Here is a 112,010-nt window from a genome sequence, read left to right as displayed (position 1 = left end):
AGGTCGTCGCCGGTCAGGTTCTGGTTCACCGGCACGTGCACGAGGCCCGCGCGGGCGCAGGCGAGGAACGTGATCAGGTAGGCGTCGGAGTTGTGCCCGTACGAGCCGACCCGGTCGCCGGGGACGAGCCCCTCGCCGAGGAGCACGGATGCCGCGCGGGAGACGGCGTCGTCGAGTTCCTCGTACGTCCACCTGCGCTCGCGGTACTCCACCGCGACGCGTGCGGGCGTGCGCCGGGCGCTGCGCCGCAGCACCCCGTCAACCGTGCTGCCGTGTCCTTGCGTCATGGCACATGATCCTCGGCCCCTCGCCCGGAGAGGTCAAGGCGGACGAGGCCCGCGCGAACCCGTCGTGAGCGGGCGCGCGGGCGTCCCCCAGTACGGACGGCGCGCGCCTGTCATGCACCAGTACGCCCCCGAGGTACGCGGACGTACCTGAGCTCCGCGGGCGCCGCGCAGGCCAGAATTCCAGTCCGTGGCATCGGGGGGCCGGGTGGCGAAGACACAGAGCAAGGTCCGGGCGCTGCGCAGGAGGCTGGACGCCTTCGACGAGGACAGTGACGTCTCCCGCGTCCTGCCGCTCCTGCTCGCCCATGACGCCGTTCAGTTGTGGAACGCGGTGGACCGGGCCACCGATCTGGAGGCCATGGACACCTTGGGCCGGCTGTTCTGGGCCCGGTACGGCGCCCAGCCCAAGGGCCGCCGCATCGACGACCTCGGCTACGCGGCCGCCGCCTGTCTGCCCGTGCACCGGCTGGCGCCCGAGCGGGTCCCGGCGCCGCTGGCCATCGTCTACGCATGCATGGGCGTCGAGGCCGCCGAGGCGGCACTGTGCGTCCCGCACGAACCCCAGTGGGGCCCATCACCGCCTCGCTCACGGAATACCCGGATCCGCGAGATCGGGGCCATCGCCGATCTCGTGATCGGCGAGCGGCTGCGGCGAAGAGCGGAGCGGTCCACGCGCCGCTGGGAACTCTTCGGGGTGCTGGAGGCAGCGGTCCTCGGCACGCTGCTCATGATGCTGACGGCCATCCAGGCCCTCGACTGTCACGTGCCGGTTCCGGGTTCGGTCAAGGCGTACATCGTCGCGGGGCTCGGTCTCGTGGCGTTCGCGCTGAGCGCGATCGGTTTCGTCCGCCGGCGCAAGGGCCGGTGAACCGCCCTGGCAGGGCGGCCGAGGATGGTCAGGCGCACTTCCGACCGGACTCAGACCGGACGGGTGCGGCCCTCCCAGTACGGATCCCTCAGCCGTCGCTTGTAGAGCTTGCCGTTGGGGTCGCGGGGCATCTCGGTGGTGAAGTCGATGCTCTTGGGCCGCTTGTAGCCGGCGAGTTGTTCCGCGCAGTGGCCGAGGAGGGCGGCGGCGAGGTCCGGTCCGGGCTCGTGCCCAGGGGCCGGCTCCACGACGGCCTTGACCTCTTCGCCCCAGTCGTCGTGCGGGATGCCGAAGGCGGCGGCGTCGGCGACGGCGGGATGGGCCAGGAGGGCGGACTCGATCTCGGCGGGGTAGATGTTGACGCCGCCCGAGATGATCATGTCGATCTTGCGGTCGCGCAGGAAGAGGTAGCCGTCCTCGTCGAGATAGCCGAGGTCTCCGACGGTGAAGAAGTCGCCGATGCGGTTCTTCCTCGTCTTGGCCTCGTCCTTGTGGTACGAGAAGCCGCCGGTGTTCATCTTCAGGTAGACGGTGCCGAGTTCGCCGGGCGCCAGCCGGTTGCCGTCGTCGTCGAAGACGGCGAGTTCGCTGATGGGCCAGGCCTTGCCCACCGTGCCGGGCTTCTTCAGCCAGTCCTCGGCGGTCGCGAAGGCACCGCCGCCCTCGCTGGCCGCGTAGTACTCCTCCACACAGTGCCCCCACCAGTCGATCATGGCCCGTTTCACATGGTCGGGGCAGGGTGCGGCACCATGGATCGCGTGCCGCATGGACGAGACGTCGTACGACCGCCTTGTGTGGTCGGGCAACGCGAGCAGCCGGTGGAACTGGGTCGGCACCATATGTGTGTGCGTGCACTTGTGGGTGTCGATGAGCCGGAGCATCTCCTCCGGTGTCCACTTGTCCATCAGCACGAGCCGGTGACCGATGTGCAGGGACGCGCCCGCGAACTGGAGCACGGCGGTGTGGTAGAGCGGTGAGCAGACGAGGTGCACGTTGTCGTCGAACGGTTTGATGCCGAAGATGCCGAGGAAGCCGCCGAGGTAGGCCTCCTCGGGGGTCTTGCCGGGCAGCGGGCGACGGATGCCGCGCGGGCGGCCGGTGGTGCCCGAGGTGTAGTTCATGACCCAGCCGAGGGTGCGGTCCGCGGGCGCCGTTCCAGGCTGTCCGTCGAGGAGTTCGGCGTACGGCCGGAAGCCCTCGACCTCGCCGACCGCGTACCGGTGGGTGGCCGGGAGAGCCGCCTCGTCCGCGGCGTGCCGGGCGGCACCGGCGAACCGCTCGTGGGCGATGAGCACCTTGGCGCCGGAGTCGGAGACGATCCAGGCGATCTCCGGGCCGACGAGGTGGTGGTTGACCGGGACGAGGTAGAACCCGGCCTGGCTGGCGGCCAGGTACGCCGTGAGGAACTCGACGCCGTTGGGCAGCACGACCGCGAAGGCGTCGCCGCGTTCCAGTCCCGCGGCGCGCAGGCCGTGCACGAGCCGGTTGGCGGCCGCGTGCAGCCGGCCTGCCGTCCACTGCTCGGCGTCGGGGGCGACCAGGATCATGCGGTCGGGGTCCTGGGCGGCCTGGGCCCAGAAACCGACGGGGGGTGTGCTCACGACCGGCCGCTCCTTCCGGCGATGCGGTTGATACGGTCGACGGCCCGCTCGAAGCCGCGGGTGAGATCGTCGAGGACGGCCTGCACGCTGCGTTCGGCGGTCATCCGGCCGACGATCTGGCCGACGGGCGTGCCGAGCAGCGGCTCGACCTCGTGCTTCTGGATGCGGGAGACCGCCTCGGCGACCAGCAGTCCCTGCAGCGGCATGGGGAGGGTGCCGGGCCCGCCCGGGTCGTCCCAGGCCTCGGTCCATTCGGTGCGGAGCTGACGTGCGGGCTTCCCGGTGAGGGCGCGCGAGCGCACGGTGTCACCGGATCCGGCGGCGAGGAGCTTGCGCGTCAGTGCGGGCGAGTGGAGGTCGGCCTCTGTGGTGGTCAGCCATATGGAGCCCAGCCACACACCTTGGGCGCCGAGCGCCAGTGCGGCCGCCACCTGCTGTCCGCTGCCGATACCGCCCGCGGCCAGCACGGGCAGCGGGTCGACGGCGTCGACGACCTCGGGGGTGAGCACCATGGAGGCGATCTCGCCGGTGTGGCCGCCGGCCTCGTAGCCCTGTGCCACGACGACGTCGATGCCCGCCTCTTGGTGCTTGCGGGCGTGCCTTGCGCTGCCCGCGAGCGCGGCGACGAGCACTCCCCGGTCGTGGGCGCGGGCCACGACATCGGCGGGCGGGGAGCCGAGGGCGTTGGCGAGCAGTCTGATCGGGTAGTCGAAGGCGACGTCGAGCTGGGTGCGGGCGACCTGCTCCATCCAGCCGGTGATGCGCCACCCGGAGGCCTCGCCCTCCGCGAGCTCCGGAACGCCGAACTTGGCGAGGGTGTCCTGGACGAACTTCCGGTGCCCCTCCGGGATCATCGCCTCGACGTCGGCCTCGGTCACGCCTTCGACCTTCTTCGCGGGCATGACGACGTCCAGCCCGTAGGGGCGGCCGTCGACATGTGCCTCGATCCAGTCGAGGTCGCGCTTGAGATCGTCGGGGGCCGTGTAGCGGACCGCGCCGAGCACTCCGAAACCGCCGGCCCGGCTGATGGCCGCGGCAACGGCGGGGAACGGCGTGAAGCCGAAGACGGCGTGCTCGACTCCCAGTTTCCTGCTCAGCTCCGTCTGCATGGGCGCAGGATGCCGCAGTCCCCCGGACGACGGAAGAGGTTTTCTGATGCTCCGTCAGATTCCGTCAGATTTTTGCGGTGAGCACCGGCTGGTAGTAGCCGGTGCCGGGAGGCTCGTGCCAGGTGACGTCGGTGAACCCGGCCGCCGTCGCCGCCTCCGTCAACCGGCCGCGGGTCAGGGCCCGGGAGGCGGTGCGCCGGACGCGGACCTCCCAGCCGGTTCCGGCGGGGTGCAGCTGGAAGTGTTCCAGCTCGTAGCGTTCTCCGTCGTCCTGCCAGTGCCACAACTGGAAGGTGACCACCCGGCCGTCGGCCGTCCCGGAGACCTGGGGAGGCGTCGAGGCCGGACGGCTTCGGCGGAGTCCGTCGTAGTCCCGGACGGTGATCACCACGAGGCCGTCGTCCCGCAGGACCCGTCGTATGCCGGCCAGGGCCGTGTCGAGGTCCGCGTCGGTGAGCAGGTGCGAGAGCGCGTTGTCGGCGCAGAGGACCACGTCGAAGGCGGCGGGGTGGAAGGGCAGGGCCCGCATGTCGGCCGCCGCCGTCGGCAGCGTGGCGCCACGGGCGGCGGCCTCGGCGACGGCCCGGGAGACGGCGACCGGACTCAGGTCGGTGCCGAAGACGTGGTGCCCCATGAGGGCGAGCCCGATCGCCTGGGTGCCGATCCCGCAGGCGCAGTCCAGGATCCGGTGCGGTCCCCGGCCCAGCCGCTCCTGAACGAGGCCGTCGAGCGCGGCGGCCTGGCGGGCCATGCTCGCGTCCCAGTCCGGGAAGATCAGGTGGTAGTCGGGGGCCAGCCGGTCGTAGAAGTCACGGGCCGAGGGTGTCTCGGACATATGACCTCAGCCCCGCTCCAGCATCGCCATCGCCGCGTTGTGCCCGGGCACCCCGCTCACCCCTCCGCCGCGCACCGCGCCCGCCCCGCACAGCAGCACGTTGGCGTGCCGGGTCTCCACGCCCCAGCGGCCGGTGTCCTCCTCGGCGTAGGGCCAGGAGAGGTCGCGGTGGAAGATGTTGCCGCCCGGCAGGCGCAGGTCGCGTTCGAGGTCGAGCGGGGTCTTCGCCTCGATGCAGGGCCGGCCCTCGGCATCCGTCGCGAGGCAGTCGGCGATCGGTTCGGCGAGGTGGGCGTCGAGCTGCGCGAGCGTGGACTTGAGGAGCTCGTCGCGTACCGCGTCGTTGTCCCGGTCGAAGAGCCGTGCGGGCGTGTGGAGGCCGAAGAGGGTGAGGGTCTGGTAGCCCGCGTCGACCAGGTTCCGGCCGAGGATCGTGGGGTCGGTGAGGGAGTGGCAGTAGATCTCGGACGGGGGCGCCGCGGGAAGTTCGCCGGACGCGGCCTGGGCATGGGCGGTGGCCAGCTGTTCGTAGCCCTCGGCGACGTGGAAGGTGCCGGCGAAGGCCTCCCGTGGGTCGACAGAGCCGTCGCGCAGCCTCGGCAGCCGCTTGAGCAGCATGTTCACCTTCAGCTGAGCGCCCTCGGCGGGCGTCGGCGCCGGATCGCCGGTCAGTGCCGCCAGTTCCTGCGGCGAGGCGTTCACGAGGACGTGCCGGGCGGTGGCGATGCCCTCGCCGTCGGCCGTGCGGTGGGTGACCTCGGCGGACTTCCCGTCCGTCTGGATCCGTACCGCCTCGTGCCCGGTCGCGATCACCGCACCCGCGGCGCGCGCGGCGGCGGCCAGCGCGTCGGTCAGGGCACCCATGCCGCCCACGGGCACGTCCCAGGCGCCGGTGCCGCCGCCGATGACGTGGTAGAGGAAGCAGCGGTTCTGCCGCAGGGAGGGGTCGTGGGCGTCGGCGAAGGTGCCGATCAGGGCGTCGGTGAGGACCACTCCCCGCACCAGGTCGTCGGTGAAGTTCCGCTCGATCGTGGCGCCGATCGGCTCCTCGAACAGCGCACGCCAGGCGTCCTCGTCGTCGACGCGGCGGCGCAGCTCGTCACGGGTGGGCAGCGGTTCGGTGAGGGTCGGGAAGACCCGCTGGGCGACCTGGCCGGTCATGCCGTAGAAGCGCTGCCAGGCCTCGTACTCGCGGCTGCCGCCCGTCAGCCGGGCGAAGGCCTCCCGGGTGCGCCGTTCGCCGCCGCCGACGAGCAGTCCGGTCGGCCGTCCGTCCCGTTCGACCGGGGTGTACGACGAGACGGTGCGGCCACGGACCCGGAAGTCGAGGCCCAGGTCCCGCACGATCTTCTTGGGCAGCAGGCTGACCAGGTACGAGTAGCGCGACAGACGGGCGTCGACACCGGTGAACGGGCGGGTCGACACGGCGGCGCCGCCCGTGTGGTCCAGGCGCTCCAGTACGAGCACGGACTTGCCGGCCCGGGCCAGGTAGGCGGCCGCGACCAGGCCGTTGTGGCCGCCGCCGACGATGACGGCGTCGTACGTCCGGGATCCCTCGTGTGCAGGCATGGTTCTTCGTAACACGTGATGATCTACAGCGGCCAGAGGCGTGCCGTGCCTGCCCCGCTCAGCGTCCGCCGGACGCGCGCTGCTGGCGCAGCACCGCCACCCGGCGGTACAGCTCGACGGCCTCGGCGCCGCGGCCGAGCTGTTCCAGGCAGTGGGCCTCGTCGTTGCGGCTGGCCAGGGTGTCGGGGTGGTCGGAGCCCAGCACGCGCTCACGGGCGGTGGCGACCCGGCGGTACTCGCTCAGCGCGTCCGGCCAGCGGCCGAGCCAGCCCAGGCTCACGGCGACCTCGCGGCGGCTGACCAGGGTGTCGGGGTGGTCGGGGCCGAGGACACGCTCGCGGATGGCGCAGACGTCGCGGGACTCCGCGAGTGCCTCTTCCCAGCGGCCGAGCCGTCCGAGGTTCACGCCGAGGCCGTGGCGGGCGCGCAGGGTCTCGGGATGGGCGGGGCCGTGGACGCGGGTGCGGTCGTCGACCAGGTCGCGGTACAGCTTGAGCGCGTCCGCGCTGCGGCCGAGGCGGCCGAGGCTGATGCCGACCTCGTAGCGGGCGGCGAGCGTGTCGGTGTGGTCCGGGCCGAGTGCCTGTGCGCGGGCCTCTGCGACCTCGCGATAGGTGCGCAGCGCCTCCTCCCAGCGGCCCAGCTGCCCGAGCGCGTAGGCGACTTCGTAGCGGGTCACCAGGGTGTCGGGGTGGTCCGCGCCCAGTACCCGGGCGCGGGCGGCGGCCACCTCGCAGGCCATGCGGTACGAGTCGTCCAGGCGGCCGAGCCTGCTGAGGTTGAAGGCGAGGTTGTGGCGGCAGCGCAGGGTGTCGGGGTGGTCCGGGCCCATGGTCCGCTCCCGGGCGGCCAGGACCGACGTGTACGCCTGGTGGGCGTCGAAATGACGGCCCAACTGGCCCAGGACGTAGGCCGTTTCCTGCCGGGCGGCGAGCGTGTCGGGGTGGTCGGCGCCCAGCACCCGCTCTCTCGCCCGGGCGACCTCGGTGTACTCGCGCAGGGCGTCGGCGGCGCGGCCGGTACGGCTGAGGGTGAAGGCGATCTCGTACCGGCTGGCGAGCGTGTCGGGATGGTCGGGACCGAGCAGGTGGGCGCGCTCGGCGGCGACCGCGCGGTGCGCCTCGCCCGCCTCGGCCCAGCGGCCGAGCCGCCCCAGGCTGAGACCCGCGTTGTGCCGTCCGGCGAGAGCGGTGACAGCCTCCGGGGGCGGGGCGAAACGTACCGGCACGTGTGCCGGGCCGGTGTCCGGCCGGGCGATCCACTCGCAGGAGAGGCCCACTCCGGCGTCCGGGGGTGTGGTGCGCAGTCCGGCGCCGGTCGCCTTGTGGCCGGTGGTCATGCCCCGGGTCCAGGACGGCAGCCGGGGCTCGGGGGGCCCGGGTTCGGAGGACACGGGCCCGGAGGACACGGGCTCGGGGGGCCGCAGTCGGGGCTGGGGCGTCACGACGGTAGGCACGTACCCGGGTGTCGTACGGCCGGCGGTGATGCGCCGCCCCAGCTCACGGGCGTCGTACGGGCGTTGCTCCGGCCGCTTGGCCAGCAGGTCGAGGATGACCTTCTCCAGGTACTCCGGGAGCTCGGCACGGTGGCCGCGCGGCGGGCGGGGCGGGGTGTCACGGTGGCCGACGAGGATGGCCCAGGCGTCGTCCAGGTCGAACGGCGGTGCGCCGGTGGCGATTTCGTAGAGCACGCAGCCGAGCGAGTACAGATCGCTGCGGTGGTCGACCTCGGAGCCGCTGATCTGCTCCGGCGACATGTAGTGCGGGGTGCCCATCGCGATGCCGGTGCCGGTCAGCCGGGCGGTGAAGCCGATGTCGTGCCCGAGGCGGGCGATGCCGAAGTCGCAGATCTTCACCGTGCCGTCGTCGAGCCGCATGATGTTCGCGGGTTTCAGGTCCCGGTGCACGATGCCCTGTCGGTGGGTGTAGGCGAGGGCGGCGGCGACCTGGTCGGCGATGTCGACGACATCGGGGACGGGCAGCGGGTGGTGCTTGTTGTCCTCCAGGAGCTGACAGAGGTTGCGGCCCTCCAGCAGCTCCATGACCAGGTAGAGGATGCCGTCGTACTCGCCGAAGTCGTGGACGACCGTCACCCCGCGGTGCGAGAGCGCGGCGGCCACCCGGGCCTCGCGGCGGAACCGTTCCCGCAGAACGCGGGTGAAGGCCTGGTCGTGGTGCGGGCCGAGCGGCTTGAGGCACTTCACCGCGACATGCCGTCCCAGGGACTCGTCCCGGGCACGCCACACCTCGCCCATCCCGCCGCGCCCGATCAGATCGAGCAGCCGGTACCGGCCCTGGACCAGCCTGGTGTCCGCCATCGCCCGCCGTCGCCCCCGTCGCCGTCCGCCCCTCCGCCGGGGTTGCCGTCAAGGCGCGGCCGCGCCGAGCCGGCCCGATCCGTGACACACCCCCCTGCTCGTCCAGTATGGCGGCTTATCGTCCGACTTTGTACGGTGCCGGACGCGCGCCCGGGCCGAGTCTGGCCATGGCCCGCAGGATGTGTTTGGGCGGGAGCTGCCAGCGCAGACGTGCGGGAACACAGCGCAACAGGGTGCCCGTGGCACGCAGTCGGCGGGTGACCGTGGCCGGTGCGGGGGCCGGTCTGCCGTACAGCTCGTGGGCGTACGGCGGCAGGGAGGCGTACGCCAGATGGGCCACGCGCCGCCACAGCACCTCGCGCGCCGGCACCAGGAGGGGATGCGTCGGCGGACGGAGCAGGAAGTCGTCCACCACGCGTGCCTCGGGTCCCGCGGCGAGCCGGGGCCGCACCTTCTCGAAGTAGGCGGCCATCTCTTCCCGGTCGGCGGGTACGGCCTCGGGGTCGAGGCCCACCAGCCGGGCGCTGACCCGGTGTTCGGCGATGTAACGGTCGGCCTGCGCGTCCGTGAGGGGGAAGCCGGAGCGGCACAGGACGTGCAGATAGGAGTCGATCTCGGCGCAGTGCACCCAGAGCAGCAACTCGGGTTCGTCGACGCCGTACCGCTCCCCGGTGTCCGGATCCGTCGCCCCCAGCTTGCTGTGGATCTTCCGCACCCGGGCCCCCGCCCGCTCGGCGGCCTCCGTCGTGCCGTACGTCGTCGTGCCGACGAAGTTCGCGGTGCGCATCAGCCGGCCCCAGGCGTCCTGCCGGAAGTCGGAGTTCTGCATCACGCCGCGCACCGCGCGCGGGTGCAGCGCCTGAAGGTAGAGCGCGCGGATCCCGGCGACCCACATCATGGGGTCGCCGTGCATCTGCCAGGTCACCGACCGCGGAGTGAACAGCCCCGGGTCACCCGGACGGAGGTCTGCCATGGGGGCGGACATACCCGCAGGCTAGCGCCGTACCCGCGGCATCCCCAGACCGATCCAGGAGATGATCTCGCGCTGGATCTCGTTGTTGCCGCCGCCGAAGGTGAAGATGACCGCCGAGCGGTAGCCGCGTTCCAGGTCTCCGTGGAGGACCGCGCCCGCGGAGCCCTCCTTCAGGGGGCCCGCGGCCGCGACGATCTCCATGAGCCAGGCGTAGGCGTCCCGGCGGGCCTCGGAGCCGTACACCTTCACCGCGGAGGCGTCCTGCGGGGTGAGCGTGCCCTCCTGGACGGCGGTGACCATCTGCCAGTTGAGCAGCTTCATCGCGTCGAGCCTGGTGTGGGTCCTGGCCAGCCGGCCGCGGACCCAGGGCAGGTCGATCACCCGGCGGCCGTCGGCGAGCTTGGTCTCCATCGCCCAGCGCTGGACGTCGTGCAGGGCGCGGATCGCCATGGTGCCGTGGGCGGCGAGGGTGACGCGTTCGTGGTTGAGCTGATTGGTGATCAGCCGCCAGCCCTGGTTCTCGGCGCCCACCCGCCGCGAGACGGGGACGCGGATGTTCTCGTAATAGCTGGCCGTGGTGTCGTGCGAGGCGAGGGTGTTGATGACGGTGCAGGAGTAGCCGGGGTCCGAGGTCGGCACGAGGAGGATGGTGATGCCCTTGTGCTGGGGGGCCTCCGGGTCGGTGCGCACGGCCAGCCACACCCAGTCCGCGGTGTCGCCGTTGGTCGTCCAGATCTTCTGCCCGTTGACGACGTACTCGTCGCCCTCCCGTACGGCCCGGGTCTTCAGGGAGGCCAGGTCCGTGCCCGCGTCGGGCTCGCTGTAGCCGATGGCGAAGTCGATCTCGCCGGAGAGGATCCTCGGCAGGAAGTAGGCCTTCTGCTCATCGGTGCCGAACTGCATGATCGTCGGGCCGACCGTGTTCAGCGCCATCAGCGGCAGGGGTACGCCGGCCTGCGCGGCCTCGTCGAAGAAGATGAACTGCTCCAGGGGCGTCAGACCGCGCCCACCGTACTCCTCGGGCCAGCCCACACCGAGCCGGCCGTCCGCACCCAGCCGCCTGATGGTGTCGCGGTAGAACCGCTTCTGCGCGGCCGGGTCGGAGTAGCGGGCGTAGGCGTTGTCCGGCACCAGGTCGGCGAAGTAGGCGCGCAGTTCGGTGCGCAGTCGCTGCTGCTCGGGCGTGTGGTCGAGATGCACGGCGCCTCCAGGCTCCCGATTTGGCCGGTCCTGTCGGCGCACACCGTAGAACGTGTTCCAGAAATTGGGAACGCTTCTGTCTCAGCCCAGCGTTTCGATGAAGTCCCCGCAGGCCCGGGCGCACGCCAGGCACGCCGCCGCGGTCCCGTCGGCGTCGGGCCACCCGTCGAGAGCCCGCGCGCAGTCGAGGCAGACCGTCCGGCACCACTCCAGCTGCACCCGGATGCCGGTCTCGTCCTGGCTCTCGGCGAGCACCCGGCAGGTCGCGTCGCACACCTCCGCGCACATGACGGCCTGCCGGCGAACCCGCTCCTGGCTGTCGCCCCCGTCCGGATGCATGGCGCTCGCGCCCAGTGCGCACGCCCGAGCGCACTCCGTGCACGCCTGTGCGCAAGCGAAACGATCCTCCAGGAATCGGTAGGGTTCCTGGCGAAAATTCACCGGTGACACACTGGGCGGGTTACCGGAACCGGTGCGGCCAAACCCCGGATCCGATGTCGCCCGGCGTCGACGGACGGTCACGGAAGGTGTCCGGTTCGCCCCTGTCTGGGTGGGGTATCCCTGTGCTATGAGTACCGAATCGATGCAGCTGGCCGCGGCGAGCGGCGGATTGATGGGCCTCTTCTTCTTCCTGGTGGCCGTCGCCGTTCTGGGCGTGCTCGCCGGGGGCTACTGGATGACCTCCCGGGTCAAGTACAACGAGTCCCTCCGGCCGCGCCCCGAGGAGCAGCCGAAGCTGCCGCCGGAAGGCGCGGTGCACGAGATCCGCGAGAACCGGGAACCCGACGAGATACCGCTGATCCCCAAGGGCGAACGCCCGCTCACCCCGTACGACCTGGGAAACTTCGGCACCAAGCCGAGCGCGTCGCAGGACCGCCCGCGCTGGAGCAAGGGCACGAGCGGCTCGTTCGGCGGCGGCGGACTCGGCGCTCACTGAACACCGCCGGGGACCCTGCGCCGCCGGAGGCCTGTCAGCGGGCGTCGAGGCGTCCGACGTGGGCCACGTTCGCGCGGTCCTCGGCGTCCTCGCTGGGCTCGGCCGCGAACCAGGCGTCGAGGATCTCCCTGAGGACCGGCTCCGAGGTCAGGCGCAGACCGAGGGCGAGCACGTTGGCGTCGTTCCAGCGGCGGGCGCCGTCCGCCGTGTAGGCGTCCGCGCACAGGGCCGCCCGCACGCCCGGCACCTTGTTCGCGGCGATCGAGGCGCCGGTGCCGGTCCAGCAGCACACGACGGCCTGGTCCGCCGCGCCCGCGGCCACATCGCGGGCCGCCGCCTCGGAGCAGACCGCCCACTGCGGGTCCGCTCCCGGTTCCAGCGCGCCGTACGCGCGCACTTCGTGGCCGCGCCGGCGCAGCTCCTCGACGAGGTGGCGGGCGACGGGTTCGTCCATGTCGGAGGAGACGGAGATCCGCATGCTCCGGAGCCTAGTGGGTCCCGGGGCGGCGTCGGCCTGCGTGGTCGGCCGGTGCTGGGTCCGTGACGGCGCCGGCGCGGGCAGGCCGCCCCGGCCGCCCCAGACCTTCGTCTCCCGGACCGTGACGTCCCAGCCTGCCGCCTACCGTGACGTCCCAGCCTGCCACCCGCGGCACGCTCGCCCCGGCGGCGAGGACCCGTCGAAGCCCGCAGAGCGGGCGCCCCTGCGCCTGCCGGCTCCGGCAATCGCCTCGCCCGTCCTCGGCCTCGCACGGTAGACAGGGGCCCATGGCCCGCCTCCACGACATCGTCTTCGACTGCGCCCGCCCCGCCGCCCTGGCCCGCTTCTGGGCGGCGGCGCTGGACGACTACGCCGTGGCCCCGTACGACGAGGCCGAGCTCGCGCGTCTGCGCTCGCTCGGCTTCGCCGGGCCCGAGGACGACCCGACCGTGCTCGTGGAGCCGACAGGTGCGGGTCCGCGCCTGTGGTTCCAGCTCGTGCCCGAGCCGAAGCGGGTGAAGAACCGGGTGCACCTGGACGTGCGCGCCGCCGACGTGGCGGCCGAGACCGACCGGCTGTCCGGGCTGGGCGCGTCGGTCCTCGCGCGCCATGCCGACCACACCGTCCTGGCCGACCCCGAGGGCAACGAGTTCTGCCTGTTCGGGGCCGGCTGAGAGGGTGTCGCACGGATCAGGGTGTCGCCAGGGTCAGCCCCTCCCCCCGCTGAGGTTCCGCCACTGCGGGCCGACCCGCTTCCACTCCTCGTCCCACTCCGCGAGGCGCCGGCGGATCAGGTGCCCGCACACCAGCCGCCCTCCGCCCCACAGCGCGGCCCCCACGGCAGGGGCGACGAGCGCGCCGGTGACGGCCGCCTGCAGCCACGACTCCGCCGGGTCGAGGGGCTTGGAGACCAGGCGCCCCTCACCGTCCGTCCACAAGGTGACCCGGGAGCCGGCGGCGACGGCCGGGGCGACCTTCGCCCGGCCGGTGTGCTCGGAGCCGTCCGCGGCGGTCCAGCGCACCGGCGCCCACACCCTGCTGTCGTCGTAGCCACCGGCAGCGGGCACGGCGTCCGCCGAGTCCTTGGTCAGCACGGCGGAGACGGCGTGCGCCTCCGCACGCCGTGCGGCAAGGTTCCCGTCCACCATCGCCGCCGCCGCCGCGCCCGCGAACACTCCGCCCAGGAGAGCGAGGATCCAGGTGGCCAGCACGATGCAGGCCTCGACGGTGTCGCTGCGACGCCGGAGCGGGTTGCTCCGCCACCGCCAGCGCCAGCGCCGGAACCACACACCGGTCGCTTTCGTACGACGTGTCCTCGCCATCGGCCGTCGCCTCCTTCCCGCGCTCCGGCCGTCGTCGGAGTCTCAGGCGGGCTGAGTTCCTTCGGTGTCCGGAAGATCGGGTTCGAGGTCCGGGTGGGGGCGCGGTCCGGTGAACGCGGTGTCACGGACGCGGCCGGCCCTCGTCACGACGCCGTCGGGCACGGCGAGCGCGCCCCGGGCGTCCCGAGTGTCGTGCATGGCGACCTCCAAGGGGTTCAGGTGCCCGCGTACGACATCTTCAGCTTCGGTCAGAAGCCCGCCGAGTGCATAGTCCGAACGGCCCCGGCCGCTCCGCCACCGGGTGGCTATGCCTCGTCCGTGCTGCCGTGACCGTCCTGTCCGGCCACCGGCACCCGCCACACCAGCGTGGTACCTCCGTCGTCGGGCCTGCGCAACTCCAGACGGCCGCCGAGCTGCTCGGCCCGTTCCTGCATGTTCCGCAACCCGCTGCGGCGGCCGGCGGGCGGGATGCCCACGCCGTTGTCGGTGACCGTCAGGCGCAGTTCGCGACCGTCGGTCTTCAGGGCCACGTCGGCACGGTCGGCACGGGCGTGCCGGGCGACGTTGGTCAGGGCCTCGGAGAGGACGGCGACCGCATGGTCGGCGATCTCCCGCGGCACGTCGGTGTCCACCAGGCCTTCCATGCGCACGCTGGGGGCGAATCCCAGGACGGACGCCGCCTCGCCCACCGCCCGTACGACGCGTGCCCGCAACCCGGTCCCGGCCGTGCCCTCGCGCGCCCGCAGGCCGAAGATCGTCGACCGGATGATCTTGATGGTCTCGTCGAGGTCGTCCACGGCCCGCAGCACCCGCTCGGACGCCTCCGCGTGGTCGATGAAACGGCCTGCGCTCTGCAGCGTCATGCCGGTGGCGAACAGCCGCTGGATCGCCAGGTCGTGCAGGTCCCGGGCGATCCGGTCGCGGTCCTGGAGCACCGCGATCTCCTCCGCGTCCCGGCGGCGCTCGGCCAGTTCCATGGCGATCGCCGCCTGCGCCGCGAAGACCTGCAGGGGTTCGGTCTCCTTGTCCGTGAACGGCGTTGCCCCGGCCTCCCGGACCAGGAGGACCACACCGCGCACGCCGCCCTCGCCGGTCCCGATGGGTACCGCAACGGCCGGGCCGAGCCCGGCGAACCCCGGCAGCCCGGCCAAGACGCGTTCGTCATGGATGACGTCCTCGCAGGTGACGGGGGCGGCACCGGTGAACGCCTCGCCGATCAGGCTGCCGTCCTCGGGCAGCACCAGACCCCGCAGGGCCTCCGCCTCCTGTCCGAGGGCCAGTTCCACGGTGAGCGCGTCGGTGTCCGCCATCGGCATCGCGACCACGGCCCGGGCCGCGCCGGTGATCTCCATCGCGCGTTCCGCGATCAGGCCGAGTGCCTCGGTGCGCTCGGCCCCGGACATCAGGCTCTGGGTGATCTCCGCGTTGGCCCGCAGCCAGCGCTCGCGCAGCCGGGACTCCGCGTACAGCCGGGCGTTGTCGATCGCGACACCGGCCGCAACGGCCAGCGTCTGGATGACCGAGACGTCGTCCTCGTCGAACTGGCCGCCGCCCCGCTTCTCGGTCAGGTACAGGTTGCCGAAGACCTGGTCGCGCACGCGGATCGGAACGCCGAGGAAGGTGTTCATCGGCGGGTGGTGGGGCGGGAAGCCGTACGACGCCGGGTGCTCCGAGATCTTCGCCAGGCACAGCGGCTCCGGCTCGCGGATCAGCTCGCCCAGGATGCCGTGGCCCTCCGGATACGGACCGATCCTCGCGATCTGCTCCTCGGTGACCCCGACCGTGTGGAAGGCCGACAGCCGCTTGCCGTCGGGCCCGATCACGCCGAGCGCCGCGTACTCGGCGTCGACCAGTACGGCAGCGGCCTCGACGATGCTGTGCAGGGCCTGTTCCAGGTCGAGTTCCCGGCCGACCGAGAGGACCGCCTCCAGCAGGCTGTGCACCCGGTCGCGCGTACCGCGGGCCGCGTCCAGCCTCGCCTGCAACTCTTCCAGCAACTCGTCGAGCCTCAGCTGCGGCAGCCGTACCCGGGCCTCGTCGGGGCTTCCCACCTGCACTCCTACCCGTCCCCTAGCGCACGGACCGGACCGGTCCGGTCATGGGCCACGGTAATGGCCTGCGACCGAGGACGGTACCGGATCCGGCAGAGGCACCTGCACGGTGCCCCGGCCGTCCCAAGGGCCGTCCGGTCCCCCTCAGGGGCCGGTCGGCACCTGCCGTCAGGGCGCGGGCCGGGGCACAGTGGAGCAAGGAGCGGCACCGATCCCCCGCGGTGTCGCTCCGCCCGTGTCCGGTCCGGCCGTCGCCGGGCGGCCGGCGGAGTCGTACGGCGCACCGCGCGGTCCCCCGCGGCCGCCCGCTCGCAAGCAGGTACGACCGGCCGCCCGCCAGGGCCGAACGGCCCTGGTGCTACGGCCGCCCGCCGGGCTGCAATGGTCTGATGAGCCCGCCCGTGGCTGCCGGAGACGTGACGTGACTGAGATTCCCGGACGGAACCCCGTCCTTACCCCCGAAGACGACCCGACGGCCCCGGTGGGGCCGCGCCGGAAGGTCGAGCTCGACCGTGCCGAGGCGCTGCGGCTGCTGGGCAGTGTGTCCCTGGGGAGGATCGTGTTCACCCGGCACGCGCTGCCCACCGTCCGCCCGGTCAATCACGTCCTGTCCGACGGCGACATCATCATCCGCACCCATGAGGGCGCGGCCCTGACCTCGCATGCCGGACAGAGCAAGGACACCGGGGTCGTCGTCGCATACGAGGCCGACGTCATCGACCCGGACACCCACCTCGGCTGGAGCGTGGTGGTCACGGGTTACGCGCACCTGGTGACCGACCCGGACGAACTGGCCCGCTACCGGGCGCTGCTGCGCCCCTGGGTGGAGCAGACCATGGACTTCGCGGTCCGCATCCGCCCCGACCTGGTCACGGGGGTCCGCCTCACCGCCGGCGGGCGGCGGGGGGACGGCTGAAGGCGGTTCACCACGTCCCGGTGACGCGAACCGCCGCGCACCCGGTGCTGCGGCACCGCGGGACTCCACCCTCGACACGCACGGAACCGGACACTTCGGCCGTCGATGCCAACCGGTCGGGACATCGCCCCGGGACGGGCCGCCACGCGCCGCCCGCCGCGCACACGGACCCTCATGGCAGCGGAGCTGTCACTGACGGCACCGCAGGCGGCCAGGTTCGGGCGGTGTGCGGCCACTTGGCGACATCTCGGTGCGGATGCGCCCGAGTTGCGCTGGGATGGCCCACTCATCGTGAGCCGCCGATCGGGGATGAACATGAGCGACTTGGCCGAAGTGGTGACGCCTGGTTGCGCCGACGTCGTGGAGGAGTTGTGCCAGTGCGGCGCGAGCGTGACGACGGGCGGTCCGCGTGCCGCGGAGGAGCGTTTCCGCGGGCTGCTGGAGGCGGCGCCGGACGCCATGGTGATCGTCGACGACACCGGGACCATCAAACTCGTCAACGCCCAGACCGAGGTCCTCTTCGGCTACGGCCGCGAGGAACTCCTCGGCCGGCCCGTCGAACTCCTCGTCCCCGGCCGATTCCGCGCCCACCACACCGAACACCGCAACAACTACGCCCACAACCAGCAGGTACGCCCCATGGGCGCCGGCCTCGACCTCTACGGCCTACGCAAGGACGGCACCGAGTTCCCCGTCGAGATCAGCCTCAGCCCCCTCGAAACCTCCGACGGCCTCCTCGTCTCCGCCGCCGTCCGCGACGTCAGCGAACGCAAGGCCGCGGAGGAGCGTTTCCGCGGGCTGCTGGAGGCGGCGCCGGACGCCATGGTGATCGTCGACGACACCGGGACCATCAAACTCGTCAACGCCCAGACCGAGGCCCTCTTCGGCCACCGCCGCGAGGAACTCCTCGGCCGGCCCGTCGAACTCCTCGTCCCCGGCCGATTCCGCGCCCACCACACCGAACACCGCAACAACTACGCCCACAACCAGCAGGTACGCCCCATGGGCGCCGGCCTCGACCTCTACGGCCTACGCAAGGACGGCACCGAGTTCCCCGTCGAGATCAGCCTCAGCCCCCTCGAAACCTCCGACGGCCTCCTCGTCTCCGCCGCCGTCCGCGACGTCAGCGAACGCAAGGCCGCCGAGGAACGCATCAACGAACTCGCCGCACTGGTCGAGTCCTCCCAGGACGCGATCCTCGCCAAGACCCTGGACGGCCGCATCACGTACTGGAACGCGGCCGCCCAGCGGCTCTACGGGTACACCTCGGCGCAGGCGGTCGGGCAGCACGTGTCGGTGCTCGCCCCGCCCGACCGGGAGGACGAGATAAGCCGGCTGCTGGAGCGGCTGCGTGACGGCGAGAAGGTCGAGCACTTCGAGACCCTGCGCGTCACCCGCTCGGGCGGCCTGCTGGATGTCGATGTCACCCTGTGGCCGACCCGTGCCCCGGACGGCACGGTCATCGGGGCGTGTGCCATCGTCCGCGACATCAGCGACCGCAAGCGCGCCGAGGCGGAGCTGACGGAACTGTACGAGCAGCAGCGGCACATCGCCCTGACCCTGCAGCGCAGTCTCATGGGCACCCCGCCCGCCATACCGGGCCTCGCCACCGCCAGCCGCTATCTGCCCGCCACCCAGGGCGCCGGCGTGGGCGGGGACTGGTTCGACCTGATCCCGCTGGGCGCGGGCCGGGTCGGCGTGCTGATCGGCGACGTGATGGGCCGCGGTCTGGAGGCCGCCGCCGTGATGGGTCAGCTCCGGTCCGCCGCGCACGCCCTGGCCAAGACCGGGATGCAGCCCCGTCAGCTCATGCAGGCCCTGGACACCGTCGTCGCCGACCTGGACGTTCCCGACCAGTTGGTGACCTGCTGCTACCTGGTCATCGCCGCCGACGCGGGGGAGGTGACCGCGTGCTCCGCGGGCCATCTGCCGGTCCTGGTCACCATCCCGGGCGAGGGCGCCCGGACGCTTCCCGCGCCCGTGAACGCGCCCCTGGGCGTGGGCGGCGTCATCTACGAGCAGTGCTGTACGACCATCGCGCGCGGCGCCACCTTCGTGCTCTACACGGACGGTCTGGTCGAGACTCCCGGCGGCGACATCGAGGACCAGATCACCGAGCTCGTCGCCACGCTGGACAAGCTTGCGAGCCGCTCCCCCGACCTGGAGTTCGTCGCCGACGAGGTGCTGGCCACCCTGCTGCCCGACGCCGACGGCCACGACGACGTCACCCTGCTGCTGACGCGGCTGCCGGCGGCCCCGCTCGCCACGGCCACGACCGAGCTGCCCGCCCTGCCGCGGTCCGTGCCGGAAGGCCGCGGCTTCCTCGGCCGCGTGCTCGACGACTGGGGCCTCGTGGACCGGGCGGACGACGCGTGCCTCCTGCTGTCCGAGGTCCTCACCAATGCCGTACAGCATGCCCAGGGGCCGATCGAGTTGCACGTCTGCCGTACCGACACCGAACTGACGATCGAGATCGCCGACCACAGCCCTCATCTGCCCCAGCCCCGGGTCGCGGCGGAGGACGCGGAGTCGGGCCGGGGGCTGCTCCTCGTGCGTGCCCTCGCCGACGACTGGGGCGTCCGTCCGACGGACAAGGGCAAGACGACATGGTTCAGCCTCAAGGACACCGGGCCGCGTCGGAACGGGTGACGATCACCCGCACAAGGTCGTTACTTCCGAGAGCGGTCAACAGGTCGGCATCGGTCCCGGGAGTACACAGGTCGCCTCGTCAACGTGCCGTAGTTCGGCGCGGCCGCAGGTCACGGCCATGCCGAGGGCTCGTTGGTCAGCGGAACCGGCCACGAACGACACACGGTCGCCCGGCACCAGGCAGTCAGGGATTTCCACCTGGTGACCGATCAGAGGCAGGCAGGACGGGACGGTGTCGGAAAAGTCGGTGACCTCGCACGGCGGCCGGGGCGCGCACCCACCCTCGCCTGGTCAGCGGCTTCCTGGACAGGTACGCATGGCGGAGCAGGGCATGGCGATGCTGCGCTCGCCCTGGACCACGGGGCTGCATCCGGTGATCCATACGGGTCATCCGCTGCGGTGACGACGCCTCCCGACCCGTCGGCAGCCGGGCGGGGAACGGCCTCTACTCAGGCCGGAGAGCGGCCTGGATGGCCGGGGCCAGGCCGTCTTCGATCTCGTCCGGCGTCAACGCAGTCACGGCTGGGAGACGCAGCAGGTAGCGGGTCAGTCCCAGGCCGAGGAGCTGCGCGGAGACGAGACCGGCACGGCGTGTGGCGAGCTCCGGGCCCAGGGCCGCGCTCAGTGCCGGGGCGACCTGGGCCGCGAAGATCTCGTGCATCCGCGCCGCAGCATGTTCATTGGTGACCGCCGACCGAAGCAGGACCAGCAGGGCGTCGTCGGCCGGGTCACCCTCCCAGCGTTCGAGGAAATGCCGCACCATCACCCGAGCCAGTTCGTCGGCAGGGACCGCGGTGAGGTTCGGCAGGTGCAGGTCGATGGCCAGTGCCGCGTCGAAGAGCTGCGCCTTGCTGCCGTAGTAGCGCATGACCATCGAAGGGTCGATGCCGGCATCGGAAGCCACCGCACGAATCGTGGTGCGTTCATAGCCCTGGGCTGCGAATCGCTCACGTGCGGCGCGCAGGATCGCGGCCCTTGTCCGGTCGGAACGCTTGTCCGTGCTGGTCATCTCGTTGATCTCGGAACCCTGTGCCATGCCAACAACTGTAGGCCAACACGTGTTGACTTTCCAGTGCCAACCTGCGCACCATGTCAACACACGTTGGCCAACATTCGTTGGCAAACGGTCGTTGACTTGCTCCCCGGACCAGAACGGAAGACACCGCCATGAACACCGCCGCGCTCCCCGCCCGCACCGAGGTCGCCATCGTCGGTGGCGGCCCGACCGGTCTCGCGCTCGCCGTGACGCTCGCCTCCGCCGGTATCGACTTCGTCGTCCTGGACCGGCTGGCGGAGGGCGCGAACACCTCGCGTGCCGCCGTCGTGCACGCCCGCACCCTGGAGGTCCTGGACGAACTCGGAGCCTCCGAGGAGCTGATCGCGCGCGGCATCCAGGTCACCCGGTTCGCCGTCCGCGACGGCTCCCGCCGACTGCTCACCGTGCCGTTCGACAAGCTGCCCACGCCCCACCCGTACACACTGATGGTTCCCCAGTACGAGACCGAGAGCGTGCTGCTGGCCCGGCTGCGGGCGCTCGGCGGCGATGTGCACCGCCCCTACGAGGTCGCCTCCGTCGTCCAGGACGAGGACGGCGTGACGCTCACCATGACCACCGGAGAGACCCTGCGCGCCGCGTACGCCGTAGGCGCCGACGGCATGCACAGCATCGTGCGCGAAGCCGCCGGCATCGGCTTCACCGGCAACGCCTACGCCGAGTCCTTCGTGCTCGCCGACGTCGTCATGGACTGGGCTCCGGGCTCCGGCGAGGTGTCGCTGACCTTCGGCACCGCCGGCCTCACCGTCGTCGCCCCGCTCCCCGGCGGCCACTACCGCGTCGTCGCCACCGTGGACGACGCCCCGGCCACCCCCGACCTCGCCTTCGTCCAGCGCCTGCTCGACGAGCGCGCCCCCGGCCAGGCCAGGGTCACCGCTCTCGCCTGGTCCTCACGGTTCCGTGTGCACCACCGGGTCGCCGAGCACTACCGCACCGGCCGCCTGTTCCTGGCCGGCGACGCCGCGCACGTGCACAGCCCCGCCGGCGGCCAGGGCATGAACACCGGCATCCAGGACGGCTACACGCTCGGCCGGGCGTTCGCCACCGGGCAGCTCGACGACTACGAGGGCCGGCGCCGCCCCATAGCGCAGCGGGTCGTCGCCTTCACCGACCGGATGACCCGCGTGGCCACCACACGCAACCCCATGGTCCGCGGTGCCCGCAACGTCGTGCTTCCGCTCCTCGGCCGCACAGGCATGCCGAAGAAGCTCGCCACCGAACTCGCCGAGCTCAACTACCGATAGACCACGCCCCCCCCCGCGAAAGACGACCGGCCATGACCAGCACACCGCCGACAGCCGACACAGGCGCAGCTGCCGAGACCGCCGAAGGGACAAGCGCGAGCCGCCGGTCGGCACAGAAGCTCGCCGCCGTCGGCATCGGCTCCGTAGCCGCTGTCGGCGTGGGCGTCGGCGGCGTCCGGGCCGCGACCGACGGCGCCTTCAGCGCGGGATCCGACGATCCGTACGACCTCTGGCACCCGTGGACGACCAGGTCCGGGATCGACCGGATGGTCGCCGCCGGCATCCTGGCCTGCAACCCGCACAACACGCAGGCCTGGCGAATCGCCGTCAAGGGCGACGCGATCCACGTCCACTCCGACCCCGGTCGGCGGATGCCGCTCAACGACGCGAGCGCCCGCGAACACTTCGCCGGGCTCGGCTGCGCAATCGAGAACATGGTGATCGCCACCGGATCAGCCGGCCGCACCGCAAAGGTCATCCTGTTTCCGAACGGCACCGCCTCGGGCCACGTCGCACTGATTGCGCTGAGGGACGACGGCTTCCGGGTCAAGGCCACCCGAAACGTGCACACCGCAGGTGCATCCGGGCCGGCGGCCGCCCGCCGGCGATCCGAGAGGTCCGGTGGGTGACATCGTCCACGGTGGTGATGCCGTACGCGGCGGCGGTTCCTCAGCCCACGCCGCAGCCTGACACCCAGAACCCGGACACCCGGCGACCACCACGGCCGGCGGGCACCCCCACCCTTCGATCCTCCGCACAGCCGGACCAACGGGCCTCACATCTGCGTCAAGGTCGCTCGTAGCGCCGACAGCGACCTGCGACCGGCCGACGACACCAGTAGGCATTCGAAGGCATCCGCTCCACTCCACGTGACCTTCACTGCCGCAAGGTCGATACTGCCGACAGCAGGGTTTTGACCGCAACGCCGCCTACCACCAGGGGATACCTGACGATCTGTCAGGAAAGTCAGCATTGAGTCAGCATCAGGACCGCCGGAACCACCTTCCGCCCACCGTGGACCGCCAAGATCGAGAACTGACCTTACCCACTCTGACCAGCAAAGATACTTACCAGAGGCCCATCTTCCAGCCTCACCAGGAGGTACCCATGAAGATGCTCATCAACGTTCCGGAAACCGTGGTGGCGGACGCGCTGCGGGGGATGGCGGCCGCTCATCCCGAGCTGACCGTGGATGTGGAGAACCGGGTGATCGTACGGCGGGACGCCCCCGTGGCCGGGCAGGTCGCGCTCGTCTCGGGCGGCGGCTCGGGGCACGAGCCGCTGCACGGGGGATTCGTGGGCCACGGGATGCTGTCGGCCGCCTGCCCGGGTGAGGTGTTCACCTCGCCGGTGCCGGACCAGATGGCGCGGGCGGCCGCGGCCGTGGACAGCGGGGCGGGCGTGCTGTTCATCATCAAGAACTACACCGGGGACGTGCTCAACTTCGACATGGCGGCCGAGCTCGCGGAGGACGAGGGAATCCAGGTCGCCAAGGTGCTCGTCAACGACGACGTGGCGGTCACCGACAGCCTCTACACGGCGGGACGGCGCGGCACCGGTGCGACGCTGTTCGTCGAGAAGATCGCGGGCGCCGCCGCGGCCGAGGGGCAGCCGCTGGAGCGGGTCGAGGCCATCGGACGCCAGGTCAACGAGAACTCCCGCAGCTTCGGTGTCGCCCTGAGCGCGTGCACCACCCCGGCGAAGGGCAGCCCCACCTTCGATCTGCCGCCCGGAGAACTGGAGTTGGGCATCGGCATCCACGGCGAGCCGGGCCGGGAACGGCGGGCGATGATGACCTCGGGCGAGATCGCCGACTTCGCGCTGAACGCGATCCTGGAGGACATGCCCCCGCGCAACCCGGTCCTCGTCCTGGTCAACGGCATGGGCGGGACACCGCTCCTGGAGCTGTACGGCTTCAACGCCGAGGTGCAGCGGGTACTCGGAGAGCGCGGCGTCGCCGTGGCCCGCACCCTCGTCGGCAACTACGTCACCTCCCTGGACATGGCGGGCGCCTCGGTCACCCTGTGCCAGGTCGACGAGGAGCTGCTGCGGCTGTGGGACGCGCCGGTGCGGACGTCTGCCCTGCGCTGGGGAATGTGAGACGGCGGCCGAAGCGATCAACACCCCTACCACGCAAGGAGTTCCAGTGCTCGACGCCGACTTCTTCCACCGCTGGATGGCGGCGACCGCCGCGTCCGTCGACCGCGAGGCGGAACGGCTCACCGCTCTCGACTCGCCCATCGGGGACGCCGACCACGGCACCAACATGCAGCGTGGTTTCAGGGCCGTGACGGCCTCGTTGGAGAAGGAAGCGCCTCAGACCCCCGGGGAGATCCTGACGCTCGCCGGACGCCAGCTGATCTCGACGGTCGGCGGCGCCTCCGGGCCCCTGTACGGCACGCTGCTGCGCCGCACGGGCAAGGCGCTCGGCGACGCCGCCGAGGTCAGCCCGGAGCAGCTGGCCGAGGCGCTGGGGGCGGGCGTGGACGGGGTGATGGCCCTCGGGGGCGCCGCGCCCGGTGACAAGACCATGATCGACGCTCTGGTGCCGGCGGTGGACGCGCTCGGCGAGGGCTTCGTCGCGGCTCGGGCCGCCGCCGATGAGGGCGCCGAGGCGACGATCCCGCTGCAGGCCCGCAAGGGCCGGGCGAGCTACCTCGGGGAACGCAGCATCGGACACCAGGACCCCGGAGCCACCAGTTCCGCGCTCCTGATCGCCGCGCTCGTGGAGGCTGCCGGTGAGTGACGAGAAGCTGGTCGGGATCGTACTGGTGTCCCACAGCGCCGAGGTGGCCTCGTCCGTCGCCGAACTGGCCAAGGGCCTGGCGGGCGGCGCGACGACGGTGCCCGTCGCGACGGCGGGCGGCACCGAGAGCGGCGGGCTCGGCACCAGCGCCGAGCTGATCTCCGCCGCGGCCGCGGCCGTGGACCGGGGCGCCGGGGTCGCCGTGCTCACCGATCTCGGCAGCGCGGTGCTCACCGTGAAGGCGCTGATCGCGGAGGGCGGCGAACTGCCCGACGGCGCACGCCTGGTGGACGCCCCCTTCGTGGAGGGCGCGGTGGCCGCGGTCGTCACGGCGGCCACCGGGGCGGGCCTCGACGCGGTGGAGGCGGCGGCCACGGAAGCGTACTCGTATCGGAAGGTCTGACCACCGGGGAACACGCGGGGTGGTTCAGCCGCCCCTGACGAACCGGCCGGCCAGCCGTTCCCCGGTCGCCACGGCCGCCGCGTGGTCCTCGATGGGCTTCACCCGGGAGCCCTTGAAGACGATGTACGTGACACCGGCGGACGTCCCGCCCCGGCCCGGGTCGGGGTCGATGCCGAGGCCCCGCGCCGTGGCGTAGGAGGCCTCGCCGATGATCCCGCGTGGACCCGTGTCCCCGACGACGGCGTACCGGACACGGCCCCGGTACACGACGGCGGCCACGGAACCGCCGCGGACGCCGTGCGCTCGCGGGTTCCAGAGGCCGCTCGGGGCCGGAACCACGATGTACGGCAGCCGTTCGGCGTTCAGGCAACGGCCGTCGGACTGCTGGAACGCGGTGGTCGCCGAGAAGAACGGGTCGGCGCGGCGGTTGCAGCGGGCGGTGGACTGCCCGTCGCAGTCGATGTCCATGTCGGCCTTCCAGAAGACGGCGTCACGGGTGCCACAGACCCGGACGGACGCGGACGCCCTGTCGTCGGTGCGGTAGCGGCCGCGCGAGACGGGGGCGCAGTGACGCACCCGGGCCAGCAGGGCGGCGGCGCGGACCTTCCCCTCGCCGCGCATCACCGGCCCAGGGCGCGGGCCGACAGAAGCGGGGGCGGCAAGCGCCGTCGGGGCGAGCAGGGCGGCGCTTGCCGCGGCCAGCGTCAGCGACTGGACACGCACGACGAGGGACCCTCTCCCGGGGACATCGAGTCCGAGGTCCCGTCAACTTCTTGCGGGAGCCGGGGGCCTGAGCCGGTGTCGGCCCAGGTCACCCCGGCCACCCGCGTCGGCACGGGATCAGCGACGACAGCGTTCCGCGCCACAGGCACGAACTTCCCTTCCTTCTGTGGGAGTTCGGCCAAGAGGAACCTCAGCATACGTAACTTTCCCGGGTGGTCACCAATGCGGCCGCCCTCTTGCTGCGATCGCACCAGCGGAGTCATATTGGTCCGGACCTTTGCTGTCACAGTCATCATGCCGTCCCCGGGGAGGCAGAGCCGTGCGACGCGTTGCCATTCCTCCATTCGTGGCCTGTGGCGCACTGCTTCTGGTGGTGTCCTGCGGATGGGGCGGCACACCCGACGGCGGAGGCGAGCGACTGCCCGGCGTGCCGACCGGCGTCACCGCCACCGCCGGAAGCGCCACCAGCATCCACGTCATGTGGAACACGGTGCCCGACGGTCCCAGCGTCCGGGCCTACGAGGTATATCGCGGCACTACGAAGGTCCGGGAAGTGCCCGGTTCGGAGCACATGGTGGACGTCACCAGGCTCAGGCCGTCCACCATGTATGTCTTCACGGTGCGGGCCCGGGACGACGAGGGGCGTCTCGGCCCGAGCAGCCGGGAGGTGCGCGCGACGACCCCGGCCTTCCTCGCTGCGGACGACTCGGCGCCGACCCGCCCGCGCGAAGCGGCGGGCCGCGCGGTCGCCGGCCGGGCGGTCCAGCTGTCCTGGGCCGCGTCGGCGGACGACCGGGCCGTTGTCTCGTACGACGTCTACCAGGGCGAGACGAAGATCCACAGCGTTGGAGGCGGCCAGACCGCGACGGTGGTCACCGGGCTGCGCCCCGGAACCCGCTACACCTTCACCGTCCGGGCCCGCGACGCGGCCGGCAATCTCTCCCCGGCGAGCGCCCCGGTCCGGCTCACCACGCCGGGCACCGACGACGGCCGGGGCACCGCGCCCACCGGCTTCCGTGCGACGACCCACCGGGCCGACGGGGCGTACTACATCGACCTGTCCTGGGTCCCGCCGCGCACGGACGGGGTGGTCACGGAGTACCAGATCCAGCTCGACGACAGTCCGGCCACGTCCCTGGTGTGGGGCGGCACGCCGCCGCGGGGCCGAGCGACCTACAGCTTCTACACGGGGCGGGACGCGGGGGCCGTCCACCGGGTGCGGATCCGGGCCAGGCTGCCGGACGGCACGTGGGGCGGGTTCTCGGCGGAGCGGACGGTGACGACCGGGGCGTGACGGCCGGCTGGGCCTGCCGCCGGGGGCGTGACAGACGGCCGGACCTGACCGACGGAGGCGTGACAAACGGCCGGACCTGACCGACGGAGGCGTGACAAACGGCTGGGCGTGCCGCAGGGACGCCCCCGTGGCCGGGCAGGTCGCGCCGCCCCGCCTTCCGCGGCTCCTCTCGCTTCCACAACTCCGGTTGTCCCGCCTCCCCGGCTCCCCCCGCTTCCGCCGGGGGAAGGAATCCCTCACCCGCCCGGGGGACGTCCGGATGCGGGACAGGCCCGGGGCACGTTGGCTTCCCCTGAGGCAGCACGGGCGTTTTCCGACCCTCGGCGGCGCATGGGACGTTCCGCCAACCGTGCCGCCGGAGGGCAGCCCAATGCGCACTAATCGACTCCTCCTCCGCTCCGGCCTGACCCTGGCGGCCGCCGCGCTTCCAGCCGGCCTCGCCGGGCCGTCCGCCGCGGCCTCGGGGATCTCCGTGAGCACGATCGGGTCCACCGTGTCGGTCACCACCAGCGCCTGCGCCCTGAACAACGGCAGCTGGGGCAACGCATCCCTGCTGGGCAGCAACCAGGGGAACTTCGCCCAGGGCCGTCAGGCGGCGCTCGCGGGCACGACCGTCAGCCAGTCGGCAGCCTGGTCGAGCGTCAGTCCCGGGACGTACACCGTCGTGGTCGTCTGCTCGAACGGCGTCACCGCGGGCAGCCAGTCCGTCATCGTCTCCACCGGCACCGGCACCGGCCCGACGATCTCGACGACCGCGGGGACCTCGGCGAACTCGACGGGAACGGGCAACTCCGCGTCCCGCGGCGTCATGGGCGGCCTGGGCGGCGCCGCCCGGGACTACGGCGCGCTCACCCTCGGCGTGGGCGCGGCCCTCGTGGGAGCCGGCGTCATCGCCACGGGCTGGTATCTGCGGCGCCGCTCGAAGCCGTACCGGCTCTGAGCACACACCGGGCCGGGCGTCCGGGCGGGACCCCTACTCGGTCCCGCCGCCCGGGGGTTCCACGTCGTCCCCCGGCACCGCCGCCCCGCCCTTCCCGGGCATTTCGTCGAACTCCTTCAGCGCATGCGTGAGCCACTGCGTCCAGAAGGTCTCCAGGTCGATGCCCGCCCGCAGGACGAGGTGGCGCAGCCGGTCCTGCGGGCTGTCCTTGCCCGGCGGGAAGTCGCGCTGTTCGATCTGCTCGTACTCGGCCAACTGCCGCCGGTGCAGGTCGAGATGGCGGCGCAGGTCGGCTTCGAGGCCCGCCGTGCCGACGACCGCTGAGGCGCGCAGCCGCAGCAGCAGCACGTCGCGCTGCGGCTTCGGGTCCTGGGCGGCGGAGGTCCAGCGGGCCAGTTCCGCACGGCCCGCGGGCAGGACCTCGTAGCGCTTCTTCTGCCCACGGGCCGGCTGTTCGGCCGGCAGGGTGCGGATGTACCCCTGGGCCTCCAGTTTTCCCAGCTCGCGATAGATCTGCTGATGCGTCGCCGACCAGAAGTAGCCGATCGACCTGTCGAAACGGCGGGTCAGCTCCAGCCCGGACGACGGCTTCTCAAGCAGGGCGGTGAGGATCGCGTGCGGGAGTGACATGACCTCATCCTAGGGACGCGGCGCCGGGCGTCCGGCGCCCGGCTACAGCGCCGCCGCCAGCTCCGTGCCCTGCTTGATGGCGCGCTTGGCGTCCAGCTCGGCCGCGACGTCGGCACCACCGATGAGGTGCACGCTGCGCCCGGCGGCGACGAGCGCCTCGTACAGGTCGCGGCGCGGCTCCTGACCGGTGCACAGGACGATGGTGTCGACCTCCAGGACCGTGCTCTCGTCGCCCACGGTGACGTGCAGCCCCGCGTCGTCGATCCGGTCGTACCGGACTCCCGGCACCATGGTGACGCCGCGGTGCTTGAGCTCGGTGCGATGGATCCAGCCGGTGGTCTTGCCGAGACCGGCGCCGACCTTGGTGGCCTTGCGCTGGAGCAGGTGGACGGTGCGCGGCGGGGCGGGCCGCTGCGGCGCCGCCAGGCCGCCGGGGGCCTGGTAGTCCATGTCGACGCCCCAGTTGCGGAAGTACGTCGCCGGGTCCTCGCTCGCCTTGTCGCCGCCGTCGGTGAGGTACTCGGCCACGTCGAAGCCGATGCCGCCCGCGCCGAGGATCGCGACCCGGTCGCCGACGGGGGCGCCGTCGCGCAGCACGTCGAGGTAGCCGAGGACGCGCGGGTGGTCGACGCCGGGGATGTCGGGGGTGCGCGGGGTGACGCCGGTGGCGACGACGACCTCGTCGTAGTCGGTCAGCTCCTCGGACGTGACCCAGGTGTCAAGGCGTACGTCCACTCCGTGCTCGTCGAGCTGGTGGCGGAAGTAGCGCAGCGTCTCGTCGAACTCCTGCTTTCCGGGGACCTTGCGGGCCACGTTGAGCTGCCCGCCGATCTCGCTCGCGGCGTCGAACAGCGTCACCTCGTGGCCGCGTTCGGCCGCGCTCACCGCGCAGGCCAGACCCGCGGGCCCCGCGCCGACGACGGCGACGCGCAAGCGCCGCCGGGTCGGGGAGAGGACGAGTTCGGTCTCGTGGCAGGCGCGCGGGTTGACCAGGCAGGAGGTGATCTTGCCGCTGAAGGTGTGGTCGAGGCAGGCCTGGTTGCAGCCGATGCAGGTGTTGATGGCCTCGGGCCGGCCCTCGGCAGCCTTGTTGACGAAGTCGGGGTCGGCAAGCATCGGGCGGGCCATGGAGACCATGTCCGCAGCCCCGTCGGCGAGCAACTCCTCAGCCACTTCCGGGGTGTTGATGCGGTTGGTGGTCACCAGCGGCACGGACACCTCGCCCATGAGCTTCTTGGTGACCCAGGTGTACGCGCCGCGCGGGACGGAGGTGGCGATGGTGGGGATGCGGGCCTCGTGCCAGCCGATGCCGGTGTTGATGATCGTGGCTCCGGCGGCCTCGACGGCCTTGGCGAGCGTGATCACCTCGTCGAAGGAGGAGCCACCGGGAACCAGGTCGAGCATGGACAGCCGGTAGATGATGATGAAGTCCTCGCCGACGGCCTCGCGCACGCGCCGGACGATCTCGACGGGGAACCGCATGCGGTTCTCGTACGAGCCGCCCCAGCGGTCCGCGCGGTGGTTGGTCTGCGCGGCGATGAACTCGTTGATCAGGTAGCCCTCGGAGCCCATGATCTCGACGCCGTCGTAGCCGGCCTGCCGGGCGAGGAGGGCGGCGCGGGCGTAGTCGTCGATCGTCCGCTCGACGTCGGCGTCGGTGAGCTCGCGCGGCGGGAAGGGGCTGATCGGCGCCTGGATCGGGCTGGGGGCCACCAGGTCCTGGTGGTAGGCGTACCGCCCGAAGTGCAGGATCTGCATCGCGATCTTCCCGCCCTCGCGGTGCACCGCGGCCGTGATCGCGGTGTGCTGCTCGGCCTCCGCCTCGGTGGTGAGCTTGGCCCCGCCCTCGTACGGACGTCCCTCGTCGTTGGGCGCGATGCCGCCAGTGACGATCAGTCCCACTCCCCCGCGCGCGCGGGCGGCGTAGAACTCCGCCATCCGCTCGAACCCGCGCTCGGCCTCTTCCAGGCCCACATGCATGGAGCCCATGAGTACGCGGTTGGGCAGTGTGGTGAAGCCCAGGTCGAGGGGGTTCAGCAGGTGCGGGTAACGGCTCATCGGGCCCTCCGTGCGCGGTGTCGTCGCTTCTGTTGTAGAGGACGGCCGCCGCCTTTTGCAACTAGTTGCATAAACGGAGGGAGGTGAGCCCGGCCACTCCGCGACCACGGATGCGGTGTGGCCGGGCGGGCGTCACCGCCTTTCGAGCAGGACGTGCAGCTCCTTCTCCTGGTCGCCCGAGGCCGAAGAGAGGTTGCGCAGCGTGAACAGGGAGTCCAGGGTCGTACGGAGCCGGTCGATCGCCCAGTAGCCGCCGTACGCGTCGGCCTCGACGGTGGACGAGAGCCGCGTCGGAGCCGCGCACTCGTGCGCCTCCGTGACCTCGAACGTGCCGAGCCACACCATCGGGCGCGTCTCGTGGAGCTGCTGCGGTACGTCCTCGGCGCACCGGTCGGACTCGAAGCACGTGCACAGCGCGTCGAACACGATCCGGGCGTCTTCCTTGCTGCATCCGCTGATCTCGACGGAGACGGACTCGTCATGGGTTCGCTCACGGGCCATCGTGATCGCTCCTCTCGTGGCGAAGGCGCGGTACCGCGGGTTCCCCGCGAACCGCGCCACACCTCAGAAAACCACCACTTTCCGGGCGCGCACCACCCGTCGCACCACTCCGACGAGGACTCAGCCGCGGGTGAACCGGTAGGTCTTGCTGTCCGTGAGGACGCAGAAGCCCGGTGACACCACGATCACGCGCAGGGTGCCGGTACGGCGGTCGTAGTCGATGCCCTCGGCCTCGAAGGTGCCGGAGCAGGAACTGCGCAGCGGGAGCTGGCGCAGCGCCGTGACATGGCCGGACACGTCAGCCGTGCCGTTCGGCTCGGCCGACAGGTCGATCTGCAGGAGCGGCTTGGTCATGCCGAAGAGGGTGCCCGCGGGGTCGTCGGAGGAGCACAGCAGGGTCGTCGGACCGGAGAAGTCGCAGCCCTGCACGTCGCGCACGGCGTGGTCCAGGTTGACGGTGGAGGCCTGCGGGAGGTTCGCCGAGGGCGAGGTGCTCGGGTTCACGCCCGGGGTCGGGAAGACCAGGAGCCGGCTCATCGTGCCGTACTCGCCCGCGAGCATCCACTGGCCACCCGGCGAGATGGCGTCCCAGGAGTTGTTGAGGGCCTCCCCGGAGCTGAGCGTGTGGACGTACTCCGACCAGGCACCGCCCGGCGCCTGCACCCGGAACATCTTGGTGCTGCCGGAGTCCCGCTGGTACGGCTCGACGTAGTAGCCGTCGTAGGAGGCGTCGGGGTCGCCGACATGGTTCCAGCCGCGGCTGCTCACATCGGCGGGGATGGTTCCTATGCCGGTGTACCGGTTGGGGCTGCCGGCGGGTACCTCGACCGAGGTCAGACCCTGGCTCTCGGTGAGCGGGTCGGCGCGGTCGGAGCCGACCTCGGTCCAGGTGTCGGCGGCGGAGGCGGGCACCGCGGGTGCGGCGAGGGACACGACGACGGCGGTGGCGAGGGTGACGAGTCCGGTCAGGACCGTGTGACAACGTTGCGGGGCGGACGCGGGCATGGGGCCGACTCCTCGGTTGTGGGGGGACGCACGTTCGGCCGACAGTCTGGACCGGCGATCTGGTCATGTACAGACCAAGATGGGAACGGGGGGTGAACTCGCACGCCCGCCGCGGCAGTGGTGAGGGTCATACCCCCGCGTGGCCCCGGCCCTGCGGCTTCGCCGTACGCCCACCGGCTTGTTGAGGGATGGTGGAGACAGTCGGCGGCGGCGTCGGAGATGCGGTGTGAGCGCGGTAGAACAGGGAGAGTCGGCACGGGGGACGGCCTGCCGTGCGGTCGGTCGAAGGCGGTGCGTGCGATGAGTTCAGCCGAGGCTCCCGTGGCAGGCGGCGACGGGCCGGTGCGTCCGAGCGGGCTGCTCGACGTGCTGGGCGTGGCCTCGGTGGTGCTGGACGACGAGGGCCGCATCGTGCTGTGGAGCCCCCAGGCGGAGGAGCTGTTCGGCTACTCGGCCCAGGAGGCGCTGGGCGAGTACGCCGCCCGGCTGATGGTGCACGAGCAGCACATCCCGCTGGTCGGCAAGCTGTTCGCCGACGTGATGCTGACCGGTCAGAGCTGGGCCGGCGCGTTTCCCGTCCGGGTCAAGGGCGGCGGCACGCGTCTGGTGGAGTTCCGCAACATGCGCCTGCTGGACGACCAGGGGGAGGTGTACGCGCTGGGGCTCGCGGCCGACCAGTCGACGGTCCACCGACTCGAGCAGGATCTGGCACTGTCGGAGCGGATCGTGCAGCAGTCGCCGATCGGACTGGCCGTGTTCGACACCGAGCTGCGGTTCGTCTCCGTCAATCCGGCACTCGCGAAGATCAATGGCGTCGCCGCCGAGGAGCACCTGGGGCGGACGGTCCGCGAGGTGCTGCCGCGGCTGGACACCGACACCCTGGAGGACGCGGCACGCCGCGTGCTGGAGACCGGCGTTCCGCTCATCGACCAGTCCACTGTCGGCAGGACCCCGGCGGACCCGGACGAGGACCACGCCTGGACGGTGTCGGTCTACCGGCTGGAGGACGCCCTGGGCAGGGCGCTCGGCGTCGTGGCCTCCGTCCTGGACATCACCGAGCAGTACCGGGCGGGGATCGAGGCCGAGGCCGCGCGGCGCCGTCTCGCGGTCATCGCGGACGCCTCCGCCAGGATCGGCACCACCCTGGAGCTGGACCGCACGTCGCGCGAGCTGGCCGACGTCGCCGTGCCCGAGCTCGCCGACTTCGCCGCCGTCGATCTGCTCGACGCGGTGGTGGAGGGCCGCCGCAGCACGCTCGGTCCGTCCGAGCCCGCGGTGATGCGCGCCCTCGCCGTACGGGCGGCGCACGGGGAGGACGCCCTCCGGGCCGCCGCCCCGACCGGGCAGCTGACCCGGTACGCCCCCGACCGCCTGATCACGGAGTCCGTACGGACCGGTCGCCCGGTGCTGGTGGCCCAGGTGAAGGACGAGCATCTGCCCCGTATCGCCTGCTCCCCCGAGGCTGCCGTGCTGCTCGGCCGGGCGGGGGTCCACTCCTATCTGGCGGTGCCGCTGATCGCGCGCGGCGAGGTGCTCGGCGCCCTCGAACTCAAGCGCACCCGCAATCCCGAGCCCTTCGGCGTGGACGACCTGCTGCTGGCCCGTGAGCTGGCCGCCCGCGCGGCCGTGCAGATCGACAACGCGCGCTGGTACCAGAACGCCCGCAACACCGCCCTCACCCTGCAGCGCAGCCTGCTGCCCGGCCATCCGCCCGTGACCACCGGCCTGGAGGTCGCCTCCCGCTACCAGCCGGCCGGAGCCACCACCGAGGTCGGCGGCGACTGGTTCGATGTCATCCCGCTGGAGGGCGGCAGGACGGCGCTCGTCGTCGGCGACGTGATGGGCAGCGGGATCAACGCGGCCGCCACCATGGGCCGGCTGCGCACCGCGACCACCACGCTGGCCTCGCTCGGCCTCGATCCCGCGGTGCTCCTGGAGCACCTCGACAAGATCACCTCGGGCCTGGACCACTCCATCGCGACCTGTGTGTACGCCGTCCACGACCCCCATCTGCGCCAGTGCCGCATCGCCAACGCCGGGCACCTGCCCCCGGCCCGCGTCCGTCCCGGCCGGCCGCCGGAACTGCTCGATCTGCCCACAGGGGTGCCGCTCGGCGTGGGCGGCGTGCCCTTCTCCACCGTCACCGTCGACTTCTCCCCCGGTGACGAGCTCGTGTTCTACACCGACGGTCTGGTCGAGACGCGCAGCCACTCGCTCGACGAACGCCTCGACTTCCTCCTCTCGCTGCTCGACGACCCGGCCCGCCCCCTGGAGGAGACCTGCGACCTCCTGCTGCGCACGCTGCACCACCCCGACAACCACGACGACGTGGCGCTGCTCATCGCGCGGGCGCAGGAGCTGACGTGACCGCCTGATTCACAGCGACTCGTTACCCGGGCCTTATCGGCCTCATCGGAGAATCAAAGGGAGGCATGCGCACGAAATGCCGCGTGTCATGGCTGATGGGAGTGAGCTGTGATGCACGAACCGGACCGCGGGCGCGACTCCGGCGACGGGCCCGCCGAGCCGATTCCGCCGATACCCTCGCACTCGCCGCAGGCAGCCGCGCAATGGGAAGTGATCGCCGGACCGGGACAGGACCGTGAGCCGGGTCCGCCCCTTCGCGTCCGGTGGCGCAGGCAGTCCGCACGGACCCGCGCGGTGACCGTGGCGGTCACGTTCGTGGCGCTGGCCCTCGGCGGCACCGTCGCCTACGCCGCCGGCTCGGGCGGCTCGGGCGGTCACGTCGTACCCGCAGCCGCGGGCACCTCCTCCACATCGCCCTCGCCGGACGGGCACGGGCACGGCCCGGGGTTCGGCTGGTTCTTCGGCCTCGGCGGTGGCGGGGTGCACGGCGAGGCGACCGTCAAGGACCGCGGCACCGGGAAGTGGATCGTCCGGGCCTGGCAGCGGGGCACGGTCGAGAAGGTGGACGGCGACCAGGTCACCGTCAAGAGCGACGACGGTGCCCGGTGGACCTGGACCGTGGGCTCGGACACCAGGGTGCTCGCGGACGGTTCGTCCCACTCGGGCGCCGCCGCGCTGAAGAAGGGCGACACGGCCTTCGTCGCCGGTACACGCGCCGGCGACGGAACCCGGACCGCGAAGATCGCCGTCTCCGGCGTCTTCGAACACATGGGCATGGGCATGGGCATGGGCATGGGCGGCCAGGGTGACGATCGGGGCCGATTCCCCGACCGCGGCCCGTGGGGCCACTCCGACCGCACCGCGTCCCCGAGCCCGTCGGACAGCGGCGCGACGACCTGACCGGGGATCGCGAGGCCCGTGCGCGGGGCACGGTTGATGCCTGGTGGCCCGGGGAAGCCACCAGGCATGCCGCTGCCCGGCGAGAGGCGCGAGCGGACGCCGATCCGATTCCGCCAGGGCCTGCGAAGGGCCGCCGATCCGGCCCGCTTCGGGGGCGTGGCGGCGCGACCGGCCCCGAACCGCCGAACGGACTCCGGCCGACCACCGGACACCCGCCGTCGAGGCCCCGAAGGCCGACCGCGCCCGTGAACCCCGGTGACGCGGCCGAGCCCCGGCCGCCGGACGGACCCCTGACCGGACGCCGATCGCCGCTGGCCGGCACCCGGCGGTCCTCGGAGGCCGCCCGAACGCTGTGCGCCCCGTGAGGTCTACGCGCTGACGCCGATCACCACCGTCGTGTACAGCTCCTCCGACACCGCCAGGCGTGTGATCAGCCCGGCGCGGGTGAACGCCTCCGCGGCCACCGCGGCCTGGCGCTCGCTCGTCTCCACCAGGAGGCAGCCGCCGGGGGCGAGCCACTCCGGTGCCTCGGTGACGACCCGGCGCAGGACGTCGAGACCGTCGGCGCCGCCGTCGAGGGCGACGAGGGGTTCGTGTTCGCGGGCCTCGGCCGGGAGGAGGCCCACCTCGCCGGTGGGGACGTACGGCACATTCGCGGCGAGGATGCCGACCCGGCCGCGCAGGTGCCCGGGGAGCGCCTCGAACAGGTCGCCGGTATGGGCGTGACCGCCGTAGGCGGCGATGTTGCGGCGGGCACAGCGCACCGCGGCCGGGTCCACGTCGGCGGCGTGCAGCTCGACCCCGTCGAGGGCGGCGGCCAGGGCCGCGCCGACCGCACCGGAGCCGCAGCACAGATCCACGACGACGGACGCGTGCGGGGACCGGGCGAGGGCCTGGTCGACCAGGAACTCGGTGCGGCGGCGGGGGACGAAGACACCCGGTTCCACATGGACGCGCAGTCCGTGGAACCGGGCCCAGCCGAGGACGTGTTCGAGAGGCAGTCCGGCGACGCGCCGGTCCACCATCGTGGCCAGCTCGTCCGGTGTGCGGGCCGTGGCGAGTATCAACTCCGCCTCGTCCTCGGCGAAGACGCACCCGGCGGCGCGCAGCGCGGAGACGACGGTGGCAGGGGTGAACGGGGGCATAAGAGGCGAGAGCCTTTCGGAGACCAAGGACCGAAGGGTGCTCTCGTGGTCACCTGCTACCGATGACCCGCAAGGCCTTGAGGTGAGAGCACCCCGCCTGACACAGCGGTAATGGGTCTCACCTCCTCGACGGATCATGGCCGGGGCAGTCCGCGGCCGAGCCGCCACCTTACCCCAACGGTCAGACACCGACCGTCTCTTCGACCTCCGCCTCCGCGGCCTCCGCCTCCGCGACCTCCTGCGCCACGGTCACCGGCTCCGGCACGACAACCGCCGGCCCGGACGCCCTGCCCCGCTCGTACACCGCCGCGATCCCGGTCACGGCGAGGCCGACCAGCAGCCAGGCGGCCAGCGTGCCCACGTTGCGGCCCAGGCCGTCGCCGCCGAAGTACAGCAGGCTGCGGATGCCCTCCACGAACCCGGCGCCATTCCAGAAGGCGTGCAGGGTGCCGAAGAAGCCGTTCTGCAGCTCGGGCCGGAACAGACCGCCGGAGCTGGTGAAGTTGAGCATCACGAACAGCACCATCATCGTCAGCGTGGTCCACCGCTTCAGGAAGGTGTGCAGGCCGACACCGATGAAGAGGATGCCCGCGGAGTAGAGCCAGGCCATCCCCCACAGTCGGGCGAGGTCGTGGTGCGCGAGGTGGAACACGGGTCCGGCGAGCAGCACGCCGATGCCGCCGACGACGGCGGAGACGCCGAGCGCCAGTAGCGCCCGCACCCGCATGGGCAGCGTGGAACCCGCGGCGCCGAGTGCGGCCACCGAGGCGTACGAGCCGATGCTCAGCGCGATCAGCAGGAAGAACAGGCCCTGCCCGGTGGGGTCGTCGGCGACCGGCTCGGCCACGTCGGTCACCTTCAGCGGGACACCCGCCTGGTCGGCGACCGGGGTGAAGGCCTTCTCGACGGCCGTGGCGCCCGTGTCGGACGCGGCACTGGCGACCAGCAGCTCCGGCGCCTTCCGGCTCGGCACATAAGCGCCCGTGACATCACGGGACTTGAGCAGGTGCACGGCTTCGGCGCGCGTGGTGACGGTACGGACGTCGAGCCTGCTGCCCGCGCTGTCCTTGACCGTCTGGGCGAGAACCTTGGCCCTGGGGCCGGAACCGACGACGGCGACGGGCAGGTGGTTGGGCTCCGGGGTTACGAAGGCCCCCATGTACGCGAGCCCCATGCCCAGACACATCAGCAGCGGCGTGATCAGGTGCGTGAGCACATGGCGGAGCGCTGGTGACCTCATCGGGCGACAACCTCCAATAGTTGGCTTATACAACCTTCAATCTAAGTTGTACTGTACAACTAGACCGTCGGAGGAGGAATTCCCGTGACCGCAGCGCAGACGGCCGTCGAGACCATCCAGCGCGAGATGACGATCTTCGCCCGCCGGGCCCGGGCCTCGGCGGGGCGCATGCACCCGGAGCTGTCGCTGGTGTCGTACACACTGCTGGGGCACCTGGAGGAGAGCGGCGGCTGCCGGGCCACCGACCTGGCCGCGCACTACGCCCTGGACAAGTCCACGGTCAGCCGTCAGGTGGCCGCGCTGGAGCGAGCCGGGCTCATCGAGCGTCGTACGGACCCGGAGGACCACCGTGTCCAGGTGCTGCACCTGACGGAGGCCGGTGAGGAGATCCTCGCCCAGGTCACCCAGAGCCGCCGGGCCGCCTTCAGGGAGCGGCTCGCGGGCTGGCCGGAGGAGGACCTGACGCGGTTCGCCCGGTATCTGGAGCGGTACAACGCGGGGCCGGCGACGGCCGCCGGCCCCGACTGACCGGCTTGCCTACGGCACCGGTACGGCTTCCCGGCCGTCCGTGAGCCGCTCGGGCGCCCGCGCCGCGAGGAACGCCGTCCTGCGCCGCAGCCGGAAACCGAGCGACTCGTACAGCCGGATGGCATGGGTGTTGCCCGCGCCGGTGTGCAGGAACGGGGTCTCGCCGCGCTCCCGGATGCCGTGCGCGACGGCGAGGATCAGCCGGGTCGCCAGGCCCTCGCCGCGGAAGGCGGGGTCGGTGCAGACCGCGCTGATCTCGGTCCAGCCCGGCGGGTGCAGTCGCTCCCCCGCCATGGCGATCAGGGCGCCGTTGCGGCGGACGCCCAGATAGGTGCCGAGCTCGATGGTGCGGGGCAGGAACGGTCCGGGCTGGGTGCGCTCGACCAGGTCGAGCATCTCGGGCACGTCGGCGGGACCGAGCCGGACCGCCTCAGGGTCCGGCGCGGCGGCCAGGCCGTCGTCCACCAGCTGTACGCCCTCGACTCGGAAGGTGATCTCCCAGTCGTCCGGGACCCGCCCCCGGAAGCCCAGTAGCGGAACCTCTGTGCCCGGCCCGGCCAGCGCCGCGAGGTCCGCCCAGTCGTCCGCGTCGGGCTCGGCGGGCAGCACCAGCCACGGGGACACGTCGACCGGGTAGCGCAGCACGCGGCCGCGCCGCTCGGCGAAGTGCGCGTGCGGGCCGGTCAGGGACGCGAGGGCGGGGTTGTCGAGGACGTGCGGGGTCTCGCCGCCGGCGGGGCTGATCCCGCTCATTCGGCCACCTCGATCACGATCTTGCCGCGGGCGTGGCCGTCCTCGACGGCGCGCAGCGCCTCTCCGGCCAGGTCCAGCGGGAAGGTCCGGGTGACGTGCGGGTCCAGGGCGCCGCTCACCACCAGCTCCGCCACCGCGTCCAGAACGGCGGAGGTGCGGGCACGTTCGACCCGCGCACCGCCCAGCTCCGCCACGGTCTGCGCCGGGGCGCCGGCGGTGATCAGCCGGGTCCGGTCGGTGAGGAGAGTGGCCGCCTCGGCGAGCACCTGGTCGCCGACGAGGTCGTAGACACCGTCGATGCCGTCGGGCGCTACCGCCTCGACACGTTCGGCCAGGTCCGGCCCCGAGGGCACGTGCACGGCTCCCAGCGACTCGACGAAGTCCTTCTTGGCGTCGCTCGCCACGCCCACGACCCGCAGCCCGAAGGAGCGGGCGATCTGCACGGCCGCGGCACCCACCCCGCCGCCCGCTCCGGTGACGAGCAGGGTCGCGCCCGCGGGCAGGCCGAGCTGGCGGATGCCGTCGTACGCGGTGGCCGCGGCGACCGGCAGGGTGGCCGCGTCGGCGAAGGACAGCCCGGCGGGCTTGTGGGCGCTCACCTCGGCGGGCAGCAGGGCGTACTCGGCGTATCCGCCGGCGACCGTGTTGCCGAAGACCTCGTCCCCGACGGCGAACCCCGTCACGCCGTCCCCGATCTCCTCGACGACCCCGGAGACCTCGTTGCCGAGGACGGCGGGGAAAACGCGCTCACCGGTCTCGCCGGGACGGCGGAAGCCCGTGCGCAGCTTCCAGTCGACCGGGTTCACGCCCGCCGCGCGGACCGCCACCAGGAGCTGACCTGGACCGGGGGCCGGCCGGTCCACGTCCACGAACGCCTCGGTCTCCGGTCCGCCGTACCGGGTGAAGACGTATGCCTTGGGCATCTGCTTCCTCTCTCCCTTGTGCTGCCGCCGGGACCGCCGGCCCCGACACTCAGCGCCAAGGAGCAGCGCGCGACGGCTATTCCCGGACCGCGCAGAGTTCATGCCGCCGCAATGATCGGGGCACTGACCTGGGGCGGAGCACCGGCGACGACCGCGTACGGTTGAAGCATGAACGTCACCCGAGCCTTCACAGGGCGCCCCCGCGTCCACAATCCGGGGCTGCCGCCGGGCCAGTACGACGCGGGCGACGACTGGCCCGTCCTGTCGGCCGAGGTCACCCCCGACCTCACGCCCGCCGACTGGACCTTCCGTGTCGACGGACTGGTTGCCGAGCCGCGCACCTGGGACTGGGACGAGGCCCGGGCGCTGCCCGCGTCGGCCTACGAGGGCGACATCCACTGCGTGACGAGCTGGTCGAAGTTCGGGGTGCGCTTCGGGGGCGTCTCGCTGGACGCGTTCCTCAATATGGTCCAGCCCCATGTGTCCGCCACACATGCCATTGCCTATGCGCACACCGGCTACACCACCAGCCTTCCGCTCGCGGACCTCACCGGCGGGCGTGCCTGGATCGCCTGGGAGTACGACGGCAAGCCGCTCGCGGCCGAGCACGGCGGTCCGGCGCGGCTGCTGGTGCCGCACCTGTACTTCTGGAAGAGCGCCAAGTGGATCGCCGGCCTCACCCTGCTCGACCACGACGAGCCGGGCTTCTGGGAGCAGAACGGCTACCACGCGCGGGGCAACCCCTGGGAGGAGCAGCGGTACTCCGGTGACTGAGACCTTCACTCCCCCGACACGCTTCGCGGTGCCCGGGCGCATCGCCGTCAGCGAGCAGGCCGCGGCTACGTGGCAGACGGCCACCCTCATCGAGATCCGGCGCGAGACCCCGTACGCCGCCACCTTCCGGTTCGCCGTGCCGGCCTGGGCGGGGCATCTGCCCGGGCAGCACCTGATGCTGCGGCTCACCGCCGAGGACGGCTACGTGGCACAGCGCCACTACTCGATCGCGTCCGCGCCCGACGACTCCGGGCACATCGAGCTGACCCTGGACCACGTCGAGGGCGGCGAGGTCTCCGGCTGGTTCCACACGGTGGCCAGGCCGGGCGACACCGTCGAGGTGCGCGGCCCGCTGAGCGGTTTCTTCGCCTGGCCCGGCGACCGGCCCGCGCTGCTGATCGGCGCCGGTTCCGGAGTCGTGCCGCTCATGTCGATGCTGCGGCACCACCGGGCGGGCGACCTGACCGTTCCGCTGCGGCTGCTGGTGTCCGCGCGCAGCCCCGAGGAGCTGATCTACGCGCGGGAGCTCGGCGCGGAGACGACGGCAGTGTTCACCCGCAGCGCACCGGAGGGTGAGCGAGTGGGACGTATGGGCGCCACACATGTGGCACCCCTCCTGGCCGAGCAGCCTCCTGGTGGGTGGGAGGCCTATGTGTGCGGTTCCAACGGGTTCGCCGAGCACGCCTCACGGCTCCTGGTCGAGGCGGGCCAGCCCGTGGACCGTATCCGCATCGAACGCTTCGGCTGACGCCTCCCCTTCTCCGACGGACCCGCACGCCAGTGGGTGTCGAGCGTCGCTGTGGATGCCTTTGTCATGCTCGGTCCCCCGGCGAGGTGAGCCGACTGCCCCGTACGGGGTACGAAACCGGTGTGGACGCTCGCATGCGTACACGGTGCGCGCGGACCGGCGGCCCGGTCCCGGCCTGGACCGTCCCGTCTCTCGGGCTCCGGTGACGGCGAGGAGGTCGACATGCGAACCCGGGTTCACGGCTGGCGCTGGCGGAACAACCCGCTGCGGCGCCGGTCGGACGTCGTGGAGGCGTGGACTGCGCTGGCCGTCGCCGTCCTGCTGCTGGTGGGCGCGCCCCTGGCCGGCGCGCTGGCGGGACTGTGGGCCCATGACGGGGCCCGGACGGTGGCCGCGGCGCAGCGGGCCGAGCGGCATCGTGTCCGCGCCGAGGTGACCGGCGGCACGCCCCACCAACTGCCCTCGGTACCGGGCGGCCGGGAGCACGCCTACCGTGCGACGGTGCGCTGGACGGAGCCGGGCGACCGGGTTCGCACGGCCGTGGCGCGCGTCCCGGCGGGGTCCCGGCAGGGTGACGTGGTGGACGTGTGGTTCGACTCCGAGGGGCGCGGTGTCGCCCCGCCGCCGAACGACGTGGCGGTCTGGCAGCACTCCGTCGCCGTCGGCCTGTGCGCGGCAGGCGGAGCGGCGGCCGTGACCCTTCTCGGGCACGGCGTCGTACGCCGTGTCTCGCTCCGCCACCGGATGTCCGAGTGGGAGCGGGAGTGGGCGCGTACGGGTCCCGAATGGACGCGGCGGAAGGCCTGAGCCTGCGCAGGCTCGGACCAGGACGCGGCCTGGCGAGGTCTGTGGCCGCCCACGTACGGTGTGATCATCCGCACGACCACTCTTCGAAGGCGGTTGTTGATGGCCCTGTTCGACCTTGCTCTCGACGAACTCCGTGAGTACCGCAGCGAGTCAGCGGAGCCCGAGGACTTCGACGCCTTCTGGTCGAAGACCCTCCAGGTGGCCCGCGAGCACGATCTGGACGCCCGCTTCGAACCGGTCGACGTGGGCCTGTCCACGGTGCGGGTGTACGACGTGACGTTCGCGGGGTTCGGCGGTCATCCGGTCAAGGGCTGGCTGCTCCTGCCCGCCGGGGCCGAGGAGCCGCTGCCGCTCGTGGTGCAGTTCGTCGGTTACGGCGGGGGGCGCGGTCTGCCGCACGAGCACCTGCTGTGGGCGTCGACGGGCCGGGCGCACTTCGTGATGGACACCCGCGGCCAGGGCAGTGCCTGGGGCGGCGGGGGCGGCACCCCGGACCCGGTGGGCGGCGCCCCGGCGTACCCCGGTTTCATGACGCGGGGCGTCGACGCGCCCGAGAGCTACTACTACCGGCGGGTGTTCACGGACGCGGTGCGCGCGGTCGAGGCGGCCCGCTCGCACCCGCTGACGGACGCGGCGCGGACCGTGGCGCTCGGTTCGAGCCAGGGCGGCGGCATCACCCTGGCGGTGGGCGGGCTGGTCCCCGACCTGGTGGCGGTCGCCCCGGACGTTCCGTTCCTCTGCGACTTCCCGCGCGCGACGACGCTGACGGACCGTCACCCGTACCGGGAGATCGGCCTCTACCTCAAGACCCACCGGGGCCGTTACGAGGACGTCCTGCGCACGCTCTCCTACTTCGACGGCGTCCACTTCGCGGCACGCGGCCGGGCCCCCGCGCTGTTCTCGACGGCGCTGGAGGACCAGACGTGCCCGCCGTCGACGGTCTTCGCGGCCTTCAACGCCTGGGCGTACGACGACAAGGCGATCGAGGTGTACGACTTCAACGACCACGAGGGCGGCGGACCGTTCCAGGAGGCCGAGAAGATGCGCTGGCTGCGGTCGTACGCCTGAGCGGAGCCGCCGGGCGGCCTTCCCTCCAGTCCGACCAGTCGGTATGTTCAGGGGCCCGGGTCGCAGCGTCGCGCCCCGGGTATCCCCGCGACGACGGAGGACCCATGTCCGAGCACGAGCCAGACGTTCACGGTCACTGCGACGCACGCTTCACCGCGGTGCGGCAGGCGTTCGAGGAGAACTTCCGGGACCGGGACGAGCTGGGTGCCGCGGTGACGGTGACGGTCGGCGGCGAGCCGGTGGTGGACCTGTGGGGCGGGTGGGCGGACGCGGCGCGCACGCGTCCGTGGGAGCGGGACACCCTGGTCAACGTCTGGTCGACGACGAAGGGGCCGACGGCGCTGTGCGCGCACATCCTGGCCGACCGGGGGCTGCTCGACCTGGACGCGCCGGTCGCCGCGTACTGGCCGGAGTTCGCGGCCGCGGGCAAGGAGAAGGTTCTCGTACGGCATCTGCTGTCGCACCGGGCCGGACTGTCCGGTCTGCGTGAACCGCACTCGCGCGAAGAGCTCTACGACTGGGAGCTGACGACCGCGCGGCTCGCGGCGACGGAGCCCTGGTGGGAACCGGGGACACGGTCGGGGTACCACGCGTTCACCTACGGCCACCTCGTCGGCGAGGTCGTTCGGCGGGTCTCGGGACTGCTCCCCGGGGCCTTCCTGGAGCGGGAGGTGACCGGGCCGCTCGGCATCGACTTCACCATCGGCCTGCCGCGCGAGAAGTCCGGGCGGGCGGCCGAGCTGGTGCATCGGCGGACCGTCGACTCCGGTGAACAGGCGGCGATCTTCAGCCAGTTGACGCCGGCGGCGATCGCGGCCCTGGCCAATCCCCTGATGGGTGCGGCCGATGCCAACTCGCCCGAGTGGCGGGCGGCCGAGCTCCCGGCCGTGAACGGACACGGCACGGCACGGGCCGTCGCCGCGTTGTACGGCATCTTCGCCGGGCGCGGGACCTACGACGGCCGGCGCATCCTCTCCCCCGAGGCGGTGGAGCGGGTGCGTGAGGGGCAGGGCAGCTGCCGCGACCTGGTGCTCGGGGCCGGTTTCGACCACGAGACGGAGATCGGGCTCGGTCTGTGGCTCAGCGGACCGCACGGCTCGTACGGACCCGACCCGCGGGCTTTTGGACACGACGGCTTCGGCGGCTCCTGCGGGCTGGCCGACCCAGACCAGGGTGTGTCGTTGGGCTATGTGATGAACCGGATGGGGCCTCACATCGCCGATGATCCACGGAAGACGGCGCTGGTCGACGCCGTGTACCGCTCACTGTGACCCGGGCCCCGCGCGGTCCGGTTTCGGCCGAACCGGCCGACCGCTCTTCCCTGATGGTTTAGACCAATGCTAGATGTGGTCGCGCAATGAGCCCGCACGGCTACGTCTTGTGACCAACAGGAGGCGCGGCATGGCCCGCACCACCCCGCACGACCATCCGAACGACCACCCGCAGACGGACGACCAGCCCCTGTACTGGCAGATCGCGACGAGGTTACTCGCCGAGCTGCGCGAGGGAACCGTTCCACCCGGTGAACGGCTGCCGGGCGAACGGCAGTTGGCCGACCATTTCGGGGTCAGCAGGCAGACCGTGAGGCAGGCGCTGGAGGTCCTGCGGCGCGACGGTCTCGTCGCCACCGACCGACGGGGCAGCCACGCCACGCTGCCCGGCCGCCCGGTGGAGGACCCGGTGTCGCTCGCCTTCCCGGTGGGCGTCCGGACCACCGACCCGTGCGCGGTCGACCGGGCCACCGTGACCTGGGAGACGCCCCCGGAGGAACACGCCGCGGCCCTGGGACTCGCCCCGCACCGGCCGACCCTGGTGCACCGATACGAGTCGGCCGCGCCCGACGGCCGCACACTGCGCACCGCGTTGACGTCCTTCTCGGCGGTGGCGCTGTCCGAGGTCGAGGAGCTGGGCCGTTACCGGGACCGCGCCGACGGGGCGGCCGCCGCTCAACTGCAGCGGGCCTACGACTGGATGCGCAGGGCGGGCCTGGCCCTGCACCACCGGGACTCCATCACCCAGGCCATCGACGCCTCCTCGGTACGAGTGACCCGGCGGGTGCACGACCAGTACGCCCGCCCGCTGGAGATCACCGACCTGGTGGTGGACGCCCAACAGGACGCGCTGGTCTACGAGTTCACCCTGCCGGCGGCGGGCTGACCCCGGGCCGCCGCCCCGCACGCCGGACGCTACGGCAGCCGTCGCGCCGCCACCAGCCGGGCGCGGGGGCTGCCGTCGGCGCGCCGTCCGAACTCCGGCAGGGCGTACAGGTCCACCGCGAAGCCGGCGCGTTCCAGCTCCCTCAGCACGCTCCCGAACCGGAACGCCCGGTAGTACATGACGAAGGGCGGCCGCCACACCGCGTTGCGCACCCGCATGACCGCGTCGAAGCCGAGCAGGATCCAGAATCCCGGGCGGGACGGGCGGGGCGGGGCGAGCACGGGGAACGCGAAGCGGCCGCCCGGCCGCAGTACGGAGCGGACCTCGGCGAACAGCTCCGGCAGTTCGCGCGGCAGGAAGTGACCGAAGGCCCCGAAGCTGACCACCAGGTCGAAGGCGGACGCGAACGGCAGGGCGCGGGCGTCCCCGCGCACCCAGGCGATCCGCGGCCCCTCGGACCGGGGCTGGCGCCGGGCCACGTCGAGCATGCCGGCACTGAAGTCAACGCCCGTGACGCTCTCCCGGCACACCCGCGCCAGCACGTCCGCCCCGGCGCCGGTGCCGCAGCACAGGTCGAGCCCGTCTTCGAACGGGCCGAGCCGGGCGAGCGCCTCGCCGACGGATTCCAGCACCGAGTCCGGCGTACGGAACGGGGTGTGGTCGAACTTGGGCGCCAGCAGGTCGTAGCCGTGCTCGACCGACGACAGCGCCTGGACGGCGAGCTCTCGGAGGCTGGGTCCTTCGGGGCTGAACATTCGGCCAGCCTAGGGGGGAGGTGTTGTTTCTGTGGACAAGATACCGGGGGGTAGCTTAGTCTCCTCGGCATCTAATCAACTAATTGACTATGAGGTGAGTCGATGCGCGCGTTCCGTGAGGCGGTCGAGGCCCGCGATCTCGATGCCGTCGAGGCGCTGCTGGCGCAGGACGTCGTCTTCACCAGCCCGGTCGTGTTCAAGCCGTACCACGGCAAGGCGATCACGGCGGCGATCCTGCGCGCGGTCATCCGGGTCTTCGAGGACTTCCGGTACGACCGCGAGCTCGCCGGCGCCGACGGCCGCGACCACGCACTGGTGTTCACGGCCCGGGTGGGCGACCGGGAGATCAGCGGCTGTGACTTCATCCATGTCAACGAGGACGGTCTGATCGACGACTTCATGGTCATGGTGCGCCCGCTGTCGGGCGCCCAGGCACTGGCGGAGGCCATGGGCGCCCAGTTCGACCGCATAGCGAAGGAGGCTGAGGCACAGTCCGCCTGAGGGCCGCGCCTCCGCCTCATCGTCACACCACGGTGAGGGTGATGGCACCGCTTTGAAGTGCTCTCCCGGCTGAAGCCGGGAGATTCCCTCCTGCCTTGCGGTGGCGGGTCGGCATTGCCGGACCAGCCGCAGCCTTCGTTCTTGCATGCAAGGTGCCGCCGTGGCGAGCGGCCTTGTACGTCAGCATCGTCACGTGCGCCCCCACGTCTCTTGGCTGATGGAGCGGTTGAGGCCGGACTTCCGGGTGACGTTCTCCCCCGGGTTCTCGACGGTGCCTCCGGCACTCTTGACCATGTTCGGGATGTCCGAGCTCACGGTTGGCGGCGACGGCCTCACGGGGGCCGATGCCGGTGGCCACGGCCTGATCGCACAGGTGGTGCGGTCGGCCCCCGAACTCCGCCTCCAGGGCGATGAGTTCGCTGATGACGCCCATCGGCAGGGGCAGCGCGAAGTGCTGTCGCAGATCGGCGACGCCGTCGCCGCCTCCGCCGCCCGCCCCAGGCCGTCGAGCAGTGAGGCCGTCAACTCCTCGACGTGGGGCCGCAGTTACTCGACGCGGCGGGAAGTGAACGCCCGGCTCACCAGCGACCGCAGCCTGCGGTGGTCGTCGCCGTCGGCGGTGGTCATACCCCGCACGGTCGCGAAGGTGGCCGGCGGCCGGCCTTCGGCTGCGGTGGCATGGGCGACGAGGTCTCCACCGGGTACTCTCCCGACGGCCGTACGACGGGACGCGACGCCGCCGATCGTGAGTTGACCGGGGCCTTTCCCGAACCGGCATTCCGCGTCGACTCGTCCCACGACCCGGCTGCCGCCACGGGCCCGCCGTCGGCGGAATAGATCGCGGCTACGGCACGTTGACGTAAACGACAGCCGCATCGCTCCATCGAGTGGTACTCTGCGGTCAGCACTCGTGCACGCCCCGCTGTGGGCGCCGGTGCCGGTTCCTCTTCATCACGCTGATCCGCCCGTCGGTTCTCGACCCGCGCGTCGGCTTTCCAGCACCACCTCGCATCCCTCACGTCCGAGGTGCGGTTCCCGCCGCTCGGAGGCGCACAGGTACGCCTCCCTCTTCGCGGCCCACTCCCCCCTTCCTCATGCCTTCCGTCCGCGAAAGGACCCCCGATGACCACCACACTCGAACACCCTCCCGTACAGCAGCGGCCCGCGACACCCCAGGGCGTCACCGGTGTCCTCGACATCGACGCCGGCGGGAAGGGGCACCTGCGGGCCCCGAGCTGCCTGCCCTCGCCCTCCGACCTCCAGGTCGGCCTCGCGCTGATCCGCCGTCACGGCCTGCGCAAGGGCGACCTCGTCGAGGGCGTCCGCGGAGCGCAGCGCTCCCTCACCGAGGTCGGGCGCGTCAACGGACGTACCCCCGAGCAGCTCCGCGGCCGCCGGCACTTCCGGGACCTCACTCCGCTCCACCCGCGCGAGCGGATCCGTCTCGAACATCCGGCGTCGGGCCTGACCGGACGCGTCACCGATCTGTTCGCGCCCGTCGGCAAGGGCCAGCGCGGGCTGATCGTGGCCCCGCCGAAGACCGGCAAGACCGTGGTGCTCCAGCAGATCGCGGCCGCGGTCGCCGGCAACCACCCCGAGTGCCGTCTGATGGTGGTGCTGCTGGACGAGCGTCCCGAGGAGGTCACGGAGATGCGGCGCTCCGTACACGGCGAGGTGTACGCCTCGACCTTCGACCGGGCGCCCAAGCAGCACATCGCGCTCGCTGAACTCGTGATCGAACGGGCCAAGCGCCTCGTCGAGGACGGCGAGGACGTCGTGATCCTCCTCGACTCCCTGACCCGGCTGTGCCGGGCCCACAACAACGCGGCGGCCTCCGGCGGCCGCACCCTCAGCGGCGGTGTCGACGCGACGGCGCTGCTCGGCCCCAAGCGGTTCTTCGGCGCCGCGCGTCAGGCCGAGGAGGGCGGCTCGCTCACGATCCTCGCCACCGCCCTGGTGGACACCGGCTCCCGTGCCGACGGCTTCTTCTTCGAGGAGCTCAAGAGCACCGGCAACATGGAGCTCCGGCTGGACCGGGAACTCGCCTCCCGCCGTGTGTTCCCGGCCGTCGAACTCGACTCGTCCGGCACCCGCCGCGAGGAACTCCTGCTGTCCCCGGCCGAGTTGACGGCCGTACGGGGCCTGCGCCGCGCCCTGCAGTCACGGGACGGCGGTCCGGCGAACCTGGAGACCCTCCTGGCCCGGATGCGCGAGACCCCCGACAACGCGACCTTCCTGCGCCGCGTCCAGCCGACGCTGCCGACGGGCTGACGGTGCGGCATCCGGGTTGCTCGCGGGCGCCGTCCGGCCCTGACAGTGCGGGGTACAGCGGGACCATTCCTAGGTTGACCATATGACTATCGGATTCGCTACCCGGATGGCCGTGTCGACCTGTGCCCTCTGTGTGGCGGGCGTCCTGGCGCTCACGCCCGCCGCAACCGCCTCCCGCACCGGAACCTCGGTACCGCAGCCGTCGGTCCTCTACCGGTCCGGAACGCAGGTCAGACCGCACCCCGGGGCGCCCGAGGTCCCGGACGTCTCCGCGCTGTCCTGGCTGGTGGCCGACGCCCGCACCGGTGACGTGCTGGCCGCGAGCGACGCACACCGCAAGCTGCCGCCCGCGAGCACCCTGAAGACACTGTTCGCCCTCACCGTGCTGCCGGTCCTGCCCGGCGGCGTCCGGCACCGGGTGACGGAGGCGGAGCTGGCGGACGTCGGCCCGGGCAGCAGCATGGTCGGCGTCGTCGAGGGGCAGACGTACCGGGTGTCGGACCTGTGGCGCGGGGTCTTCCTCAGCTCGGGCAACGACGCCGTGCACGTGCTGGCCGCCCTCAACGGCGGCTGGCGCAGAACGACCGCCGGGATGCAGGCCAGGGCCCGCACCCTGGGGGCCCTGGACACCCATGTCGTCTCGCCCGACGGCTACGACGCGCCCGGCCAGGTGTCCTCGGCCTACGACCTGGCGGTATTCGGCCGGGCCGGGCTGCGCAACGCGGACTTCGCCCGGTACTGCTCCACCGCCGACGCCATGTTCCCGGACGGCGCCGGGTCGTTCGCCATCGAGAACACCAACCGCCTGCTGACCGGCGAGGACGGTGTCGCCCGTTATCCGGGGCTGATCGGCATCAAGAACGGATACACCAGCGAGGCCGGCAACACGCTCGTCGCCGCCGCGCACCGGGGCGGGCGCACGCTCGTGGTGACGGTGATGAACCCTCAGGAGGGCGGCGGGTTGACCGTGTACGAGGAGGCGCGCGCATTGCTCGACTGGGGATTCACGGCCGCGGGACGGGTCGATCCGGTCGGCTCGCTGGACGGGCTGCGGCCGAAGTCGGCGACGGCCCCGGTGGCCGCGGCCGTCCCGTCGGCTCCGGACGGCGAGTCCGACTGGCCCGGCACCGGCGTCATCGCCGGCGCCGCCGGTCTGGGCGCCGGGGCCCTGGTGCTCGCACTGCGGGTCAAGGGCGGCCGGTCCGCACGGGGCTGACCGGCCGGCAGTCCCAGCAGCAGGCCCAGCGTGACCCACGTATAGGTGTTGCTGCCGAGGAACCCGTCGATGCCGGACGCGTCCTCGAACCACAGCCACACCACGCTGGTGCACAGCACCGCGTACAGGGCGCCCGCGACCCGCGGGTGCCCGGCCCGGACCAGCACGGCGAAGGACGGCAGCAGCCACACCAGGTGGTGCACCCAGGTGATCGGGCTGACCAGACAGGCCGCGAGGCCGGTCAGGGCGAAGGCGGCCGTCCAGTCCCCTGCCACGACGGCGCGGCGCGTCCGCCACGCCCAGACGCACAGGACGAGCAGGACCGCCGTCACCCAGAACGGGCGGTCGGGCACGCCCAGCCGGGCCAGCACGCCCTGCAGCGACTGGTTGGAGACGTAGTCGAGGCGGCCCACCCGGCCGGTGTCCCACAGCGCCTCGGTCCAGTAGTAGCGCGAGGCCGCGGGATCGGCCAGGGCCGCGAGCGCGGTCGCCGCCGCGGCGACGGCGGTGGCCACACCCGCGGCGCGCCGGCGCCGGGCGAGCAGCAGAAGCCCGATGAACAGGGCGGGCGTGAGCTTGACCGCGGCGGCCAGGCCGATCCCGGCGCCCGCCCAGCGGCCCCGGCCGGTCGCCAGCAGCAGGCAGTCGGAAAGGACCAGGGCCAGCAGCACGAGGTTGACCTGGCCGAAGCTGAAGGTGTCGCGCAACGGCTCGAACAGCGCGAGTCCGCAGGCGGCCAGCGACCAGGCGTACCAGCCGTGCCGCCGCCAGTCGGGCCCGGCCAGGACGCGCAGCACGACAGCGAGCGCGGCCAGGTTGAGCAGCAGGGAGGCGACGATCGCCGTCCGGAGTCCGACGAGAGCCATCGGCAGCATGGCGACCGCGGCGAACGGCGGATACGTGAAGCCGTACGTCGTCCCGGGCACCAGGTAGTCGTAGATCCGGCCGCCGTGGTGGACCCAGCTGTCCACGGTGCCGTAGTAGACGCGCAGATCGAACCAGCCGCGCAGGAGCGGCACGGTCGCCGTGAAGACGGTGACGGCGGCGGCGAGGGCGACGACGAGGAGCAGCCGGCCCCGGTCGGTCCGGGGAGCTCTCATGCCGTCCGTCCCAGCGCCGGGGCCTGCGCGGCCTGGTGGGCCTGCCACAGGACGACCACCCCGAGCACCCCGCCGGAGACGGCGAGCACCAACTGGCCGGTGTCCACGGGGCCGCCGCTGGGCAGGACGGCGAGCGCCAGCACTCCGGCCAGGGCCGCCACCCGGTGCCGTACCGACGTACTGGGCGCGGCGGCCGCTATCAGGAACAGGCCCCACAGGGCGTACCAGGGGCGGATCGCCGGGCCGAAGGCGGCCACTGTCAGCAGGCTCAGCCCGAGCGCGTACACCGGTCTCGGGCGCAGCCGCACCCATATGAACAGGACCGCGACGGCGGTGACCGCGAGGCCGAACACGTGCCAGAGCGGGACGGCCAGCGGTGCCAGGTCGCTGCCGAGGTGTTCGAGCAGTGCGCCGGTGGCCCTGCCGAGCAGGCTGGTGAGGGCCCAGTTGTGCGAGGAGACGGGGGTGTCCAGGGCGCCGATCCAGCCGTAGCCCGTACCGGCGACGGCCGTCGCGGCGACCGTCGTGGCCCCGGCCGCGGCTGTCGTCGTCAGGACGGCCCGCACGGGGCTTCGGCCGGCCCGCGCCTGGACGACCACGATCGCGAGCAGGCCGAGTGCGGCGGGTGCCTTGACCAGGGCCGCGAGCGTGACGAGTGTGCTGCCCAGCACGGGCCACCGGCCGAGCGCCGCGACCATGCCGACCCCGAGCAGGCCCAGCATGATCGCGTCGTTGTGCGCGCCCGCGACCAGATGCAGCAGGACGAGCGGGTTCAGGGCGCCCAGCCACAGCGCGGCGGCCGGGTCGGCGCCGCTGTGCCGGGCCAGGCGGGGCAGCGCGGCCGCCATCAAGGCCACGCCGAGCAGGGCGACGAGCCGCATCCCGATGAGCCCGGCGGGAAGTTCGCCGCGGGTCAGGCCGGACAGGGCGGACGCCACGGCCAGGAAGGCCGGGCCGTACGGGGCACCGGTGTTGCGCCACACGGGGGCGACCTCGTCGGCCAGCGGACCGCCGAGCCGGGCGGGCCCGTGCGCGTACACGTCGATGTGCGCGTCGACCATGGCGCCCTGCGCGAGGTAGCTGTACACGTCCCGGCTGAACAGCGGCGGCGCGAGCAGCAGCGGGGCCGCCCAGACGGCGAGGACCAGCAGGAGGGCGCGCGGGGTCGGCGGTTCGGCGCCGCGGACGAGGCGTCCGAGCAGCAGCCAGGCCGCTATCAGCAGGACGACGCCGAAGTACACGCCCACCAGGCCGAGAGCGGCCCGGGCGGAGGCGGGGGCCAGGAGTTCTCGGACGGGCAGGGCGCCGGCGGTCTCACCGCCCAACGCGAGGAAGGCGGTACCGGCCAGGCCGAGTACCTGGCAGCGGCGGAGATCGACGGGAAAAGCCATGGCCAACACTGGGAAAGCGTGTCAACGCCGGGTGGCCGGAAGACGACGCGGCACCCTCCGGTGGGCGGCCTGCGTGTGACCGGAGTGTAATCCGCCCGGAGAACCGCTCGACCCCGGCAACGGGAACCGTTCGTCGATCAGAACACCGACAGTCCGGTGAGCGTCGTGAAGCGGTCGAGGGCCGCCACGCCCGCCACGGAGTTGCCGCGCTCGTCGAGCCCCGGGCTCCACACGCACAGCGTGCAGCGGCCCGGCACGACGGCGATGATCCCGCCGCCGACGCCGCTCTTGCCGGGCAGGCCGACCCGGTAGGCGAAGTCCCCGGCCGCGTCGTACGTCCCGCAGGTCAGCATCACCGCGTTCACCTGCTTGGCCTGGCTGCGGGTGAGCAGCCGGGTGCCGTCGGCGCGGATGCCGTGCCGGGCCAGGAAGCCGGTGGCCAGGGCGAGGTCGGCGCAGGAGGCCTCGACGGAGCACTGCCGGAAGTACTGGTCGAGGAGGACCGGGACCGGGTTGTCGATGTTGCGGTACGACGCCATGAAGTGGGCGAGGGCGGCGTTGCGGTCGCCGTGCGCCGTCTCGGAGGCGGCGACCTCCTTGTCGAAGTCCAGGGCGGGGTTGCCGCTCTCGGCGCGCAGGAAGGCCAGCAGTTCTCCGGCCGCGTCTCCGGTCCGGGTCTGGAGGCGGTCGGTGACAACCAGTGCGCCTGCGTTGATGAAAGGATTCCGCGGGATGCCGTTCTCGTACTCCAGCTGGACCAGGGAGTTGAACGGGTTGCCGGAGGGCTCGCGGCCCACGTGCTCCCACAGCTCGTCGCCCTCGCGGGCCAGGTCGAGGGCGAGCGTGAAGACCTTGGTGATGGACTGCGCCGAGAACGGCTCCCGCCAGTCCCCCACCCCGTACACCGTGCCGTCCAGTTCGGCGACGGCCATCCCGAAGCTGCGCGGGTCGCGGGCCGCGAGCGCCGGGATGTAGTCGGCGGGACGCCCGCGCCCGGGCGTCCGCCCTGTCTCCTCGGCGATGCGCTCCAGGACCGGCAGGAAGGCGGGGGACGACGTCGTTGTCATGATCACCATTGTGCCTCCGGGCCGGTCCTGGCGCGTAGTCGCGGGCGTGTGGCCGCAGGTCAGGCGCTGGGTGCGCCGCTGCCCGCGACGATCTCGGGACGCAGCAGGTCCGCGAGGGTCTCGGCGGGCAACAGGCCCTTCTCCAGGACGAGTTCGGCCACACCCCGGCCGGTGACGAGGGCCTCCTTGGCGATGTCGGTGGCCGCCGTGTACCCGATGTACGGGTTGAGGGCGGTGACCAGGCCGATGGAGTTCTCGACCGTCGCGCGCAGCGCCTCCGTGTTGGCGGTGATCCCGTCCACGCACCGCTCGGCGAGCGTGACGCAGGCGCTCTGCAGGTGGGTGATGCTCTCCGACAGGGAGTGCAGGATGATCGGCTCGAAGGCGTTCAGCTGGAGCTGGCCGGCCTCGGCGGCCATGGTGATGGCGACGTCGTTGCCGATCACCTCGAAGGCGACCTGGTTGACGACCTCGGGAATGACCGGGTTGACCTTGCCGGGCATGATGCTCGAACCGGCCTGCACCGGCGGCAGGTTGATCTCGCCGAGGCCGGCGCGCGGGCCGGAGGACAGCAGCCGCAGGTCGTTGCAGCTCTTGGAGAGCTTGACGGCGACCCGCTTGAGCACGCCGGACATCTGGACGAAGGCGCCGCAGTCCTGGGTGGCCTCGACCAGGTTGGCCGCGGTCACCAGGGGCAGCCCGGTGATGTCGGCGAGGTGGCGGCGCGCCGACTCGGCGTATCCGGCGGGGGCGTTGAGCCCGGTGCCGATCGCGGTGGCGCCCAGGTTGATCTCATGGATCAGCTCGGCCGCCTCCGCGAGCCGGCTGCGGTCCTCGTCCAGCATGACGGCGTACGCCGAGAACTCCTGCCCGAGCGTCATGGGCACCGCGTCCTGGAGCTGGGTGCGCCCCATCTTCAGGACGTCCCGGAACTCGACGGCCTTGCGGGCGAAGGAGTCCTGCAGCAGGGCCATGGCCTTGAGCAGCCCGCGCACCGCGAAGACCGTCGCGATCTTGACCGCGGTCGGGTAGACGTCGTTCGTGGACTGGCCGAGGTTGACGTCCTCGTTGGGGTGCAGGTGCCCGTACTGGCCCTTCTCGTGCCCCAGCAGTTCCAGCGCCCGGTTGGCGACGACCTCGTTGGCGTTCATGTTGGTCGAGGTGCCGGCGCCGCCCTGGATGACGTCCACGACGAACTGGTCGTGCAGCTTGCCGCCCCGGATCTCGCGGCAGGCGGCGACGATCGCGGCCGCCTTCCTCGGCTCCAGCAGGCCGAGTTCCTCGTTGGCGAGGGCGGCGGCCTCCTTGACCGCGGCCAGGGCGTCGATCAGGTGCGGGTAGGCGGAGATCGGCGTGCCGGTGATGGGGAAGTTCTCCGTCGCGCGCAGGGTGTGGACGCCCCAGTACGCATCGGCGGGGACGTCACGGTCGCCGAGCAGATCGTGTTCGCTTCGGGTGGCGACGGTCGTCATGGTGGTGCGGCCTCTTTCTGAGGGGTGAGGATGAGCGCCCCCGAAGGGGCGCGGGGAACTGCGCGGCCGGCCACGGACGGCCGCGCAGATCAAGAGCGTGCCGGTCCGGCGGAGCCCTACGCGCAGGCCTGCAACGGGACCGGATCCAGCGAGCGCACCGGTCGTACACAGCCGACCGGCTCCCCTCCGCCGAGCAGCGGCTCGCCCGCGAACTCCGTGAGGAGGGCGGGGTCGACCCCGGCGAAGGCGAGGGCTGCCGCGGCGACGGGGACGCGGGCGCGGTTGGCGCCGTCGGCGATCTTGACGGCGACGGCCCGGCCGTCCGGCAGTGCCGCGACCTGGACGCCCTCGAAGCCGTCCTTGGCGAGCAGTCCGGGCACGGCCCGCATCAGCGCGGCCACGTCCCGGCCGGAGCCGGAGGCCATCTCGGCGTGCTCGCGCATCGCGTCGGCCACCCGGGCCTCGGGGGTGCCGGGCGCCGCGGTGGTGATACGGGCGAGCGCGCGGGCCAGGCCGTGCAGGGAGACGGAGAACAGCGGGGCGCCGCAGCCGTCGACCGTCACCCGCGCGATGCGCTGGCCGGTGAGGTCCTCGACGATCTCGGCGATCGCCTGCTGGAGGGGGTGGGCCGGGTCGAGGTAGTCGTCCAGGGACCAGCCGTTGAGCTTCGCGGTCCAGAGCATCGCCGCGTGCTTGCCGGAGCAGTTCTGGGCGAGCCGGGAGGGCAGCCGGCCCTCGCGCACCCAGGCGTCCCGGACGACGGGGTCGTAGGGCATGTCGGGCACGTTGCGCAGGTCGCCCTCGGCGAGGCCGGCCAGTTCGAGGATCCGCCGGGTACCGGCGAGGTGGTACTCCTCGCCGGAGTGGCTCGCGGCCGCCAGCGACAGCAGGTCGCCGTCGAGCGGCAGCCCCGCCCGCAGCATGGCCACGGCCTGGACGGGCTTGAGGGCCGACCGTGGGTAGAAGGCGGCCTCGATGTCGCCGAGCTGGAACTGGACCTGGCCGTCGGCGCCGAGGACGACGACGGAACCGTAGTGGATGCCCTCCACGACCCCGCCGCGTATCAGGTGGGCGACGGGAGCGTGGAGGGGCTCACGGACAAGGGGTGCGTCCGCGGGGAGACTGCTGTTCATCACTGCCTGGATCACCGTGGGTTGGAGTGGACCGGCGCGGGGTTCACGCGTCGGCTCCGGCGGACTTGCGCGCGATGCGGCCGCGGATGGCGTACCAGCCGGCGACCAGCGCCCCGACGATCAGCGGCAGGCACAGCACGGTGGTGCGTCCGGCGCCGCCGTCGGCGTACATGAGGACCAGGACGGAGGCGAGGAAGGCCAGCGTCACGAGTTCGGTCCAGGGGGAACCCGGCAGTCGGTAGCCGGGCCGGGTCAGCTCGCCCTTCTGGGTCTTCCGCCAGAAGAGCAGGTGACAGAGCATGATCATGCCCCAGGTGGCGAGGATGCCGATCGCCGCGAAGTTCAGCACGATCTCGAACGCGTCGGCGGGGACCACGAAGTTGAGGCCGACGCCGAGGACGCAGATGCCGCTGGTGAGCAGGATGCCGCCGTACGGGACCTGGCTGCGGCTCATCCTCGCGGTGAAGCGCGGGGCGGAGCCGTTGACGGCCATCGAGCGCAGGATGCGGCCGGTGGAGTAGAGGCCGGAGTTCAGCGACGACATCGCCGCGGTGAGGACGACCAGGTTCATCACGCCGCCGGCCGCCGGGACGCCGATGTGGGACAGGACCGTCACGAAGGGGCTCTCGCCGGCCGTGTACTTGTTCCAGGGCAGCAGCATCGAGAGGAGGACGACCGAGCCGACGTAGAACAGACCGACACGCCACATGATCGAGTTGATCGCCTTCGGCATGATCTTCTCGGGGTTCTCGGTCTCACCGGCCGCGACGCCGACCAGCTCGACGGAGGCGTAGGCGAAGACGACGCCCTGGATGATCAGCAGCATGGGCAGCAGGCCGTTGGGGAAGATGCCGCCGTTGTCGGTGATCAGGGACGGGCCGGGGGTGGCGCCGTCGACGGGGTGCTGGGTGACCAGCAGGAAGATGCCGACGACCATGAAGACGACGAGCGCGCTGACCTTGACGATGGCGAACCAGAACTCCAGCTCGCCGAAGACCTTCACCGAGATCAGGTTCACGGTGAGGACCACGGCCAGGGCTATCAGCGCGATCACCCACTGCGGGATGTCGGAGAACATGCCCCAGTAGTGGGTGTAGGTGGCGACCGCCGTGATGTCGGCGATGCCGGTGGTCGCCCAGTTGAGGAAGTACATCCAGCCCGCCGTGTACGCGCCCTTCTCACCCAGGAACTCCCGGGCGTACGACACGAAGGCGCCGGAGGACGGCCGGTACAGGACCAGCTCGCCGAGGGCGCGCACGACGAGGAAGGCGAAGACGCCGCAGACCGCGTACGCGACGAAGAGGGAGGGGCCGGCGTCGGCGAGTCGCCCGCCGGCACCGAGGAAGAGGCCGGTACCGATGGCCCCGCCGATGGCGATCATGTTGACGTGCCGGTGCTTCAGCGACTTGCTGTAGCCGTGGTCTCCGGCATCTACGTGACCGGACGAGGGGCGCGTCTCGTCTTTGAGGAACTGCTCGCTCACGCCTCGGGTCCGCCTTCCGTGGGGGTGTCCGCGCGCCCGGGGCGCACGATGTCGGTCAGGGTCGTCTCGACGCGGTCGAGGTGGTGGGACATGGCCTCCACCGCGTCGAGCTCGGAACCGTCGGTCAGTGCCTCGACGATGGCCCGGTGCTCCCGGTTGGACTGCTCGCGGCGGCCGCCCAGCTCGTTGAGGAAGGCCGACTGACGCGCCAGTGCGTCCCGGATCTCCTCGATGACCCGGCGGAACACCGGGTTCTGGGCGGCCTCGGCCACGGCGAGGTGGAAGAGGGTGTCCATCGCGACCCACGCGGTGGTGTCCGTCTCCCGCTCCATGCGGTCGAGCAGGTGGGCCAGGTGGTCCAGGTTCTCGGGGGTACGGCGCAGGGCCGCGTACCCGGCGACCGGGATCTCGATGTGGCGGCGCACCTCCAGCAGGTCGCTGGCCGCGTAGTCGCCGAAGGTGGGGTCCTCGACGGCGTTCGCCACGACGAAGGTGCCCTTGCCGGTCCTGGAGACCGTCAGGCCCATCGTCTGCAGGGCCCGCAGGGCCTCACGGAGCACCGGGCGGGAGACCTCGAGGGTGCGGCAGAGCTCCGCCTCGGAGGGGAGCTTGTCGCCGATGGCGTAGTCGCCGCGCTCGATGGCACCGCGGAGGTGGGCCAGCACCGCTTCCATGGCGCTGACGCGCCGCGGTACCGCACCACCTGTCTGGCTGTCTGACAGGTTCACGGGAGAGATGTTCCGGGTGAGCGAAGGGTGCTGTCAAGGGAGCCGAAAGGAAAAATTCAAAGGGCGTGAAGTCTGAAAGAAGACTTCACGCCCTTCGGTGACCGGCCGACCGGATCCGGCAGCCGCGGATCAGCTGCCGATGACACCGCCCGCGAGCAGGCCGAACAGCGCCAGACCGATGACGATGCGGTAGATCACGAACGCGTTGAAGGAGTGCTTGGCGACGAACTTCAGCAGCCAGGCGATGGAGGCGTAGGCGACCACGAAGGAGACGACCGTGCCGACGACCAGCGGAGCGGCGCCCACGCCCGCACCCAGGGCGTCCTTCAGCTCGTACAGGCCGGCGCCGGTCAGGGCCGGGATGCCGAGGAAGAAGGAGAGGCGGGTGGCGGCGACGCGGTCCAGGTCCAGGATGAGACCGGTGGACATGGTGGCGCCGGAGCGGGAGAAGCCGGGGAAGAGCAGGGCGAGGATCTGCGAGCAGCCGACCAGCATCGCGTCCTTGAACGAGGCGTCGTCCTCACCGCGCTTGTGGCGGCCCATCTGGTCCGCCGCCCACATCACACCACTGCCGACGATCAGTGAACCCGCGACCACCCAGAGCGAGGCCAGCGGTCCGTCGATGAGGTCCTTGGCAGCCAGGCCGACCAGGACGATCGGGATGGTCGCGTAGATAACCCACCAGGCGAACTTGTAGTCGTGGTGGTAGCGCTCCTCACGGTTGCGCAGACCGCGGCCCCAGGCGGAGACGATCCGCTTGATGTCCTTGAAGAAGTACACGAGCACGGCGGCGATGGCGCCGACCTGGATGACCGCCGAGAAACCGACGACGGACTTGTCGTCGACGGGGATGTTCATGAGCCCCTCGGTGATCTTGAGATGACCGGTGGAGGACACGGGGAGGAATTCGGTCACCCCCTCGACGACTCCGAGGACGACGGCCTGACCGACAGAGATGGCGCTCATGGGATCCAGTTCTGAGGAGTTGGTCGACAGTGCTGTAGACAGTCTCACTATGCCCGGGCGTCTGACAAATGCCTACGCCCACAGCACTTCGGCGATCGACACTCCGGCGAAGGCCGCTCCGAGACCCGCCACCACACTCGCGACGACGTTGGCGGCAGCGTAGAGCCCCGCACCCGTCTCGGTCAGCCTGAGGGTCTCGTAGGAGAAGGTCGAGTAGGTCGTCAGGGCCCCGCACAGGCCGGTGCCCAGCAGGAGCTGAAGGTGCGCACCCGCGGCGCCCGCCGAGACCGCGCCGGTCAGCAGGCCGAGGATCAGGCATCCGGTGACGTTCACCACGCAGGTGCCCCAGGGGAAGACCGAGTCGTGCCGCGACTGCACCGCCCGGTCGGTCAGATAGCGCAGCGGAGCGCCGACCACGGCCCCGAGGACGACCAGCAGCCAGTTCACGACGACTTCTTACCCTTCGCGTCCGTTTTGCCCCGACTCTCGTCGCGACCCACGTACCGGATGACCTCACAGTCGTCGAGGGTCACCAGTCCCTCGGTGACCAGTTCGTCGAGCTGCGGCAGGAACGCCCGGACACGCTCCTCGGTGTCCACGATGACGACGGCCACGGGCAGGTCCTCGCTCAGCGACAGCAGCCGCGAGGTGTGGATCCGCGACGAGGCGCCGAAGCCCTCGACACCGCGGAAGACGCTGGCGCCCGCGAGGCCGGCCGTGTGCGCGCGGTGCACGATCTCGGAGTAGAGAGGCTTGTGGTGCCAGGTGTCGCTCTCGCCGATGTAGACGGTCACGCGCAGGGCGCGCCCGGTGAGCCTGGTCATGACTGCCTCCCGGTCAGGACACGGCGGGCCGCGGCGGAGCCGAGCCACACCGCGGCGAGAGCCGCGCACAGGGTCGCGGCGAGATAGGCCAGCCCCTTGGCGGGGTGGCCGCTGTCGGCCAGCCTCTGGATGTCGACGGCGTACGTGGAGAAGGTGGTGAAGCCGCCGAGCACACCGGTGCCGAAGAAGGGGCGCACGAGGCGGTGGGCGGCCCACACGTCGGTGATGATCACCATGAACACGCCTATCACGGCGCATCCGACGACATTGGTCACGAAGGTGGCCCAGGGAAAGCCTCCGGACGGTGTGGGCCACCACAGGGTCAGGGCGTAGCGGGCCGTCGCGCCCAGCGCGCCGCCGAGCGCGACCACCGCGAGGACGGGAGCCTGGGCACGCCGGGCGGACCGTCTCGACGGGCCGGGCTGGACGCGGAGGCTCTCGGCTTCCGGGGCGGTCATGGTCGTACGTCTCCTGTTCGGCCCCACCGCTGTTCGGCCCCACTGCCGGGTGATCACGGTCGGGGAACAGGGTACCGCCGGGTGTACGCGCGGGTCACTTCGCGGCGGGCCGCTCGCACACCGCGACGCCGCGTTCCCAGATGCTCCCCAGGATCAGGTGTCCGTCGGTCTCGCAGACGCTGGTGACCATGCGGAAGCGGGAATGACGGCGGGTGAGGTGGTGGACGATCCGGCCGTCGTCGTCGAGGGCCAGGACGCCGACCGTGCCCGTCGGCCGGTACGGGGCGCGGACGGCGGCCCGGGCCGCGGCGCGGCGCACCGCGGGCGGGGTCCGGTGGAGCAGGTCCAGCGGGGGGACGCGCGGTCCGGCCAGGGCCACCCAGATCGGGCCGTCGCCGCGGCCGCGCCAGAGGTTGTCGGGCATGCCCGGGAGGTTCTCGGCGAAGGGTTCGGTGTGTCCGGCACGCGGGCCGGAGAGCCAGAAGCGGGTGAGGCGGTACGCACCGGTCTCGGCGACGACCAGGAAGGACTCGTCGGCGGCGGGCGCGAGACCGTTGGCGAACTGCAGCCCCTCCAGGACCACTTCCGGAGTGCCGCCGCCGGCCGGGAGCCGCAGCAGGCGTCCGGTGCCGGTGTGCTCGACGACGTCGCCGATCCAGTGCGCGAGGGGGTAGCGGCGACTGGAGACGGTGAAGTAGACGCTGCCGTCGGAGAGGGCGACCGCGTTGCTGCAGAACCGCAGCCGCTCCCCCGCGACCGAGTCGGCGAGGACGCGGACGACGCCGTCGCCGAGGCCGACCCGGAGCAGCCCGCGTTCGGCGTCGCAGACCAGCAGGTCTCCGTCCGGGAGGGGTTCGAGTCCGAGCGGGCGGCCGCCGGTCTCGGCGAGTACCTCGACGCGGGCCGCGGCCGGGCCCGTCAGCCCGTCGAGGCGCAGGATGCGGCCGTCGTCGACGCCGGTCAGGACGCGGCCACGGGCGTCGACCACCACGTCCTCCGGACCATGGCCGCCGATCGCGACGTGCTGACGGGGGACGAGTGCGGTGGGACGGTCCATGTACGTGCCCTTCGCGGTCGGGGACGGCCATCCTCGCAGCCGGGTCCCCGTGTCGGGGGTCGCCTACCAGCCCTTCTCGAACATCCGGGCCACCTCGGCCACGCGGACCTCGTCACGGCGGTAGTACGTGCGGTGGCGGATTCTCCTGGTGCGCAGGAGGCCGAGGCGGGTGAGGAGGCCGAGGTGGGTGACGGCGACGCGGCGCGGCACGCCGAGCTTGGCGGCGGCAGCCCGTGCGGTGACTCCGTCCTCGACCAGGTCGCCGTGGCGCTGCGGCGGGAAGTGGGCCGCCGGGTCCTTCAGCCACTCGAAGATGTCCAGGCGCCTCACGCCGAGGGCGCCGAAGGGCCCGGCCGTCCCCTAATACGGCCGGGCCCGGTCAGCGATGGCTCAGCGGTGGCTGAACCACGTCATGGAGGAGAGCGCCTTGTCGTCGTAGCCGAACAGGGCCTGGTTCTCCCAGCCGTTGCCGGAGGTGGCGTCGGTCGGGTCCCAGCCGTTGCCGGTGACGGCGGTCCAGGTGGCCTCCCAGTAGAAGACGCCGAGGCCGCGGCCGTTGGGGACGGCCTCCACGATGCTCGCCACGTCGTTCATCCACTTGGTCTGGCCGGCCACGGTCGCCGGGTAGCCGGAGACCAGCTCACCGGTGGTGTCGATCTGGTTGGTGAGCGAGTCGTCGCTGTCCAGGCGGAAGGGGTAGGCCGTCTCGGCGACGAAGACCGGCTTGCCGTAGCGGGAGGCCGCGTCGTCCAGGGTGGTCTGGAAGTCGGAGAGCGGGCCGTGCCAGTAGCCGTAGTACGACAGGCCGATGGCGTCGAACTTCACACCGTTGGAGACCGCGTTGTCGAACCACCACTCGGTGCCGGCCTTGTCACCGCCCTTGGCGAGGTGCAGCGCGACGACGGTGGACGAGTTGACGGCCTTGACGGCGTCATAGCCGGAGTTGAGCAGACCGGCGAGCTGCGACCAGTTGTCCGTCGATCCCTCGGACCACAGCATGCCGCCATTGATCTCATTGCCCACCTGGACCATGTCGGCGGTGGTGCCTTGAGCCTTCAACGCGTTCAGCACGTCGTACGTGTGGTTGTACACGTCTGTCTTGAGCTGACTGTACGAGTGGCTCGCCCAGGCGGCCGGCTTGGTCTGGGTTCCCGGGTCGGCCCAGGTGTCGGAGTAGTGGAAGTCGACCAGGAGCTTCATGCCCTGGGCCTTGATGCGCTTGGCCATCGCCAGCACGCGCGCCCTGTTGTTGTAGCCGTCGGCCGGGTTCACCCACACCTTCAGCCGGGCGTAGTTCATGCCGTACGACTTCAGGATGGCGAGGGCGTCACCGGTGGTGCCGGAGCTGCTCTTGTAGACGCCGCCCTTGGCCTCGCTCTTGGCGAGGGAGGAGATGTCGGCGCCATGGATCGACGTGCTCGTCGTACCGGACGTGAAGGTCAGGTCGTCAACATTGATCCAGTTGCCCGCGTTCGCGTCACTGTTGATGCTGACGGTGCACTGGTTGTTGGTCACGTTGATCGGCGTGACGACACGGATCCATCCGCTGGACGAGATCGGCAGGTCCGTGCGCTGCTCCGAACTGCCGCAGTTCTTGAGGGCTATGTAGGCGGAGTTCTGCCCGCCGCTGGAGCGGACCCAGGCGGTGAGGGTGTAGTTGCCGTTGGTCAGCCCGGACAGGTACTGGTACGTCTCCACCTTGTAGGCGGCGGACGAGTAGTGGGTCAGGCGGTAACTCCCGCCGTGGCCGCCGGACTCGGTGTACGAGGCTCCGGTGGATCCGGACTCCGACCAGCCGCTGGGCACGGCCACGCCGGCGCCGTCGGACTCGAAACCGCCGTTGGTGAGGGTGCTCGCCGCCTGGGCGGGCAGGGCGGGCAGGGCGGTGAGGGCGAGCCCGGCCGCGAGCGGCAGCAGCAGGGCTCTGATGGTGCGTCTGGGATGGAACATCATCGTCCGTCGTCCCTTCGACGTAACTGGGTTGGAGGTGTCCTCCGATGGGGGCCGGAGGAGAACCCCTCCGCCCGCGGCTCTACCGGCTCGCGCGGGCGGAGGGAACCGGCTCAGCCGTCGAGTCGTACGACCCGGACGGCCCCTGCGGGTACCGCGAGACGGCCCGCGGCTCGTTCGCCCGTCAGCAGCTCGGTGCCGTGCGCGTCCAGCGGCACCTTGGCGTCGCTGGCGGTGTGGTTGATCGCGAACAGGAAGGTCCCGGACTCGCCGGTGCGGCGTACGACCTCGACGTCGCGGGGCAGGTCGGCGCGCGGCGCGATGCGGGCGTCGTCGGCGGCCCAGCCGAGCAGGGCGTCCAGGCCCTGCGCGTCGAGGCGGGTCGACACGTACCAGGCGGTGCCGCCGCCGAGCCGGTTTCGGGTGACGGCCGGGTGGCCGGCGGTGAGCCCGTCGGCGTACGTCCACACGGTGTCGGCGCCGCGCGGCACCACGAACTCCGTCCACACGTCGCCGGTGAGCTCGGAGCCGTCGAGGCCGGTGACGCGCACGCGTTCGCCCTGGAGCAGCGGTGCGAACTCCTCCACGGTCAGGCCCAGGACATCACGCAGCGGGCCCGGATACGCGCCCTCGTGCACGGCGTCGTGTTCGTCGACGATCCCGGAGAAGTACGACACGACGAGGGTGCCGCCGTTCTCGACGTACTCCCTGAGGTTGTTCCCCGCGGCCTCCGTCATCAGGTACAGGGCGGGGACGACGACAAGGGGATAGGTCGACAAGTCGGCTTCCGGGTGGGCGAAGTCGACCGTGAGGTGACGGTCGTAGAGGGCCTCGTAGAAGGCGTCGGCACGCTCACGCGGGTCGTGGTCCTCGCTGGGGCGCCACTGCAGGTTCTGCCCCCACCAGGACTGCCAGTCCCACAGGACCGCGACATCGGCCTGCGTGCGGGAGCCGCGGACCGAAGCCAGCGAGTCCAGGGAGGCACCGAGTTCGACCACCTCGCGCCACACGCGGGTCTCGGTGCCGCCGTGCGGGAGCATCGCCGAGTGGAACTTCTCGGCGCCGCGCCGGGACTGCCGCCACTGGAAGAACATGGCGCCGTCGGAGCCGCGGGCCACGTGCGCTAGAGAGTTGCGGGCCATCTGGCCCGGGGCCTTGGCGGGGTTGCGGGGCTGCCAGCTGACGCCCGAGGTGGAGTGTTCGAGCAGCAGCCAGGGGGCGCCGCCGGCGACGGAGCGGGTGAGGTCGGCGGCCATCGCGAGGTTGACGTGGGTGCGACGGCCGTCGGTGATCAGATAGTGGTCGTTGGTGACGATGTCGACCTCGCGGCCCCAGGCCCAGTAGTCCAGGGAGTCGCACTGGCTGAGCGCGGTCATGAAGTTGGTCGTGACCGGGATGCCCGGGGACAGGCGGTGCAGGATGTCCCGTTCCATACGGAAGTTCTCCCGGATGGTGGCGTCGGCGAACCGCTTGTAGTCCAGCGCCTGGCCCGGGTTGCCGACGGTCGGCGTCACGCGCGGCGGGTTGATCTGCTCCAGATCCGTGTAGCGCTGGCCCCAGAAGGCGGTGCCCCAGGCCTCGTTGACGCCCTCGACGGTTCCGTGGGTGTCCGCCAGCCAGCGGCGGAAATGGGCGGCGCAGGAGTCGCAGTAGCAGGCCGAGACAGGGACGCCGTACTCGTTGTGCACGTGCCACATCGCCAGCGCCGGGTGGGCGCCGTAGCGTTCGGCCAGCTTCGTGGTGATGCCCGCGGCGGCCGCCCGGTAGTCGGCATTGCTGTGGCAGATGGCGCCGCGGGAGCCGAACTCGTGGCGCACGCCCTCGGCGGTCACCGGCAGCGCCTCGGGGTGGGCCCGGTAGAACCAGGCCGGGGGCACCACGGTGGGCGTGCCGAGGTCGACGCGGATGCCGTTCTCGTGCAGCAGGTCGATGATCCGGTCCAGCCAGCCGAAGTCGTACTCGCCGGGTGAGGGCTCCAGGAGCGCCCAGGAGAAGATCCCGACGCTGACCATCGTGACGCCGGCCTCCCGCATCAGCCGGACGTCCTCGTGCCAGACGCTTTCCGGCCACTGCTCGGGGTTGTAGTCCCCACCGAAGGCAAGCCTGGTGAGGCCCCTGGGGGTGGTGTCCGGCATGGATCTCTCCCGTTTAGTCGATCATTTGGGAACGTGCACACACATCGTTGGCGGCGTGAGCCCAACATAACCGCACAGCAACAACCATTGACAAGTGTCCGGGATGTTTCTCTACTGTGAACGCTCACAGAAGCATGGCAGCGCCTCGCGACGGGCGGGACTCGGCCATGTGAACGATCACACATCTGCATGGCAGGTCTCCGCAGCAGGCGGGGACCCAGGTCAGGGGAGAGATCCATGCCGTACACGAAGCGCCGTCGCCTCGTGACAACCGCCGTCGCCGTCGCGCTCGGCGCCACCGCCCTCGCCGCCTGCGGCTCGTCCGACAACAGCAAGACCGAGTCCGGTCCGGTCTCGCTGACGTACTGGACCTGGACGCCGGGCATGGACAAGGTCGTGGACCTGTGGAACAAGGGCCCGGGGAAGAAGGACCAGATCACGGTCACGGTGAAGAAGCAGGCGTCCGGCGACACGCTGGTCACCAAGATCCTCACCGCGCACAAGGCGAAGAAGGCGCCCGACCTGGTCCAGGCCGAGTACCAGGCGCTGCCGACGCTGGTCAGCAATGACGCGCTGGCCGACATATCCAAGGAGGTCGGCGACGCGAAGAGCAAGTTCGCCGACGGCGTCTGGCAGCAGACCACACTGGGCACGGACGCCGTCTACGCGGTGCCGCAGGACATCGGCCCGATGATGTTCTACTACCGCGCGGACCTGTTCAAGAAGTACGGCCTCAAGGTCCCCACCACCTGGGAGCAGTTCGCCGAGACCGCCCGCGCGCTGAAGAAGAAGGCACCGGACAAGGCCCTGACCACCTTCTCCGCCAACGACTCCGGGCTCTTCGCGGGGCTCGCCCAGCAGGCCGGCGCCAAGTGGTGGACCACCTCCGGCGACAAGTGGAAGGTCGCCATCGACGACGCGGCCACCCAGAAGGTCGCCAAGTTCTGGGGCGGGCTGGTGAAGGAAGGAGCCATCGACAACCAGGCGATGTACCAGCCGGCCTGGAACAAGGCGCTCGACACGGGCAAGGAGATCGCCTGGGTCAGCGCAGTGTGGGCGCCGGGCACGCTCACCACGGCCGCGCCCGACACCAAGGGCAAGTGGGCCATGGCCCCGCTCCCCCAGTGGTCGGAGACCGAGCACGTGACCGGCAGCTGGGGCGGCTCGTCGACCGCCGTCACCACCGACTCCCAGCACCAGGCGGCCGCTGCCAAGTTCGCCGCCTGGCTGAACACCGACGGCGACGCCCTCAACGCCCTGGCGAAGGAGGGCGGCATCTACCCCGCCTCCACCTCCGCCCAGACCAGCGGCGCCTTCTCCAACCCGCCCGCGTTCTTCTCCAACCAGGCGGACTTCTACACCAAGGCCGCCGAGATAGCGAAGACCACCGCGCCGTCCGCATGGGGCCCGAACGTGAACGTCGCCTACGCGACCTTCAACGACGCGTTCGGCACCGCCGCCAAGAACAAGTCGGACTTCGCCGCCGCCCTGAAGACGATGCAGGACGCCACGGTCGCCGACATGAAGAAGCAGGGCTTCGGGGTTTCTCAGTGACCAGCCCGGCACGCCGGAGGTCGTACGGGGTCAAGGGGGCCCCGTACGCCCACCCGTCTCCCACCACCGCCCTCAAAGGAGCGCTTCGCGCGCCCTACTTCTTCCTCCTCCCCGCGACGATCCTCTTCACCCTGTTCTTCGCGCTGCCCATCGGGTACGCGGTCTGGCTCAGCTTCCGCAAGGTGCACGTCTCCGGCCTCGGCCTGGGATCGGGCGCGCGGAAGGAGGTCTGGGCCGGCCTGGAGAACTACACCGACGCCCTCACGGACAGCGAGTTCTTCGGCAGCGCGCTGCGCGTGCTCGGCTACGGCTGCATCGTGGTCCCGATGATGCTCGGCCTCGCCCTGTTGTTCGCGCTGATGCTCGACTCCGACAAGGTCAGGTTCGCCCCGTTCAGCCGGCTGGCGATCTTCCTGCCGTACTCCATCCCCGGTGTCGTGGCGGCGCTGATGTGGGGCTTCCTCTATGTGCCGGACGTCAGCCCGTTCTTCTACGTGCTCGACAAGCTGGGCCTGCCGCAGCCCGACCTGCTGGACGGCGGCCCGCTCTACCTGGCCCTGTCGAACATCGCGGTCTGGGGCGGCACCGGCTTCAACATGATCGTCATCTACACCTCGCTGCGGGCCATCCCCGCCGAGGTGTACGAGGCGGCGAAGCTGGACGGCGCCACGCCGCTGCAGATCGCGCTGAAGATCAAGATCCCGATGGTGGCGCCCTCGCTGGTGCTGACCTTCTTCTTCTCGATCATCGCGACGCTCCAGGTGTTCAACGAGCCGACCACCCTCAAACCGCTGACCAACTCCATCAACACGAGCTGGAGTCCGCTGATGAAGGTGTACCACGACGCCTTCGGCCGGAACGACGCGTATTCGGCGGCCGCCGAGGCGACGCTGATCGCCCTCGCCACGCTGGTGCTGTCCTTCGGGTTCCTGCGGGCCGCGAACCGCCGCAACAGGCAGGAGGAAACAGGATGAGTTCTCTTGCCGTCCGCAAGGCCGCGCCGGCCGCCGGCACCACCCCGGGTACGGCCCAGGGCCCGCCACTGCGCCACCGGATCGCGCTCGTCCCGACGCTCACGCTGCTGATCGGCGCGGTCTACATGCTGCTGCCGGTCGCCTGGGTGGTGATCGCGTCCACCAAGTCCGGGCACGATCTGTTCTCCACCTTCACCTTCCTGCCGGGCACCGGCTTCGTCGACAACCTCAAGGATCTGAGCGCCTACCGCGACGGTGTCTACTGGAAGTGGATGGGCAACTCCGCCCTGTACGCCGGGCTCGGCGCCCTGCTGTCGACCGCGGTGTCGGCGTTCAGCGGCTACGCCCTCGCGACCTACCGCTTCCGGGGCCGCGAGACGATGTTCAACGTCCTGCTCGCGGGCGTGCTCATGCCTCCGGTGATCCTCGCGATTCCGCAGTACCTGCTGCTGGCCAAGGCGGACCTCACGGACACCTACCTGTCCGTACTGCTCCCGCAGATCCTGTCCCCCTACGGCGTCTACCTCTCGCGGATCTACGCGGCCGCCGCCGTCCCCGGTGACGTGGTCGAGGCCGGGCGGATGGACGGGGCGAGCGAGTGGCGGATCTTCACCCGGATCGCGCTGCCGATGATGATCCCCGGCATGGTCACGGTGTTCCTGTTCCAGTTCGTGGCGGTGTGGAACAACTTCCTGCTGCCGTACATCATGCTCAGCGACGACGAGAAGTTCCCGATCACGCTGGGCCTGTACACACTCCTCGAACAGGGCTCCAACACCCCGGCGCTCTACACCCTGGTGATCACGGGCGCGTTCCTCGCGGTGATCCCGCTCATCGCCCTCTTCCTGGTCATCCAGCGCTTCTGGAGCCTGGACCTGCTGTCCGGGGCCGTAAAGTCATGACCATGAGCAGCAATCCGGGGGGACGGCGCAAACCACCGACGATCCACGACGTGGCGCGTGAGGCGGGCGTCTCCCGAGGCACCGTCTCGCGCGTGCTCAACGGCGGCCACTACGTCAGCCCTGCCGCGCAGGAAGCGGTCGACGCCGCCATCCGCCGGACGGGGTACGTCGTGAACCGGCACGCCCGCTCCCTGATCACCGGGCGCTCGGACTCGGTCGGCTTCCTGCTGACCGAGCCGCAGGAGAGATTCTTCGAGGACCCCAACTTCAATGTGCTGCTGAGCGGCTGCACGCAGGCACTGGCCGCGCACGACATCCCGCTGCTGCTGATGCTCGCGGGCACGAAGGACGAGCGGCGGCGCATCACGCGGTACATCACGGCCGGGCACGTCGACGGGGTGCTGCTGGTCTCCAGCCACTCCGGTGACCCGGTCGCCGAGGAGCTGCGCGAGGCGGGCGTGCCGCTGGTCGCCTGCGGCAAACCGATCGGGCTGGGCTCCAAGGTCAGTTACGTGGCGGCCGACGACCGGGACGGTGCCCGTGACATGGTGCGCCATCTGCTGTCGCTGGGCCGTCGGCGGATCGGCGTGGTCACCGGCCCGCTGGACACCCCGGGCGGTATCGAGCGCCTGGCCGGGTACAAGGAGGTCCTCACCGAGGCGGGCGTCGAGATCGACGAGCGGCTCATCGCCTCCGGGGACTACAGCCGGGCCAGCGGCGAGGCCGGCGCGGAGCGGCTGCTCGACCGGGCGCCGGACATGGACGCCGTGTTCGTCGCCTCCGACCTGATGGCGCAGGGCGTGCTCACCGTGCTTCAGCGGGCGGGCAAGCGGGTGCCGGACGACATCGCTGTCGGCGGTTTCGACGACTCCCCGGCGGCGACCGCGGTCAGCCCTGCCCTCACCACGATCCGCCAGCCGTGGGACCGGATCAGCAACGAGATGGTCCGCGTGCTGCTCGCCCAGATCGGGGGCGAGGACCCGGCGGCGGTGATCCTGCCGACGGAGCTGGTGCGCCGCGAGTCGACATGATCGCAACCACGCGGCTGGTCAGCGCTCCCCCGGCCTGACCAGCCCCGTCCTGACCGTGACCGAGGTGCCGCACAGCGAAGGGCGGGGGCGGGGCGAGGGACCGTAACCGGTCAGGATCGGAGAAGCCTCCCGGCGCTCCCGCGGCCTAGCGTGGGACCACCGACGGACCCGTCGGCCCCGCAGGCACCGAGGAGTGAGTCCACCATGACCGCCGGTCTTCAAACGATCATCTACCCCGTCAAGGACATCGAGCGGGCGAAGGCCCTGTTCACCGCCCTGCTGGAAGTGCAGCCCTACGCGGACGAGCCCTACTACGTCGGCTTCAAGGACGCCGGGCAGGACGTGGGCCTCGACCCGAACGGGCACGCCAAGGGCATGACCGGGCCGGTGCCGTACTGGCACGTCCCCGACATCCGGGCGCGGCTCGCGGCCCTGCTGGAGACGGGCGCCGAGTTGCTCCAGGACGTGCAGGACGTCGGCGGCGGCAGGCTGATCGCCTCGGTGAAGGACGCCGACGGCAACCTCGTGGGGCTCATCCAGGACGCGGCCGCCTGAGCCCCGTTTTCCGTACCGCTGTGTGGCGGCCGTACGCCTGCTTGCACCCGCACTAGTTGCACACTCAACGATTGGCTGAATCGGTGTTACCGTGCGGGTATGGCAGTTGGTATGGCAGTCAAGACGGCCGAGGCCCGGCTCGAAGAACGCTGGCGGGACATCCTGTCGGTGCACGCGCGCACGATGTGCGAGATAGACCGGGTCCTGCACCCGCACGGCCTGGGCGCGAGCGACTTCGAGGTGCTCGACATCCTGGCCTCCGAGTCTCCCCGGGAGGGCGACCAGTGCCGGGTGCAGAACCTCGTCGGACGGGTCCATCTCAGCCAGAGCGCGCTGTCCCGGCTGATCGGACGCCTGGAGAAGGACGGCCTGGTGGAACGCTCGGTGTGCGCGGAGGACCGGCGCGGGGTCTGGGTCGCGCTCACCCGCAAGGGCCGCGACCTGCACACCGAGGTGCAGCCGCTCCAGCGGGCGGTGCTGGCGCGCATGCTGGAGCCCACCGGGGAGAGCGTCGGTTAGGGCCTGTCCGGCGGATCAGGTCGCAGGAAAGCAACGGCGCCTCATCAGCCCAGGTGAGCGGGGTCATGGGGTCCCCCCCGCGCGAGCGCAGCCGAGCGTGGGGGAGTCGGCGAGTGACGACAACGCGGCGGACGGGCGTGCCGGGCCCCGCGTCCGCGGCATGGTCCGCCGGTCAGGTCCTGGATCGCGCTAGACCACGATCTCGGCTCCGTCCGGCAGGACTTCGACGCCCGTTTCGGCCACCCGCGACCGGGCCGCAGAGGCCGGGTCGAGCAGTGGGTTCGTGTTGTTGAGGTGGGTGTAGATCCGGCGCGTGCCGGGATACCGGGCCAGCGCGGCGAGGCTGCCGTCAGGACCCGCGACCGGAAGATGGCCCATGGCTCCCTGCCCGGCCCCGGGCCGCACGGCCGTCCCCATCTCGTCGGCGGTGAAGAACGTGCCGTCGAACAGCACACAGTCCGCCGACGCGCACAGCTCGTCCAGGACGGGGGACCAGGCGGCCACACAGGGCGCGTAGACGAGGACGCGCCCGGTGGCCAGGTCCTCGACACGGTACGCCGTCACCCAGCGGTCGTCCGGACTCCCTCCGAGGGACGGTACGTACTTCGGAGTCTTGGCCCCCACCGGGCGGGCCGTGACGACCAGGCCGCCGGCCAGCACGAATCCGCCGTCGGCCAGACTGTCGGCCCACTCCCAGGGGGTATAGCGGTCGAGCGCGCCTCGGGCCGGGGCGAGTACGGCCCGGACCGGCGCGGCCGCGTACACCTTCAGGCCCGCCGCGCCGCGCAGCACCGTCAGGCCGGCGACATGGTCGGCCTCGGCGTCCGTGAGCAGCACGCCCCTCAGCGGGGTGTCGCGGGGGCCGGGTCCCGGCCACAGCGCCGGGGTGGCGGCGAACTGGGTGCGGATGTCGGGCGAGGCGTTGAGGAGCCACCAGTCCCGCCCGTTGCCAGTGAGCGCCAGGCACTCCTGGGTGCGGGAGGGCAGCTTGCCGTCCCGGGCCGCCGCGCACAGCGCGCAGGCGCAGTTCCACTGTGGGAAGCCGCCGCCGGCGGCCGTGCCCAGCAGGACGACCCTCACGACCATCCGCTCCTCTCGCTCACCCGGTTCCTCCGCTTGGACCTTCCCTCCTGTGGCCGGTGGACCACCCCCCGGAAGGGGGCAGTTCCGGCCGACCTTCGCCGGGGCGCCGGTCCGCCGGGCGCCGGGGCGGGATGGGGCTCGCGGGGAAGTCGCGCGGGCCGGTCCACAGAGCGGGGACCGCGTCGCAGCGGCGGCACAGCTCGTAGGCGACCGCCTCGTAGTTGACCCGCCAGCCCTGGAAGTGCGGCCAGGCCTCCTCGGCGCCGCGCTCGGGAAGGAAACCGGCCTCCTCCAGCCTCGCCACCGCCGTCTCGAACTCGCCGAAGGTCAGCTGGAGCGTGGCTTCGGGGGCCGGGTCGGAGTCGAAGGGGATGTGCAGCGCGCGGGCGATGTCGCGCAGGGCCGAGAACCCGGCGCGCAGCACCAGCCGCGCCTCCGGCGGGGCGGAACGCGGGGCCAGGCAGAGCTGCATGGCGGCCGCGTCCATGACGGCGACGAGTCCGACCAGTGCGCTGCGGTGCGGGCGCGGGGAGCGGAAGGTCAGCAGGATCGGGTACGTGGAGTGGCTCTCGCCCATGTCCGAGGCCAGCCGCTCCCAGGCGCGGTACAGCTCGGGCAGCGCGGTCTCGGTGTCGACCAGCCACTGCCGGGCCAGGAGCTCCGGGCCCCAGGCGGGCTCCCCGGCCCGGGACTGGAGGAGGGTGACCTCCAGTTCACGCCGGTTGTAGGCGCTGTAGAGCGTCGGGAGATAGGCGATCTGCAGGGCGATGACGACGGGGCCGGTGGCCGCCGCGACGAAGTCGAGCGCCGACAGGTTCAGCCGGTCGCCGCTGGCGAAGCCGAGGGTGAGCAGGCTGGAGCCCGCCTCCCGGAAGGCGCCGGCCCACGACAGCGGGGACAACGCGTGCAGCAGGAGCCCGAACGCGAGGAGGGCCCCGCCGAGCCAGCTGGCGAGCATCCCGATCAGCATCAGCGGCGCGAGCCAGGTCTGCGCGTGGTCGATGGCCTCGTAGCCGCCCCGCCGGTGGGTGAGCCGCAGCAGCCTGCGCAGCACCCACCACAGGCGGAACACCAGCACGGAGTACAGCCCCCGAGGCACCACCAGGGTGCGCAGGATGCTGCTGAGGACAGTTGCGAGAACCAGTGCCCCGGCCACGGCGGAGATCCATGCCATGCGGTCATTCTGAACCGCACCCCGCTCCGAGGACGGCGGGAGCCTCGCAGACGGGTCACGCGCGCCGTACGGGCTCGGCCGATCCCGGCCGGTTCGCGCGGCGCCGCTGAGCCCGAGGCGGTCCGGGAGGGCGTCGTCCGGATTCCGCCGAACGGTGCGGACAACGGCCACGCATTGCGGAGTGCCGGGTACGTACCGTACGCCTACCCTGTGCTCGCGGCGATCGGTGATCGCCGCCCGGACGAGCGGGGTCGGCGCCGCTCGTTCTCCTCCGGGTGGAGCGAGGCGCGGGAGTGCGCCACAGCCGCCCACCCGTCGGGCCCGGTCACTCCCCGTGCACACGGCGGCCGGGCCCACTGTCCGGAACGTCGCCCGGCCCGGCGCGTACCGGATACCGCCAACCGGGTTCCGACGGCGGAACCGGGGGTGGTGCGGAGGCAGTTCGCGGCGGACCGTGCCTCGCACGCCCTCCCGGGTCATCACTCGACGTGACCGGACCCGGGTACCTGTAGGCACGGAAGGTGACGGCACGCGCATGAGCCGTCACCGGTGCTACAGGAGAGAAGGAAGTATGTCGGTCGAGACCGGTACGGCTCCCGCGGCGGGCGCCGAGGAGCGGGAGCAGCAGAGCCTCGGTACCACCGCGGCACGGAATCTCACGACGACGACCAAGTCCGAGCCCCAGATGCAGGGGATCAGCTCCCGGTGGCTGACGCGCCTGCTGCCGTGGGTGAACGTGCCGGGCGGAACGTACCGCGTCAACCGGCGGCTGTCGTATCTGCTCGGCGACGGGCGGGTGACGTTCGTACGGACGGGCGCGCAGGTCAGGGTGGTCCCGGCGGAGCTGGGCGAACTGCCGCTGCTGCGCGGGTTCGCGGACGGGGACGCGCTGCACGCGCTGGCGGCGCGGTTCGAACAGCGGGAGTACGCGCCCGGGCAGGTGATCGCGGCGGCGGGCCGGCCGGCGGACCATGTCTACCTCGTCGCGCACGGCAAGGTGGAGCAGGTCGGCGAGGGCCCGTACGGGGACGAGACGGTGGTGGGCCTGCTGAGCGACGGCGACGCGTTCGGCGGCCAGGTGCTGGCAGGCCTCGACGGTGCCTGGGAGTTCACCGCCCGCGCGGCGACGGCCACCGTCCTGCTGGCGCTGCCGCACACGGCGTACCAGGAGGTGGCGGAGCGGCACGGCGACCTGCGGGCACACGTGGACCGGGCCCGGCAGGACGGGCACCGGGTGGTCAACGACTCCGGCGAGGCCGAGATCGCGCTGAGCTCGGGGCATGTCGGCGAGCCCGACATCCCTGGCACGTTCGTGGACTACGAGGTGGAGCCGCGCGAGTACGAGCTGAGCGTCGCGCAGACCGTGCTGAGGGTGCACACCCGGGTCGCCGACCTCTACAGCCGGCCGATGAACCAGACCCAGCAGCAACTCCGCCTGACGGTGGAGGCGTTGCGGGAACGGCAGGAGCACGAACTTGTCAACAACCGGGACTTCGGACTGCTGCACAACGCCGACCACGACCAGCGGATCTCCACCCGCTCCGGACCGCCGACCCCCGACGACCTGGACGAGCTGCTGAGCATGCGACGCGACACGCGCCTCCTGTTCGCGCATCCGCGGGCGATCACCGCGTTCGGCCGGGAGTGCAACAAGCGGGGCCTGTACTTCGGCAGCGTCGAGCTGAACGGCCACAAGCTGCCTGCCTGGCGCGGGGTGCCCCTGCTGCCGTGCGGCAAGATTCCGGTCACCGAGGCCCGTACGTCGTCGATCATCGCGATGCGTACCGGGGAGGACGACCAGGGTGTGATCGGCCTGCACCAGACGGGTATCCCGGACGAGATCGAACCGGGTCTGAACGTCCGCTTCATGGGCATCAACGAGCAGGCGGTGGTCTCCTACCTGGTGAGCACCTACTACTCGGCGGCGGTGCTGGTGCCGGACGCGCTGGGCATCCTGGAGTGGAGGTCTTCCGCCGGGACCGGGACTGAGGGCGCGGCCGACCGGATTCGGGCGCCGGCCGGCCGGGCAGCAGCGCGCCGGTTCCTGATCACCCGCGCCGGAACCGGCCTCAGTCGCCGAGGAGTTCCGCGAACCGCTGGGCACCGATGTTGCCGCCGGACAGAATCACCCCGATCCTGCGCGGTGCCGGGTCGAGGCCGGTCCGGTGGGCCAGCAGGGCGGCGAGAGCGCTCGCGCCGCTGGGTTCGACGACGGTCTTCATGCGCTCGAACGCGAACCGCATCGCGTCACGGATCTGGTCGTCGCCGACCAGGGCGATGCCGTCCAGCAGGCGCCGGTTGATGGAGAAGGTGAGTTCTCCAGGAATCTCGGCGGCCTGACCGTCGGCGATGGTGCGGGGCACGGGGACGGAGACGCGCCGCCCGGCTTCGAGCGACCGCTTGGTGTCGTCGCCGGCCTCCGGTTCGACCCCGATGACGCGGATGCCGGGGAGCAGCCCCTTGGCGGCGGTGGCGCTGCCCGCGATCAGACCGCCGCCCCCGACCGGTACGACCAGGGCGTCCAAGTCCCCCACTTCCTCGATGAGTTCGAGGGCGGCCGTGCCCTGTCCGGCGATGACGTGCGGATGCTCGTACGGCGGCACGAGCGCCAGGCCCCGCTCGGCCGCGAGGGCCTCCCCGATCGCTTCCCGGTCGCCGGTGTAGCGGTCGTAGGTGACGATCTCCGCCCCGTAGCCGGCGGTCGCCTCCAGCTTCGAGCGAGGCGTGTCCTCCGGCATCACGATGACGGCGGTGGTGCCGAGTTCCCGGGCGGCCAGGGCGACGGCCTGCGCGTGGTTGCCGGAGGAGTAGGCGGCGACTCCCTTGGCCAGTTGCTCCACGGTCAGCCTGGACACGGCGTTGTACGCGCCGCGGAACTTGAAGGCGCCGACGCGCTGGAGGTTCTCGCACTTGACGAAGACCTGGGCACCGACCAGTTCGTCCAGTGTGCGTGAGCGCAGCACGGGCGTGCGGTGGGCCACTCCCTCGATTCGCGCCGCGGCGTCCTGGACGTCCTGGAGGGTGACGGGCTGGGCGTCGGACATGGTCGTGGTCCCTTCGACGATGCGGAGTCATCAGGTCTTGGTCTGGAATTATTGTCCAACATCCATACTTCATGTCCAGGCCGCTCGCCGGATCGGCATTCAACCGACCGGTTGAACGGAGCTTCCCCCGCCGGCACGGCCGTCGCGCCGTACGGACGACGCGGTGACCTCCCCCGCCCGACCAGAATCGACACTGCCCATGGCGCCGGGGCCCCTTGTACGTCACCCCCCATCAGAGAGGTCTCCACAGCGTGTCCAGCTTCCTCAGCAGACGACGTGTTCTCGCCACCGGCGCCGGTGCCACCCTCGGTCTCGGCGCCCTCGGCACGAACGCGACCCCGGCGGCCGCCTCCCCCGCCGCGTCCCGGAGCACCGCCGGGCCCGAGGAGACCCGGTCGCTCGACGAGCTGTACCGGGCCGCCCTGGCGGAGGGCGGCAGACTCATCGTCTACGCCGGTGGCGACACCCCGACCCAGCAGGACGCCACCAGGGCGGCCTTCCTCAGGCGCTTCCCGGAGATCGACCTGACGGTGGTCGTGGACTACAGCAAGTACCACGACGTCCGCGTCGACAACCAGCTCGCGACCGGCACCCTCGTCCCCGACGTCGTACAGTTCCAGACCCTGCAGGACTTCGTGCGCTGGAAGGAACAGGGCCGGCTGCTGCGCTACAAGCCCGCCGGTTTCTCCCAGGTGCACGACGGCTTCAAGGACCCGCAGGGCGCCTGGGTGGCGGTCGCGGCGATCGGTTTCAGCTTCATGTACGGCGTGGAAGCGGTCGGTCCGGACGCGCCGCGCACCCCGCTCGATCTGATCGACCCCAAGTGGCGGGGCAGGATCGCCTCTTCGTACCCGCACGACGACGACGCGGTCCTCTACCTCTATTCGCTCTACGCCCGCACATACGGCTGGGACTGGGTGGCCGCCCTCGCCGCGCAGGACGTGCGGTTCGCGCGGGGCAGCAACTCCCCGGGGGAAGCGGTGCGTGGCGGGCAGAAGGCGATCGGCATCGGCGGTTCGGGCTCGCCGCTCGCATCGGCCCCCGTGAAGTGGGTCGTCCCCGACGGACACCCGTTCATGGCGTGGGGACAGCGCGCGGCCGTCCTGAAGCAGGCCGCGCACCCGACCGCCGCGAAGCTCTACCTGAACTGGCAGTTGTCCACCACCCAGCAACAGGCGTCCTTCAACGGCTGGTCCGTACGCACCGACATCACTCCCCCGGCGGGCCTGAAGCCCATCTGGGAGTACCCGAACGCGCACGTCGACGGCTTCCCCCGGTTCATGGCCGACCGCGCCGAGGTCGAGCGCTGGAAGCAGACCTTCGCCCTGTACTTCGGCGAGGTGAAGGGCGACCCCACGCCCGGCTGGCTCGGCCTGCACCCGGGCGCCCAGTAGTGCTCCGGGCCGCCGGTCCCGCCTTCCCCGCGGGACCGGTGGCCCAGCCCCTCTCCTCACGCCGGTCGCAGAGGTCACGGATAGACTCGGACGCCCTGTCCGAGTGGATCAGTCCGTCCAGGGAGATCTGCCGTGCCCGACCGCGTCGCCACCCACGCACCACCGACGGCCCGCGGCACCCGTTTCACCCTCGAACACGCCCCGCACCTGGTGTTCTTCGTGGTCGTCGGCACCGCCGTCGTGCGCCTCGTCCGCCTGCCCAGTCCGCTGTGCTGGGACATGGTCGTCGTCAGCGGACTGCTGGCGCTGGTGTACACGGCCGGACTCGCCGCGTGGAACCGGCTCGGAACCGTCCACCGGGGCGCCTGGGTGCTGGCTCTCCTCTCCCTCTGGGGAGTTCTCACCCTCCTCGCCCCGCCGCCGTTGACCGCCGCCTACGCCTGGTGCGGGGTGCCGCTGGCGTGCGCGGCCCTGCGCGGGCTCGGACGGCGGGCGGCCGTGGTGGCGGTGGCCGCGATCACCGTCGCACTGGGTGGTCAACTGGTGCGGACCGCGGGGTGGTTCGACCCGGAGCTGGTGCTGATCCCCGTCGCGGCCGTCTGGGGCACCGTCGCCCTGTACCGCGCCCAGCAGCGGGATGTCGCCGAACGGCAGCGTCTGGTCGAGGAGTTGCGCGGCACGCGGGGCGTCCTGGCGGAGGAGCAGCGGCGGGCGGGAGTCCTCGCGGAGCGTACGCGGATCGCCCGCGACCTGCACGACACGCTGGCCCAGGAACTCGCCGGCAGCCTGATGCTGCTGCAGGCGGCCGAACGGGACTGGGAACGGCGGCCGGACGTGGCCCGTACCCGGGTCCGGGCGGTCGCCGACGGCCTGGACGCCAATCTCGCCGAGACCCGCCGTATCATCCTGGGCCTCACGCCGGCCGCCGTCGCCGAGGCCGGTCTCGAGGGCTCGCTGCGCCTGTTGTGCGCGCAGGCCGGGGGCGACGGGTTCGCGGAGCGGGTGAGGTTCCGCTCGCTGGGGGACAGCCGCCCGGCCCTGGACGAGCGGGCGGCCGCGACCCTGTTCCGCGTCGCGCAGAGCACGCTGGCGAACGTGCGTGAACACGCGCACGCGGTGGACGTGCTGGTCACCCTGCGGCACCGGGCGGACCGGATCGAACTCGAGGTGTGCGACGACGGTGCCGGCTTCGACCCGGCCGACGGGCGCGCGGCCGCTCGGCCGACCCGTGGTTTCGGTCTGCCCGCGGCGCGGGCCCGACTGCGCGAGTGCGGTGGTGATCTGCGGGTCACCAGTGCGCCGGGCCGGGGCACCCGGGTCCGGGCGGTCGTCCCCGCACGTCCGGTCGTCCCCGCACGTGCCCGCATCACGTCGGCGGCCGCCGGATGACCGGCGTGCGGATCCGGTTGCTCGTCGCGGACGATCACGCCGTGGTACGGGCCGGGCTGCGGGCCCTGCTGGACGGCGAACCGGACCTCACAGTGATCGCGGAGGCGGGGAGCGGCGAGGAAGCCGTCCGGCTCGCCGTCCTGCTGACACCGGACGTCGTACTGATGGACCTGCGGTTCGCCGGTCCGGGAGCCGGGATCGACGGCATCGAAGCGGTACGGCGGCTGGCCGTCGAGGCACCGGTCGTACCGGTGCTGATGCTGACCAGCTACTCCGGCCGTACCGACGTCGTACGCGCGCTGGAGGCGGGCGCCCGCGGCTACGTGCTGAAGGCGGGCCCGGCCGAGGAGCTCTTCCGCGCCGTCCGCGGCGCGGCCACCGGTGCCATGGTCCTCTCCCCCGAGGTGGTGGGCGAGCTCGTCGGCCAAGTGGTCAGCCCCGAGCCCGACTTGACCGAGCGCGAGGTCGAGGTCATCGGCCTGCTGGCACGGGGGCTCGGCAACCGGGCAATCGCACAGGCCCTGTTCCTCAGCGAGGCGACCGTCAAGACCCACCTCGTGCGCATCTACCGCAAGCTGAAGGCCGAGAACCGGGCGGCGGCCGTGTCGGAGGCGGTGCGCCGGGGGCTCATCGACCTCGGACAGCCGGGAGGACGCCGATGACGCCGGTCTGCGGCCACGACGCACCGCCGTACGGCCCGCCGCTGTGCGCTCACATCCGCTCGTCCCGTGCCAAGGTGCTCGACCACTACACCTGGTACACCGGTGCCGGGACGAACTCGGCCCGCATTTGCGGGGATTGCCGCGCCCTGGTGGATTCCGGGGCCGTGGCCGCCGTGGAGCAGGTCTGCGAGGACTGCTTCGACGACACCGAGGGCGATCTTCTCGGCGCGGCCGGTCGACCGGAAGTCCTGGACCGGCCACGGGAGTTCGACCGAAGGGTGGTGGCCACCCCGGTGCCGCCCGCGCTGGGTCCGGCCGAGGACCTGGCGCCCGTGGCCGCGGCCGGCGTCACCTGGCTGGTGCTGTGCGCGGACGGGCGGATCGTGCGCTGGAACTGCGACACGGGTGAGTGGGCGGAGGAAGCCCGCACGACGGTCGAGGTTCCCGCCGACGCGGAGCCCTATTGCGGTCGTGCGCCGAGCCGACGGCTGATCGCCTCGGCGGACGGCCGTTTCGCCGCCGTGGTGGTCGACCACGCGAACCAGGGGGAGGTGTTCGACCTCTCCACCGGCGCGGTCACCCTCACGCTCGACGGCGGTACGTACCACAACGACACCGTCCCGTTCTCCGCCGCGTTCGCCGGCCACGACGGCCGTACTGTCCTGATCCACCGTACGGAATGGAACCGGCTCGACCTGTCGGACCCCGCCACCGGCGAGCTGCTGACGGCACGGGAGTTCGAGCCCGGCGAGGACCCCCGGAGCGAACGGGTACTCGACTACTTCCACGGTGGTCTCACGGTCAGCCCCACAGGCGTGCGTATCGCCGACGACGGCTGGGTGTGGGCTCCGGTGGGCGTCGTCACCGCGTGGAACCTGCGGGACTGGGTGGCGGGCAACCCGTTCGAGTCCGAGGACGGTCCGAGCCGGACCGAGCTGCCCGGATGCCTCTACCACTGGAACCGCCCCGTGGTGTGGCTCGACGACGATCGGCTGGTCGTCGGCGGAATCGGCGAGGACGACTACGAGATCGTCGGTGGCGCCCGGATCTTCGACGTCGGCGGGGCGGGCTCCCGGCCGGCCGGTCACCGGCCTGCCCCGGTCGCCCCCGAGGTCATGACCTTCGGCGGCCCGGAGGGCAGATTCTTCGCGGCCGGCGGACTGCTGTTCTCCTCCGACTCCGCGGGCCTGAAGATCTGGGACCCGGCCGACGGCAGCCGCCTGGGAGCCGTCGAGGGCTTCAGCCCGACGCATCACCACCCCGCCGCCGGAGAGCTGGTGGCCCTGACCGACGAGCACCTGCTGCTGCGCTGGCGACTGCCGCTCGACAGGGTCTGACTACAGGTCGTCGCCCTGATCCGGTGCCGGCCGGCGGACCGGTCATCGGATGGCCCGGAGCGGGGTGCGGCCGAGGTCGCCGCACCCCGCTCCGGCCTCAGTGCACGTGCGGGCCGCCGGTCGCCTGCGGCTTGCCGTGCGGTACGAGGACAAGACAGACCAGCGCGCTCAGCGCGGCCACGGCCGCGCTGAGGGCGAAGGCGTCCCGGAATCCGCCCGCCACCCCCTGCTCGATACCGGAAGCGGCGACGGTGGACAGTACGGCGACACCGATCGACCCTCCCACCTCGTGGAAGGTGTTGACGACTCCCGAGGCCAACCCGGCCTCCTCCGGGGCGACCAGGGCGAGCGCGGTGGTGGTGGCGGTGACGAAAACCGCGCCAACGCCGAACGAGGCGACGACCAGGCCGGGCAGCAGCCGCGCGTACACGCTGCCGTCGCTGGGCAGCCAGGCCAGCGGCACCATCCCGCCAGAGGCCACCACGAGGGCGGCCACCGCGGTCACGCGGCTGCCGATCCGGCCGACGAGCCGCGATCCGAGGTGGGCGCCGATCCCTGTGGCCACGGCGACCGGAAGGAACACCAGGCCGGTCTTCAAGGCGCTGTAGCCGCGCAGATGCTGGAGGTAGACCGAACCGAGGAAGAAGAACCCGATGAGCAGCGCGGTGGCGACGAGCATCAGGAACGCGCCTGCCGCCACCGGGCGCCGGGTGAACATCCGCAGGTCCATCAGCGGGGCCCGGCTCGCCCGCTCGACGGCGGCGAACGCCCCGTACAGGAAGAGGGCGCCGAGCAGCGGCAGGATGGCGGTCGCGCTCCCCCAGCCCGCGTCCCCCGCCTTGACCAGGCCGTAGATGAGCGAGCCGGTGCCCGCGGTGACCAGCACCGCGCCGGTCGGGTCGAGCCGGGCGGGCTGGGGAGCGCGGCGAGGGAGCAGTGCGGGCAGCGTCGCCAGGGCGACGAGGCCGACGGGCACGTTGACGTAGAACACCCACTGCCAGCCGGGCCCGTCGGTCAGGGCGCCGCCGAGCAGGACGCCCGCGGCCGATCCGGTGCCGCCGAGTGCCGCCCACACGCCGAGGGCCTTGTTGCGTTCCGCGCCGTGGAAACTGGTCGTGACGATCGACAGCGCCGACGGGGACAGCAGCGCGGCCCCGATGCCCTGGAAGACACGGCCGGCCAGCAGCACGGAAGCACCGCCCGCGAGGCCGGTCACCAGCGAGGCCGCGGTGAACACCGCCAGGCCGGCGAGCACCGTGCGGTGGGCGCCCAGCGCGTCCGCGAGCCGGCCGCCGAGCAGCATCAGCCCGCCGAAGCACAGGGTGTAGGCGGTGACGACCCAGGTGAGCGCCTCGCGGCCGAGGTGGAGGTCAGCGGCCATGTCGGGCAGTGCCACGTTCACGACGGTGACGTCCAGGATGAGCATGAACTGGGCCAGGCAGAGCAGCGCCAGCATCGACCAGCGGCGTGGTACGGGCGGCGCGGACGCGTGCTCCGCGGGAAGGGTGTGGTGGGCATGGCTCATGACGATTCCTCCGTGCGGGCCGTTGTGTTGTCGGTTCGGTGGGAACGCGGCGAGCTGCCGACAAGCCATGGCTCCGGCACACGGCCATGACCCATGGGCTGCACTTGAACTGTACGGCTCAGTTCATATGAACTCAACCGTTCAGTTCAAGTGCTGGGTAGACTGATTCCATGACCTCCACGGACGCAACGTCACCCGTCAGGCAGCCACCCGCCGGGCCGCGCGCCGAGGCCAAGCGGCGGGCGATCGTCGGGGCGGCCCGCGAGCTGTTCCTGCGCGACGGCTTCGACGTGAGCGTGGACGCCATCGCCGCGGCGGCAGGCGTGTCCAAGGTGACCGTCTACAACCACTTCGGCAGCAAGGAGGCCCTGTTCATCGGGGTCGTGAAGGATTCGCTCGACGCCCCGCTCGGGGGCACGCTGGTCGCCGCGATCGACTGCCTCGCCGACTCCGACGACCTACGCGCAGCCCTCACCGACGCCGCCCACGCCTGGGTGCACAACATCCGCACCGACCCCGACGTCCTCGCCCTGCGCAACGTCGTCGCCCGCGAAGTTCACCGCTTCCCCGAACTCGGCGCCGTCTGGCACCAGGCCGGACCGGAACGCCATCACCCCGCCATGGCGGGCGCGCTGCAGCACCTGGTGGACAAGGGGCGGCTCGACATCCCCGACATCGAGGTCGCCATCCTGCAGTTGTACGCGCTGATGGTCTACCCGCACCTGGTGTTCAGCGCCCACGGCACCTCCCTCGACGACGACCTCACCGAGCGCCTGATCACCAGCGGGGTCGACATGTTCCTCGGCCACTACGCACCGGACGCCGACAAGCCGTAAACCGTCCGGGGAAGCGGTCCCCGGTCCGGCAACCGGCGGCTGTTCCTGCAGCTCCGGACCGGCGGCAGGCTCCACACGGCAGCGTCAGCGCGGGCTGGTTCCCGCGGTAACGAAGATCGGCAGGGCCAGGAACGAACGGTCCCGTTCCGCGCGGGCGCGCAGGGGAAACATGGTCCCCGTGCCAAAAGCTGCTCGGAGCAGCCGAAACCTGATGCCGACAGCCGGTTTCGAGGTGCGCGTGAGGGCGGGGTCGCTCGCGTCGCGGTCATCCTGCGGGCCAAGGAGGCCGGCCTGCCCCTGGGCACGGTCCGCTCCCTGTCCGCCGCCGGCGATCCGGCGGCGCGCCGGGACATTCTTCAGCAGGAAGCAGACGCACCGCGCCCCCGTAGCGCCGCCGCCCATGCCTCACTCGAACTCATCGAGTGCGCCCTGGACTGCGACCACGAGGACTTCACCCAGTGCCGGCACTTCCAGCAGACGGTCGCCGATCGAATCGGCATCGAAGCAACCGCTCACACCCGCGCGTGAGGGCGCCAGGCCATCCAACTCGTTTGCGAACTCCCGCCAGGTGTCCGCGTACCGCCTCGTCAGGTCGGCGATGAGATCCCCGTGATGCGAGGGCACCGCGGCGGCCCGCTTGGACCATTCCTGGGTGCCGATGGCGTTCTGCCATCGGATTCTCCGTGACCAGCTCGGCGGCCCGTCGCTTTCGCGATGCTGCGGTTCGCCGAGGCGATCGCCGCCGGCCAGGAACTTGTTGTGGCCGTATGCGCGACGGGTCCATGTGTGGCCCGCGTGTGTACGGCGTAGCCGCTCGGACCGAGCCGGATCAGCAACCTGTCCACGGGCAGGTCGCTGATCCGGCTCTCACGTGGGTCGACGCCCGCGGCCCGCGCCGCCAGGCGTGGGGCGCGGCTCACGCGTTCTTGCGGCCACACTCGTCGCCGCGCCGCGCCTGCGTGCTGGTGACGAGGTGGACGAGGTGTTCCGCGAGGTCGGCGTCAAGGGGGGAGCCGGTCATGAGCCGCCGGTAGAGGATGGTGCCGGCCCAGATGTCCTGGACGAGGTCGGTGTCGAGGTCGTCGGGCAGATCGCCGCGCTGGATGGCGCGGCGCAGCGCGACGGCGATGTTCTCGCGCTTGCGGAACAGGAAGGCCTCCCGGAACCGGCTCATGAGTTCGGGGTGGGGAAGCAGGCCGGCGGCGAGCGCGGGCAGCGAGGCGGCTATGTCCTCGTTCGCATAGTTGTCGATGGTCATGTCGACGGCATAGCGCAGCTCGGCGTGGGTGTCGTCGAGGTCGGGGATGTCATCGGCGCGGAAGACCTCGGCGAGCGCGTCGGCCAGGAGCGCCTCCTTGTTGGGCCACCAGCGGTAGATGGTGGACTTGCCGACGCCCGCGGCCGCCGCGACGGCTTCGATGGTCAGCGCCGGATATCCGTGTTCCGACAGGACCCCCCGTGCCGCGTCGAGGATCTTCGCAAGAGAGCGCGGCCCACCGGCCACCTGGGCCGAGGAAAAGACAGATGTCATGGATTGAACGATACGTATCGTTTCACTTCAGGGTCAAGGCGTGCTACGGTCGTGGACGTCGATGAAACGATACGTATCGTTTCCCTCCGCCTCTTCCTCAAGGATGTGACATGAAGGGTTACACCGTCCCCCTGTCTCCCCGCGGCATAGCGAACCTGGCGCCCATTCCGCCGTGGCACTACGCCGGCACCGTGGTGGGTGTGGAGTTCTTCGCCGACCCGGCAGCCGCCGCCGCGACCCTGCCTGAGGGCCTTGCCCCGGACCCGGACTCCGCCGGCCGCGGCGTCGCGATGTTCATCGACTGGCAGTACTCCTCCACGGACCTGGAGTACCTGGACCCCGCACGCTCGCAGTACCGCGAGTTCCTGGTCACCCTGGACGCCCGCTACAACGGCACACCGGTGGCCTGGTGCCCGTACATCTACGTCGACAACGACTCCGCCATGGCCCGCGGCTGGGTCCAGGGCTTCCCCAAGAAGCTCGGCACCGTCCACCAGACGCGCGCCTACTCCGTCGGCGGACCCGGCACCCCTGTCCTCGGCCCGGGCGGACAGTTCGGCGCCACCGCATCCTCCACCGGACAGCGCATCGCCGAAGCCAGGATCACCCTTGAGCAGGCGGTCCCCGACCCCACCGCCCTGATGAACCGCCCCGTGGTCAACCTGCGCCACTTCCCCCGCCTGGCCGCCGGACAGCACGACAAGCCCGCCGTCCACGAGCTGGTCATGTCCGTCCTGGACAACACTGCCATCAACGACGCCTGGGTCGGCACCGCCGACCTCGCCTTCCTCCCCGCCCGCGGCGAGGAACTCGCCGACCTGGCCATCCAGCGCGTCGGCAAGGGATTCCACTTCGACCTGGCCTACACCGTGACCGACCTCAAGACCCTCGTCGACCACAGCAGCTGATCGCTCTCACACACCACGAGAGCCGTGACCCGAGCCATCACATGCCGGCCCCGGGGACCGTACCCCCACGAGCCGTCCCCACCGCGGCCGTGCCCCGAGCCTTGGGGGTGCGGCCGCAACTCACACATGGCCCGGCACCTCACCCTGACCGCCGCCGGACCGACCTGCCGCAGGGACCCCGAACTCGCAAAGGAAGCCTGATGCGCCTCGCCAATCTGACCGGACGACTGCACCTGATCACCGACACCGGAGCCGTCGATGTCGCCGACGCAAGTGGCGGCCGCTTCGGCCCCGACCCGCAGAAGGTCTACCCCCAGTGGGCCGACTTCCGCGCCTGGGCCGGCGGAGCGTCACTGCCCGAGGGCCGCCCCTACGACCGTACGGAACTGGACTCACCCGTCCCGGCCCCTTCCCAACTGGTCGCCTTCGGCCTCAACTACCGCGACCACGCCGCCGAGACCGGTCTCGCCGTCCCGGAGGGACTGCCCCCGGTGTTCACCAAGTTCGCCTCTTCCCTCACCGGCCCGTACACCACGGTCCGGCTTCCGGAGGGCAACGTGGACTGGGAGGTCGAACTCGCCGTCGTCATCGGCACCACCGCATCCCACGTCACCGAGGCTGCGGCGTGGGACCACATCGCCGGCTACACCGTCGCGCAGGACCTCTCCGAGCGCGTGCTCCAGATGTCCGGCCCCGCCCCGCAGTTCAGCCTCGGCAAGTCACACGCCGGTTTCACCCCGCTCGGCCCCTGGCTCGTCACCCCCGACGAGTTGCCCGACCCCGCCGACCTGCGCCTGACCACGCACGTCAACGGCGAGGTGGTCCAGGACGGCAACACCCACGAGCTGATCTTCCCCGTCCCCACACTGATCGCCCGCCTCACCCGGGTCATCACCCTCTACCCGGGCGACGTCATCCTCACCGGCACCCCCGCCGGCGTCGGCATGGGCCAGAACCCACCCCGCTACCTCGCCCCCGGCGACGTCCTGACCTCCCGCATCGAGGGCATCGGCACCCTGGAACAGCACTTCACCGCCGGAGCCCGGCAGGAAACAGCCCCCTGACATGCAACGGATTCCAAGGTCGCCCGAGGGACAGCGGTCGGCGAGCGGGGTGGTCACTGCTCTCCGGCGAGGCGCCGTTGTTCGAGGTAGATACCGGTGAAGACCGCGACTTTGGCGCGCAGGACCCAGGGATCGAAGGGCTTGCCGATGTAGTCGACCGCGCCTGCGGCGTAACCACGGGCAGAGTGTTCGGGGTCGGCGCCCATGGCGGTGAGGAAGATGATGGGGACGTCGTGGGTACGAGGGCGTCGTTTGATGTGGGCGGCGGTCTCGTAGCCGTCCATGTCGGGCATCTGCACGTCCATGATGATCACAGCGAAGTCGTCGTGATCGAGGAGGGCTTTGAGGGCTTCGCGGCCGGAGGAGACGGCGACCAGCTTCTGGTCGAGGGTGGACAGGACGGCGGTCATGGCCATCAGGTTGTCCGGCTGATCGTCGACGATGAGGACCTTGGGCATGGCCCGCGAGACCGCAGGGGTGACGGTGGCGACGGTCGGGGCCTGTTCGACCGCTTCCAGCTGTCGTTCCAGCAGTGTGCAGCGCTGTTCTGCTTCGTCGCGCTGTTTTTGCGCTTCGTGGAGCTGGGCGGACAGACGGGTGACTTCGTCCTGCAGATGGTCGCGTTCGTGGAGGAGCCCGCTGACGTCCGGGCCGGCCGCGGCCAGGCGTTCGGCTCGTTCGCGTTCCGCGCTCCATTCGGCTTCCAGCTGGTTCAGACGCACTTCCAGGTCGGCGATGCGGTGTTTGCGGTCCAGCAGCGCGTCGCTCAGTGCGTCGCCGCGGGCGGTGGAGCGGCGTGAGTCGCGGTCGGCCTCGGCGAGTTGCCGCTCGAGTACCGCGACCGCATGGCGGGGTGAGGCGCTGGTCTCGACGGCCGCCCGGTGCAGGCGGCGCACCAGTTCCATGGCGTCCGGGGTGGCGGCCATGCCACGATGTTCGGCGACGTCGGTGAACAGGTCCATCACCACTTCCCAGGGCGGCACGCGGGTGCCACTGAGATAGCGGGAGAAGGTGCCGGCGTCCCGAACGCGGCGGGCCGCGTAACGGCGGACCGAGACTTCCAGGCCTTCGAACAGCTCCCGCAGCGCCATGGCCAGCGCACGGGATTCCGCTGTCAGGTCCGGGGCGAGAGGACGCAGCTCACCCACCGGCGCTACCGCCCTTCGTTCCCGCCCCGGGTACAGCCGGCCTGCGGTGGGTGGTGTCCGGGGCGATCACCTGGTTGAACACCGGCACGGCCCCGCCCGCGGCAGTGAGCCCGGCGAGCACACCGACCGCCACCCCGTTTCCGGCCAGCACCGACAACAGGCCGGCCCCCACACCGGCCAGCGCGGCGAGTAACAGCACCAGCGCCGCCCTCACCGACACAAGCGAACGATCCATCGCGCCTTCCCTTCCTCACCCCGCCGACGCCGGCCGGGACAGCGCGCCCCGGATGGGCCCGCCTTGCTGCGAGCCACACAATGACGACAGATGAATCCGTTGCGCCAGGAATTCGACAAACCGGCAACATCCAGGGCCTGTTGCGGCCGCCGCCAGACGGTCAGCAACACTCCCGATCCGCCGGTCAGGACTGGTGCACTGTCAGGTGTTGCGGCAACACCCGCATCAGTCCCGATCAGTGGCCACGCTGAAGGTGCTCACTGGCATTCGGGAGGGACGGCGTCGCCGGAAACGCCGGGGCCCGGGCGACGGCTGTGAGGGTCGTCGTCCGGGCCGGCTCGCACGAATCAGGCAGTGCGTCAGTGCGTCAGTGCGTCAGTGCGTCAGTGCGTCAGTGCGTCAGTGCGTCAGTTGACGTTGACCGCGCTCCAGGCCGCGGCCACGGTGGCGTACTCGGGGCCGGTCGCGCCGTAGAGGTCCTTCGCCGCGTTCAGAGTCGCGGTGCGGGCGCCCTTGTAGTCCGTGGTGGAGGTCATGTAGACGGTCAGCGCCCGGTACCAGATGGCGGACGCCTTCTTGTTGCCGATGCCGGTGACGGTGGAACCGTTGTACGTCGGGCTGTTGTAGGTGATGCCGTTGATCGTCTTGGTGCCGCTGCCCTCGCTGGCGAGGTAGAACCAGTGGTTGCCGACGCCCGAGGAGTTGTGCACGTCGAGCCGGCCGACGGACTTCGACCAGTAGTCGGCGGAGCTGCCGTCCAGGGACGGCTTGTCGAAGCGGCGCAGCCACGGCGGGGTGGACTGGTCGCTGAAGAGGTAGTCGGGGGTGTCGACCGGGTTGTTGGCGTACCACTCGACCATGGTGCCGAGGATGTCACTGGTCGCCTCGTTCAGGCCGCCGGACTCGCCGCTGTAGCGCAGGTTGGCGGTGGCCGAGGTGACGCCGTGGGTCATCTCGTGGCCCATGGTGTCGAGGTCGACCTGCTCGGGGTCGGTGGTGCCGTTGCCGTCGCCGGTCATCATGCAGAAGCAGGAGTCCGACCACTGGGCGTTGTCCCAGTTGGTGCCGACGTGGACGAAGACGGTGGCGCCGCGGCCGTCGTTCTTGATGCCGTTGCGGCCGAAGGTCGCCTTGTAGTAGTCGAACGTCTTGGCGGTGTTGGCGTGCGCGTCGACGGCAGCGGTGGCGCGGTCGGTGGAGAACTTCTTGCCGTCGCCCCAGATGTTGTCGGCGTCGGTGAACAGGGTGCCGGAGGAGCTGTTCAGGGACGAGGACGAGGCGTTGTGAGCGTCCTTGGTGATGTGGCCGCGCACCGGGTCGATCAGGGCGAAGGTGCCGTTGGCCTGCTGGGTGGTGTCGATGCCGATGTCACCGGTGTACTCGGAGTGGCCGGTGCCGGTCGCCTCGCGCTCCACGTCGTAGTTCTCGATCGCCGCGCCGGTGGTGGCGTCGGTGACGAAGACCTCGCCGTGCGGCTGGCCCTTGTCGCCCAGGCCCTGCACGGTGGTGCGCCAGGCCAGGCGCGGGGTGCCGTCGACGGCCCACACGATCAGCTCGGGGGTGGACTTGCCGTTGCGCACCAACCCGTGCGAGCGCTTCAGGGCGCCGGCCGCGGTGCCCTTGGCGCCTACGGCGGGAGCGACGGACTTGAGCGCCACCTTGTGGGCCTTGGCGCGGGTGGATCCCTTGAACGAGCCGTCGGCCTTCTGGTGGACGACGAAGTCGCCGCCGACGACGGGGAGGCCGCGGTAGGTCCGCTCGAAACGGACGTGCTGGGTGCCGTCGGCGTCGATCACGACGTCCTTGACGTGGAGTCTCTGGCCCGCACCAAAACCGAAGGTGTCGGCGTGCCGGGTCACGTTCGCCTTGGCCTTGGATATCGCCGTGTCGCGGACGGAGGTTCCGCGCTGGACCGCATTGGTCTGCGAGTGCGCAGGTACGGCCATCGCACCCGTGGTGATGACGCCGGCGGCGACCATCGCGGAAAGGGCAAGCAGGGGACGGGGCATGACGGGGTGATTCCTTCGCTCGTCGTGGGGTGACGACGTCCTGGGACGTTGACGCGAAGTGTTCACCAAATGACATGTTCCTGACGTGACTCCATCTGGGCTATAACCACGGAGCTATAGGGCGTGGGGAAGCTCGCCCCGGCCGGTCACGCGCCCTCGCCGAGAGCGAACCCCTCTCCCCCGCCCTGCCACCAGGCCAGGTACTGCGGCCGCTGCCGCACCAGCGACTGATAGGCGGCCAGTACACGCTCGCCGACCGCGTCGGCGAGCTCGGGCGGAACCGACTCCGTGTTCCAGGCCAGCAGCAACCGCCGGTGGAACGGGACGTCCACGAGCGGCCGCAGCACGGTGCCCTGGGCGGGGACATCGGCGGTCGGCCATACGCCGCAGACGGCACGGCGCCCGGCGACCAGGATCTGCGCCACGGACAGGTCCGACGTCACATGGGCGATACGCGGAGTGAATCCCGCAGACTGGCAGGTGAGATGAAGGTACGCGTGCACACCGCTCTCGTCGGCCTCCGGCATGACCCACTCCTCGCCGGCCAGCTCATGGAGACCGACCACCTCCTGGCGTGCCAGCGGGTGGTCCTCGGCCAGCAGGACGAAGACCGGCTCACGGAGCAGTGTGCGTGTCACCACCGACTCGCCGACCGGAAGGGGGAAGCCCGGGAACTCGCCGAACACCGCGATGTCGCATTTCGACAGGCTCAGCGATTTCGCCAGGGTGTGCACGGAACGGCGGGCATCTATGGTGAGCCGGCGTTCCGGGACGAGTTCGAAGAGGGCGGAGAGCAGCAGGGACACGAGGGGGCCGGCGGTTCCGCCCGCCCTCAGCGGCGCGGCGGTCTTCCTGTCCGCCTCGGCCGCCGATCGCGCGTACTCGCGCAGCCGGTCGAAGCCGACGACGAGGTCACGGGCGCAGCGAAGGACGTACTGTCCGTTCTCGTTCGGCTTCACCCCGTCGGCGCTGCGGATGAAGAGCGGGCCGCCCAGCTCGTGTTCGATCCGCTTCAGCTGAGCGCTCGTGGCCGGCTGAGAGAGCTGCAGCCGTGCGGCGGCCCTGCGGATGCTGCCGGCCTCGGCGACGGTGAGCAGGATACGGAGGTGCCGGAACTCGAGGTGCATGAACATTCCCCGCTCAGCGCGAGGGACCCCTGCACCCCCCATGACCAGCAGAACCAGTTGCCCGACGGCATGGTGACCAAGAGTCCGACGGACCGACGGGGCCGGCAACCATGGGACAGTAAAAACTGATTCACCGGCCTGCCCTTGTCCCTGACAGCCCGTAAATTCGATGCCCGCTCGCGCAGTGGCCGCAGCGTCAGGACGTCCGCCGACCGGTCGTGCTTCGCCAGGTTCCTTTCGTCGCTGTCAGGTCCACGCGGTGTATCCACCGTCCACGCGTATCGTCTCGATCCCGCTGATGTAGCGGGCGCCGCAGCGGTCCTGGGGCAGCACGAGCTGTGAGCCGGCGTGGTCGAGCGGAGTGCCGTCGAGGGTGACCGCGAGCAGAACGGGGGCGCGGCCGAAGTCCGGGTCGATCTCCGCCCAGGACAGCAGGGCGTGGTGGCCGTCGGTGCCGCGTACGGCGATCAGGAAGCGCAGGCGGTCCTTGCGGCGGGCGGGGTCGAAGGCGGGGCCCGCGTCCATGAGGACGTCGTGCAGGAGTGGTCCGGTGAAGCGGTGGTGCTGCACGCCGCTGGTGGCGCACTCGAAGGCGACCTGTGCCTCGTGCCGGGGCCAGGTGAGAAGGTCTGGGACCGTCAGCCGGACCGGGCGGTGCAGATCGCCGCTGAGGGAGAGTTCCGCCATCCGGCCGGCGGCCGTACCAGTTGCTGCGAGGGACTGACTCACGGGCTACCACCTCCCGCATGACCGTACCCAGACTTATGAGGTGCATGCGCAGATGCCAACAGTAGGGACCTTTGGCCCTGCTTATGCAATGAGATGTGGGCCGATCCGCCAGCATCTGCGGTAGTACGATCGACGCATGCGCACCTACTGGATCGGGGACGTCCTCGCCTTACTCGGCGTCAGCGCCGGCCTCGTGAGGCGCCTGGGCGACGGCGGGAACTGACCGCCGAACGCGACGGCTGCGCCGCCGGATCATCCCGGGGCCGCCGGACCGTTCCGGGTAGTGGCCATGGTCAGCCGCGAGTCGGCTGAGGAACAGAAGCCCGAACCCGGCGTTCCGGCTGTTGCCGTGATCAAGTCGACCAACTGGTCGTCGAAAGAACGTAGATGAGTCCGTTCAGGACCAAAGGGAGTGAACCCGTGATGACCCGTTCCGTGCGCCGGACCCGTCGGACGCTTCAGGTGGCCGGTGCGGGAGTCGCCGCCCTGTTGGCGCTCAGCGCCTGCTCCTCGTCCGACGACTCGTCCGACTCGTCCGGCTCTTCACCGAAGTCGGACTCGTCGTCGTCCGCGTCCCCGAAGCTGTCCGGCGACGTGACCGTCTTCGCCGCGGCTTCCCTGAAGGAGAGCTTCACCGCCCTGGGCAAGGAGTTCGAGAAGACCCACCCGGGCACGAAGGTCAGCTTCAACTTCGGCGGCAGCGACACCCTCGCGGCGAGCATCACCAGCGGAGCCCCCGCCGACGTCTTCGCCGCCGCCAGCCCCAAGACGATGAAGATCGTCACGGACAAGGGCGACGCGGCCGGCACACCCGCCACCTTCGTCCGCAACCAGCTCGAGATCGCCACCCTGCCCGGCAACCCCGACAAGGTCTCCTCCCTCAAGGACCTCACCAAGTCCGGCCTCAAGGTCGTACTGTGCGACAAGACCGTCCCGTGCGGCGCCGCAGCCCAGAAGGCCCTGGACGCCGGCAAGCTGAAGCTCACACCCGTCTCCTACGAGGAGGACGTCAAGTCCGCCCTGAACAAGGTGGTGCTCAAGGAGGCCGACGCCGCCGTCGTCTACAAGACCGACGTGAAGGCCGCGGGCGACAAGGTGCAGGGCGTGGAGTTCCCCGAGTCGGCCCAGGCCATCAACGACTACCCGATCACCCTGCTCAAGGACTCGAAGAACGCCGAGACCGCCAAGGCCTTCATCACGCTGGTGCAGTCCGCCCAGGGCCGGCAGGTCCTGACCGGGGCCGGGTTCCTCAAGCCGTGACCCGGACCGACAAGTCCGGCACCGCGACCGACACCCTCACGGGTGGGCCGCGGCGCCGGCGCGTCCGGGCGCACCCTCACCGGCAACCACACCCTCGGTCGTCAACCCGGGGCCGGTGCAAACCGGTTGGACGGCGGAGGAAGGGCGCGCGTTCGTGCTGCGCCAGACGCCGCTCAACCGCGTTGGCACCCCCGGGACACCGCCCACCTCGTCGTCAGTGGTCAACGGACAACTCCTTTTGGGCAACGGCGGATTCGCCCGGCTCCGCGGCGCGTGGGGCACTGCGTGAGGCTCCCGCGGCCGCCATCACCATCAGAACGACGACGAGCAGGACGACGTAGGCGACGGAGTGGACGCGGTCCGGGACCCGGCCGGTGACACGCCTCGCGACAGCGATGGTGGGCAGCGACCCCGCGAGCAGGGCGGCGGCCGCGGTGAGATCGACGTAACCCACCTGTCCTGCGCCGGCCGGGACGGTGGGAGCAAGGGCGTAAACGAGTGTTCCGGCCACGGCGACGGGCACGCTGAGAGGGTTGGCCATGGCGGTCGCCTCAGCCATGGAAAGACCCCTGCGTCGCAGGAGTGGAACCGTCATGACGCTGCCGCCCACTCCCAGGGCGGCGGCCACCAGGCCGATGGCCATTCCGCCGAGGCCGGCAGTGCCTCGCCCCAGGGGCTTCGGACGCGTCAGGTGCGCCACGGAGAGGAAGCCCTGCCGCAGAAGACAGTCGGTGATCGTCACCAGCAGGTAGGCGGCGAACAGCAACCGCAACGCCGTACCGCCGAGCAAGGTGGCTGCGAAGGACCCGACGACGGCACCGACCGTGATGAACGCCGCCAGCGGCCAGACATACGCGCGACGCAGCCGACCCTGGCGCCACTGGGCCAGCGCCGCCGCGGCGGCATTTGCGACCATGACCGCCGCCGAGGTCGCCACCGCGACGTGCATGGCGTCCGCGTCGGTTCCCGAACGCGCCGTGGTGGTCAGGACGCCGTAGACGAGGGGGACCGTGACGAAGCCGCCACCGAAGCCGAAGAGCACGGTCGTGATGCCGGTCAGGCAGCCGAACAGCAGGAGAGTGGTGAAGGAGGTCAGCACTGGTAAGACGCTAGAGATCACGCCGGTTGGCGGGCAATCGATGGATCGCCGACCTCCTACGCGCAGCAGACAGGCGCACATGACCCCGCGTAACCTCACGGCATGCGCAATATCCCGGTCGCGGAGGTGGACCACCTCGATCGTGCCGTGCTGGCCATCGGCACCGACTACCCCCATGACCACCTGCTCGTCCGGCATGAGCACCGCCGTGCCCAGGTCCTGTACGCGTCCACCGGCGTGATGCAGGTCGAGACGTCGGACGGCAGCTGGACGATTCCCACCGCCCGCGCCGTCCTGATCCCGCCCATGACCGGGCACGAGGTCACGATGACCGGGGTCAGCACCCGCAGCCTCTACATCGAACCCACCGCGGTGCCGTGGTTCCCCGCCCGCTGCCAGGCCGTCGACGTCTCCGCCCTACTGCGAGCGCTGATCCTGGAAGCCGTCGACATGGAGCCGCGCTACCCGGAGCACAGCCGCGACGCGGCGGTCGCCACCCTCATCCTCCACGAGCTCAAGAGCCTCACCCCCCTGCCGCTCGATGTGCCCCTGCCGCCCGAGCCGCGCCTGCGCGGCCTGTGCGAGGCGTTCCTGCAGAAGCCGGAGATCCACGACCCGCCCGCACGCTGGTCCGCGGAACTCAACATCAGCGAACGCACCCTCGCCCGCCTGTTCCGGCGCGACACCGGCCTCACCTTCTCGCAGTGGCGGCAACGCGCCTGCATCCTGCACTCCCTGCAGCACCTGACCGCGGGCACGCCCGTCACCCGCATCGCGACCCTGCTCGGCTACGACAACCCCGCCGCCTATACGGCCGCGTTCAAGAAGCTCCTCGGCCGGCCGCCGACGGCATACCGGAGCCCCGACAGGGCCGGCCTCCAGCGCCGGGAGCCTTGATCAACAGACCTGCACAGCGTGGGCGTCGCCGATGGCCACACTCTCCGCCCGAGCGGAGAACCTCCTGCTTCTGCTGTGAGGGCGGCTACCGGCTGACGACGGGGCTTTTGTCCGGGACTGCGACCGGAAGGCCGGGTGACGGATCCTGGACGGCCCCTTGGCTGCTTGACCGGCATGAATGCCCGTCACGGCAATCGTGTTGACCGACCGCGGTGCGGAGCGCGTAGGTTGAGCTGATGTCGACGCTGCCGGTGATTCTGTTGCTCTCGGGAAGTCTGCGGGCCCTCTCCACCAACGAGGCCGTACTGCGCACCGCGGACGCCGTGGCGCCGTCCGCGGGAGTGCGTACTGTCCGGTATGAGGGGCTGGCGGCTCTTCCGCACTTCAACCCCGATGACGACGCCGACCCGCTTCCGGTGCCTGTGGCCGGGCTCCGGGCGGCCATCGACCGGGCGGCCGGGATTCTGATCTGCACCCCGGAGTACGCGGGCACTCTGCCGGGTTCTTTCAAGAACCTGCTGGACTGGACGGTCGGCGGCACCGAGATCAGCGACAAGCCGGTCGCCTGGGTCAACGCGGCAGCCCCGGGGCGCGGTCAGGGAGCGGAGGCCACGCTGAGAGCGGTACTGGGCTACACCGGCGCAGGCATCATGGAGTCGGCCTGCCTCAAGGTACCGGTGGACCGGGGGATGATCGGCGAGGACGGGCTCATCACCGCCCCGGAGGTCCGTCGGCAACTCGGCGAGGTGCTCGGCCTGTTGGCGACCACCGGCGAGCGGGCCACTGCACAGCGGGCATGAGAGGGCCGGACACGCGCGTGAACAACGGCAGGCAGGCGTCACTACGTCCCCGAGGAACAACCGGAGTCGGCCGTACAGCACCTGCCGCGAGTCTTCACCTGAACCGTCGACATGCCAGGAGGGGGACCGCGCCGTGCCGTACACGCTGAACCTATGGCGTCAACAGCTGGGAAAGGTTCCCGTATCGGTCTGGCAACACACCGAACTCCAGGTCCTGATCCTCGCCGACAACGGACTCACCCATCTGCCGACCGAGATCGGACGGCTGCGGCAGCTGACCACACTGGACCTCGGCCACAACCACCTCAGGTCAGTACCCGACGAACTCGGCGACCTGACCAGCCTCGACGGCTGCCTGTACCTGCACGACAACAACCTGACCGAGATCCCCGAAGCCCTGAGAAACCTGACTCGGCTGCGCTACCTCAACGTCGGCGAGAACAAACTCACCGCCCTGCCTGAGGCCATCGGCAGCATGACCGGCCTCATCGAACTCCGGGCGCAGCACAACCGACTGACCGCGCTGCCCGGAAGCATCGGCCGGCTCCGCAACCTGCGCGAACTTTGGCTCCGGGGCAACGCGATCACAACCCTGCCGTCGTCCACGGCCGGCCTTCATGAGCTGCGTCACCTGGACCTGCGGGAGAACGCCCTGGCCGAACTTCCGGAGTCACTGCCGAACTTGCCCCGGCTACGTCAGCTGGACGTGAGAAGCAACCGACTCACGCGGCTACCGGACTGGGTCGTCGACATGCCTTCGCTGGAGAAGCTGGACCTGCGCTGGAACGCCTGCGAACCCTCCTCATCGCTACTGACCGAGCTGGAGCGGCGAGGCTGCGTCGTCCTGCTGTAAAACTGCGACGCACAGGCCCTCCGCACACGCGCGATGCGTGTTGGGAAACGACCGCAACGCGTGGTCCACCTGATAGCCGGCGAGTACGCGGGCGCCGGCATCAGGAGATCTTGGGCGGCATGTCATGAGAACGGCCCGCCCATACCTCTCTTCTGTGAACGGCCACCGCGCCCACAAGCGCCAATGGCCCAGAACTCAAGGGAGGTTGGATGCTGGAGCTCGCTGCTGCACTCTTGTCCCTGGTTGCCCCTCTGACCCCGGCAATCAAGAGCTGGCTCGACAGCGTGGCACATCGCAACCGGTCCATGGCCCGGGCCGAGATCATCCGAGCACGGCTGGCGAGACCGAGCGCCTCTCGCGATGTGTGCTCAAAGGGAGCGGAAGACAATGCCTGAGCAGGAGGCGGTGACCGCCGAGGATCTGGGTGCTCTGTACGCGAAGTACCGCGTCAGCCTCACGTCGACCGCCCGGCATGCGCTCCTTGCCCGCGGCGTACCGGAGTCGGTTGTCTCGGCCGAGGACATCGTGCAGAACGCCTTCGCCAAGGCCTTGCGCAATCCGGCGTCCATCGAGCGCCCGATCAGCTACCTGCGTGTGGTGATCCGTACCGAGGTGGCCAATCGGGCCCGACAGCAGGCTGACCACGGCCGAATGGAGGCCCGTCGTGCGGCTGACCCTGTGCGCTTCGACCCGGCGCAGTCCGCAGACTTCGCCACGCTGGTTGCCAACCGTTGCGCCGTCGAGCGGGCCCTGGCCGGCCTGTCTCTCCCGCAGCGCACCGCGGTATGGGCGACGAAAGCGCTGGACTATACCCAGGACGAGGCTGCAACCCTCATGGGCAAAGCCCCGGGCACGGTCGCGACTCATGTCTCCCGAGGCATGGTTCTGCTGCGCGCGAGCCTTGTCACCGCTGCGGTTGCCGCCATCGTGTGTGTGGCGGGTCGTTTCATCGGCGGTCGACGGCAACGCACTGATCCCCCGAGGGGGCCCGGCGAAGGGGTGGGCGCACTGCCTGCTCGGTGGTGGCATGACGGGCGGGACGCGCTGATTGCGCTGTACAAGCATTGGCCAGAGGTCGCTTTGCCTTTTCTCTTGGCTGCGTGCGGCATCCTCTGGTGGGTCTGGCGGTGCTGCCTCACCAGCAGGTTCGGGAGGCTCCTCGGCACGCGGCTGAGCGTTCGGAGGACGAGGCGGACGTGGTTGAGCGCTACCAGCCAACTCGGAATTCCCTTCACCGCCCGCAGAATTACCCGCGATGTCATCGTTTTCACGGTCCCGAGCGATTCCGATGACGACGTCGTGTCGAATGGCATGGAACGGGTTTCGCTCCAGATGAAGCGAAAACTGGGCCGTGTCGTCCGCCTGGAGCTGATCGGCGGACCTCCTCGTCAGCAGCGCCTCACTCCCAATGACCGCCTGCAGGACCTGTTCCGTCTGGCCGGCTGGTCCAAGGGTGAACTCGCCAGGCTGGTGAACCGGCAGGCCGCAGCGTTGGGGCACCCCCATCTGACCACCGACACCTCCCGGGTGCGGCGTTGGATCGACATGGGAGAGATCCCGCGCGATCCTGTACCGCGCGTACTGGCAGCACTGTTCACCGAGCGACTCGGCCGTGTCGTGACCATCGAGGACCTCGGACTGGTCAGGCACGGGCGGACGGGGAGACAGCAGAGCGGTAGGGAGCTGGAGCATCCGGATCAGCCGCCGTGGGCGCCCGAGCGGACCGTTGCGGTCCTCACCGAATTCACGGGAATGGACCTCATGCTCAACCGACGCGGCTTGGTCGGCGCCGGCACCGCGCTTGGCGCCAAAGCTGTAGCCGGCAGCGCTGCGCACGGCTGGAATCACACCGCCCCCGAACGCATTCAACGGTCCGAGGAGCAGCCCCCCGAGAGCTTGGGCAGGCTGGACACGCAGGCACCTCACGCAATCCGGGAAGCCCTGAAGATCCTGGAAGTTGTCACACATGCACCGCATGGGGCGGTGTCTCGGGCACAGATTGCCCGCTCCCTGAGGAGGTTCGGCCCGGCCGAGGCCGCAGCCCTGTCGATGCTGGTCCGGCAGGGTTACCTACAGCAACTCCCGGACAGCAGGTACACCGCCGGGCAGGACTTGAGGGCAGGAACGCCTGGTCACCTGTTTCTCGGGGGTGATGCCCTCGGTGAGGCACCCGGGCCGTGTCTCTTTGGTTGTGCGATCAGCCGATCGGAAGCATCTGGGCACGACGCCGACCGAAGAGATACAACCTAGCCATGCCAAGCTTCGAGGTCACACCGATAGGCACGGTCCTCAACGATCGGACGGACGTCCAGCACACGGACAACTGGGGTGCCGTCCGCAGCACGATCACCATCGACGAGCGTCTCGGCGAGGCGTGCCTCCAGGGCCTGGAGGGCTTCTCCCACGTGGAGGTCCTCTTCGTCTTCGACCAGTTCCCGGAACGCGACGACTACCGCGAACCCCGCCCCTACCGCGGTCGCTCCGACCTCCCGTCCGTCGGCGTTTTCGCCGACCGCGGCCCCCGCAGACCGAACCGCATCGGGGTGACGTGCTGTGCCATCGAGTCCGTGCACGGACGCGAACTGACGGTGGTGGGCCTCGACGCGGTGTCGGGCACGCCGGTCATCGACCTGAAGCCGGCGATGGTGGAGTTCCACGCTGTGGAGGTCAGGCAGCCGGAATGGGTCAGCGCCCTGATGTCGGAGTACTTCCAGCCGTAAACGGTCTGAACGGTCACCCCTCAACCCGCCCTCGGCCCACTGGACTCAGCCATGTGGTCACGGCGGGGGACGGGTACGAGTTCGGGCTGCTGGGTCCGCTCAGTGGCCGCCATGACGGGTGTCCCGCAACTGGCCTACGTCATCAGCCGGATCCGGCACATCGCCGAGACCGAGGAATGGTGGTGCAGGTGGCGGACCACCTGCTCGCCGCACATGCGGCAGGGGCCGACGAGGTCCTCATCGACCTACAGCGCACTGCGCGGAACGCGGAAGAACTGAAGGACACCGCGGTGCTCAATGCCCTGTTCAAGGTCATCTTCAAGGCCCTGCGCAGAGTCAGCAACGAAGATCACGAACCGTCACGAGACGTTACCCACGAAGGTTCAATGGCTGGACGGCGAACAGTTCCAGGTGCCCGCAGTTCGGGCAGCGGAAGGCATCGATCTGCCATTGCGGCAGGCCCCGCGTCTTGGCTACGCCCATTACGCCCCGCTCAAGGAGGCTTCCGAACCATCGCGCATACCCGCGGGCGCCGCTGCCACTGTCACTGACGAAGCCCTGCTCAAGCCCGACCTGACCGCATTGGGTGCACCGCATGTTGTTCATCGAGCGAGTGTAAGTGGGAGCCGGACGGCCCGGGACACTCGGACCGACAAGCTTCCCGACGGGCATCGAGCGCCATGCCGCCGTCCAGCGGGTCGTCACGCATGCAACCGTCAGGTTGCCGAGAAGACCTCAGTGCCCGCTCTGCCGGCCCTTCCCGGCGGGCCCAGGCGAGGACGAATTCCTCTGGCCCCGGCTCGCGGCGCGGGCGGTGGCGCAGGCCGACGCAATCGAGCGCATGGAGGCGCAGCACCACCGGCTCGAGGAACTGGTCACGCAGGTGACCGGCGCGCTGGATGGGCTGGCCACCGATCCCCAGCGGACACTCTGCGAGCAGGCTGCACGGAGCGTCGGCCGGATGACCGGCCTGAGTCAACCGGCGCTCGGTGCCATGCTGGCCTGCTGCGCCATGGCCCTGTCCACCGCCGGGGCCTCAAGAGGCCCTGCCAAAGCCGTTTTACGCGGCGGTGGGTGACTGGCCGGCATCGTCCTGCCCGTGCTGGTAGGCGCCAGTGCGCCCAGCTCCGGCACGCCCGGGGCGCCGATCACCTTGCCGACTTGCGTCACGGCGGCAAGCGGCCGGGATAGTGCGGGGTGCAGGGCAGGCTGCTCCCACCCGTACCTGCTTGCTTGTGGACCGCCGGTCTTCAGCTCGCCGCGGCGCCTTGCGCCGTGACCTCGCCGTCGGCCTTCACGCGGCGCGTCCGAGCCGAACTCGCCAGCTTCTCCGCGGCCACCTCGGCGGTGAGGTCCTGGATCTCCTCACCCGCCTCGATGGCTGCACGCCTGACCTCCAGGGTCAGACCGACCGACGTCTTGATAATGCCGCGGACCAGCGGTTTCGCCACTCTCTTGAGCAGAGGGGCCGTAACCAGGCCGACGAGGAAGGGAGGTACTACAGGGGGCATGGGTGAACCCTCTCTTGTGTGCACAGCACGGCTCCCGCCGCCGCGCCTACCGGACCACCTGGCCGGCAGCGCTGGGCCGGAATTCCACCCCCACTGGAAAACACCGTAGTCGGGCCTCGGCCGATGCGCCTGGGGACGGCGACGCCTTTCATTCGTTCGGGCGGAGGCGCCCCGGAGCAGCACGTGGCCGCGGAACGGGCTCAGAGCGGGTCCGGTGTGCCCGGCCTGCGTTCGTCCAGCAGTGAGCCCACCACCTGCACGACGAACTCGGGTACCCGGTCCGGAAAGTCGTGGCCGGTTCCCTCCGGGGTATAGACCCTCCGGGCCGCGCTGGAGGCCGCGAGAAAGCGGTCTCTCACGGTGAGGAAGAAGTGCCGTACCCGGGCGTTCTCCTCCGGATCGTCGACCGCGTCGAAGATCTCGCCACCGCCCGTCAGATCGCGTGGCGCCACAAGAAGGAGCGGGAGCGAGCCGAGCTCGCCATCGTGCACGACCGTGTGCCAGCCGGCTCTGGTGATGCCGTCCGGCGACAGCTCCCGCAGGATCGATGCCGCGGCGCAGTTCGCCCTGGTCCTGGTCTCGACCGCGGCGAGAACCTGCCCCGGATCCTCGGGAGCGTCGGCCTCGTGCCTGCGCTGGAGGGCGTGTAGGCCGAAGAGGCGGCGCACGGCGAGGACGGTCTGGTCCCGCACGGCATGGCGCAGAGCCGGGACCGGGGGGCCGAAGGCGATGACGTCGGGCGGGGTGGGGTCGAGCAGCACCAGACCGGCCACCAGGTCAGGGCGGCGCCTGGCGGCGTTGGCCATGAGCAGTCCGCCGAAGGAGTGGCCCACGAAGACATAGGGCCCTCTTTCGCCGGACCTCTCCAGCACCGTGAGCAGTTCGACGGCCTCGGTTGCCGTCGTGCGCGGAAAGGGGCCCGGGTCGCTCCAGCCGGAGCCCGGACGGTCCACCAGGACCGAACGCGTCCGTTCCCGCACCAGCGCGTGCAGCCCGTACATGGCGTACCCGCCGGCATGGCCGCCCGGCATCCAGACCACGGTCGGCCGCGTTCCGGCGTCTCCCTCGGCGAGGACGTGCATACGGTAGCTGCCCACGTCGACCATGCGTCCGGGTGGCGGGTACCTCGCCCGTACCCGGGCCACATGGACCAGATGGCGCAGAGACCCGAGACCGAGCGCGAGGGCCATGGCGCAGAGCACACCGCCGAGAACCCGCCAGCCGGTTCCCAAGGTGAGGCACCACGCGCCCGCGGCCGCCGGCAGCAGAGCGATGGCGAGTCCGGCCCAGTCCCGGCTGAGCAGCCGGAATATCGCGTCGGCGGCGCGTGTGCCCGGTCGCATGGATCCCTCCGTCCCGGTCTTCGTAGCCGCTGCCAGGGACACCGCGCGTCTCGGCGCCCGGCACAAGCATCGTCCCCTGGGAATCCCGCGGGCGCCATGCGCGGGGAGACCGGCGCGATTGGGCTGACTGCACCACCTCGCTCAAGCCCGGCAGACGTGCGTGGTGGCCCGCGGCGACCGCCCGGCGCACCGCTCGCCCCACAGCATCCGGCCCAGGTCGGAGTCCTCCCGTCCGATGCACGTCATGCCGATGCACGTCATGCCGGGCACACAAGGCGTGCTGCCACGTCCGCGACCAGTGCGGGCTCCTGGGCCACCAGGTAGAAGTGGTCCCCGGGGAACGAGCGCAGCTCGAAGGAGCCCGGGGCGGTGAGGTCGGACCAGGCCTGCACTCGGTCGAGCGCGCAGCTCGGGTCGTCCCGGCCGACGTAAGCGGTGATCGGTGCCTTGACCGGAGCCGGATGGGAGGGGTGGTAGGCCTCGATGAGCCGGTAGTCCGCGCGGAGGGCGGGCATCAGCAGGTCCCGCAGCTCCGGGATGTCGTAGGCCTCCGCGTGCAGGTCTCCGAGCTGCCGGACGCGGGTGATCAGGGTTTCGTCGTCGGTACGGTGCAGTGCGGTGTGTTCGGCCCGGTGGGGGGCGGCCCGTGCGGAGACCAGCAGGTGCTCGGGGACGATGCCGCGGGCCTCCAGCCGCAGGGCCACCTCGTAGGCGGCGCAGGCGCCCATGCTGTGCCCGAAGAGCGCCAGCGGCCGGTCGAGCCAGGGCCGCAGTGCGTCCTCGATCGTGACGGCCAGGGTGGCCATGTCCTCGATACAGGCTTCCATGAACCGGTCCTGACGGCCGGGATAGCGCACGGCGAGCACCTCGACGTCCTGGGGCAGCAGCGTCGGCCAGCCGTGGAACAGCTGTGCCGTGCCGCCGGCGTGCGGGAAGCACACCAGTCGGAGCCTGGGGTCCGCCGCGCGCCGGTGGACTCGGAACCACTTCTTCACGTCGTGTGCCGCCATCGCTACCGGGAACCGCCCAGCCGCAAGGAGTTGAGCTTGGAAAGGAAGGTGGGAAGCTGCTCCACCGCCCTCCTGGAGACATAGGCGGTCTGCACGGTGTGGCGCAGCTGATCGGTCACGACGAGTTTGTAGGCACCGCCTTCCTGGATGAGTTCGGCGGAATACAGGAGTGTTCCGGTCGCGGTCGTCCGGCCTGCTTCCATCAGGGCGCCGCCTTCTCCAGCCATGCCTTCCATTCCTCCGTCGTCTGCTTCTCGTCGATGGTGTCGGTGAACAGGTGGTGGCCGAGCCAGATCGGCCAGTTCCAGGTGTGCCCGTTGTAGAAGCGGTAGAGCCCGTCGGTGGTGCGCAGACCAAGGAAGTCGCCGCTGAGGAAGTCCACGACGGCGTCCCGGGGCCCGCCGAGACCGTCCGGTACGGCGAACCGCACCGCGTCGCCGACGGCGGTCCCGGCAGTGACGCCCGTCTGCCGGAGCAGGGTCGGGAACACGTCGGCATGCGCCGGTGCCGCGGGCCTGCCCGCCTTGACGTAGGTGGCACGGCGCCCTTCGAAGTGGCGCAGGTACTCGGCGAGGCTGTGCTGGTAGAAGTCCACGTGTTTCTCGGCGGCGTCGGCGCGGGTGCCCCAGCCGTCGTCGGGGGTGCCGGTGTGCACCCAGTGGATCCCCATGGAAAGCCGCGCGGTGTCGTCGTCCCGGCCTTCGACGGCGTAGCTGAGGGTGTTGGAGAAGCCCTTGCCGTCCTCGGAACGGCAGGCGAAGCGGTGCGGCGGCTCCCACTCGACGACGGTTGCGTGGCCGCGCGTCACGGCGCCGCCGACGCGCGGCTCGACCTCCATGGGGTAGAGCCAGCCGAGGTTGCCGGCTCCGGTGGCGACCGCGTTCCAGACCTGTTGGGGCGTGGCCGGAAGGTACTGCTCCCGGCGCACCCGGAATTCCCGGGCCATGGCGATGACTCCTCGATCAGTGGTTCGGTGGTGTCCGGTAGGTGACGGGCAGGGCGGTCAGGCGCCGCTGCAACGGGTTGGGCCGCCACTCCAGTTGGTCGGTGTCCAGCCGCAGGTCCGGCAGCCGGCGCACGATCGTGCCGATGGCCAGCTCGGTCTCCAGCCGGGCCAGCGGAGCCCCGAGACAGAAGTGGGGTCCGTTGCCGAAGCCCAGGTGGCGGGTGACGGGGCGGGTGAGGTCGAGCCGGTCCGGGGCCTCGAAGCGGTCGGGGTCACGGTTGGCTGCGGCGAGGACCAGGTAGACCACGTCCCCGGCGGCCAGGGTGCGATCGCCGAGGGCGACTTCGTCGGCCACCACGCGCACGATCGTCTGCGTCGGCGAGTCGTAGCGGACCATCTCGTCGACGGCCGGCCGGATCAGCGCGGGATCCGCGCGCAGCCGGGCCAGCTGGTCGGGATGGCGGAGCAGCGCGAGGGTGCCGTTGCCGATCAGGTGGGTGGTGGTCTCGTCGCCCGCGGTGATGAGCATGAAGCAGGTCGACAGCAGCTCGGAGTCGGTGAGCCGGTCGCCGCGCCCCTGGGTCGCGACGAGCCCGCTGATCAGGTCGTCCCCGGGGGCGCCCCGCCGCTGGGCGACGAGCCACATCAGGTACTCCTCGAACTGGTCCACCACCTCCACGGCCCGGTCGATGTCCTCCGTGATCCGGCCCAGCGCACGGAACCACTCCTTGACACGATCGCGGTCGGCGTCCGGGATTCCGAACAACTCGCATACCACGGAGTGCGGCAGGGGCGAGGCGAGGGCGGCGATGACGTCCATCACCGGTCCCGCCGCCACCGCCGTGTCGAGGAGTTGGTCCACGACCGCTTGGACGCGGTCGCGCAGCGCCTCGACACGGCGGGCGGTGAACGCTTTGTTCACCAGCTTGCGCAGCCGGGCGTGCTCCGGCGGGTCGGTGTTGCTCATCACGCGCCCGAGCCGCGCGGTGAGCCTGCTGAGGTCCCGCAGACCGCCGTCGCGGGCGCCGAAGGCGCGGGTCATCCGGTCGCGGTCGTTGGACAGCCTCAGGTCGCCCAGGGCCTGCTCCACGTCGGCGTACCGGGTCAGGTACCAGATGCCCTGCGGGCTGCGGTGGACCGGGCATTCGCGGCGCATCCGGGCGTAGAGCGGGTACGGGTCGCGGCGGAACTCCGGGGAGAGCATCGCCGCGGTGATCTCGTCGGGGCCGGTGTGCGGACCGGCCGGGGGATCGTCGGTGGTGGTCGTCATGTGACGGGCTGCTCCCGGCCGGCCATCGCGTCGGCGAGGCTCTTGGGCCTCATGTCGGTCCAGTGCTCTTCGACGTGGGCGAGACACGCCTCACGGGTGTCCTCCGGGTGGGCGACGGTCCAGCCGTCGGGAACGTCGGCGAAGGACGGCCACAGGGAGTGCTGGTTCTCCTCGTTGACGAGTACGAGGTAGCGACCGTCGTTGTCCTCGAAGGGGTTGGTCATGGTCAGTGCTCCTGACAGGTCGTCGGGTTCGGTGCGGTCCTGGTGATCTCCGCGATCTTCGCCGCGAGGACGGGCCCGATCTGGGCCAGGGACCCGGGTTGTGTCATGCGGTCGTGACGGGTGGTGACGTCGTGGGACTCGATCCGTCCGGCGACGTAGGGCTGCCAGATGCCGGCGTCCGCCGAGTCGTCCTCTCGGTCGATGGTGGAGTTGAACAGCAACAGGTCGCCGTCGAAGAGGTCCGGCTCGTGGACGAGCGCGAGCTGCGCGTTGTTGATCATGATGGCGACGACGGCCTCGATGTGGTGCTCCTCCAGGCTGGCCAGCGCACTGCCGCGGTGCCGGAGGATCTCCATGACCTCGGGGTAGGTCAGCGGCTCGTCACCCAGCTCGTCCGCCTGGCAGTCGAGCATGCCGACCAGCACGTCCCGTTCGGTGGGGACGGGTGCTTCGTCGAAGGCGATGTCCTTGACCGGGTAGGCGTCGAGGATCGCCAGCAGCGAGGTGCGTTCGCCCCGCCGCTGCAGCTCCGTGGCGATCGCGTGCGCGATGAGGCCGCCGGCCGACCAGCCGAGCAGCATGTACGGGCCTTCCGGCTGGATCTTGCGGATCTGGTCGGCGTAGTCGGCCGCCATCTCCCGGTAGGAGGTGGGCCGTGGCTCGGGGCGGCCGAGACTGCGGGCCTGGAGGGCGTAGACCGGGTGTTCGGGCCCGAGGTGGGTCAGCAGGCCGCTGTAGCACCAGCTGATGCCGCCGCCCGGGTGGATGCAGAAGAGCGGGGTTTCGTTGCCGGTGGAGCGCAGGGGCAGGACCACGTCGAAGGCGTCTTCGGGGCTGCCCGTGGCCAGGCGTTCCGACAGGCCCGCGACCGTGGGCGCCTGGAACAGGGTGCGCAGTCCCAGACCGATGCCCAGGGTCTCGCGGATCCGGGACACCAGGCGGGCGGCGAGCAGCGAGTGTCCGCCCAGGTCGAAGAAGCCGTCGTCGATGCGGACGTGGTCGCGGCCGAGGACCTCCGCGAACAGGTCGCACAGCAGCTGCTCCTGCGGCGTGCGCGGGCCCCGTCCGGGTCCGGAGGAGCCGTACTCGGGCGCCGGCAGCGCGGCGCGGTCCAGTTTGCCGTTGCGGGTCAGCGGCAGCGCGTCGAGGGTGACGAACGCCGACGGGACCATGTACTCCGGGAGGGTGCGCCGCAGCCGCTCGGCCAGCTCCTCCGGATCGGGTGCCGAGCCGGCCGCGGGCACCAGGTAGGCGACGAGCCGCTTGTCCCCGGGCTGGTCCTCGCGGACGACGGCGGCCGTCTGGGCGACCCCGGGGCGGCCGGCGAGCACGGCGTCGATCTCCCCGGGCTCGATCCGGAAGCCGCGCAGCTTGACCTGGTCATCGGCGCGACCGGTGAACTCCAGCGTGCCGTCGGTCAGTTGCCGGACCAGGTCCCCGGTGCGGTACATCCGGCCGCCCGCCGGTCCGTACGGGTCGGCGACGAACCGCTCGGCGGTCATCTCCGGGCGGCCTACGTACCCACGGGCGAGGCCGGTCCCGGCGATGTACAGCTCGCCGACGACACCCGGCGGGACCAGACGCAGTCCGGGGTCGAGCACACGCAGCCGCATGTTCGCCATGGGGCGCCCGATCGGCACGCTGCGGGTGATGTCCGGTGGCGCGGTCATGGTGTGGTGGGCGGCGAAGGTGGTGGTCTCGGTTGGGCCGTAGCCGTTGACGACGTGGAGGCCGGGGCAGGCCTCCATCACCCTGGCCACCGCCCTCGCCGAGACCACGTCACCGCCGGTCCACACCTCTCGCACGCCTTCGAAGGCGTCCGGGCGCTCCTCGGCGACTAGGCGGAAGAACCCGGCCGTCAGCCACATCCCGGTCACGTCGTTGTCCGCGACCGTCCGCCGCAGCGCCTGGGTGTCCAGCTGCCCGGCCGGGGCCACGACGACCCGGCCACCGCCGAGCAGGGGGACCCACAGCTCGTAGGTGGAGGCGTCGAACGCCGTCGGGGAGTGCAGCAGTACCCGTTCGTGGGCACCGCCGCGCCAGCAGGGGGCGAGCGCCAGACCGGCCACGTCGTGGTGGGCGACGCCGATGCCCTTGGGCTGCCCGGTCGAGCCGGAGGTGTACATCACGTAGGCCAACTGACGGGGCTCGCAGTGCACTTGAGGGTCCGATGTGCGCGTCTCGGCCTGGCTGAGCGCGGTGAGCACGTCCTCGGTGAGCACCAGCGCGGCGCCGGTCTCCCGCACGATCAGGTCGACGCGGGAGGAGGGGAAGCGCGGGTCGAGCGGGACGTAGGCGCCGCCCGCCTTGACGATCGCCAGGATCGCCACGACCAGTTCCGGGGAGCGCTCCAGCAGTACCGCCACCGCTGTCTCCGGCCGTACTCCCTGTCCGATCAGGGCATGGGCGACCCGGTTGGCCCGCGCGTCCAGTTCGGCGTACGTGAGCGTGGTCGTACCGCTGACGACCGCCACCGCGTCCGGGGTCGCGCGCACCCGGGCGGCGAACAGCTCGGGCAGCCCGGCCTCGGGCAGCTCCATGCCCTCGTCCTCGGCGAGCAACTGCGCGCGTTCTTCTCCGGACACCGTGTCGATCCGGCTGATCGGCTGCTGCGGATCGGCGACGATTGCGCGCATCAGCCGGGTCCAGCGGGCGAACAGCGTCTCGACGGTCTGCGGGTCGAACAGGTCGGTGGCGTACTCCACCGCTCCCAGGATCCCGGCGGGGCTGCCGTCGGGCCCGTGCTGTTCGGCCAGGCTGAACGTGAGGTCCACCCGGGCCGTACCGGTCGGCGCCGCCACGTGTCCGACGTCCAGGCCGGGCAGGGTGAAGTCCGCCGCGGGGGCGTTCTGCAGGGCCAGCATGACTTGGAAGAGCGGGTGGTGGGCGAGGGACCGGGCCGGGTTGAGGACCTCGACCAGGTACTCGAACGGCACGTCCTGGTGGGCGTAGGCGGCCAGAGCCGTCTGCCGGACGCGGCCGAGGAGTTCGGCGAATGCCGGATCGCCCGAGGTGTCGGTACGCAGGACGAGCGTGTTGACGAAGAAGCCGACGAGGTCGTCGAGGGCCTGGTCGACGCGCCCCGCGATCGGGCTGCCCAACGGGATGTCGTCACCCGCGCCGAGCCTGCCCAGCAGTGCGGCGAGGCCCGCCTGCAGGATCATGAACACGCTCGCGCCGTGTGCCGTGGCCAGCTCCCGCAGCCCCTGGTGGAGCTCGGCGTCCATCCGCACCGCCACCTGCCCGCCGCGGTGTGAGGCGGTGGCGGGGCGCGGCCGGTCCGCCGGCAGCGTGACCTGCTCGGGCAGTCCCGCCAACGCGTCTTTCCAGTAGTCGAGTTGCGCGGCGAAGCGGCTGTCCGGGTCGGACGCCTCACCGAGCAGTTCCCGCTGCCACAGGGTGTAGTCGCAGTACTGCACCGGCAGCGGGGACCACGCGGGCTCCTCGTCCTGGCACCGGGCCGCGTAGGCCGTCGCCAGGTCTCGCGAGAGCGGGCCCATGGACCAGCCGTCGCCCGCGATGTGGTGCACCACGGTCAGCAGGACGTGTTCCTCGGGTGCGAGCGCGAACAGCTCTGCCCGAAGCGGTGGTTCGGTATCGAGGGCGAACCCGCGCCGGGCCGACGCCGCCAGCCGTCCGGGCAGGTCGGCCTCGTCGGTGTCGGTCACCGGCAGGTCCGGCCGGGCCTGAGCGGGGGTGAGCACGTGCTGGTAGGGGACGCCGCCTTCGGCGGGGAAGACGGTCCGCAGGCTCTCGTGGCGGGCCACCACGTCCGCCAGGGCTTCTCGCAGCGCCTGCCGGTCGAGCGTGCCGGTCAGCCGCAGGGCGAGGGGCATGTGGTAGGTGGCGCTCTCCCCGTCCATCTGGTGCAGGAACCACAGGCGGCGCTGCGCGTGGGACAGTGGCACCCGTTCGGGGCGCGGGTACCCGGTCAGGGCGGGCCTGGCCGCCTGCCCGGCCTCCTCCAGTCGCTGAGCGAGCCCGGCCACGGTCGGTGTCTCGAACAGATCGCGTACGTCGAGTTCGGCGCCGAGGACGGACCGGACGCGGGAGACCAGGCGGGTGGCCAGAAGTGAATGGCCGCCCAGGTCGAAGAAGTTGTCGTCGACCCCGGCCTGCGGGAGGCCGAGAACCTCCGCGAAGAGCTCGGCGAGGAGCTGTTCCTGGGGGGTACGGGGAGCCCTGCTGGATGCCGCGGAGCCGAGGTCGGGCGCCGGCAGCGCGGCGCGGTCCAGCTTTCCGCCCGCGGTCAGCGGCAGCGAGTCGAGCGCAACGAACGCGGAGGGCACGAGATGGCCGGGGAGCCGGTCCCGGGCCCAGTCCCGCAGCTCGGCCAGGAGGACACCGGTGGCGCCGACTCCGGCCGGGTCGTTGGTCAGCGGGGCGCCGGACCGGGCCGGCCGGCCCAGCCCGTCCGGCACGCCCGACGGCAGCCGGGACAGATCGGCGAGGACCACGTCCATGGCGTCGTCCGCCGTACCGGACCATGTCAGGCCCACCCAGCGGCCGTACTCGGCGCCGAGCGCTTGGAACTCCTCCGGGTCGGCGGTTCCGTCGTCGCCGTCCACGGCGTGGAGGCGTTCCAGCAACTCGGGCAGCGGGGTGTCACCGGCCTGCAGGGCCCGGGCGAGCGCGGCCTCCCGGGCGACGCGGGCGTTCGGCACACCGGTGACCCGCAGCACGGCCGGATCCTGCTCGGCGAGGAGGCTGCGCAGGGGGTCCAGGCTCTCCCACGGCACCTCGGTCCGCCCGTCCATCGGGAGCGGGCTGAGGGGGTGCTTGTGCAGGGTGACGTCGTAGCGATAGCGGGTCAGCTCGTTGTGGTGGCGGCCGCGTTTGAGCTGGACGGTCACGGCGCCCAGGCCGTCGAGGCGGTCGGGCAGGGCGGTGAAGTAGTCCGGGTCGACCAGGAGTTCCTTCTCGACCCTCAGGGCCTGCTCCACCGCACGGCGCACCGTGGCGAGATCCGTGTCCGGGTTGTCCCGAACCACCTTGTGCAGTTGTACGGCGGTGGTCAGTGACCGCAGCAGACGCAGGTTGCGGACGTCCCCGATGAACAGGGTTCCGCCGGGGGCCAGGAGTCCCATCAGCCGGTCGATGACCTCGGCCAGGTACGCGGCGGTCGGGAAGTACTGGACGACGGAGTTGATCACGATCGTGTCGAAGCCGGCGGCGGGCAGCCCCTCGGTGTCGTGCGCGGGCTGCGTCCGCAGCACGACCCGTTCCGCCAGGCCGGGTTCGTGCTCCACCTGGCGTGCGAGAGCGTCGATGGCTGTCGCGGAGAAGTCCGTGGCCCAGTACGTCTCACACTCCGGGGCGAGTTGCGAGAGCAGCAGTCCGGTGCCGACACCGACTTCGAGCACCCGGCGGGGTTGCAGGCCCCGGATGCGCTCCACCGTGGCGTCGCGCCACTCCCGCATCTGCTCGACCGGGATCGGGCTCGTGTCGTAACTGCTGTTCCAGCCGGTGAAGTTCTGCCCGAAGGCGGCGTCACCGGCGGCTACGGGCAGCGCATCGTAGATCTCCCGCCACTCGCCCACATGATCCTGTTCGGCGCCGTGGTCGCGGACGGCCTGCGTACCGGGACGCGCCACCACATACGCGACGAGCTGCTTGTCGTCGGCACGGTCCTGGCGGGCGATCACGGCTGCCCGGGTCACTTCGGGGTGGCCGGTGAGCACCGACTCCACCTCGCCGGGTTCGATACGGAACCCGCGGAT

Annotated in this window: 103 protein-coding genes and 5 pseudogenes (1 of these 108 running past the window's edge); 47 read left to right on the top strand and 61 right to left on the bottom strand. The window is 71.3% G+C overall.

Annotated features, from left to right (window positions below):
* Positions 1-287, bottom strand: the 5' portion of a protein-coding gene (locus ACIPSA_RS28785) for an acyl-CoA synthetase (protein WP_402639496.1). 1,216 nt of this gene lie to the left of the window's left edge; only the first 287 of its 1,503 coding nucleotides appear in the window; the start codon lies at positions 285-287; the stop codon falls past the left edge of the window.
* Between the two features lie 187 nt (positions 288-474).
* Here ACIPSA_RS28785 and ACIPSA_RS28780 point away from each other — a divergent pair, with 187 nt between their 5' ends.
* Positions 475-1,155: a hypothetical protein gene (locus ACIPSA_RS28780; RefSeq protein WP_402639494.1), complete on the top strand. Its 681-nt coding sequence runs from the start codon at positions 475-477 to the stop codon at positions 1,153-1,155.
* A gap of 50 nt (positions 1,156-1,205) precedes the next feature.
* Here ACIPSA_RS28780 and ACIPSA_RS28775 read toward each other — a convergent pair whose 3' ends face one another.
* From ACIPSA_RS28775 to ACIPSA_RS28740, 8 genes are all read right to left on the bottom strand, one after another.
* On the bottom strand, positions 1,206-2,756 hold the full coding sequence (locus ACIPSA_RS28775) for an acyl-CoA synthetase (protein WP_402639493.1): 1,551 nt from the start codon (positions 2,754-2,756) through the stop codon (positions 1,206-1,208).
* Positions 2,753-3,865, bottom strand: coding sequence for an NAD(P)H-dependent flavin oxidoreductase (locus ACIPSA_RS28770; protein WP_402639491.1), 1,113 nt, complete (start codon positions 3,863-3,865; stop codon positions 2,753-2,755). The genes ACIPSA_RS28775 and ACIPSA_RS28770 overlap by 4 nt, the downstream gene beginning before the upstream one ends.
* A 64-nt stretch (positions 3,866-3,929) precedes the next feature.
* Positions 3,930-4,700, bottom strand: a complete 771-nt coding sequence (locus ACIPSA_RS28765) for a class I SAM-dependent methyltransferase (protein ID WP_402639489.1) — start codon at positions 4,698-4,700, stop codon at positions 3,930-3,932.
* Between the two features lie 6 nt (positions 4,701-4,706).
* Positions 4,707-6,269, bottom strand: a complete 1,563-nt coding sequence (locus ACIPSA_RS28760) for a phytoene desaturase family protein (protein ID WP_402639487.1) — start codon at positions 6,267-6,269, stop codon at positions 4,707-4,709.
* Between the two features lie 58 nt (positions 6,270-6,327).
* The gene (locus ACIPSA_RS28755; protein ID WP_402639485.1) at positions 6,328-8,586 is read right to left on the bottom strand and encodes a tetratricopeptide repeat protein; all 2,259 of its coding nucleotides are present in this window, start codon (positions 8,584-8,586) and stop codon (positions 6,328-6,330) included.
* 115 nt (positions 8,587-8,701) lie between these two features.
* Positions 8,702-9,559 (bottom strand): oxygenase MpaB family protein, encoded by an 858-nt coding sequence (locus ACIPSA_RS28750; protein ID WP_402639483.1) that lies wholly within the window; start codon positions 9,557-9,559, stop codon positions 8,702-8,704.
* 21 nt (positions 9,560-9,580) lie between these two features.
* Positions 9,581-10,759 (bottom strand): acyl-CoA dehydrogenase family protein, encoded by a 1,179-nt coding sequence (locus ACIPSA_RS28745; protein ID WP_402639481.1) that lies wholly within the window; start codon positions 10,757-10,759, stop codon positions 9,581-9,583.
* Positions 10,760-10,840: 81 nt separating this feature from the next.
* Positions 10,841-11,209, bottom strand: a complete 369-nt coding sequence (locus ACIPSA_RS28740) for a ferredoxin (RefSeq protein ID WP_402639480.1) — start codon at positions 11,207-11,209, stop codon at positions 10,841-10,843.
* 118 nt (positions 11,210-11,327) lie between these two features.
* Here ACIPSA_RS28740 and ACIPSA_RS28735 point away from each other — a divergent pair, with 118 nt between their 5' ends.
* The gene (locus ACIPSA_RS28735; RefSeq protein WP_402639478.1) at positions 11,328-11,696 is read left to right on the top strand and encodes a DUF6479 family protein; all 369 of its coding nucleotides are present in this window, start codon (positions 11,328-11,330) and stop codon (positions 11,694-11,696) included.
* A 34-nt stretch (positions 11,697-11,730) separates the two neighbouring features.
* Here ACIPSA_RS28735 and ACIPSA_RS28730 read toward each other — a convergent pair whose 3' ends face one another.
* Positions 11,731-12,174: an RpiB/LacA/LacB family sugar-phosphate isomerase gene (locus ACIPSA_RS28730; RefSeq protein WP_402639477.1), complete on the bottom strand. Its 444-nt coding sequence runs from the start codon at positions 12,172-12,174 to the stop codon at positions 11,731-11,733.
* 287 nt (positions 12,175-12,461) lie between these two features.
* Between ACIPSA_RS28730 and ACIPSA_RS28725 the strand changes: the two genes are divergently transcribed.
* Entirely contained in the window at positions 12,462-12,848 is a 387-nt protein-coding gene (locus ACIPSA_RS28725) for a VOC family protein (RefSeq protein WP_402639475.1), read from the top strand.
* A 33-nt stretch (positions 12,849-12,881) separates the two neighbouring features.
* Here the strand turns inward: ACIPSA_RS28725 and ACIPSA_RS28720 are convergent, their stop codons facing one another.
* The 3 genes from ACIPSA_RS28720 to ACIPSA_RS28710 form a co-directional block, all read right to left on the bottom strand.
* Positions 12,882-13,496, bottom strand: coding sequence for a hypothetical protein (locus ACIPSA_RS28720; RefSeq protein ID WP_402639474.1), 615 nt, complete (start codon positions 13,494-13,496; stop codon positions 12,882-12,884).
* Between the two features lie 42 nt (positions 13,497-13,538).
* The gene (locus ACIPSA_RS28715; protein WP_402639472.1) at positions 13,539-13,694 is read right to left on the bottom strand and encodes a hypothetical protein; all 156 of its coding nucleotides are present in this window, start codon (positions 13,692-13,694) and stop codon (positions 13,539-13,541) included.
* A gap of 107 nt (positions 13,695-13,801) precedes the next feature.
* Positions 13,802-15,547: a GAF domain-containing protein gene (locus ACIPSA_RS28710; RefSeq protein ID WP_402639470.1), complete on the bottom strand. Its 1,746-nt coding sequence runs from the start codon at positions 15,545-15,547 to the stop codon at positions 13,802-13,804.
* 421 nt (positions 15,548-15,968) lie between these two features.
* Between ACIPSA_RS28710 and ACIPSA_RS28705 the strand changes: the two genes are divergently transcribed.
* Both ACIPSA_RS28705 and ACIPSA_RS28700 read left to right on the top strand, forming a co-directional pair.
* Complete coding sequence (locus ACIPSA_RS28705) at positions 15,969-16,463, top strand: pyridoxamine 5'-phosphate oxidase family protein (RefSeq protein ID WP_402639468.1); 495 nt, start codon at positions 15,969-15,971, stop codon at positions 16,461-16,463.
* Positions 16,464-16,778: 315 nt separating this feature from the next.
* On the top strand, positions 16,779-19,112 hold the full coding sequence (locus tag ACIPSA_RS28700) for a PAS domain S-box protein (RefSeq protein WP_402639466.1): 2,334 nt from the start codon (positions 16,779-16,781) through the stop codon (positions 19,110-19,112).
* Positions 19,113-19,557: 445 nt separating this feature from the next.
* On the opposite strand, the gene ACIPSA_RS28695 is transcribed toward ACIPSA_RS28700, so the two are convergent.
* Positions 19,558-20,148 carry a TetR family transcriptional regulator gene (locus tag ACIPSA_RS28695; RefSeq protein ID WP_402639464.1) on the bottom strand — a complete coding sequence of 197 codons (591 nt, stop codon included), beginning with the start codon at positions 20,146-20,148 and terminating at the stop codon, positions 19,558-19,560.
* A 131-nt stretch (positions 20,149-20,279) separates the two neighbouring features.
* Here ACIPSA_RS28695 and ACIPSA_RS28690 point away from each other — a divergent pair, with 131 nt between their 5' ends.
* The 5 genes from ACIPSA_RS28690 to ACIPSA_RS28670 all read left to right on the top strand — a co-directional run bounded on the left by ACIPSA_RS28690 (position 20,280) and on the right by ACIPSA_RS28670 (position 24,559).
* Positions 20,280-21,410, top strand: coding sequence for an FAD-dependent oxidoreductase (locus tag ACIPSA_RS28690; RefSeq protein WP_402639462.1), 1,131 nt, complete (start codon positions 20,280-20,282; stop codon positions 21,408-21,410).
* A gap of 158 nt (positions 21,411-21,568) precedes the next feature.
* Positions 21,569-22,039: a hypothetical protein gene (locus ACIPSA_RS28685; RefSeq protein ID WP_402639461.1), complete on the top strand. Its 471-nt coding sequence runs from the start codon at positions 21,569-21,571 to the stop codon at positions 22,037-22,039.
* A 478-nt stretch (positions 22,040-22,517) separates the two neighbouring features.
* A complete protein-coding gene (dhaK, locus tag ACIPSA_RS28680) occupies positions 22,518-23,510 on the top strand; it encodes a dihydroxyacetone kinase subunit DhaK (RefSeq protein WP_402639459.1) in 993 nt (330 codons plus the stop codon).
* 46 nt (positions 23,511-23,556) lie between these two features.
* Positions 23,557-24,156: a dihydroxyacetone kinase subunit DhaL gene (gene dhaL, locus ACIPSA_RS28675; RefSeq protein WP_402639457.1), complete on the top strand. Its 600-nt coding sequence runs from the start codon at positions 23,557-23,559 to the stop codon at positions 24,154-24,156.
* The gene (locus ACIPSA_RS28670; protein ID WP_402639455.1) at positions 24,149-24,559 is read left to right on the top strand and encodes a PTS-dependent dihydroxyacetone kinase phosphotransferase subunit DhaM; all 411 of its coding nucleotides are present in this window, start codon (positions 24,149-24,151) and stop codon (positions 24,557-24,559) included. Before dhaL ends, ACIPSA_RS28670 begins: the two co-directional genes overlap by 8 nt.
* Positions 24,560-24,583: 24 nt before the next feature.
* Here the strand turns inward: ACIPSA_RS28670 and ACIPSA_RS28665 are convergent, their stop codons facing one another.
* Positions 24,584-25,282, bottom strand: coding sequence for a glycoside hydrolase family 75 protein (locus ACIPSA_RS28665; protein WP_402639453.1), 699 nt, complete (start codon positions 25,280-25,282; stop codon positions 24,584-24,586).
* A gap of 319 nt (positions 25,283-25,601) precedes the next feature.
* Between ACIPSA_RS28665 and ACIPSA_RS28660 the strand changes: the two genes are divergently transcribed.
* The gene (locus ACIPSA_RS28660) at positions 25,602-26,576 is read left to right on the top strand and encodes a fibronectin type III domain-containing protein (RefSeq protein ID WP_402639451.1); all 975 of its coding nucleotides are present in this window, start codon (positions 25,602-25,604) and stop codon (positions 26,574-26,576) included.
* A gap of 370 nt (positions 26,577-26,946) precedes the next feature.
* Positions 26,947-27,516, top strand: a complete 570-nt coding sequence (locus ACIPSA_RS28655) for a hypothetical protein (RefSeq protein WP_402639449.1) — start codon at positions 26,947-26,949, stop codon at positions 27,514-27,516.
* 33 nt (positions 27,517-27,549) lie between these two features.
* Here ACIPSA_RS28655 and ACIPSA_RS28650 read toward each other — a convergent pair whose 3' ends face one another.
* The 4 genes from ACIPSA_RS28650 to ACIPSA_RS28635 all read right to left on the bottom strand — a co-directional run bounded on the left by ACIPSA_RS28650 (position 27,550) and on the right by ACIPSA_RS28635 (position 31,710).
* Positions 27,550-28,146 carry a PadR family transcriptional regulator gene (locus tag ACIPSA_RS28650; protein WP_402639447.1) on the bottom strand — a complete coding sequence of 199 codons (597 nt, stop codon included), beginning with the start codon at positions 28,144-28,146 and terminating at the stop codon, positions 27,550-27,552.
* Positions 28,147-28,188: 42 nt separating this feature from the next.
* A complete protein-coding gene (locus ACIPSA_RS28645; RefSeq protein ID WP_402639445.1) occupies positions 28,189-30,204 on the bottom strand; it encodes an FAD-dependent oxidoreductase in 2,016 nt (671 codons plus the stop codon).
* 132 nt (positions 30,205-30,336) lie between these two features.
* On the bottom strand, positions 30,337-30,705 hold the full coding sequence (locus ACIPSA_RS28640) for a hypothetical protein (protein WP_402639443.1): 369 nt from the start codon (positions 30,703-30,705) through the stop codon (positions 30,337-30,339).
* A 120-nt stretch (positions 30,706-30,825) separates the two neighbouring features.
* Positions 30,826-31,710, bottom strand: coding sequence for a hypothetical protein (locus tag ACIPSA_RS28635; protein WP_402639441.1), 885 nt, complete (start codon positions 31,708-31,710; stop codon positions 30,826-30,828).
* A 300-nt stretch (positions 31,711-32,010) separates the two neighbouring features.
* On the opposite strand from ACIPSA_RS28635, the gene ACIPSA_RS28630 reads away from it, so the two are divergent.
* Complete coding sequence (locus ACIPSA_RS28630; protein WP_402639439.1) at positions 32,011-34,077, top strand: SpoIIE family protein phosphatase; 2,067 nt, start codon at positions 32,011-32,013, stop codon at positions 34,075-34,077.
* A gap of 111 nt (positions 34,078-34,188) precedes the next feature.
* Positions 34,189-34,977 (top strand): hypothetical protein, encoded by a 789-nt coding sequence (locus tag ACIPSA_RS28625; protein ID WP_402639438.1) that lies wholly within the window; start codon positions 34,189-34,191, stop codon positions 34,975-34,977.
* A gap of 368 nt (positions 34,978-35,345) precedes the next feature.
* On the opposite strand, the gene ACIPSA_RS28620 is transcribed toward ACIPSA_RS28625, so the two are convergent.
* Positions 35,346-36,122: a putative protein N(5)-glutamine methyltransferase gene (locus ACIPSA_RS28620; RefSeq protein ID WP_402639436.1), complete on the bottom strand. Its 777-nt coding sequence runs from the start codon at positions 36,120-36,122 to the stop codon at positions 35,346-35,348.
* 181 nt (positions 36,123-36,303) lie between these two features.
* Entirely contained in the window at positions 36,304-37,362 is a 1,059-nt protein-coding gene (locus tag ACIPSA_RS28615) for a hypothetical protein (RefSeq protein WP_402639434.1), read from the bottom strand.
* Between the two features lie 126 nt (positions 37,363-37,488).
* Here ACIPSA_RS28615 and ACIPSA_RS28610 point away from each other — a divergent pair, with 126 nt between their 5' ends.
* Positions 37,489-37,890, top strand: a complete 402-nt coding sequence (locus ACIPSA_RS28610; protein WP_402639864.1) for a MarR family winged helix-turn-helix transcriptional regulator — start codon at positions 37,489-37,491, stop codon at positions 37,888-37,890.
* Positions 37,891-37,899: 9 nt separating this feature from the next.
* Here the strand turns inward: ACIPSA_RS28610 and ACIPSA_RS28605 are convergent, their stop codons facing one another.
* Positions 37,900-38,643 (bottom strand): GNAT family N-acetyltransferase, encoded by a 744-nt coding sequence (locus ACIPSA_RS28605; protein ID WP_402639433.1) that lies wholly within the window; start codon positions 38,641-38,643, stop codon positions 37,900-37,902.
* Positions 38,640-39,566 (bottom strand): NADP-dependent oxidoreductase, encoded by a 927-nt coding sequence (locus ACIPSA_RS28600; protein ID WP_402639431.1) that lies wholly within the window; start codon positions 39,564-39,566, stop codon positions 38,640-38,642. The genes ACIPSA_RS28605 and ACIPSA_RS28600 overlap by 4 nt, the downstream gene beginning before the upstream one ends.
* A 168-nt stretch (positions 39,567-39,734) precedes the next feature.
* On the opposite strand from ACIPSA_RS28600, the gene ACIPSA_RS28595 reads away from it, so the two are divergent.
* From ACIPSA_RS28595 to ACIPSA_RS28570, 6 genes are all read left to right on the top strand, one after another.
* Positions 39,735-40,340 carry a sulfite oxidase-like oxidoreductase gene (locus tag ACIPSA_RS28595; protein ID WP_402639429.1) on the top strand — a complete coding sequence of 202 codons (606 nt, stop codon included), beginning with the start codon at positions 39,735-39,737 and terminating at the stop codon, positions 40,338-40,340.
* Complete coding sequence (locus tag ACIPSA_RS28590) at positions 40,333-41,088, top strand: ferredoxin reductase (protein WP_402639427.1); 756 nt, start codon at positions 40,333-40,335, stop codon at positions 41,086-41,088. The genes ACIPSA_RS28595 and ACIPSA_RS28590 overlap by 8 nt, the downstream gene beginning before the upstream one ends.
* 222 nt (positions 41,089-41,310) lie before the next feature.
* Positions 41,311-41,895, top strand: coding sequence for a hypothetical protein (locus tag ACIPSA_RS28585; protein ID WP_402639425.1), 585 nt, complete (start codon positions 41,311-41,313; stop codon positions 41,893-41,895).
* Positions 41,896-41,994: 99 nt separating this feature from the next.
* Positions 41,995-42,963, top strand: a complete 969-nt coding sequence (locus ACIPSA_RS28580; RefSeq protein ID WP_402639423.1) for an acetylxylan esterase — start codon at positions 41,995-41,997, stop codon at positions 42,961-42,963.
* 104 nt (positions 42,964-43,067) lie between these two features.
* Entirely contained in the window at positions 43,068-44,234 is a 1,167-nt protein-coding gene (locus ACIPSA_RS28575) for a serine hydrolase domain-containing protein (RefSeq protein WP_402639421.1), read from the top strand.
* A 130-nt stretch (positions 44,235-44,364) separates the two neighbouring features.
* Entirely contained in the window at positions 44,365-45,120 is a 756-nt protein-coding gene (locus tag ACIPSA_RS28570; protein ID WP_402639420.1) for a GntR family transcriptional regulator, read from the top strand.
* Positions 45,121-45,149: 29 nt separating this feature from the next.
* On the opposite strand, the gene ACIPSA_RS28565 is transcribed toward ACIPSA_RS28570, so the two are convergent.
* Entirely contained in the window at positions 45,150-45,875 is a 726-nt protein-coding gene (locus ACIPSA_RS28565; protein WP_402639418.1) for a methyltransferase domain-containing protein, read from the bottom strand.
* A gap of 102 nt (positions 45,876-45,977) precedes the next feature.
* On the opposite strand from ACIPSA_RS28565, the gene ACIPSA_RS28560 reads away from it, so the two are divergent.
* Entirely contained in the window at positions 45,978-46,376 is a 399-nt protein-coding gene (locus ACIPSA_RS28560; protein WP_402639416.1) for a nuclear transport factor 2 family protein, read from the top strand.
* A 307-nt stretch (positions 46,377-46,683) separates the two neighbouring features.
* Here the strand turns inward: ACIPSA_RS28560 and ACIPSA_RS28555 are convergent.
* Positions 46,684-47,042 (bottom strand): annotated as a pseudogene (locus ACIPSA_RS28555) (cytochrome P450); the annotation flags it as partial.
* Between the two features lie 456 nt (positions 47,043-47,498).
* Between ACIPSA_RS28555 and rho the strand changes: the two are divergent.
* Together rho and ACIPSA_RS28545 are read left to right on the top strand one after the other, a co-directional pair.
* Complete coding sequence (gene rho / locus ACIPSA_RS28550; protein ID WP_402639414.1) at positions 47,499-48,647, top strand: transcription termination factor Rho; 1,149 nt, start codon at positions 47,499-47,501, stop codon at positions 48,645-48,647.
* Between the two features lie 82 nt (positions 48,648-48,729).
* Positions 48,730-49,581, top strand: a pseudogene (locus tag ACIPSA_RS28545) (D-alanyl-D-alanine carboxypeptidase family protein); the annotation flags it as partial.
* Between the two features lie 11 nt (positions 49,582-49,592).
* Here ACIPSA_RS28545 and ACIPSA_RS28540 read toward each other — a convergent pair.
* The 15 genes from ACIPSA_RS28540 to ACIPSA_RS28470 all read right to left on the bottom strand — a co-directional run bounded on the left by ACIPSA_RS28540 (position 49,593) and on the right by ACIPSA_RS28470 (position 65,627).
* On the bottom strand, positions 49,593-50,963 hold the full coding sequence (locus ACIPSA_RS28540; protein ID WP_402639413.1) for a glycosyltransferase 87 family protein: 1,371 nt from the start codon (positions 50,961-50,963) through the stop codon (positions 49,593-49,595).
* A complete protein-coding gene (mptB, locus tag ACIPSA_RS28535; RefSeq protein ID WP_402639411.1) occupies positions 50,960-52,354 on the bottom strand; it encodes a polyprenol phosphomannose-dependent alpha 1,6 mannosyltransferase MptB in 1,395 nt (464 codons plus the stop codon). The genes ACIPSA_RS28540 and mptB overlap by 4 nt, the downstream gene beginning before the upstream one ends.
* A gap of 137 nt (positions 52,355-52,491) precedes the next feature.
* Positions 52,492-53,430, bottom strand: coding sequence for a glutaminase (locus ACIPSA_RS28530; RefSeq protein ID WP_402639410.1), 939 nt, complete (start codon positions 53,428-53,430; stop codon positions 52,492-52,494).
* 50 nt (positions 53,431-53,480) lie between these two features.
* Positions 53,481-54,893, bottom strand: coding sequence for an aspartate ammonia-lyase (gene aspA, locus ACIPSA_RS28525; RefSeq protein ID WP_402639408.1), 1,413 nt, complete (start codon positions 54,891-54,893; stop codon positions 53,481-53,483).
* A gap of 116 nt (positions 54,894-55,009) precedes the next feature.
* Positions 55,010-56,026: an asparaginase gene (locus ACIPSA_RS28520; RefSeq protein ID WP_402639406.1), complete on the bottom strand. Its 1,017-nt coding sequence runs from the start codon at positions 56,024-56,026 to the stop codon at positions 55,010-55,012.
* A 43-nt stretch (positions 56,027-56,069) separates the two neighbouring features.
* Entirely contained in the window at positions 56,070-57,509 is a 1,440-nt protein-coding gene (locus ACIPSA_RS28515) for an amino acid permease (RefSeq protein WP_402639404.1), read from the bottom strand.
* Positions 57,506-58,183: a FadR/GntR family transcriptional regulator gene (locus ACIPSA_RS28510; RefSeq protein ID WP_402639862.1), complete on the bottom strand. Its 678-nt coding sequence runs from the start codon at positions 58,181-58,183 to the stop codon at positions 57,506-57,508. Before ACIPSA_RS28510 ends, ACIPSA_RS28515 begins: the two co-directional genes overlap by 4 nt.
* 183 nt (positions 58,184-58,366) lie before the next feature.
* Positions 58,367-59,203: an undecaprenyl-diphosphate phosphatase gene (locus ACIPSA_RS28505; RefSeq protein WP_402639402.1), complete on the bottom strand. Its 837-nt coding sequence runs from the start codon at positions 59,201-59,203 to the stop codon at positions 58,367-58,369.
* A gap of 72 nt (positions 59,204-59,275) precedes the next feature.
* Positions 59,276-59,650, bottom strand: a complete 375-nt coding sequence (gene crcB, locus ACIPSA_RS28500) for a fluoride efflux transporter CrcB (protein WP_402639400.1) — start codon at positions 59,648-59,650, stop codon at positions 59,276-59,278.
* Positions 59,647-60,027, bottom strand: a complete 381-nt coding sequence (locus ACIPSA_RS28495) for a DUF190 domain-containing protein (protein WP_402639398.1) — start codon at positions 60,025-60,027, stop codon at positions 59,647-59,649. The genes crcB (ACIPSA_RS28500) and ACIPSA_RS28495 overlap by 4 nt, the downstream gene beginning before the upstream one ends.
* Positions 60,024-60,485: a fluoride efflux transporter CrcB gene (gene crcB / locus ACIPSA_RS28490; protein WP_402639396.1), complete on the bottom strand. Its 462-nt coding sequence runs from the start codon at positions 60,483-60,485 to the stop codon at positions 60,024-60,026. The genes ACIPSA_RS28495 and crcB (ACIPSA_RS28490) overlap by 4 nt, the downstream gene beginning before the upstream one ends.
* 94 nt (positions 60,486-60,579) lie before the next feature.
* Positions 60,580-61,542, bottom strand: a complete 963-nt coding sequence (locus ACIPSA_RS28485; RefSeq protein ID WP_402639395.1) for an SMP-30/gluconolactonase/LRE family protein — start codon at positions 61,540-61,542, stop codon at positions 60,580-60,582.
* Between the two features lie 63 nt (positions 61,543-61,605).
* Positions 61,606-61,872: an ArsR family transcriptional regulator gene (locus tag ACIPSA_RS28480; RefSeq protein ID WP_402639393.1), complete on the bottom strand. Its 267-nt coding sequence runs from the start codon at positions 61,870-61,872 to the stop codon at positions 61,606-61,608.
* A gap of 60 nt (positions 61,873-61,932) precedes the next feature.
* Positions 61,933-63,492, bottom strand: a complete 1,560-nt coding sequence (locus tag ACIPSA_RS28475; protein WP_402639860.1) for a glycosyl hydrolase 53 family protein — start codon at positions 63,490-63,492, stop codon at positions 61,933-61,935.
* 113 nt (positions 63,493-63,605) lie between these two features.
* Positions 63,606-65,627, bottom strand: coding sequence for a beta-galactosidase (locus ACIPSA_RS28470; protein WP_402639391.1), 2,022 nt, complete (start codon positions 65,625-65,627; stop codon positions 63,606-63,608).
* A gap of 237 nt (positions 65,628-65,864) precedes the next feature.
* Here ACIPSA_RS28470 and ACIPSA_RS28465 point away from each other — a divergent pair, with 237 nt between their 5' ends.
* From ACIPSA_RS28465 to ACIPSA_RS28440, 6 genes are all read left to right on the top strand, one after another.
* The gene (locus ACIPSA_RS28465) at positions 65,865-67,181 is read left to right on the top strand and encodes an ABC transporter substrate-binding protein (RefSeq protein ID WP_402639389.1); all 1,317 of its coding nucleotides are present in this window, start codon (positions 65,865-65,867) and stop codon (positions 67,179-67,181) included.
* Positions 67,178-68,155 carry a carbohydrate ABC transporter permease gene (locus ACIPSA_RS28460; RefSeq protein WP_402639387.1) on the top strand — a complete coding sequence of 326 codons (978 nt, stop codon included), beginning with the start codon at positions 67,178-67,180 and terminating at the stop codon, positions 68,153-68,155. The genes ACIPSA_RS28465 and ACIPSA_RS28460 overlap by 4 nt, the downstream gene beginning before the upstream one ends.
* On the top strand, positions 68,152-69,057 hold the full coding sequence (locus ACIPSA_RS28455) for a carbohydrate ABC transporter permease (RefSeq protein WP_402639385.1): 906 nt from the start codon (positions 68,152-68,154) through the stop codon (positions 69,055-69,057). Before ACIPSA_RS28460 ends, ACIPSA_RS28455 begins: the two co-directional genes overlap by 4 nt.
* A complete protein-coding gene (locus ACIPSA_RS28450; RefSeq protein ID WP_402639383.1) occupies positions 69,054-70,088 on the top strand; it encodes a LacI family DNA-binding transcriptional regulator in 1,035 nt (344 codons plus the stop codon). The genes ACIPSA_RS28455 and ACIPSA_RS28450 overlap by 4 nt, the downstream gene beginning before the upstream one ends.
* 204 nt (positions 70,089-70,292) lie before the next feature.
* Positions 70,293-70,643 (top strand): VOC family protein, encoded by a 351-nt coding sequence (locus tag ACIPSA_RS28445; RefSeq protein WP_402639381.1) that lies wholly within the window; start codon positions 70,293-70,295, stop codon positions 70,641-70,643.
* Between the two features lie 111 nt (positions 70,644-70,754).
* Positions 70,755-71,162: a MarR family winged helix-turn-helix transcriptional regulator gene (locus ACIPSA_RS28440; RefSeq protein ID WP_402639379.1), complete on the top strand. Its 408-nt coding sequence runs from the start codon at positions 70,755-70,757 to the stop codon at positions 71,160-71,162.
* 189 nt (positions 71,163-71,351) lie between these two features.
* Here the strand turns inward: ACIPSA_RS28440 and pqqB are convergent, their stop codons facing one another.
* Both pqqB and ACIPSA_RS28430 read right to left on the bottom strand, forming a co-directional pair.
* On the bottom strand, positions 71,352-72,248 hold the full coding sequence (gene pqqB, locus ACIPSA_RS28435; protein WP_402639377.1) for a pyrroloquinoline quinone biosynthesis protein PqqB: 897 nt from the start codon (positions 72,246-72,248) through the stop codon (positions 71,352-71,354).
* Between the two features lie 13 nt (positions 72,249-72,261).
* Complete coding sequence (locus ACIPSA_RS28430) at positions 72,262-73,419, bottom strand: hypothetical protein (RefSeq protein WP_402639375.1); 1,158 nt, start codon at positions 73,417-73,419, stop codon at positions 72,262-72,264.
* 571 nt (positions 73,420-73,990) lie between these two features.
* On the opposite strand from ACIPSA_RS28430, the pseudogene ACIPSA_RS28425 reads away from it, so the two are divergent.
* Positions 73,991-75,379 (top strand): annotated as a pseudogene (locus tag ACIPSA_RS28425) (family 2B encapsulin nanocompartment shell protein); the annotation flags it as partial.
* 109 nt (positions 75,380-75,488) lie between these two features.
* On the opposite strand, the gene ACIPSA_RS28420 reads toward ACIPSA_RS28425, so the two are convergent.
* On the bottom strand, positions 75,489-76,463 hold the full coding sequence (locus ACIPSA_RS28420) for a threo-3-hydroxy-L-aspartate ammonia-lyase (protein WP_402639374.1): 975 nt from the start codon (positions 76,461-76,463) through the stop codon (positions 75,489-75,491).
* Between the two features lie 251 nt (positions 76,464-76,714).
* On the opposite strand from ACIPSA_RS28420, the gene ACIPSA_RS28415 reads away from it, so the two are divergent.
* The 4 genes from ACIPSA_RS28415 to ACIPSA_RS28400 all read left to right on the top strand — a co-directional run bounded on the left by ACIPSA_RS28415 (position 76,715) and on the right by ACIPSA_RS28400 (position 81,245).
* A complete protein-coding gene (locus ACIPSA_RS28415; RefSeq protein WP_402639372.1) occupies positions 76,715-77,857 on the top strand; it encodes an ABC transporter substrate-binding protein in 1,143 nt (380 codons plus the stop codon).
* A gap of 132 nt (positions 77,858-77,989) precedes the next feature.
* The gene (locus ACIPSA_RS28410; RefSeq protein ID WP_402639371.1) at positions 77,990-79,246 is read left to right on the top strand and encodes a sensor histidine kinase; all 1,257 of its coding nucleotides are present in this window, start codon (positions 77,990-77,992) and stop codon (positions 79,244-79,246) included.
* Positions 79,243-79,908, top strand: a complete 666-nt coding sequence (locus ACIPSA_RS28405; RefSeq protein WP_402639370.1) for a response regulator — start codon at positions 79,243-79,245, stop codon at positions 79,906-79,908. Before ACIPSA_RS28410 ends, ACIPSA_RS28405 begins: the two co-directional genes overlap by 4 nt.
* Complete coding sequence (locus ACIPSA_RS28400) at positions 79,905-81,245, top strand: hypothetical protein (protein ID WP_402639368.1); 1,341 nt, start codon at positions 79,905-79,907, stop codon at positions 81,243-81,245. The genes ACIPSA_RS28405 and ACIPSA_RS28400 overlap by 4 nt, the downstream gene beginning before the upstream one ends.
* 97 nt (positions 81,246-81,342) lie before the next feature.
* Here the strand turns inward: ACIPSA_RS28400 and ACIPSA_RS28395 are convergent, their stop codons facing one another.
* Entirely contained in the window at positions 81,343-82,770 is a 1,428-nt protein-coding gene (locus ACIPSA_RS28395; RefSeq protein ID WP_402639366.1) for a DHA2 family efflux MFS transporter permease subunit, read from the bottom strand.
* Between the two features lie 170 nt (positions 82,771-82,940).
* On the opposite strand from ACIPSA_RS28395, the gene ACIPSA_RS28390 reads away from it, so the two are divergent.
* Positions 82,941-83,606: a TetR/AcrR family transcriptional regulator gene (locus tag ACIPSA_RS28390; protein WP_402639364.1), complete on the top strand. Its 666-nt coding sequence runs from the start codon at positions 82,941-82,943 to the stop codon at positions 83,604-83,606.
* A gap of 405 nt (positions 83,607-84,011) precedes the next feature.
* Here ACIPSA_RS28390 and ACIPSA_RS28385 read toward each other — a convergent pair whose 3' ends face one another.
* Together ACIPSA_RS28385 and ACIPSA_RS28380 are read right to left on the bottom strand one after the other, a co-directional pair.
* Positions 84,012-84,230, bottom strand: coding sequence for a hypothetical protein (locus tag ACIPSA_RS28385; RefSeq protein WP_402639362.1), 219 nt, complete (start codon positions 84,228-84,230; stop codon positions 84,012-84,014).
* Between the two features lie 292 nt (positions 84,231-84,522).
* The gene (locus ACIPSA_RS28380; RefSeq protein WP_402639360.1) at positions 84,523-85,137 is read right to left on the bottom strand and encodes a TetR/AcrR family transcriptional regulator; all 615 of its coding nucleotides are present in this window, start codon (positions 85,135-85,137) and stop codon (positions 84,523-84,525) included.
* Positions 85,138-85,247: 110 nt separating this feature from the next.
* Between ACIPSA_RS28380 and ACIPSA_RS28375 the strand changes: the two genes are divergently transcribed.
* Positions 85,248-86,045, top strand: coding sequence for an acetoacetate decarboxylase family protein (locus ACIPSA_RS28375; RefSeq protein WP_402639358.1), 798 nt, complete (start codon positions 85,248-85,250; stop codon positions 86,043-86,045).
* 200 nt (positions 86,046-86,245) lie between these two features.
* On the top strand, positions 86,246-87,109 hold the full coding sequence (locus ACIPSA_RS28370; protein WP_402639356.1) for a fumarylacetoacetate hydrolase family protein: 864 nt from the start codon (positions 86,246-86,248) through the stop codon (positions 87,107-87,109).
* 53 nt (positions 87,110-87,162) lie between these two features.
* Here ACIPSA_RS28370 and ACIPSA_RS28365 read toward each other — a convergent pair whose 3' ends face one another.
* The 5 genes from ACIPSA_RS28365 to ACIPSA_RS28345 all read right to left on the bottom strand — a co-directional run bounded on the left by ACIPSA_RS28365 (position 87,163) and on the right by ACIPSA_RS28345 (position 92,357).
* Positions 87,163-88,257, bottom strand: a complete 1,095-nt coding sequence (locus tag ACIPSA_RS28365; protein ID WP_402639354.1) for a response regulator — start codon at positions 88,255-88,257, stop codon at positions 87,163-87,165.
* Positions 88,250-88,492 (bottom strand): hypothetical protein, encoded by a 243-nt coding sequence (locus tag ACIPSA_RS28360; RefSeq protein ID WP_402639353.1) that lies wholly within the window; start codon positions 88,490-88,492, stop codon positions 88,250-88,252. The genes ACIPSA_RS28365 and ACIPSA_RS28360 overlap by 8 nt, the downstream gene beginning before the upstream one ends.
* A gap of 407 nt (positions 88,493-88,899) precedes the next feature.
* Positions 88,900-90,501 (bottom strand): M4 family metallopeptidase, encoded by a 1,602-nt coding sequence (locus ACIPSA_RS28355; RefSeq protein WP_402639351.1) that lies wholly within the window; start codon positions 90,499-90,501, stop codon positions 88,900-88,902.
* 146 nt (positions 90,502-90,647) lie between these two features.
* Positions 90,648-91,628, bottom strand: a complete 981-nt coding sequence (locus ACIPSA_RS28350; RefSeq protein WP_402639349.1) for a LysR family transcriptional regulator — start codon at positions 91,626-91,628, stop codon at positions 90,648-90,650.
* Between the two features lie 246 nt (positions 91,629-91,874).
* Complete coding sequence (locus tag ACIPSA_RS28345) at positions 91,875-92,357, bottom strand: molybdopterin-dependent oxidoreductase (protein WP_402639347.1); 483 nt, start codon at positions 92,355-92,357, stop codon at positions 91,875-91,877.
* A 423-nt stretch (positions 92,358-92,780) separates the two neighbouring features.
* Here ACIPSA_RS28345 and modA point away from each other — a divergent pair, with 423 nt between their 5' ends.
* The gene (modA, locus tag ACIPSA_RS28340) at positions 92,781-93,617 is read left to right on the top strand and encodes a molybdate ABC transporter substrate-binding protein (RefSeq protein ID WP_402639345.1); all 837 of its coding nucleotides are present in this window, start codon (positions 92,781-92,783) and stop codon (positions 93,615-93,617) included.
* A gap of 214 nt (positions 93,618-93,831) precedes the next feature.
* Here modA and ACIPSA_RS28335 read toward each other — a convergent pair whose 3' ends face one another.
* On the bottom strand, positions 93,832-94,716 hold the full coding sequence (locus tag ACIPSA_RS28335) for a sulfite exporter TauE/SafE family protein (protein ID WP_402639343.1): 885 nt from the start codon (positions 94,714-94,716) through the stop codon (positions 93,832-93,834).
* 102 nt (positions 94,717-94,818) lie between these two features.
* On the opposite strand from ACIPSA_RS28335, the gene ACIPSA_RS28330 reads away from it, so the two are divergent.
* From ACIPSA_RS28330 to ACIPSA_RS28300, 7 genes and pseudogenes are all read left to right on the top strand, one after another.
* A complete protein-coding gene (locus tag ACIPSA_RS28330) occupies positions 94,819-95,613 on the top strand; it encodes an AraC family transcriptional regulator (protein WP_402639341.1) in 795 nt (264 codons plus the stop codon).
* Positions 95,614-95,849: 236 nt separating this feature from the next.
* A complete protein-coding gene (locus ACIPSA_RS28325; protein WP_402639339.1) occupies positions 95,850-96,413 on the top strand; it encodes an NADPH-dependent FMN reductase in 564 nt (187 codons plus the stop codon).
* Positions 96,414-96,546: 133 nt separating this feature from the next.
* Positions 96,547-97,266: a leucine-rich repeat domain-containing protein gene (locus ACIPSA_RS28320; RefSeq protein WP_402639338.1), complete on the top strand. Its 720-nt coding sequence runs from the start codon at positions 96,547-96,549 to the stop codon at positions 97,264-97,266.
* A gap of 360 nt (positions 97,267-97,626) precedes the next feature.
* Positions 97,627-98,139: pseudogene (locus ACIPSA_RS28315) on the top strand (RNA polymerase sigma factor); the annotation flags it as partial.
* A 498-nt stretch (positions 98,140-98,637) separates the two neighbouring features.
* Positions 98,638-99,123: pseudogene (locus tag ACIPSA_RS28310) on the top strand (hypothetical protein); the annotation flags it as partial.
* Between the two features lie 395 nt (positions 99,124-99,518).
* Complete coding sequence (locus tag ACIPSA_RS28305; protein ID WP_402639336.1) at positions 99,519-99,986, top strand: SAM-dependent methyltransferase; 468 nt, start codon at positions 99,519-99,521, stop codon at positions 99,984-99,986.
* Between the two features lie 111 nt (positions 99,987-100,097).
* The gene (locus tag ACIPSA_RS28300; protein WP_402639334.1) at positions 100,098-100,265 is read left to right on the top strand and encodes a hypothetical protein; all 168 of its coding nucleotides are present in this window, start codon (positions 100,098-100,100) and stop codon (positions 100,263-100,265) included.
* A gap of 90 nt (positions 100,266-100,355) precedes the next feature.
* Here the strand turns inward: ACIPSA_RS28300 and ACIPSA_RS28295 are convergent, their stop codons facing one another.
* A complete protein-coding gene (locus ACIPSA_RS28295) occupies positions 100,356-100,592 on the bottom strand; it encodes a hypothetical protein (RefSeq protein WP_402639332.1) in 237 nt (78 codons plus the stop codon).
* 208 nt (positions 100,593-100,800) lie between these two features.
* On the opposite strand from ACIPSA_RS28295, the gene ACIPSA_RS28290 reads away from it, so the two are divergent.
* Positions 100,801-101,064, top strand: coding sequence for a hypothetical protein (locus ACIPSA_RS28290; protein WP_402639331.1), 264 nt, complete (start codon positions 100,801-100,803; stop codon positions 101,062-101,064).
* A 172-nt stretch (positions 101,065-101,236) separates the two neighbouring features.
* Here the strand turns inward: ACIPSA_RS28290 and ACIPSA_RS28285 are convergent, their stop codons facing one another.
* From ACIPSA_RS28285 to ACIPSA_RS28250, 8 genes are all read right to left on the bottom strand, one after another.
* Positions 101,237-101,437 carry a DUF5132 domain-containing protein gene (locus ACIPSA_RS28285; protein WP_402639329.1) on the bottom strand — a complete coding sequence of 67 codons (201 nt, stop codon included), beginning with the start codon at positions 101,435-101,437 and terminating at the stop codon, positions 101,237-101,239.
* A 260-nt stretch (positions 101,438-101,697) separates the two neighbouring features.
* The gene (locus ACIPSA_RS28280; RefSeq protein WP_402639327.1) at positions 101,698-102,840 is read right to left on the bottom strand and encodes an alpha/beta fold hydrolase; all 1,143 of its coding nucleotides are present in this window, start codon (positions 102,838-102,840) and stop codon (positions 101,698-101,700) included.
* A gap of 257 nt (positions 102,841-103,097) precedes the next feature.
* Complete coding sequence (locus ACIPSA_RS28275; protein ID WP_402639325.1) at positions 103,098-103,850, bottom strand: thioesterase II family protein; 753 nt, start codon at positions 103,848-103,850, stop codon at positions 103,098-103,100.
* A 2-nt stretch (positions 103,851-103,852) separates the two neighbouring features.
* A complete protein-coding gene (locus tag ACIPSA_RS28270; protein ID WP_402639323.1) occupies positions 103,853-104,077 on the bottom strand; it encodes a hypothetical protein in 225 nt (74 codons plus the stop codon).
* Positions 104,053-104,796 carry an SRPBCC domain-containing protein gene (locus ACIPSA_RS28265; protein WP_402639321.1) on the bottom strand — a complete coding sequence of 248 codons (744 nt, stop codon included), beginning with the start codon at positions 104,794-104,796 and terminating at the stop codon, positions 104,053-104,055. Before ACIPSA_RS28265 ends, ACIPSA_RS28270 begins: the two co-directional genes overlap by 25 nt.
* 16 nt (positions 104,797-104,812) lie before the next feature.
* Positions 104,813-106,066, bottom strand: a complete 1,254-nt coding sequence (locus ACIPSA_RS28260; RefSeq protein WP_402639319.1) for a cytochrome P450 — start codon at positions 106,064-106,066, stop codon at positions 104,813-104,815.
* Positions 106,063-106,290: an MbtH family protein gene (locus ACIPSA_RS28255; RefSeq protein WP_402639318.1), complete on the bottom strand. Its 228-nt coding sequence runs from the start codon at positions 106,288-106,290 to the stop codon at positions 106,063-106,065. Before ACIPSA_RS28255 ends, ACIPSA_RS28260 begins: the two co-directional genes overlap by 4 nt.
* A gap of 2 nt (positions 106,291-106,292) precedes the next feature.
* The coding region (locus ACIPSA_RS28250) for an amino acid adenylation domain-containing protein (protein ID WP_402639316.1) at positions 106,293-112,010 on the bottom strand (5,718 nt) is incomplete at its 5' end.

Source organism: Streptomyces sp. NPDC086549 (assembly GCF_044746205.1).
GTDB lineage: Bacteria > Actinomycetota > Actinomycetes > Streptomycetales > Streptomycetaceae > Streptomyces.
The sequence above is the reverse complement of the archived record's forward strand: the minus strand, read 5'-3'. Positions and strand labels throughout refer to the sequence as shown.

What these genes read in the sequence shown, in the direction of transcription:
- ACIPSA_RS28440 (WP_402639379.1), top strand. Translation starts at nt 70,755, where the DNA reads ATGGCAGTCAAGACGGCCGAGGCCCGGCTCGAAGAACGCTGGCGGGAC.
- ACIPSA_RS28270 (WP_402639323.1), bottom strand. Translation starts at nt 104,077, where the DNA reads ATGGCTGGAGAAGGCGGCGCCCTGATGGAAGCAGGCCGGACGACCGCG.
- rho (WP_402639414.1), top strand. Translation starts at nt 47,499, where the DNA reads ATGACCACCACACTCGAACACCCTCCCGTACAGCAGCGGCCCGCGACA.
- ACIPSA_RS28325 (WP_402639339.1), top strand. Translation starts at nt 95,850, where the DNA reads ATGTCGACGCTGCCGGTGATTCTGTTGCTCTCGGGAAGTCTGCGGGCC.
- ACIPSA_RS28420 (WP_402639374.1), bottom strand. Translation starts at nt 76,463, where the DNA reads ATGTCCGACGCCCAGCCCGTCACCCTCCAGGACGTCCAGGACGCCGCG.
- ACIPSA_RS28725 (WP_402639475.1), top strand. Translation starts at nt 12,462, where the DNA reads ATGGCCCGCCTCCACGACATCGTCTTCGACTGCGCCCGCCCCGCCGCC.
- ACIPSA_RS28255 (WP_402639318.1), bottom strand. Translation starts at nt 106,290, where the DNA reads ATGACCAACCCCTTCGAGGACAACGACGGTCGCTACCTCGTACTCGTC.
- ACIPSA_RS28720 (WP_402639474.1), bottom strand. Translation starts at nt 13,496, where the DNA reads ATGGCGAGGACACGTCGTACGAAAGCGACCGGTGTGTGGTTCCGGCGC.
- ACIPSA_RS28275 (WP_402639325.1), bottom strand. Translation starts at nt 103,850, where the DNA reads ATGGCGGCACACGACGTGAAGAAGTGGTTCCGAGTCCACCGGCGCGCG.
- ACIPSA_RS28470 (WP_402639391.1), bottom strand. Translation starts at nt 65,627, where the DNA reads ATGCCGGACACCACCCCCAGGGGCCTCACCAGGCTTGCCTTCGGTGGG.
- ACIPSA_RS28560 (WP_402639416.1), top strand. Translation starts at nt 45,978, where the DNA reads ATGCGCGCGTTCCGTGAGGCGGTCGAGGCCCGCGATCTCGATGCCGTC.
- ACIPSA_RS28585 (WP_402639425.1), top strand. Translation starts at nt 41,311, where the DNA reads ATGCGAACCCGGGTTCACGGCTGGCGCTGGCGGAACAACCCGCTGCGG.
- ACIPSA_RS28715 (WP_402639472.1), bottom strand. Translation starts at nt 13,694, where the DNA reads ATGCACGACACTCGGGACGCCCGGGGCGCGCTCGCCGTGCCCGACGGC.
- ACIPSA_RS28570 (WP_402639420.1), top strand. Translation starts at nt 44,365, where the DNA reads ATGGCCCGCACCACCCCGCACGACCATCCGAACGACCACCCGCAGACG.
- ACIPSA_RS28695 (WP_402639464.1), bottom strand. Translation starts at nt 20,148, where the DNA reads ATGGCACAGGGTTCCGAGATCAACGAGATGACCAGCACGGACAAGCGT.
- ACIPSA_RS28405 (WP_402639370.1), top strand. Translation starts at nt 79,243, where the DNA reads ATGACCGGCGTGCGGATCCGGTTGCTCGTCGCGGACGATCACGCCGTG.
- ACIPSA_RS28450 (WP_402639383.1), top strand. Translation starts at nt 69,054, where the DNA reads ATGACCATGAGCAGCAATCCGGGGGGACGGCGCAAACCACCGACGATC.
- crcB (WP_402639396.1), bottom strand. Translation starts at nt 60,485, where the DNA reads ATGACCGCCCCGGAAGCCGAGAGCCTCCGCGTCCAGCCCGGCCCGTCG.
- ACIPSA_RS28390 (WP_402639364.1), top strand. Translation starts at nt 82,941, where the DNA reads ATGACCTCCACGGACGCAACGTCACCCGTCAGGCAGCCACCCGCCGGG.
- ACIPSA_RS28395 (WP_402639366.1), bottom strand. Translation starts at nt 82,770, where the DNA reads ATGAGCCATGCCCACCACACCCTTCCCGCGGAGCACGCGTCCGCGCCG.
- ACIPSA_RS28430 (WP_402639375.1), bottom strand. Translation starts at nt 73,419, where the DNA reads ATGGCATGGATCTCCGCCGTGGCCGGGGCACTGGTTCTCGCAACTGTC.
- aspA (WP_402639408.1), bottom strand. Translation starts at nt 54,893, where the DNA reads ATGACGACCGTCGCCACCCGAAGCGAACACGATCTGCTCGGCGACCGT.
- ACIPSA_RS28355 (WP_402639351.1), bottom strand. Translation starts at nt 90,501, where the DNA reads ATGCCCCGTCCCCTGCTTGCCCTTTCCGCGATGGTCGCCGCCGGCGTC.
- ACIPSA_RS28620 (WP_402639436.1), bottom strand. Translation starts at nt 36,122, where the DNA reads ATGCCCCCGTTCACCCCTGCCACCGTCGTCTCCGCGCTGCGCGCCGCC.
- ACIPSA_RS28595 (WP_402639429.1), top strand. Translation starts at nt 39,735, where the DNA reads ATGAACGTCACCCGAGCCTTCACAGGGCGCCCCCGCGTCCACAATCCG.
- ACIPSA_RS28360 (WP_402639353.1), bottom strand. Translation starts at nt 88,492, where the DNA reads ATGGATCGTTCGCTTGTGTCGGTGAGGGCGGCGCTGGTGCTGTTACTC.
- ACIPSA_RS28640 (WP_402639443.1), bottom strand. Translation starts at nt 30,705, where the DNA reads ATGGCCCGTGAGCGAACCCATGACGAGTCCGTCTCCGTCGAGATCAGC.
- ACIPSA_RS28730 (WP_402639477.1), bottom strand. Translation starts at nt 12,174, where the DNA reads ATGCGGATCTCCGTCTCCTCCGACATGGACGAACCCGTCGCCCGCCAC.
- ACIPSA_RS28605 (WP_402639433.1), bottom strand. Translation starts at nt 38,643, where the DNA reads ATGAGCGGGATCAGCCCCGCCGGCGGCGAGACCCCGCACGTCCTCGAC.
- ACIPSA_RS28580 (WP_402639423.1), top strand. Translation starts at nt 41,995, where the DNA reads ATGGCCCTGTTCGACCTTGCTCTCGACGAACTCCGTGAGTACCGCAGC.
- ACIPSA_RS28260 (WP_402639319.1), bottom strand. Translation starts at nt 106,066, where the DNA reads ATGACGACCACCACCGACGATCCCCCGGCCGGTCCGCACACCGGCCCC.
- ACIPSA_RS28485 (WP_402639395.1), bottom strand. Translation starts at nt 61,542, where the DNA reads ATGGACCGTCCCACCGCACTCGTCCCCCGTCAGCACGTCGCGATCGGC.
- ACIPSA_RS28505 (WP_402639402.1), bottom strand. Translation starts at nt 59,203, where the DNA reads ATGAGCGCCATCTCTGTCGGTCAGGCCGTCGTCCTCGGAGTCGTCGAG.
- ACIPSA_RS28300 (WP_402639334.1), top strand. Translation starts at nt 100,098, where the DNA reads ATGACGGGTGTCCCGCAACTGGCCTACGTCATCAGCCGGATCCGGCAC.
- ACIPSA_RS28610 (WP_402639864.1), top strand. Translation starts at nt 37,489, where the DNA reads ATGACGATCTTCGCCCGCCGGGCCCGGGCCTCGGCGGGGCGCATGCAC.
- ACIPSA_RS28350 (WP_402639349.1), bottom strand. Translation starts at nt 91,628, where the DNA reads ATGCACCTCGAGTTCCGGCACCTCCGTATCCTGCTCACCGTCGCCGAG.
- ACIPSA_RS28770 (WP_402639491.1), bottom strand. Translation starts at nt 3,865, where the DNA reads ATGCAGACGGAGCTGAGCAGGAAACTGGGAGTCGAGCACGCCGTCTTC.
- ACIPSA_RS28630 (WP_402639439.1), top strand. Translation starts at nt 32,011, where the DNA reads ATGAGTTCAGCCGAGGCTCCCGTGGCAGGCGGCGACGGGCCGGTGCGT.
- ACIPSA_RS28760 (WP_402639487.1), bottom strand. Translation starts at nt 6,269, where the DNA reads ATGCCTGCACACGAGGGATCCCGGACGTACGACGCCGTCATCGTCGGC.
- ACIPSA_RS28475 (WP_402639860.1), bottom strand. Translation starts at nt 63,492, where the DNA reads ATGTTCCATCCCAGACGCACCATCAGAGCCCTGCTGCTGCCGCTCGCG.
- ACIPSA_RS28600 (WP_402639431.1), bottom strand. Translation starts at nt 39,566, where the DNA reads ATGCCCAAGGCATACGTCTTCACCCGGTACGGCGGACCGGAGACCGAG.
- ACIPSA_RS28305 (WP_402639336.1), top strand. Translation starts at nt 99,519, where the DNA reads ATGCCAAGCTTCGAGGTCACACCGATAGGCACGGTCCTCAACGATCGG.
- ACIPSA_RS28375 (WP_402639358.1), top strand. Translation starts at nt 85,248, where the DNA reads ATGAAGGGTTACACCGTCCCCCTGTCTCCCCGCGGCATAGCGAACCTG.
- ACIPSA_RS28400 (WP_402639368.1), top strand. Translation starts at nt 79,905, where the DNA reads ATGACGCCGGTCTGCGGCCACGACGCACCGCCGTACGGCCCGCCGCTG.
- ACIPSA_RS28520 (WP_402639406.1), bottom strand. Translation starts at nt 56,026, where the DNA reads ATGAACAGCAGTCTCCCCGCGGACGCACCCCTTGTCCGTGAGCCCCTC.
- ACIPSA_RS28540 (WP_402639413.1), bottom strand. Translation starts at nt 50,963, where the DNA reads ATGAGAGCTCCCCGGACCGACCGGGGCCGGCTGCTCCTCGTCGTCGCC.
- ACIPSA_RS28380 (WP_402639360.1), bottom strand. Translation starts at nt 85,137, where the DNA reads ATGACATCTGTCTTTTCCTCGGCCCAGGTGGCCGGTGGGCCGCGCTCT.
- modA (WP_402639345.1), top strand. Translation starts at nt 92,781, where the DNA reads ATGACCCGTTCCGTGCGCCGGACCCGTCGGACGCTTCAGGTGGCCGGT.
- ACIPSA_RS28495 (WP_402639398.1), bottom strand. Translation starts at nt 60,027, where the DNA reads ATGACCAGGCTCACCGGGCGCGCCCTGCGCGTGACCGTCTACATCGGC.
- mptB (WP_402639411.1), bottom strand. Translation starts at nt 52,354, where the DNA reads ATGGCTTTTCCCGTCGATCTCCGCCGCTGCCAGGTACTCGGCCTGGCC.
- ACIPSA_RS28625 (WP_402639438.1), top strand. Translation starts at nt 34,189, where the DNA reads ATGCACGAACCGGACCGCGGGCGCGACTCCGGCGACGGGCCCGCCGAG.
- pqqB (WP_402639377.1), bottom strand. Translation starts at nt 72,248, where the DNA reads ATGGTCGTGAGGGTCGTCCTGCTGGGCACGGCCGCCGGCGGCGGCTTC.
- ACIPSA_RS28575 (WP_402639421.1), top strand. Translation starts at nt 43,068, where the DNA reads ATGTCCGAGCACGAGCCAGACGTTCACGGTCACTGCGACGCACGCTTC.
- ACIPSA_RS28655 (WP_402639449.1), top strand. Translation starts at nt 26,947, where the DNA reads ATGCGCACTAATCGACTCCTCCTCCGCTCCGGCCTGACCCTGGCGGCC.
- ACIPSA_RS28330 (WP_402639341.1), top strand. Translation starts at nt 94,819, where the DNA reads ATGCGCAATATCCCGGTCGCGGAGGTGGACCACCTCGATCGTGCCGTG.
- dhaK (WP_402639459.1), top strand. Translation starts at nt 22,518, where the DNA reads ATGAAGATGCTCATCAACGTTCCGGAAACCGTGGTGGCGGACGCGCTG.
- ACIPSA_RS28265 (WP_402639321.1), bottom strand. Translation starts at nt 104,796, where the DNA reads ATGGCCCGGGAATTCCGGGTGCGCCGGGAGCAGTACCTTCCGGCCACG.
- ACIPSA_RS28645 (WP_402639445.1), bottom strand. Translation starts at nt 30,204, where the DNA reads ATGAGCCGTTACCCGCACCTGCTGAACCCCCTCGACCTGGGCTTCACC.
- ACIPSA_RS28700 (WP_402639466.1), top strand. Translation starts at nt 16,779, where the DNA reads ATGAGCGACTTGGCCGAAGTGGTGACGCCTGGTTGCGCCGACGTCGTG.
- ACIPSA_RS28530 (WP_402639410.1), bottom strand. Translation starts at nt 53,430, where the DNA reads ATGGTGATCATGACAACGACGTCGTCCCCCGCCTTCCTGCCGGTCCTG.
- ACIPSA_RS28370 (WP_402639356.1), top strand. Translation starts at nt 86,246, where the DNA reads ATGCGCCTCGCCAATCTGACCGGACGACTGCACCTGATCACCGACACC.
- ACIPSA_RS28650 (WP_402639447.1), bottom strand. Translation starts at nt 28,146, where the DNA reads ATGTCACTCCCGCACGCGATCCTCACCGCCCTGCTTGAGAAGCCGTCG.
- ACIPSA_RS28735 (WP_402639478.1), top strand. Translation starts at nt 11,328, where the DNA reads ATGAGTACCGAATCGATGCAGCTGGCCGCGGCGAGCGGCGGATTGATG.
- ACIPSA_RS28445 (WP_402639381.1), top strand. Translation starts at nt 70,293, where the DNA reads ATGACCGCCGGTCTTCAAACGATCATCTACCCCGTCAAGGACATCGAG.
- ACIPSA_RS28280 (WP_402639327.1), bottom strand. Translation starts at nt 102,840, where the DNA reads ATGCGACCGGGCACACGCGCCGCCGACGCGATATTCCGGCTGCTCAGC.
- ACIPSA_RS28755 (WP_402639485.1), bottom strand. Translation starts at nt 8,586, where the DNA reads ATGGCGGACACCAGGCTGGTCCAGGGCCGGTACCGGCTGCTCGATCTG.
- ACIPSA_RS28510 (WP_402639862.1), bottom strand. Translation starts at nt 58,183, where the DNA reads ATGGAAGCGGTGCTGGCCCACCTCCGCGGTGCCATCGAGCGCGGCGAC.
- ACIPSA_RS28295 (WP_402639332.1), bottom strand. Translation starts at nt 100,592, where the DNA reads ATGAACAACATGCGGTGCACCCAATGCGGTCAGGTCGGGCTTGAGCAG.
- ACIPSA_RS28635 (WP_402639441.1), bottom strand. Translation starts at nt 31,710, where the DNA reads ATGCCCGCGTCCGCCCCGCAACGTTGTCACACGGTCCTGACCGGACTC.
- ACIPSA_RS28750 (WP_402639483.1), bottom strand. Translation starts at nt 9,559, where the DNA reads ATGGCAGACCTCCGTCCGGGTGACCCGGGGCTGTTCACTCCGCGGTCG.
- ACIPSA_RS28765 (WP_402639489.1), bottom strand. Translation starts at nt 4,700, where the DNA reads ATGTCCGAGACACCCTCGGCCCGTGACTTCTACGACCGGCTGGCCCCC.
- ACIPSA_RS28690 (WP_402639462.1), top strand. Translation starts at nt 20,280, where the DNA reads ATGAACACCGCCGCGCTCCCCGCCCGCACCGAGGTCGCCATCGTCGGT.
- ACIPSA_RS28615 (WP_402639434.1), bottom strand. Translation starts at nt 37,362, where the DNA reads ATGAGGTCACCAGCGCTCCGCCATGTGCTCACGCACCTGATCACGCCG.
- ACIPSA_RS28455 (WP_402639385.1), top strand. Translation starts at nt 68,152, where the DNA reads ATGAGTTCTCTTGCCGTCCGCAAGGCCGCGCCGGCCGCCGGCACCACC.
- ACIPSA_RS28465 (WP_402639389.1), top strand. Translation starts at nt 65,865, where the DNA reads ATGCCGTACACGAAGCGCCGTCGCCTCGTGACAACCGCCGTCGCCGTC.
- ACIPSA_RS28565 (WP_402639418.1), bottom strand. Translation starts at nt 45,875, where the DNA reads ATGTTCAGCCCCGAAGGACCCAGCCTCCGAGAGCTCGCCGTCCAGGCG.